The organism is Providencia sp. PROV122, assembly GCF_028482365.1.
Taxonomy (GTDB): Bacteria; Pseudomonadota; Gammaproteobacteria; order Enterobacterales; family Enterobacteriaceae; genus Providencia; species Providencia stuartii.
Map to the genome: position 1 here is coordinate 1 of NZ_JAMPQI010000001.1, position 115,343 is coordinate 115,343.

Annotated in this window: 100 protein-coding genes and 5 pseudogenes; 52 read left to right on the forward strand and 53 right to left on the reverse strand. The window is 40.1% G+C overall.

Annotation, left to right across the window (positions count from 1 at the left end; genetic code table 11):
* Positions 1–70: 70 nt before the first annotated feature.
* The 9 genes and pseudogenes from PSE69_RS00005 to PSE69_RS00055 all read right to left on the reverse strand — a co-directional run bounded on the left by PSE69_RS00005 (position 71) and on the right by PSE69_RS00055 (position 7,716).
* Complete coding sequence (locus PSE69_RS00005) at positions 71–574, reverse strand: hypothetical protein (protein WP_053110412.1); 504 nt, start codon at positions 572–574, stop codon at positions 71–73.
* 350 nt (positions 575–924) lie between these two features.
* Positions 925–1,116, reverse strand: a complete 192-nt coding sequence (locus PSE69_RS00010; protein WP_014656624.1) for an RHS repeat-associated core domain-containing protein — start codon at positions 1,114–1,116, stop codon at positions 925–927.
* Between the two features lie 48 nt (positions 1,117–1,164).
* A pseudogene (locus PSE69_RS00015) lies at positions 1,165–1,245 on the reverse strand (RHS domain-containing protein); the annotation flags it as partial.
* Positions 1,246–1,275: 30 nt separating this feature from the next.
* A complete protein-coding gene (locus tag PSE69_RS00020) occupies positions 1,276–1,440 on the reverse strand; it encodes a hypothetical protein (protein ID WP_225829627.1) in 165 nt (54 codons plus the stop codon).
* 456 nt (positions 1,441–1,896) lie between these two features.
* Positions 1,897–2,493, reverse strand: coding sequence for a hypothetical protein (locus PSE69_RS00025; protein WP_014656623.1), 597 nt, complete (start codon positions 2,491–2,493; stop codon positions 1,897–1,899).
* A 12-nt stretch (positions 2,494–2,505) separates the two neighbouring features.
* Entirely contained in the window at positions 2,506–2,721 is a 216-nt protein-coding gene (locus PSE69_RS00030; protein ID WP_014656622.1) for a hypothetical protein, read from the reverse strand.
* Positions 2,722–2,981: 260 nt separating this feature from the next.
* Positions 2,982–3,572: an imm11 family protein gene (locus tag PSE69_RS00035; protein WP_071599657.1), complete on the reverse strand. Its 591-nt coding sequence runs from the start codon at positions 3,570–3,572 to the stop codon at positions 2,982–2,984.
* Positions 3,573–3,584: 12 nt separating this feature from the next.
* Entirely contained in the window at positions 3,585–5,402 is a 1,818-nt protein-coding gene (locus PSE69_RS00040) for an RHS repeat-associated core domain-containing protein (RefSeq protein ID WP_272674899.1), read from the reverse strand.
* Positions 5,403–6,063: 661 nt separating this feature from the next.
* Complete coding sequence (locus PSE69_RS00055) at positions 6,064–7,716, reverse strand: alpha-keto acid decarboxylase family protein (RefSeq protein WP_121875129.1); 1,653 nt, start codon at positions 7,714–7,716, stop codon at positions 6,064–6,066.
* A 290-nt stretch (positions 7,717–8,006) separates the two neighbouring features.
* On the opposite strand from PSE69_RS00055, the gene PSE69_RS00060 reads away from it, so the two are divergent.
* Positions 8,007–8,276 (forward strand): DUF1471 domain-containing protein, encoded by a 270-nt coding sequence (locus PSE69_RS00060; protein WP_004922790.1) that lies wholly within the window; start codon positions 8,007–8,009, stop codon positions 8,274–8,276.
* Between the two features lie 163 nt (positions 8,277–8,439).
* On the opposite strand, the gene PSE69_RS00065 is transcribed toward PSE69_RS00060, so the two are convergent.
* The 4 genes from PSE69_RS00065 to gltS form a co-directional block, all read right to left on the reverse strand.
* Positions 8,440–8,790 carry a RidA family protein gene (locus PSE69_RS00065; protein WP_004922788.1) on the reverse strand — a complete coding sequence of 117 codons (351 nt, stop codon included), beginning with the start codon at positions 8,788–8,790 and terminating at the stop codon, positions 8,440–8,442.
* A 9-nt stretch (positions 8,791–8,799) separates the two neighbouring features.
* Complete coding sequence (locus PSE69_RS00070) at positions 8,800–10,041, reverse strand: D-amino acid dehydrogenase (RefSeq protein WP_036941455.1); 1,242 nt, start codon at positions 10,039–10,041, stop codon at positions 8,800–8,802.
* Between the two features lie 56 nt (positions 10,042–10,097).
* Positions 10,098–11,003 (reverse strand): LysR family transcriptional regulator, encoded by a 906-nt coding sequence (locus PSE69_RS00075; RefSeq protein ID WP_121875130.1) that lies wholly within the window; start codon positions 11,001–11,003, stop codon positions 10,098–10,100.
* 230 nt (positions 11,004–11,233) lie between these two features.
* Positions 11,234–12,439: a sodium/glutamate symporter gene (gltS, locus tag PSE69_RS00080; protein WP_000599533.1), complete on the reverse strand. Its 1,206-nt coding sequence runs from the start codon at positions 12,437–12,439 to the stop codon at positions 11,234–11,236.
* A 443-nt stretch (positions 12,440–12,882) separates the two neighbouring features.
* Here gltS and PSE69_RS00085 point away from each other — a divergent pair, with 443 nt between their 5' ends.
* From PSE69_RS00085 to PSE69_RS00095, 3 genes are read left to right on the forward strand one after another with little or no spacing between them, the layout of a single operon-like run.
* Complete coding sequence (locus PSE69_RS00085; protein WP_040132382.1) at positions 12,883–13,203, forward strand: antibiotic biosynthesis monooxygenase family protein; 321 nt, start codon at positions 12,883–12,885, stop codon at positions 13,201–13,203.
* Positions 13,196–13,582, forward strand: a complete 387-nt coding sequence (locus PSE69_RS00090) for a hypothetical protein (RefSeq protein ID WP_000460651.1) — start codon at positions 13,196–13,198, stop codon at positions 13,580–13,582. The genes PSE69_RS00085 and PSE69_RS00090 overlap by 8 nt, the downstream gene beginning before the upstream one ends.
* Before the next feature lie 7 nt (positions 13,583–13,589).
* A complete protein-coding gene (locus PSE69_RS00095) occupies positions 13,590–14,276 on the forward strand; it encodes an ArsR/SmtB family transcription factor (protein WP_001284954.1) in 687 nt (228 codons plus the stop codon).
* Here the strand turns inward: PSE69_RS00095 and tetR(B) are convergent.
* Positions 14,254–14,877, reverse strand: a complete 624-nt coding sequence (tetR(B), locus tag PSE69_RS00100; RefSeq protein WP_183124523.1) for a tetracycline resistance transcriptional repressor TetR(B) — start codon at positions 14,875–14,877, stop codon at positions 14,254–14,256. The two genes, PSE69_RS00095 and tetR(B), sit on opposite strands and share 23 nt — an antisense overlap.
* Positions 14,878–14,958: 81 nt before the next feature.
* Here tetR(B) and tet(B) point away from each other — a divergent pair, with 81 nt between their 5' ends.
* A complete protein-coding gene (gene tet(B) / locus PSE69_RS00105; protein WP_001089072.1) occupies positions 14,959–16,164 on the forward strand; it encodes a tetracycline efflux MFS transporter Tet(B) in 1,206 nt (401 codons plus the stop codon).
* 112 nt (positions 16,165–16,276) lie between these two features.
* Here the strand turns inward: tet(B) and tetC are convergent, their stop codons facing one another.
* Positions 16,277–16,870 (reverse strand): tetracyline resistance-associated transcriptional repressor TetC, encoded by a 594-nt coding sequence (tetC, locus tag PSE69_RS00110; protein WP_000428546.1) that lies wholly within the window; start codon positions 16,868–16,870, stop codon positions 16,277–16,279.
* Positions 16,871–16,957: 87 nt separating this feature from the next.
* Between tetC and PSE69_RS00115 the strand changes: the two genes are divergently transcribed.
* From PSE69_RS00115 to PSE69_RS00130, 4 genes are all read left to right on the forward strand, one after another.
* Entirely contained in the window at positions 16,958–17,890 is a 933-nt protein-coding gene (locus tag PSE69_RS00115; protein ID WP_004922753.1) for a helix-turn-helix domain-containing protein, read from the forward strand.
* Between the two features lie 83 nt (positions 17,891–17,973).
* Positions 17,974–18,378 (forward strand): RidA family protein, encoded by a 405-nt coding sequence (locus tag PSE69_RS00120; protein WP_004922750.1) that lies wholly within the window; start codon positions 17,974–17,976, stop codon positions 18,376–18,378.
* A 399-nt stretch (positions 18,379–18,777) separates the two neighbouring features.
* On the forward strand, positions 18,778–19,929 hold the full coding sequence (locus tag PSE69_RS00125) for a lactonase family protein (RefSeq protein ID WP_014656610.1): 1,152 nt from the start codon (positions 18,778–18,780) through the stop codon (positions 19,927–19,929).
* Between the two features lie 64 nt (positions 19,930–19,993).
* Positions 19,994–20,197 carry a hypothetical protein gene (locus PSE69_RS00130; RefSeq protein ID WP_121875132.1) on the forward strand — a complete coding sequence of 68 codons (204 nt, stop codon included), beginning with the start codon at positions 19,994–19,996 and terminating at the stop codon, positions 20,195–20,197.
* 37 nt (positions 20,198–20,234) lie between these two features.
* On the opposite strand, the gene PSE69_RS00135 is transcribed toward PSE69_RS00130, so the two are convergent.
* Both PSE69_RS00135 and PSE69_RS00140 read right to left on the reverse strand, forming a co-directional pair.
* Positions 20,235–21,578, reverse strand: a complete 1,344-nt coding sequence (locus PSE69_RS00135) for an NCS2 family permease (RefSeq protein WP_036941381.1) — start codon at positions 21,576–21,578, stop codon at positions 20,235–20,237.
* A 24-nt stretch (positions 21,579–21,602) separates the two neighbouring features.
* Positions 21,603–23,393 carry an adenine deaminase gene (locus PSE69_RS00140; protein WP_004922737.1) on the reverse strand — a complete coding sequence of 597 codons (1,791 nt, stop codon included), beginning with the start codon at positions 23,391–23,393 and terminating at the stop codon, positions 21,603–21,605.
* A gap of 195 nt (positions 23,394–23,588) precedes the next feature.
* Between PSE69_RS00140 and PSE69_RS00145 the strand changes: the two genes are divergently transcribed.
* The gene (locus PSE69_RS00145) at positions 23,589–24,503 is read left to right on the forward strand and encodes a LysR family transcriptional regulator (protein WP_004922734.1); all 915 of its coding nucleotides are present in this window, start codon (positions 23,589–23,591) and stop codon (positions 24,501–24,503) included.
* 12 nt (positions 24,504–24,515) lie between these two features.
* Here PSE69_RS00145 and PSE69_RS00150 read toward each other — a convergent pair whose 3' ends face one another.
* Positions 24,516–25,022 carry a DUF2165 family protein gene (locus tag PSE69_RS00150; protein WP_040132372.1) on the reverse strand — a complete coding sequence of 169 codons (507 nt, stop codon included), beginning with the start codon at positions 25,020–25,022 and terminating at the stop codon, positions 24,516–24,518.
* Between the two features lie 279 nt (positions 25,023–25,301).
* Between PSE69_RS00150 and PSE69_RS00155 the strand changes: the two genes are divergently transcribed.
* The 4 genes and pseudogenes from PSE69_RS00155 to PSE69_RS00170 all read left to right on the forward strand — a co-directional run.
* On the forward strand, positions 25,302–26,195 hold the full coding sequence (locus tag PSE69_RS00155; protein ID WP_154610238.1) for a hypothetical protein: 894 nt from the start codon (positions 25,302–25,304) through the stop codon (positions 26,193–26,195).
* Between the two features lie 200 nt (positions 26,196–26,395).
* The gene (locus PSE69_RS00160; RefSeq protein ID WP_004922730.1) at positions 26,396–27,133 is read left to right on the forward strand and encodes a vWA domain-containing protein; all 738 of its coding nucleotides are present in this window, start codon (positions 26,396–26,398) and stop codon (positions 27,131–27,133) included.
* 480 nt (positions 27,134–27,613) lie between these two features.
* Positions 27,614–27,793, forward strand: a complete 180-nt coding sequence (locus PSE69_RS00165; protein ID WP_004922728.1) for a hypothetical protein — start codon at positions 27,614–27,616, stop codon at positions 27,791–27,793.
* Between the two features lie 120 nt (positions 27,794–27,913).
* Positions 27,914–28,038 (forward strand): annotated as a pseudogene (locus PSE69_RS00170) (IS256 family transposase); the annotation flags it as partial.
* A 52-nt stretch (positions 28,039–28,090) separates the two neighbouring features.
* On the opposite strand, the gene PSE69_RS00175 reads toward PSE69_RS00170, so the two are convergent.
* The 7 genes from PSE69_RS00175 to PSE69_RS00205 form a co-directional block, all read right to left on the reverse strand.
* Positions 28,091–28,792 carry a tetratricopeptide repeat protein gene (locus PSE69_RS00175; RefSeq protein WP_060560814.1) on the reverse strand — a complete coding sequence of 234 codons (702 nt, stop codon included), beginning with the start codon at positions 28,790–28,792 and terminating at the stop codon, positions 28,091–28,093.
* 334 nt (positions 28,793–29,126) lie between these two features.
* Positions 29,127–31,526, reverse strand: a complete 2,400-nt coding sequence (locus PSE69_RS00180) for a beta-N-acetylhexosaminidase (RefSeq protein ID WP_121875071.1) — start codon at positions 31,524–31,526, stop codon at positions 29,127–29,129.
* Positions 31,527–31,790: 264 nt separating this feature from the next.
* Positions 31,791–33,062, reverse strand: a complete 1,272-nt coding sequence (gene efeB / locus PSE69_RS00185) for an iron uptake transporter deferrochelatase/peroxidase subunit (protein ID WP_014656603.1) — start codon at positions 33,060–33,062, stop codon at positions 31,791–31,793.
* An 11-nt stretch (positions 33,063–33,073) separates the two neighbouring features.
* Positions 33,074–33,973 carry an EfeM/EfeO family lipoprotein gene (locus PSE69_RS00190; protein ID WP_121875072.1) on the reverse strand — a complete coding sequence of 300 codons (900 nt, stop codon included), beginning with the start codon at positions 33,971–33,973 and terminating at the stop codon, positions 33,074–33,076.
* Positions 33,966–34,799 carry an FTR1 family iron permease gene (locus tag PSE69_RS00195; protein WP_121875073.1) on the reverse strand — a complete coding sequence of 278 codons (834 nt, stop codon included), beginning with the start codon at positions 34,797–34,799 and terminating at the stop codon, positions 33,966–33,968. The genes PSE69_RS00190 and PSE69_RS00195 overlap by 8 nt, the downstream gene beginning before the upstream one ends.
* 11 nt (positions 34,800–34,810) lie before the next feature.
* On the reverse strand, positions 34,811–35,146 hold the full coding sequence (locus PSE69_RS00200) for a cupredoxin domain-containing protein (protein WP_014656601.1): 336 nt from the start codon (positions 35,144–35,146) through the stop codon (positions 34,811–34,813).
* Between the two features lie 226 nt (positions 35,147–35,372).
* On the reverse strand, positions 35,373–35,930 hold the full coding sequence (locus tag PSE69_RS00205) for an iron transporter (protein ID WP_014656600.1): 558 nt from the start codon (positions 35,928–35,930) through the stop codon (positions 35,373–35,375).
* Positions 35,931–36,194: 264 nt separating this feature from the next.
* On the opposite strand from PSE69_RS00205, the gene PSE69_RS00210 reads away from it, so the two are divergent.
* Positions 36,195–37,124: a DUF7916 family protein gene (locus tag PSE69_RS00210; RefSeq protein WP_004922707.1), complete on the forward strand. Its 930-nt coding sequence runs from the start codon at positions 36,195–36,197 to the stop codon at positions 37,122–37,124.
* 102 nt (positions 37,125–37,226) lie between these two features.
* Here PSE69_RS00210 and PSE69_RS00215 read toward each other — a convergent pair whose 3' ends face one another.
* Complete coding sequence (locus tag PSE69_RS00215; RefSeq protein ID WP_259466004.1) at positions 37,227–38,093, reverse strand: hypothetical protein; 867 nt, start codon at positions 38,091–38,093, stop codon at positions 37,227–37,229.
* Between the two features lie 325 nt (positions 38,094–38,418).
* Between PSE69_RS00215 and rimO the strand changes: the two genes are divergently transcribed.
* Positions 38,419–39,753, forward strand: a complete 1,335-nt coding sequence (gene rimO / locus PSE69_RS00220; RefSeq protein ID WP_004922699.1) for a 30S ribosomal protein S12 methylthiotransferase RimO — start codon at positions 38,419–38,421, stop codon at positions 39,751–39,753.
* Between the two features lie 721 nt (positions 39,754–40,474).
* A pseudogene (locus PSE69_RS00225) lies at positions 40,475–40,612 on the forward strand (helix-turn-helix domain-containing protein); the annotation flags it as partial.
* A gap of 188 nt (positions 40,613–40,800) precedes the next feature.
* Here PSE69_RS00225 and dhaM read toward each other — a convergent pair.
* Both dhaM and PSE69_RS00235 read right to left on the reverse strand, forming a co-directional pair.
* Positions 40,801–42,234: a dihydroxyacetone kinase phosphoryl donor subunit DhaM gene (gene dhaM, locus PSE69_RS00230; protein WP_121875075.1), complete on the reverse strand. Its 1,434-nt coding sequence runs from the start codon at positions 42,232–42,234 to the stop codon at positions 40,801–40,803.
* 701 nt (positions 42,235–42,935) lie between these two features.
* Positions 42,936–43,565, reverse strand: coding sequence for a response regulator transcription factor (locus PSE69_RS00235; RefSeq protein ID WP_014656595.1), 630 nt, complete (start codon positions 43,563–43,565; stop codon positions 42,936–42,938).
* 488 nt (positions 43,566–44,053) lie between these two features.
* Between PSE69_RS00235 and PSE69_RS00240 the strand changes: the two genes are divergently transcribed.
* Positions 44,054–45,049 carry a LacI family DNA-binding transcriptional regulator gene (locus PSE69_RS00240; protein ID WP_121875076.1) on the forward strand — a complete coding sequence of 332 codons (996 nt, stop codon included), beginning with the start codon at positions 44,054–44,056 and terminating at the stop codon, positions 45,047–45,049.
* A gap of 39 nt (positions 45,050–45,088) precedes the next feature.
* On the opposite strand, the gene PSE69_RS00245 is transcribed toward PSE69_RS00240, so the two are convergent.
* Positions 45,089–46,543, reverse strand: coding sequence for a glycoside hydrolase family 32 protein (locus tag PSE69_RS00245; RefSeq protein ID WP_121875077.1), 1,455 nt, complete (start codon positions 46,541–46,543; stop codon positions 45,089–45,091).
* A gap of 231 nt (positions 46,544–46,774) precedes the next feature.
* Between PSE69_RS00245 and PSE69_RS00250 the strand changes: the two genes are divergently transcribed.
* The 3 genes from PSE69_RS00250 to purT all read left to right on the forward strand — a co-directional run bounded on the left by PSE69_RS00250 (position 46,775) and on the right by purT (position 50,046).
* On the forward strand, positions 46,775–47,719 hold the full coding sequence (locus PSE69_RS00250; protein WP_036941345.1) for an aminoimidazole riboside kinase: 945 nt from the start codon (positions 46,775–46,777) through the stop codon (positions 47,717–47,719).
* 112 nt (positions 47,720–47,831) lie between these two features.
* On the forward strand, positions 47,832–48,749 hold the full coding sequence (gene rarD, locus PSE69_RS00255) for an EamA family transporter RarD (protein WP_121875078.1): 918 nt from the start codon (positions 47,832–47,834) through the stop codon (positions 48,747–48,749).
* A 118-nt stretch (positions 48,750–48,867) separates the two neighbouring features.
* Positions 48,868–50,046, forward strand: coding sequence for a formate-dependent phosphoribosylglycinamide formyltransferase (purT, locus tag PSE69_RS00260; protein WP_121875079.1), 1,179 nt, complete (start codon positions 48,868–48,870; stop codon positions 50,044–50,046).
* 45 nt (positions 50,047–50,091) lie between these two features.
* On the opposite strand, the gene PSE69_RS00265 is transcribed toward purT, so the two are convergent.
* The gene (locus PSE69_RS00265) at positions 50,092–51,699 is read right to left on the reverse strand and encodes a GMC family oxidoreductase (RefSeq protein WP_004922664.1); all 1,608 of its coding nucleotides are present in this window, start codon (positions 51,697–51,699) and stop codon (positions 50,092–50,094) included.
* 353 nt (positions 51,700–52,052) lie between these two features.
* On the opposite strand from PSE69_RS00265, the gene PSE69_RS00270 reads away from it, so the two are divergent.
* The 4 genes from PSE69_RS00270 to yjiA all read left to right on the forward strand — a co-directional run bounded on the left by PSE69_RS00270 (position 52,053) and on the right by yjiA (position 56,337).
* Complete coding sequence (locus PSE69_RS00270) at positions 52,053–52,529, forward strand: WG repeat-containing protein (RefSeq protein WP_014656592.1); 477 nt, start codon at positions 52,053–52,055, stop codon at positions 52,527–52,529.
* A gap of 382 nt (positions 52,530–52,911) precedes the next feature.
* Positions 52,912–55,065 carry a carbon starvation CstA family protein gene (locus PSE69_RS00275; protein ID WP_004922657.1) on the forward strand — a complete coding sequence of 718 codons (2,154 nt, stop codon included), beginning with the start codon at positions 52,912–52,914 and terminating at the stop codon, positions 55,063–55,065.
* 70 nt (positions 55,066–55,135) lie between these two features.
* On the forward strand, positions 55,136–55,339 hold the full coding sequence (locus PSE69_RS00280) for a YbdD/YjiX family protein (RefSeq protein WP_004922653.1): 204 nt from the start codon (positions 55,136–55,138) through the stop codon (positions 55,337–55,339).
* Positions 55,340–55,362: 23 nt separating this feature from the next.
* Positions 55,363–56,337 (forward strand): GTPase, encoded by a 975-nt coding sequence (yjiA, locus tag PSE69_RS00285; RefSeq protein ID WP_014656591.1) that lies wholly within the window; start codon positions 55,363–55,365, stop codon positions 56,335–56,337.
* 670 nt (positions 56,338–57,007) lie between these two features.
* On the opposite strand, the gene PSE69_RS00290 is transcribed toward yjiA, so the two are convergent.
* From PSE69_RS00290 to PSE69_RS00300, 3 genes are all read right to left on the reverse strand, one after another.
* Positions 57,008–57,379, reverse strand: a complete 372-nt coding sequence (locus PSE69_RS00290; RefSeq protein ID WP_004922647.1) for a helix-turn-helix domain-containing protein — start codon at positions 57,377–57,379, stop codon at positions 57,008–57,010.
* Positions 57,380–58,159: 780 nt separating this feature from the next.
* Positions 58,160–59,479, reverse strand: a complete 1,320-nt coding sequence (locus tag PSE69_RS00295; protein WP_004922642.1) for an L-cysteine desulfidase family protein — start codon at positions 59,477–59,479, stop codon at positions 58,160–58,162.
* Positions 59,480–59,679: 200 nt separating this feature from the next.
* The gene (locus tag PSE69_RS00300) at positions 59,680–61,032 is read right to left on the reverse strand and encodes an MATE family efflux transporter (RefSeq protein WP_004922637.1); all 1,353 of its coding nucleotides are present in this window, start codon (positions 61,030–61,032) and stop codon (positions 59,680–59,682) included.
* 216 nt (positions 61,033–61,248) lie between these two features.
* Here PSE69_RS00300 and PSE69_RS00305 point away from each other — a divergent pair, with 216 nt between their 5' ends.
* On the forward strand, positions 61,249–62,145 hold the full coding sequence (locus PSE69_RS00305; protein WP_014656589.1) for a diaminopimelate dehydrogenase: 897 nt from the start codon (positions 61,249–61,251) through the stop codon (positions 62,143–62,145).
* 384 nt (positions 62,146–62,529) lie between these two features.
* Here the strand turns inward: PSE69_RS00305 and PSE69_RS00310 are convergent, their stop codons facing one another.
* Together PSE69_RS00310 and PSE69_RS00315 are read right to left on the reverse strand one after the other, a co-directional pair.
* Positions 62,530–63,357 carry a phosphoenolpyruvate hydrolase family protein gene (locus tag PSE69_RS00310; RefSeq protein WP_004922623.1) on the reverse strand — a complete coding sequence of 276 codons (828 nt, stop codon included), beginning with the start codon at positions 63,355–63,357 and terminating at the stop codon, positions 62,530–62,532.
* Positions 63,358–63,367: 10 nt separating this feature from the next.
* Complete coding sequence (locus PSE69_RS00315) at positions 63,368–64,591, reverse strand: Tm-1-like ATP-binding domain-containing protein (protein WP_014656588.1); 1,224 nt, start codon at positions 64,589–64,591, stop codon at positions 63,368–63,370.
* Positions 64,592–64,901: 310 nt separating this feature from the next.
* Between PSE69_RS00315 and PSE69_RS00320 the strand changes: the two genes are divergently transcribed.
* On the forward strand, positions 64,902–65,534 hold the full coding sequence (locus tag PSE69_RS00320; protein ID WP_040132348.1) for a TetR/AcrR family transcriptional regulator: 633 nt from the start codon (positions 64,902–64,904) through the stop codon (positions 65,532–65,534).
* A 55-nt stretch (positions 65,535–65,589) separates the two neighbouring features.
* Here PSE69_RS00320 and PSE69_RS00325 read toward each other — a convergent pair whose 3' ends face one another.
* Positions 65,590–66,000: a GNAT family N-acetyltransferase gene (locus tag PSE69_RS00325; RefSeq protein WP_121875254.1), complete on the reverse strand. Its 411-nt coding sequence runs from the start codon at positions 65,998–66,000 to the stop codon at positions 65,590–65,592.
* 149 nt (positions 66,001–66,149) lie between these two features.
* Between PSE69_RS00325 and PSE69_RS00330 the strand changes: the two genes are divergently transcribed.
* Positions 66,150–67,205: an AbrB family transcriptional regulator gene (locus tag PSE69_RS00330; protein ID WP_121875255.1), complete on the forward strand. Its 1,056-nt coding sequence runs from the start codon at positions 66,150–66,152 to the stop codon at positions 67,203–67,205.
* A gap of 37 nt (positions 67,206–67,242) precedes the next feature.
* Here PSE69_RS00330 and PSE69_RS00335 read toward each other — a convergent pair whose 3' ends face one another.
* Complete coding sequence (locus tag PSE69_RS00335) at positions 67,243–67,590, reverse strand: YacC family pilotin-like protein (protein WP_004922605.1); 348 nt, start codon at positions 67,588–67,590, stop codon at positions 67,243–67,245.
* A 247-nt stretch (positions 67,591–67,837) separates the two neighbouring features.
* Between PSE69_RS00335 and cueO the strand changes: the two genes are divergently transcribed.
* Entirely contained in the window at positions 67,838–69,463 is a 1,626-nt protein-coding gene (gene cueO, locus PSE69_RS00340) for a multicopper oxidase CueO (protein WP_121875256.1), read from the forward strand.
* 362 nt (positions 69,464–69,825) lie between these two features.
* Entirely contained in the window at positions 69,826–70,362 is a 537-nt protein-coding gene (gene hpt / locus PSE69_RS00345; RefSeq protein WP_014656584.1) for a hypoxanthine phosphoribosyltransferase, read from the forward strand.
* Between the two features lie 82 nt (positions 70,363–70,444).
* Here the strand turns inward: hpt and can are convergent, their stop codons facing one another.
* Positions 70,445–71,098: a carbonate dehydratase gene (can, locus tag PSE69_RS00350; protein ID WP_004922593.1), complete on the reverse strand. Its 654-nt coding sequence runs from the start codon at positions 71,096–71,098 to the stop codon at positions 70,445–70,447.
* 258 nt (positions 71,099–71,356) lie between these two features.
* On the opposite strand from can, the gene PSE69_RS00355 reads away from it, so the two are divergent.
* The 12 genes from PSE69_RS00355 (at position 71,357) to PSE69_RS00410 (ending at position 85,439) form a co-directional block, all read left to right on the forward strand.
* Positions 71,357–72,298, forward strand: a complete 942-nt coding sequence (locus PSE69_RS00355; RefSeq protein WP_004922590.1) for an ABC transporter ATP-binding protein — start codon at positions 71,357–71,359, stop codon at positions 72,296–72,298.
* Positions 72,295–73,065, forward strand: a complete 771-nt coding sequence (locus tag PSE69_RS00360; RefSeq protein WP_014656582.1) for an ABC transporter permease — start codon at positions 72,295–72,297, stop codon at positions 73,063–73,065. The genes PSE69_RS00355 and PSE69_RS00360 overlap by 4 nt, the downstream gene beginning before the upstream one ends.
* Before the next feature lie 753 nt (positions 73,066–73,818).
* Positions 73,819–74,370, forward strand: coding sequence for a fimbrial protein (locus PSE69_RS00365; RefSeq protein WP_004922584.1), 552 nt, complete (start codon positions 73,819–73,821; stop codon positions 74,368–74,370).
* A 137-nt stretch (positions 74,371–74,507) separates the two neighbouring features.
* A complete protein-coding gene (locus tag PSE69_RS00370) occupies positions 74,508–75,188 on the forward strand; it encodes a fimbrial biogenesis chaperone (protein ID WP_147441385.1) in 681 nt (226 codons plus the stop codon).
* Positions 75,189–75,223: 35 nt separating this feature from the next.
* Positions 75,224–77,788 carry a fimbria/pilus outer membrane usher protein gene (locus PSE69_RS00375; RefSeq protein ID WP_040132342.1) on the forward strand — a complete coding sequence of 855 codons (2,565 nt, stop codon included), beginning with the start codon at positions 75,224–75,226 and terminating at the stop codon, positions 77,786–77,788.
* Between the two features lie 14 nt (positions 77,789–77,802).
* A complete protein-coding gene (locus tag PSE69_RS00380; RefSeq protein ID WP_121875327.1) occupies positions 77,803–78,861 on the forward strand; it encodes a fimbrial protein in 1,059 nt (352 codons plus the stop codon).
* Positions 78,862–78,873: 12 nt separating this feature from the next.
* Positions 78,874–79,425, forward strand: coding sequence for a fimbrial protein (locus PSE69_RS00385; protein WP_121875326.1), 552 nt, complete (start codon positions 78,874–78,876; stop codon positions 79,423–79,425).
* Between the two features lies 1 nt (position 79,426).
* The gene (locus PSE69_RS00390; RefSeq protein WP_004922566.1) at positions 79,427–79,969 is read left to right on the forward strand and encodes a fimbrial protein; all 543 of its coding nucleotides are present in this window, start codon (positions 79,427–79,429) and stop codon (positions 79,967–79,969) included.
* A 578-nt stretch (positions 79,970–80,547) separates the two neighbouring features.
* Complete coding sequence (locus PSE69_RS00395; RefSeq protein WP_004922560.1) at positions 80,548–81,117, forward strand: fimbrial protein; 570 nt, start codon at positions 80,548–80,550, stop codon at positions 81,115–81,117.
* Between the two features lie 60 nt (positions 81,118–81,177).
* Complete coding sequence (locus PSE69_RS00400) at positions 81,178–81,858, forward strand: fimbrial biogenesis chaperone (protein ID WP_004922557.1); 681 nt, start codon at positions 81,178–81,180, stop codon at positions 81,856–81,858.
* Between the two features lie 27 nt (positions 81,859–81,885).
* Positions 81,886–84,381, forward strand: coding sequence for a fimbria/pilus outer membrane usher protein (locus PSE69_RS00405; RefSeq protein WP_036941326.1), 2,496 nt, complete (start codon positions 81,886–81,888; stop codon positions 84,379–84,381).
* A 14-nt stretch (positions 84,382–84,395) separates the two neighbouring features.
* Positions 84,396–85,439, forward strand: coding sequence for a fimbrial protein (locus tag PSE69_RS00410; protein WP_014656575.1), 1,044 nt, complete (start codon positions 84,396–84,398; stop codon positions 85,437–85,439).
* 140 nt (positions 85,440–85,579) lie between these two features.
* On the opposite strand, the gene PSE69_RS00415 is transcribed toward PSE69_RS00410, so the two are convergent.
* The 11 genes from PSE69_RS00415 to sfsA form a co-directional block, all read right to left on the reverse strand.
* On the reverse strand, positions 85,580–86,314 hold the full coding sequence (locus PSE69_RS00415; RefSeq protein WP_272674900.1) for a hypothetical protein: 735 nt from the start codon (positions 86,312–86,314) through the stop codon (positions 85,580–85,582).
* Positions 86,271–86,795 carry a hypothetical protein gene (locus PSE69_RS00420; RefSeq protein ID WP_272674901.1) on the reverse strand — a complete coding sequence of 175 codons (525 nt, stop codon included), beginning with the start codon at positions 86,793–86,795 and terminating at the stop codon, positions 86,271–86,273. The genes PSE69_RS00415 and PSE69_RS00420 overlap by 44 nt, the downstream gene beginning before the upstream one ends.
* Before the next feature lie 58 nt (positions 86,796–86,853).
* On the reverse strand, positions 86,854–88,068 hold the full coding sequence (locus PSE69_RS00425) for a hypothetical protein (protein WP_040132336.1): 1,215 nt from the start codon (positions 88,066–88,068) through the stop codon (positions 86,854–86,856).
* A 243-nt stretch (positions 88,069–88,311) separates the two neighbouring features.
* On the reverse strand, positions 88,312–88,692 hold the full coding sequence (gene panD, locus PSE69_RS00430) for an aspartate 1-decarboxylase (RefSeq protein WP_004922542.1): 381 nt from the start codon (positions 88,690–88,692) through the stop codon (positions 88,312–88,314).
* 48 nt (positions 88,693–88,740) lie between these two features.
* Positions 88,741–89,604, reverse strand: a complete 864-nt coding sequence (gene panC, locus PSE69_RS00435; protein ID WP_004922538.1) for a pantoate--beta-alanine ligase — start codon at positions 89,602–89,604, stop codon at positions 88,741–88,743.
* Between the two features lie 33 nt (positions 89,605–89,637).
* Entirely contained in the window at positions 89,638–90,429 is a 792-nt protein-coding gene (gene panB, locus PSE69_RS00440) for a 3-methyl-2-oxobutanoate hydroxymethyltransferase (RefSeq protein ID WP_014656572.1), read from the reverse strand.
* A 59-nt stretch (positions 90,430–90,488) separates the two neighbouring features.
* The gene (gene folK / locus PSE69_RS00445; protein WP_004922531.1) at positions 90,489–90,980 is read right to left on the reverse strand and encodes a 2-amino-4-hydroxy-6-hydroxymethyldihydropteridine diphosphokinase; all 492 of its coding nucleotides are present in this window, start codon (positions 90,978–90,980) and stop codon (positions 90,489–90,491) included.
* A 1-nt stretch (position 90,981) separates the two neighbouring features.
* Complete coding sequence (gene pcnB, locus PSE69_RS00450; RefSeq protein WP_004922527.1) at positions 90,982–92,553, reverse strand: polynucleotide adenylyltransferase PcnB; 1,572 nt, start codon at positions 92,551–92,553, stop codon at positions 90,982–90,984.
* An 85-nt stretch (positions 92,554–92,638) separates the two neighbouring features.
* On the reverse strand, positions 92,639–93,529 hold the full coding sequence (gluQRS, locus tag PSE69_RS00455; protein ID WP_036941319.1) for a tRNA glutamyl-Q(34) synthetase GluQRS: 891 nt from the start codon (positions 93,527–93,529) through the stop codon (positions 92,639–92,641).
* 61 nt (positions 93,530–93,590) lie between these two features.
* Complete coding sequence (gene dksA, locus PSE69_RS00460) at positions 93,591–94,046, reverse strand: RNA polymerase-binding protein DksA (RefSeq protein ID WP_004922522.1); 456 nt, start codon at positions 94,044–94,046, stop codon at positions 93,591–93,593.
* A gap of 198 nt (positions 94,047–94,244) precedes the next feature.
* Positions 94,245–94,955, reverse strand: a complete 711-nt coding sequence (sfsA, locus tag PSE69_RS00465; RefSeq protein WP_004922520.1) for a DNA/RNA nuclease SfsA — start codon at positions 94,953–94,955, stop codon at positions 94,245–94,247.
* Between the two features lie 59 nt (positions 94,956–95,014).
* Between sfsA and hrpB the strand changes: the two genes are divergently transcribed.
* Complete coding sequence (hrpB, locus tag PSE69_RS00470; RefSeq protein WP_121874631.1) at positions 95,015–97,507, forward strand: ATP-dependent helicase HrpB; 2,493 nt, start codon at positions 95,015–95,017, stop codon at positions 97,505–97,507.
* A 734-nt stretch (positions 97,508–98,241) separates the two neighbouring features.
* Complete coding sequence (mrcB, locus tag PSE69_RS00475; RefSeq protein ID WP_036941313.1) at positions 98,242–100,758, forward strand: bifunctional glycosyl transferase/transpeptidase; 2,517 nt, start codon at positions 98,242–98,244, stop codon at positions 100,756–100,758.
* A 130-nt stretch (positions 100,759–100,888) separates the two neighbouring features.
* Here mrcB and PSE69_RS00480 read toward each other — a convergent pair.
* A pseudogene (locus PSE69_RS00480) lies at positions 100,889–101,011 on the reverse strand (NadS family protein); the annotation flags it as partial.
* A gap of 79 nt (positions 101,012–101,090) precedes the next feature.
* The gene (gene hemL, locus PSE69_RS00485; RefSeq protein ID WP_004922511.1) at positions 101,091–102,380 is read right to left on the reverse strand and encodes a glutamate-1-semialdehyde 2,1-aminomutase; all 1,290 of its coding nucleotides are present in this window, start codon (positions 102,378–102,380) and stop codon (positions 101,091–101,093) included.
* Positions 102,381–102,714: 334 nt separating this feature from the next.
* Here hemL and erpA point away from each other — a divergent pair, with 334 nt between their 5' ends.
* The gene (erpA, locus tag PSE69_RS00490) at positions 102,715–103,059 is read left to right on the forward strand and encodes an iron-sulfur cluster insertion protein ErpA (RefSeq protein WP_004922507.1); all 345 of its coding nucleotides are present in this window, start codon (positions 102,715–102,717) and stop codon (positions 103,057–103,059) included.
* Positions 103,060–103,099: 40 nt separating this feature from the next.
* Here the strand turns inward: erpA and btuF are convergent, their stop codons facing one another.
* Both btuF and mtnN read right to left on the reverse strand, forming a co-directional pair.
* Positions 103,100–103,927 (reverse strand): vitamin B12 ABC transporter substrate-binding protein BtuF, encoded by an 828-nt coding sequence (btuF, locus tag PSE69_RS00495; protein ID WP_088499089.1) that lies wholly within the window; start codon positions 103,925–103,927, stop codon positions 103,100–103,102.
* 78 nt (positions 103,928–104,005) lie between these two features.
* Entirely contained in the window at positions 104,006–104,698 is a 693-nt protein-coding gene (gene mtnN, locus PSE69_RS00500) for a 5'-methylthioadenosine/S-adenosylhomocysteine nucleosidase (RefSeq protein ID WP_004922501.1), read from the reverse strand.
* Between the two features lie 122 nt (positions 104,699–104,820).
* Between mtnN and dgt the strand changes: the two genes are divergently transcribed.
* From dgt to eno, 7 genes and pseudogenes are all read left to right on the forward strand, one after another.
* Complete coding sequence (dgt, locus tag PSE69_RS00505) at positions 104,821–106,344, forward strand: dGTPase (protein WP_121874630.1); 1,524 nt, start codon at positions 104,821–104,823, stop codon at positions 106,342–106,344.
* Between the two features lie 322 nt (positions 106,345–106,666).
* Positions 106,667–107,998, forward strand: a complete 1,332-nt coding sequence (gene rlmD, locus PSE69_RS00510; protein ID WP_121874629.1) for a 23S rRNA (uracil(1939)-C(5))-methyltransferase RlmD — start codon at positions 106,667–106,669, stop codon at positions 107,996–107,998.
* Positions 107,999–108,014: 16 nt separating this feature from the next.
* Positions 108,015–110,252: a GTP diphosphokinase gene (gene relA / locus PSE69_RS00515; protein WP_004922493.1), complete on the forward strand. Its 2,238-nt coding sequence runs from the start codon at positions 108,015–108,017 to the stop codon at positions 110,250–110,252.
* Positions 110,253–110,335: 83 nt separating this feature from the next.
* Positions 110,336–111,130, forward strand: coding sequence for a nucleoside triphosphate pyrophosphohydrolase (gene mazG, locus PSE69_RS00520; protein WP_040132326.1), 795 nt, complete (start codon positions 110,336–110,338; stop codon positions 111,128–111,130).
* A 38-nt stretch (positions 111,131–111,168) separates the two neighbouring features.
* Positions 111,169–111,483, forward strand: a pseudogene (locus PSE69_RS00525) (ATP-binding cassette domain-containing protein); the annotation flags it as partial.
* Between the two features lie 607 nt (positions 111,484–112,090).
* On the forward strand, positions 112,091–113,728 hold the full coding sequence (gene pyrG, locus PSE69_RS00530; protein ID WP_004922482.1) for a glutamine hydrolyzing CTP synthase: 1,638 nt from the start codon (positions 112,091–112,093) through the stop codon (positions 113,726–113,728).
* A 63-nt stretch (positions 113,729–113,791) separates the two neighbouring features.
* Positions 113,792–115,093: a phosphopyruvate hydratase gene (gene eno, locus PSE69_RS00535; RefSeq protein ID WP_004922479.1), complete on the forward strand. Its 1,302-nt coding sequence runs from the start codon at positions 113,792–113,794 to the stop codon at positions 115,091–115,093.
* Positions 115,094–115,343: the final 250 nt, after the last annotated feature.

The following is a 115,343-nucleotide window of genomic DNA, read 5'->3' on the forward strand; positions in this document are numbered from 1 at the left end:
TCAGCACGTGTATCAGTATAGTTAAGCTAGAAGATTGAAATATCTTCTAGCTTAACTACGATAAAGTTCTTTACTGGTCAAGCTTTAGTAGGGTTAGATCATTCACTATATGACGCAATTCATCATATCTAAACTCTTCATAGAAGATATTTTTAGGATAATCTATTAAATCCTTCAATGATTCACTAGTATCAACAAATCTCCATAAAATGGCACCAATTTCATCGGTTAATTTGTATGAATATATATTAAAATAATCTGACCAAGTTCCTAAATTCACATTAAAATTTTCGGCTAACTCATACTCTTCACCATTAAAGTCTAAGATATCTGCTTCTAATAGTTCATAAGTAGAACAATAATTATCAAGCAAATATCTTTGATTTAAGTGTTTTTTGTTTAAAATTTCATTGAGCCCACCGATTAAGTAGCCATCAAAAAAAATTGTATCGTCTAAGCTTCCAAAAAATAAGTCATTAATCCAAAACTTTGCTCGGCCAATAAATTTCTCCTTATTTTCAAAAAAATATTCGACTGCAAGAGTATTTTTTTTTCCTATAAGTCTTGTCTTCATTTGCACGGTTTTATACCTTCCATATTTTTTGCATACTTAGGGACATTTCTTGGATCTATAGCTCTAGGTTTGCCTCTAATATCAACACCATCCGTTGAACCATTCCAATGGAATGGTCCTGAGCCATCAGCAGCACTACTTTGGAATCTATGCCAAACAGCTTTTTTACCTTCCCCAATTTTGACCTAACTCGTTTTTGAGTCATTAGGGTCTAACTGACTAAGTTTAAAGAGCTCTTCAGCGTTAGGTGGTATTATGCTTTTGGAGCTATTGAATGGCACTTGTCTACCTGGTAAATACCCGGGTTCATGATGTCCGGGATTTTTATAAATTAAAGCCTCCGTCAATCCTCAAGGATTCACCCACATTAGCGGGTTAGGTGCATACTGATACAGATTTATCCCACCCAATAACCCAATTGGGTCGGACATGATAAAACGGCCTATCTGTGGGTCATAGAATCTGAAGGTATTAAAATGTAATCCTGTTTCAGTGTCAAAATACTGTCCAGCATAGCGTAAGTTCTGCTCAAAGGACTCCATCTTGCGATCTGGGTCGGAGTAGAAACTTAATGGGCTATTGCGAACAAAGCCAAAGCGTTCATATTTCCCTGACCATACCCTATTGCCTTGTTCGTTGGTGACATCAAGTGGGGCACTGCTAATGTCGCAGTGATGCCAGTAATAGTGGTATCCACTGGATTACTTCACAATAACGGCGAGTGGGGTATAGCTGCCGTGTTCTTCGCAGTAATAGGTTTGGCATTTACCGGTATTGATATTCTGCTCTTGCAGTAACCGTAGTCCTTGCCAGACAAAATGGGTTTCGTGGCGTGTTGGTTTGCCGTGAGCCCGTGATTCAACCACTTTATGAATATGACGACTCAGTGCATTGTTATTTCAAGAAGGCTATGCCTGTAAGGCAAATATTGAAAAGCAGGGTTGCCCCTGCTGATCGTTATGAAAAATATGAAGGTAGAGCGCCTCCTGTAAGTCTAGGTAACCCCTAATAATTCTTTAACCTGATAATCAGAATGTGGGCTTAATGGTGGGTATTTGGTTAAATGCATCAAAGAAGACGGGGCACCCCCAACTTATGATGAGATCGGAAAAGCGTTGGGTTATTCAAAAGGTCTGGTCGCACACCGTGTGAGGTTGTTGGCAAAGCGGGATAAAAGCGTGGTTTTTCCCACTTTGTGTTATCAGCCGAAAATCAATAAATTGATTTTCGTAATTTATTTTCAAAACCTATTAGACTTGCCGCCAAACATAATATGTTTGTTAGCAGTCTGAGATGGCAGGTAAAACTGCCTTCTATACTTGTTATTTAGCAATATAAAAATTAAATGCGGTAGCTGTTAAGTAGCGACCATCTGTACCATCATAAATTTTTGCAGCATCAGGCCAAGCAAAATACCGAGTTTCAGGTTTGTCACGATACAATTCACCCGTTTCCCTGTTAATAGCATAAACCTTTTTGGCTCCTTTTTTGAAGATTTTCCAAACTCCTTTAACGAATGCCTCTGTTTCAGGGTCTTCTGCTGGTTTATAAGAAGCTGATATTGTCCCATTTCTCAAGCATCCTGCTGCAAAATCAGCTTCCTTTGAGTGAATAAATTGAACTAATCCTTTACCGACGAAACTACCCGAAAAACCAGCGTTGTTTGGGCGTGGAAATACATAGTTATTTTTATAATCACTTATACTAGTTATATCACTATTGATGATTGTAACGTTTGAATTTATTGCACCATAACATAAGGAAATCGAATTTCTTACAGGGGGATCAAGAGTATCCCAAACATAATTGTCAATGAATTTAATTTCTTTAAAATAATCACCCAAGGCTTTTGAAAAGTTATCTTCATCTACTTTACTCATAAAAACTTCAATACCAGGCAGTTTAACTTTAGCTGTCATATAGAATCCTTTTTAGCGTTGTGTGACTGTGCCAGCAAGCATGTTGTCAACATTCAATGCTCCCGGCTGTAAAGTGTTACCTTTAGGCACGGTAATAACAACAGCGTTTGGATTTTGTTGGGTGATTCGAACGGCATTATCCCATTCATACTGCGTCATACCATTGACTTTGCCTTTGTCTACAGTCTGAATGTAAACCGTGCGACCTTTAGCATCAGTAAATGTCATGTCGGTGTAAGATCCTCCCTTACGACCTGTTTCAGCTGGGTTTAGTGGTGGTAAATAGGTTTCCCGCAACTCAACGTTAGTACCTGCTTGTCTGCCACCTTCTATATGTCTAACTATTCCTGCATTATTTTAATCAATTGATCCGGAATATCATCCATATGTGTCTGATATAATCTTATTTATCTTTATAGGATTGTGACGCAATTCGTTTAGTAGTGGTTATCATCCGCTGTATCATGATTAAATTGGAAAACAAATATTTAACTAGTTTCACAGGAACTTCTATTTTTAGGGGTCAAATCAATTGATTTGCAAAATTCAATATTTTTTAGCCCTGCATTAATGATAGCTATTTTTAGCTTATCACTCACAACTATTGTATTGGGAGTTTCTTCACTTCTTACAATATCGAAAGAATATGGTATTTCATCTAACAGTACTGTATATAAAAATGCATATTGGGGATTATGGGGGTCAAAATTAGTTAATGTAAATTCACTTTTTTCCATATCAAAACAATTTATCTTTGTTAACACATTGATAGCACTGTAGCTATGTAGTACGTAATTTCCAAAAAAAATGTTTGCATCAAAAAACTCAACCTCGGTTGGTGCTATTTTTTCTAGAACTTCTCGAAGTTCTGAACTAACTAATTCAATGCCTGTGGTAAATAAAATATGGTTTTTCTTTATTTTATTCAAGCTAGCTTTATTTTTTGCCTTATAATTAATCTGAAAACAGTTTCCTTTTAAACTAATTCCTTCACGGAATAGAGTGTAGTCCACAGAGGTATTATGGCAATATTCAAGTAAGTTAAATGTATTTGTAATACTAGAAATTATATAACTCATTTTATCTTCCTACTAACAGGCATTGTTAAGTTTTATTTGTTTGGTTCTTAGGCGATTACCTACATCATCTGACAGAGCTTGAATCTGCATCCTTTTTATCTCTGGGCTTGCATTATTAGCATGTATCTTATCAAGCTCATTGCTAATATAACTATCGTAAGCTTTATTATGCCTCCCTCGATGTACCGTCCTTTCTGGATTTTGCTCAATCGCAGTTTTAGACGATGGTAATTGAGTAATATTTTGACTATTATTAATATCATAGCCTGAACTTATAATCGCTGGATGATTTGCCATCGATTGTGGAATGTTATGGTGTTTCTGAAAACCAGGCATGACAGGCATTTCTTTATAATCACCAGAAGCAGCTAACCCCCATGGGTCAATCCATCCCAACGGATTAGGTGCATAAGCATACAGATTCATCCCACCCAATAACCCAATCGGGTCGGGCATGATAAAACGGCCTATCTGTGGGTCGTAGAATCTGAACGTATTAAAATGCAATCCGGTTTCATTGTCAAAATATTGTCCAGCATAGCGTAAGTTCTGCTCAAAGGACTCCATCTTGCGATCTGGGTCGGAGTAGAAACTCAATGGGCTACTGCGAACAAAGCCAAAGCGTTCATATTTCCCTGACCACACCGTATTGCCTTGTTCGTTGGTGACATCAAGTGGGGCACTGTTAATATCGCAGTGATGCCAGTAATAGTGGTATCCACTGGGTTGCTTCACGATAACGGCGAGTGGGGTATAGCTGCCGTGTTCTTCGTAGCAATAGGTTTGGTGTTTACCGGTATTGATATCCTGTTCTTGCAGCAATCGCAGCCCTTGCCAGACAAAATGGGTTTCATGGCGTGTTAGCTTGCCATGAGCTCGTGACTCGACCACTTTATGAATGCGCCGACCCAGTGCATCGTAGTGATACTGGGCTTTCACGTCACTGGTCTGGGCGATAACTAAACGGTTATCCCCATCATACTGATACGTTTGTTTGACTTGGTTAGGGTGTTCGCGTGAAATCACGTTACCGTACGCATCATGGCGATATTGCCAGCCTTGAAATTGAAGTAGCCTATCCCCTTGTGGGCTTAGGACTGGCGTTGATGGCGTTTGAACCTCGATTTCTGACTGAGGACGCTCTAACAGATTATCCGCACGGTCATAGAACAGCATGGCATCCATGTTTTCGCCACTGGAGACTTTCTTCAGCCGCTGCTCAGAGTCATACAGGTATTCCACCCAACCCCGATAATGGTCTTCCATCGCACCGAGATTATCTTGCTCGTCGTAAAACCATTTTCGTGATGAGGCAATGCCGTTGAGTGGATGCGGTTTATTGCGTGAGCTGAAGGTACTTATCGTCCGTCCCAGCTTATCGTACTGTCGATATTGGGTTAGAGCACCTTGGGTACGGCTGATTTCACGGTGCAGGTCATCCCGTTCAAATTCGGTGATTAAGTGCGGGGTGCCGTCGATAAGGTGATTGATGGCAGTGGCATGCCCTGAACCGTAATAGAGCCAGTTTAGGCTGTCACCTTGAGGTAACGTCAGACAGCTCAGATTATTGAGTTCATCGTAAGCAAATTCGACGATATCATCGCCCGTTTGCTCACGGGTAATACGCCCAAGGGCATCGTAGGTAAAGTGAACTTGGTTCGCTTGCAAGCCCATTTCAAGACCGAGTTGATTCGGTTGCCTCGACGCCACCAACAGGCGGTTTAGGCTATCCCACTGGTATTGATAGCTATCAGTTAATGTTTCCCGTTGAACAAGGTTACCCGCGGGGTCATACTGTAACAACACCGTGCGAGCTGGGGAAGGGAACACGCGGTCGCCTAAACGAGTTTCCTCGGCTAAACGTCCGAAACTGTTATAGCGATATTGAAGCAGCGTATCATCCGGTCTGATTTCCTCGATGAGTCGGCCTTCGGCATCACGGTTGAGTAGGTAACGTCCGCCATTGGCGTTTTCAATTGAAATTAATACGCCTTCAGCATTGTAATGGTAATGGATATGTCGAGCGAGTTTATCGATTTCCGTTGTGACGCGACCGAAGGCGTTGTATTGCCACTGACGCGGAGTATTGTCATTGCGTTGGTGATGGGTGAGGAGCCCCGCGGCATTCTAGGCCAATTGAACGGTAGAATTATCCGGCAACACAATGCGCGTGATGTGTCCTGCATTATCGTAGTAGTACTCTGTGGCTTCATGTAAGGCGTTAGTGTGAGAAACCAAACGACCTTCATCATCATAATGCCAGTAGTGCTGCTTGCCAGAACAGTCGGTATGACGCAGTAATTGTCCGCGTTTTGTTCAGAGGAACTCGCTGCGCCCCTGTTTGGCATCAATGCGGACGGTGGGGCGCAGTGTAGTTTTATAGTCATAGCGGTATTCGGTCGTTTGCTCCAGTGAAGAGATTTCTTTAACTGGCAAGGTTTTGATTGTTTAATAACCAGCTGCCAGTTCTTATCATAATAGTTATTTCATATTAAGAAGAGTATAACGAATCTAATGCTCCCCGTAATTTATGTGCAAGCTCAGGTGCAACGTATTTATCAGTGACCACTTCAATGTAGGATGCAAAAGGGGATGACTCTGCATGATTGATGGCGATATCAAGTTCATTACAACGTGTTACCTTTTGGCAATTCCAATCATGACAACCTAATGCAGCGGGTAATTTTTCATAATCCCATTTAGCGATATCATTGTAATAAGCTTCCGGATCTTTGCATATTAAGCGCTCAAATAGATACCCATCATTATTGATAATGAAAATAATCGGTTTTAATTGAAAACGTGCAAACTGGCAAATTTCTTGTGCTGTTAACTGATGAGCCCCTTCCCCTGTAATTAAGATCACTCTGCGCTTAGGTGCTGCCAAAGCCGCTCCGAAAGCGGCGGCAGTAGACCATCCAATAGACCCCCACAAGGTTTGGTTACAGAATTGAACCCCTTTAGGAAGTTGTGCAAAGACTAAACCCATTAATGGGGTTCCTGTGTCAGTAAAAATAATATCATTTTCTTTAAACATCTTTTCGAATCGAGAATATAGATATTCAGCCGATATTGATTGATAGCCGGTGAACAATGATTCATCTAAGCATTGAACTTTAGGGTGGTTTTGATGAAATGAGGGAATTCGCTCTTTCAATTTAGCGAGTACATCCTTCATATACACCTGAGAGTATACTGTAGAACCAATTTTGACATAATCAGGCATGATATTGATATGATATTCTGAAGGGATAGCGGCAGTAAAACAGCCCGTATTCATATCCGTCATCATTGCACCGATGCTAATAATACAATCGCTGCTTTCTATATATTCACTAACAGGGGTATTTATTAAATGTCCATAATAGATGCCCATATAATTAGATGCTGTTTCATTGAGTACCCCTTTATCCATAATCATGGTAGCATAAGGTAAGTTTGATTTATTTATTAGGGTTTGAAGCTCATCGGTTAATCCTAAACGAGAAGCTAAAATTCCCGGAAGTAGGCTAATTTTTTGGCTAGTTAATAGTTTATTTAAAATTACATTAATAACTTTGGTTAGGTTTTGATTATTACTTTGGGGAATATCAGTGCATACTGAATACCGTTTATTTGTATGAATAGGCATTTCAGCATAATCGGATGGAATACCGATATAGACAGGTTGGCGCTTAAATAAAGCGTATGTGATCAGCCGTTCTACTTCTTCAATACAATTTTCAGGGGTAAGAATTGCTTGCGCACAACTAATAGGTTGAAACATTTTATAGAACAGAGTGAAATCCCCATCTCCTAAAGAGTGATGAAGAATTTTTTTACTTTCCTGTGCACCGCTAGATGGCATACCTACCAAATGAAAAATAGGTAAATATTCAGCGTAAGAGCCCGCAATAGCATTGATAGCACTGAGTTCACCAACACCGAATGTTGTTGATAATGCAGCTATACCTTTTATTCGCGCATACCCATCTGCAGCATATGCTGCATTTAATTCATTACAGCAGCCAACCCAACGCATTTTATTATTTTCACAAATGGCATCATTAATTGGAAATGAATAATCCCCAGCAACACCAAAAATATCGCTAACACCTATATCGTATAATCGAGTTAATAAATATTGTACCACTGTTTTTTTCATCATTTTCTCCATTATGCTTTTAAGACAGTCGGTAATGAATAATGAAATATCATTTGTAGATGAGTTTAAATGGAACTGCTCTATGTGATCGCTGTTATATAAATAAAATAATATAATAAAGCTTAAAAATGAGAATGTAGGGTAATCTTTTGTTTATTAAGAGCTAACAATATTTTCAATCTAGAAAGGAATAAACGAATTAGATAGTGTAGTCATTGACAGAACAAATATAAGTCATTAACGTTTTTTATTGTTTATAAACAAAAAATTATTGTTAAGGTGGCTTTATTATGAAAAAACTAAAAATACTTGTATTATCTTTTGCATTATTAAGTCCATTAGCGTTTGGGGCGACAGAAATTAATTATACAAAATCTCTGTATTTGAAATTTGCAGGCACGGTCAATGTTGTTATGAATGATGGTGTATCTGCTGATTATGTAAAGGCAATCTCTCAAAAAGCGGATGAGAAAGGTGCTGAATATTTTGTTATTACTTCGGTTGAGTCTGAAGGAAGTGGAAACGATGTTTCGGTAACGGCCAGCTTATATAAAAAATAATCATTAAACTAAGTTGTATCATTCACCCTTTATTAAAAGGGAACGATGCAACTTAGTTATTTTTTAGGTAGGGATTAACCTGTTGAGAGTGATATGCAAAGGTCAAACGCCCATGGAATATAAAGCGCTTTTTTAGGCCAAAGTATCGTTATTGAAATCGGCACTAACGTTGCGCAGCGGTTACCATGATTTCCACAAGCACTTGCTCTCTAGCCATATTTGCTTCAACGGCAGCACGTGCAGGGCTATTCTCTGTTGGCATCCATGATTCCCAAACAGCATTAAAAGCAGCAAAATCACGTTCCATATTTTTGATCCAAACTTGGGCTGAAAGAATACGTGTTTTGTCACTGTTACTTGCAGCTAATAGAGTATCTATTTTTGCAAGTACATCTTGTGTCTGAGCTGTGATATCACCATTTAAATCATTAGGAACTTGTCCTGATAAATAAACTAAGCCTGCATATTCAACGCTATCAGCTAAACGTGGCTTTGGATTATTACGTTTGATCATATTGTTGTATTACCTCGTTAATCCAGTTAAAGAGATGGGAGATGTTTCTCCTGAAACTAATTGGCTGAGAATTTGAGCGCTGCCAGCGGCTAAGGTAAACCCTAAGCTACCATGACCAATATTTAACCAAAGATTGTTATATCCAGTTTTGCCTAATATTGGTGGCCCTTTTGGTGTTGATGGACGTAATCCACACCATGTTTCGGCATCTTCAATATTTGTTACATCAGGGAATGTGTTTTTAATAATATTTTTTAAGGCGGAAATTCGGTTATCACGCAAGCCTAATTTGTCATAACCGATATCCACCATTGCGGCGATGCGAAGTTGCTGATTAAGTTTTGCATAAACAATTTTATTTCCATAATCAGTTACATTGATTTTAGGCACCACATGTTCTTTTTCTGGATAAGGAATAGAAAGGCTATAGCCTTTTAAGCCAAGCATTGGTACATGAATACCTAATGTTTTTAGCAGTTTCCTGCTTCCATTTCCGGCACATACAATGACATCATCAGCAGAAATTGTTCCTTGCGGAGTAATAACACCTGTAATTCGCTTATCATCTTTAATAAATGAAACAACAGAATGTTGTAAGCATAGTGTAAAATCTGCTTGAGTTGATAAATATTGGAGTAAGTTTTTACAGAATAAATAACAGTCTGCACTTTCATCATCAGGAGCATAAATTGCGCCCACTAACTGTGATTGAATATTCTTTAATGATGGCTCTAAGGCGGTAATTTCAGTCGGATTTAAAACCTTTTGAAATTGACTGTCGATGGTTTCGCAAGCTTTATTAAAGCTTTTTTGGTCACGGTGAATAATTAGTTTACCCGATTTTTCCCAAGCAAAGTCACCGATATCACCATTATTACGCCAGATATTCATGATCTCTTGGCTGAGTAAAGAGAGGCGTAGTTGGTGAGCACCATTAATTTTATTTGTTTTGCGATTACAAGCTAAGGTGAATTGAGTTAACCAAGCCCATTGTTGCAGGGAAAATTGTATTTTTAAATTCAATGGTGAATCATCTTTCCCCATCCAACTTAAACCTTGTAATGGTACTCCTGCATCTGCTAACGGCGAAACATAGCGATAGCTAAGTTGTCCGCCATTGGCGAAACTTGTTTGCATGCCGACATCAGATTCTGATTCTAATAAAGTGACGGCATGACCCGCTTTGATTAAAGCATATGCAGTACTAAGGCCAATGACACCTGCACCAATAACCACCACATGTTTTTTCATAATTATCCGCAACCAATAATAACTGAGGAGTTATTATTTAACGGCGAATAAGTTAACTAAACAATTGAGTTTTCATTGCCAGAGTATAACCTTTGGTTAACTACTTTATTTCTTTTTTCGAGGGTTAGTGACAAAGTATTTACATAGTTTTGAGCCGCTTTAGTCAATGGTCTATCCGCACGATGGAAAACTGAAACAGCTAAATGCAGATCCTCTTTGAGTGGATAGATCATCGATTTTGGTAATGTGTGCTCAGCAGAGAAAATATCAGTAATACTGCAACCTAATCCTGCTCGAACAAATTCAGCCGCCATGTGGTAGGTATGCACACTAATATTTGAAACCGAGAACTCATGGTATTGCTGTAATAATTGCGCTAATGAGTCTGAACCTGGATGTATCCAACGATCTTGGTCAATATCAGCTAATGAAACAGGACCTTCATGTTTTTGCGTATCAACATAAACAAGGGGGATTTCAGCGATGGGTAATACCGTAATTCCGCCTTCAATAGCCAAATTGAAACCAATACCAATATCAAGGTCTTGTTGGGTTAATAATTGCATGATATCGACGGTATGATGGGTGCCAATCGTTAATTTTATATTGGGGTGTTTTTTAATAAACAGAGCGGTGACTTCAGGTACTAAGTTTAAACCTAGGCTTGGTAAACAGCCAATCGCTAATTTTCCCTGAGGGTTTTTGGATAAATTTTGCGCTAATATTCTTAAGCGGTCTAAATTTCGATAAACTTCTTTTGCTTCATCAAAAAGTAGTAAAGCCTCATCGGTTGGTAATAATTTCCCTCTAATTCGTTGGAATAATACTAACCCTAATTGTTGCTCAGCATGTTTGAGTGCTTTACTCGCCGCGGGTTGAGAAATATGTAAAACTTCAGCCGCACGCGTTAAGGAACCACAAGTCATTACAGCATAAAAGATATCGAGATGTCTTAATTTCATTCCATGTAGCCTACTGATTATTTATTTCTACGGACTATTCTAACGAATAAAGTATAAATAATCAGATATACTCGTCATAATTCAAATTTTGGTTTAGTTGTCACGAGAATTAATTCGTAAACGTGCAAGCTAAATAGATTGATTAGGGGAATATACGGGGTAAGAAAGCGGCTCGGCATACTGCCCTATAATAAATTGTTAGGAGAAGTACGCCGAGTAGTGTGTAGCTATTAGGTAAAGTATGTACCAATTTCAATAAATATTTTAATTAAGATACTGTTTGAAATATCAACAATAAAGGCACCGACCATAGGAACGACAAGGAAAGCTTTATGTGATGGTCCAAATGCTTTTGTGACTGTTTGCATATTCGCAATTGCTGTTGGTGTTGCTCCCATACCAAAGCCACAGTGACCCGCGCTGATCACGACAGCATCATAATCTTTGCCCATCATTTTGAAGGTGACAAAGCAGGCAAATAGCACCATGACAACAGTTTGTACAGCAATGATAATTAATACTGGCCCTGCCATGCTTGCCAATTGACCAAATTTTAATGACATTAACGCCATTGCCAAGAAAAGCGATAAAGCAACGCTACCTAATACATCGACGGTCGGCTCAAACACTTCGTGTTTAAATACATGAGTCAGTGTATTACGGATAATAATACCGACAAATAAACACCAGACAAAAGTAGGCAGTTGCAGAAAAGTATCTTTAAACAATGCACTGATATAGCCACCAACAACAATACAGATAATCAGCATTGAAATGGTTTCAATAACGTTATTTGCATTGATTTTTCTTTTGACGCTTGGTTGCTCAAAAGCTTCAACGATAGTGTCGCGCTCTTGCTCGGTTGTTTTAGGAATAGAGACCTTTTTCAAAAGATGACGGGCAACAGGGCCGCCAACTAAACCACCCAACACTAATCCAAGTGTTGCACAAGCCATCGCTAATTCAACGGCGCCTGTTACACCATATTTATCAGCGAGAATAGGGCCCCATGCTCCGGCATTACCATGACCACCTGTTAGAGTAATTGAACCTGCAATTAAGCCAATAAATGGACTTTCATTCATCATGACAGCCATACTCATGCCGACAGTATTTTGAATGGCGATTAGGATCGTTACTGCAATAGTTAATAGAACTAACGGCTTTCCTCCTTTAATCAGTCGAGAAAAGTCAGAACTTAGCCCGATAGAGGAAAAGAATGTGAGCATTAATAAACTTTGCAATGAAGCATCAAAAGTAAACGAATAACCTGATGTTTTATCAATAATTAACAGAACAATTGCAACAATAAAGCCACCAACGACGGCTTCTGGTATGTGGTTTTTTTGTAGGAACGGGGTAAATTTTACGACAAACATTCCTATGAGTAGCGCGATACATGCGACTAATAATGTATAACTGGCATCTAGGATCATTTTTTTACCTCTATTAGTTTACCAGAATTTTCACTATAACAATTTAACAATAGTGAAAAATGAAGTTACTTTGGTTAACTAATTTTTAACAATGAGTTTTATTAGGGTATCCATAACTTTTAGTTAATAGGGTCATAATTTAAGTGTGATCTTAATCATGAAATATTAAAAAGGTTAAAATAACAACAATGGTATTTAATGATGGGTAAACCTGAATACCATGCGGGATCCGCACTATTTTCGGTGATAGCAAAAAATAAAAAAGTATAAATAATAAACAAAATTATAAGAGAAGGGGAACATGATAAGCGCAGGCCGAGCAATTTAAAGAAGTGTGATATACAACATAAAACAGCAGCATGACCTTTCTATATTTCGTTGCTTATCGAAGTGTTAATTTTCGGGTGGATTACTCTGTTTGTTGATTAATAACGGAGAAAAATATGATTGCTGTAATATTTGAGGTGCAAATACAACCCGACCAACAAACTCGCTATTTGACTTTAGCTGAGGAGTTAAGACCACTATTAAGTCATGTAGCTGGTTTTATTTCAATTGAACGTTTTCAAAGTTTAGCTACAGAAGGAAAAATATTATCGCTATCTTGGTGGGAAAACGAATACGCAGTTCTGCAATGGAAAAATCATGTTTTACATGCGAAAGCTCAACAAGAAGGGCGAGAGTCAATATTTGATTTTTACAAAATTAGTATTGCTCATATTACTCGCGAATATTCATTTAAAAAGGACAAGGATAATGTTTGATGTTCACGTTGTTTTAGACAATCAAATAGGACAATTAGCATTACTAGGAAAAACATTAGGTAATAAAGGTATTGGATTGGAAGGGGGAGGGATATTTACGGTTGGTGATGAATGCCATGCTCATTTTCTTGTTGAACAAGGAAAGGAAGCTAAAATAGCGCTAGAGCAAGCTGGACTGTTAGTACTTGCGATCCGGACACCATTAATTCGTAAGTTAAAACAGGAAAAACCGGGGGAACTTGGCGAAATAGCACGAGTATTGGCGGAGAATAACATTAATATTTTAGTGCAATACAGTGACCATGCTAACCAACTGATATTAATAACGGACAATGATAGTATGGCTGCATCTGTTACGCTCCCTTGGGCAATAAAGTGAACTTGCGATGGCTAATTTAATACGAAAAGAGGTTACCTTTGAGTCCTCAATAGCCGCGATAGGGGCGGCTATGTCTGACATTTCACGAGTTAAAATACTCAGTGCTTTGATGGATGGGCGAGCTTGGACGGCCACTGAGCTAAGTTCTGTGGCGAATATATCAGCTTCAACGGCGAGCAGTCATTTATCTAAATTATTAGATTGCCAGCTAATCACAGTAGTAGCTCAAGGCAAGCATCGTTATTTTCGGCTAGCAGGAAAAGATATTGCTGAATTGATGGAAAGTATGATGGGGATCTCCTTAAACCATGGCGTACATGCCAAAGTTTCCACGCCAGTGCATTTACGAAAAGCACGTACTTGCTATGATCATTTAGCTGGTGAAGTTGCCGTTAAGATCTATGATTCCCTTTGTCAACAGCAATGGATCACTGAAAATGGTTCAATGATCACATTAAGTGGTATTCAATATTTTCATGAAATGGGAATTGACGTTCCTTCCAAACATTCACGTAAAATCTGTTGTGCGTGTTTAGATTGGAGTGAACGCCGTTTCCATTTAGGTGGGTACGTTGGAGCCGCATTATTTTCGCTTTATGAATCTAAAGGGTGGTTAACTCGACATCTTGGTTACCGTGAAGTTACCATCACGGAAAAAGGTTATGCTGCTTTTAAGACCCATTTTCACATTTAAGTTGTTTTTCTAATCCGCATATGATCAATTCAAGGCCGAATAAGAAGGCTGGCTCTGCACCTTGGTGATCAAATAATTCGATAGCTTGTCGTAATAATGGCGGCATACTATCAGTAGTAGGTGTTTCCCTTTCTTCTTTAGCGACTTGATGCTCTTGATCTTCCAATACGCAACCTAAAGTAAAATGCCCCACAGCGCTGAGTGCATATAATGCATTCTCTAGTGAAAAACCTTGTTGGCATAAAAAGGCTAATTGATTTTCGAGAGTTTCATACTGTTTTTCTGTAGGCCGTGTACCTAAATGTACTTTTGCTCCATCGCGATGACTTAGTAAAGCACATCTAAAACTTTTAGCGTTATTACGTAAAAAATCTTGCCAGCTTTCCCCTTCTAAAGGGCAAAAGTGAGTATGGTGCCTATCTAACATCTCAATGGCTAAGGCATCGAGCAAAGCCCGCTTATTTTTTACATGCCAATACAAGGTAGGCTGCTCTACACCTAGCTTCTGGGCGAGTTTACGGGTTGTTAAACCTTCGATTCCGACCTCATTAAGCAGCTCTAATGCGCTGTTAATCACTTTACTTTTATCTAATCTAGACATCATTAATTCCTAATTTTTGTTGACACTCTATCATCGATAGAGTTATTTTACCACTCCCTATCAGTGATAGAGAAAAGTGAAATGAATAGTTCGACAAAGATCGCATTGGTAATTACGTTACTCGATGCCATGGGGATTGGCCTTATCATGCCAGTCTTGCCAACGTTATTACGTGAATTTATTGCTTCGGAAGATATCGCTAACCACTTTGGCGTATTGCTTGCACTTTATGCGTTAATGCAGGTTATCTTTGCTCCTTGGCTTGGAAAAATGTCTGACCGATTTGGTCGGCGCCCAGTGCTGTTGTTGTCATTAATAGGCGCATCGCTGGATTACTTATTGCTGGCTTTTTCAAGTGCGCTTTGGATGCTGTATTTAGGCCGTTTGCTTTCAGGGATCACAGGAGCTACTGGGGCTGTCGCGGCATCGGTCATTGCCGATACCACCTCAGCTTCTCAACGCGTGAAGTGGTTCGGTTGGTTAGGGGCAAGTTTTGGGCTTGGTTTAATAGCGGGGCCTATTATTGGTGGTTTTGCAGGAGAGATTTCACCGCATAGTCCCTTTTTTATCGCTGCGTTGCTAAATATTGTCACTTTCCTTGTGGTTATGTTTTGGTTCCGTGAAACCAAAAATACGCGTGATAATACAGATACCGAAGTAGGGGTTGAGACGCAATCGAATTCGGTATACATCACTTTATTTAAAACGATGCCCATTTTGTTGATTATTTATTTTTCAGCGCAATTGATAGGCCAAATTCCCGCAACGGTGTGGGTGCTATTTACCGAAAATCGTTTTGGATGGAATAGCATGATGGTTGGCTTTTCATTAGCGGGTCTTGGTCTTTTACACTCAGTATTCCAAGCCTTTGTGGCAGGAAGAATAGCCACTAAATGGGGCGAAAAAACGGCAGTACTGCTCGGATTTATTGCAGATAGTAGTGCATTTGCCTTTTTAGCGTTTATATCTGAAGGTTGGTTAGTTTTCCCTGTTTTAATTTTATTGGCTGGTGGTGGGATCGCTTTACCTGCATTACAGGGAGTGATGTCTATCCAAACAAAGAGTCATCAGCAAGGTGCTTTACAGGGATTATTGGTGAGCCTTACCAATGCAACCGGTGTTATTGGCCCATTACTGTTTGCTGTTATTTATAATCATTCACTACCAATTTGGGATGGCTGGATTTGGATTATTGGTTTAGCGTTTTACTGTATTATTATCCTGCTATCGATGACCTTCATGTTAACCCCTCAAGCTCAGGGGAGTAAACAGGAGACAAGTGCTTAGTTATTTCGTCACCAAATGATGTTATTCCGCGAAATATAATGACCCTCTTGATAACCCAAGAGGGCATTTTTTACGATAAAGAAGATTTAGCTTCAAATAAAACCTATCTATTTTATTTATCTTTCAAGCTCAATAAAAAGCCGCGGTAAATAGCAATAAATTGGCCTTTTTTATCGGCAAGCTCTTTTAGGTTTTTCGCATGTATTGCGATATGCATAAACCAGCCATTGAGTAAGTTTTTAAGCACATCATCATCATAAGCTTTAAGTTGGTTCTCTTGGATCAATTTGCTGACAATGGCGTTTACCTTACCAGTAATGTATTCAAGGCTAATTTTTTCAAGTTCATTCCAACCAATGATAGGCATCACTTCTTGGATAGGGATAAGGTTTTTATTATTATCAATAATATAATCAAGATAATGTTCAAATATACTTTCTAAGGCAGACCAACCATTTGTTAAATCAGTTTTTGTTGTGATGTAGGCATCAATCATAATTAATTGCTGCTTATAACAGGCGCTGAGTAATTGTTTTTTATTTTTAAAGTGATGATAAAAGGCACCTTTGGTCACCAACGCTTTTCCCGAGATCTCATCTATTGAAACAGCTTGATAGCCTTTTTCAACAAACAATATTCGTGCTGAGTTAACCAGTGATTGATAGGTACTCTTAAAATTTTCTTGTTGATGATTTTTATTTTCCATGATAGATCTAAAATAACATACCGTCAGTATGTTTATGGTATCATGATGATGTGGTCGTGACAATCTTAAGAACATTTAGGTTATTTTATGTATATTGAACAGCATTCTCGCTATCAAAATAAAGCTAATAACATCCAATTAAGATATGATGATAAGCAGTTTCATACAACGGTTATCAAAGATGTTCTATTATGGATTGAACATAATTTAGATCAGTCTTTACTGCTTGATGATGTGGCGAATAAAGCGGGTTATACCAAGTGGTATTTTCAGCGGCTGTTCAAAAAAGTAACAGGGGTCACACTGGCTAGCTATATTCGTGCTCGTCGTTTGACGAAAGCGGCTGTTGAGTTGAGGTTGACGAAAAAAACTATCCTTGAGATCGCATTAAAATATCAATTTGATTCCCAACAATCTTTTACACGTCGATTTAAGTACATTTTTAAGGTTACACCAAGTTATTATCGGCGTAATAAATTATGGGAATTGGAGGCAATGCAGCCACCTATCAATTTCGATATTGATTATTTAGCAATTCCTCAAATTGTTGAGTGTGAACAGTATACTTTGCATATTAAAGAGTATCAGTATCTATCTTCATTAGATGAGGTTGGATTATTGCATGAAAATATTAGGGGAAGTTTTTGGGATGATTTTTTTAAGGCGACAAATTTAAAAATAAAAGAATGCTATGTGTTGATCAATTATCAGAAAACAGAGAAAAGATCACACATGGTGCAAGTGAAATACCAGATTGGCTTAAAAGCAATAGATCCAATTGTTGATCACAACCAGTTTAAAGAAATTTATTTACCTAGTGGAAAGTACGCAAAGTTTTCATTTAAAGGCTCTTTGGCTGAATACCGTGATTTTAGCTTAAATCTTTATCTTTATTCTTTGCCTTCTCTAGGGTTACTTCGTCGTGAAGGGGTGGATATTGAAAAATATATTAATAATAAAGAAAATGTAGAATTACCAATAAAAGAAATTGAAATAGAATATTTTGTGCCAATTTACTAACACTGAAAACTAGTTTGTTCAAGCTTTGTTTAAATATGAAAAGGTATTTTATTCAAAATACGATTATTTTAAAATGAGATAATATGTCAAAAAAATCAATTAATCCTTCATCTGTTTTTAATTCATTGCAGTATGGATTTAGTCAAGCTATTGAAACTACAGGTACTCGGCAGCTTTTTCTCTCTGGGCAAGTTGGTGTTGATGCGAATCAACAAACCGTGGCTGGTGGTATTTATGAGCAAACCATTCAAGCAATTAAAAATATCGAGTATGTCCTTAAAGAAGCCCACGGAACGCTGAATGATGTTGTTATGCTGCGGATTTATATTAAGCAAGGTTGTGATAGTGATGAAGAGCAAAATGCGATATCTCAGGCACTAAAAGAAAAGTTTACCTCGGCGCCACCAGCATCATCTTGGGTGATCGTTACGGGGTTATCATTGCCAGAGTGGCTGATTGAAATTGAAGCCCATGCAGTGCTTAATTAAATGAGATTAACCGATAATATTAATTATCGGTTTTCGCCAACTCAATAAAATCTAGGTGAAATACAGACTGTTATTGATGATTAAATAATGATGATTTTTGTTCAATAGCGCGACGCTTATCTCAAAAATAAAAATACATACTAAAGTTAAATTACCTATCCAGATTGATTTTAAAATTCAATTTTATCAACAAAGCCAGTTGTTAATGTGTAACACCAGCTAAGTGGAAATGGATAACGCTAGTTAGTAGATTATTTCCACGAGAAAATGGAAATAATGTGGCTGCACAGTCATAGATGATTTTTCTATTCTACCAATGTAGTGGTTAAGTTTAATACTCATATTCGGTCATATACCAAGATATGAGCGTGTATTGTTATTTAACTAGGAAAATTTATCATGGCAAATAAGTTATCTATCTGGGCGGCGTCATTTATGTTTGCGAGTACTTCTTTGGTTGCCGCTCCTCAATTTGCGTGGGTTGGAACTTATAGCCCTAATGGTGAAGGAATATATCGTTTTGATATCGATAATCAAACGGGGCAATTAAGCCGTAAAGTTTTAGCCGCTCCACTTACAAATGCTGCACAATTGGTTTTATCAAAAAATGGTAAAGTGCTGTATGCAGGGAGTGAAACAGAAAAGGGAACGGTTCATGCATGGCAGGTTAAGGATAATGGGGAGTTACAGGCGATAAATAATGTTTCATCTGGAGGGGATGGCCCTGTTTATTTATCGATAACCCCAGATGGGCGCTACTTATTGGTTGCGAATTACCATAGTGGTGCTGTGTCGGTGCTTCCTATTCGAGATGATGGCGGTCTATTACCTGCAAGTGAAGTTATTCAACATGATGGCCCTGCTGGGGCCGCCTATCCTGAAGCGGCAGTTGAGGGGAGCTTTGCTATCAGTGATCATAACGGGCCTCATGCTCACATGATAGCAACCGACCCTTCAGGGGAATATGTGTTTACCACAGATCTCGGTCTTGACCGCATCTATCAATATCGCTTTGATGGAAAGAATGGAAAATTAATTGCAAATGATCCCCCATACATTATGGCATCATCAAAAGGTGCTGGCCCTCGCCATTTTGTTTTTTCTAAATTAGGAGACAGAGTTTGGTTGGTTAATGAAGAAGCATCAACATTAACTGAATATCAATTTGATAAACAAAAAGGTACTTTAAAAGAGAAGGCGACAGTTTCGACGTTACCTGAAAATTATAAAGGCACAAATTTTATTTCGGGTATTGTAGAGAGCCAAGATGGTAAACATCTCTATGTTGGAAATCGTTTACACAATAGTGTTGCACATTTTAGTATTAATGAAGAGGGTTCACTCAGCAAAGTATCACAAACATGGACACGAGGGGATTACCCAAGAACATTAACATTGTCTCCAGACGGTCAATATTTATATGTTATGAACCAACGTAGTGACAATATTACCCGTTTTAAGGTTGAACCGAATACAGGGGAGTTGGTGTTTGTTGATGACTATGTACCGATTGGCGCCCCTTCACAAATGGTCGTCAGTGAGACAAAATAACTTACAGGTTTTATTGGTGGTGCTAATAAGTGCGATCAATGCGAGTTGAGAAAAGGAAATTGCAATGTCCGGTGAAAAATTAGGGAATGAACGTATTCGAAGTGCAACAGGGAATAATAAGCGTCTGTCACGGCTCGAAATCAATGAAATTAAGCGTGCGGTTGAAATTGAAAATTCAATCAGTAAGCGTCAAGGTAAACAGCCTAAACAATCTCAAATTGTGCGTTTTCACTGTGGCTGTAATTGCTTTTCAATTAAGGTTGATTAATGGGAAAGCACCCAACAGTTGTTGGGTGCTTATATGATCAGTGTTTGACCAGCGTAGAAAAATAGTAGACGAGTGGTACAGCTAATACCCATAAGCTTATAGGGATCTCTCTCCATTTCCCTGCAACAGCTTTAATCAGAATATAGAACAGTAGGCCACCTGCAATACCCGTACCGAAACTATTGGCGATCAATGTGATCATCACCATCATTAAAACAGGTAAACCATCCGTAAAGTTTGCAAGGTCAACTTTACGTAGTCCACTGAACATATTTAGTCCAATCAAAATTAATGCAGGCGCGGTGGCTTGCGCTGGGATCATTAAAGCAATTGGTGTAAACAGTAGCATTAATAGGAACATAAAGGCCGCTGCAAGAGCCGTAAGTCCCGTTTTACCGCCGGCTTCCGCAGCCGCTGAAGACTCAATTAAAGCGGTTGCCGCAGGAATGCCTACCCATGGGCCGAGTGCGGCTGCAATTGAGTCAACGATAAATGGGCGGTTAATGTTCGGCATATTGCCTTCTTTATCAAGTAACCCCGCTTCACCACCGACAGCCAGTGTCGTGCCCATCGTCGAGAAAAATTCAGCGGCAAAAAATACAAATAAAAAGGGTAAGAAGGCGATGTTTAAGGCGCCAATTAAGTCAACCTCTCCGAATACAGGGCCTACTGAATGAGGAATACCAATAAAGCTATCGGGTAATTTTGTGACCCCAAAAGGAATACCTATAACGGTGGCAAATAAAATTGCCCATAAAATAGCTCCGGGTATACGTCGTGCTTGCAAGGCGATGGCGACAAAGAAACCAGCCAAAGCCACTAATGCCCCCGGTGATAAAAAATCACCTAACATCAAGGCGTTGGTTTTAGGGTTAGCAAGTACTAAACCTGCATTTCGAAAACCGAGAACGGCAACAAATAAACCGATAGAGGCGGTTAGCCCAAGTTTGATCGATTGAGGAACCGAACGAGTGACAACTTCGCGTAAACCAAATTTAGTGAGCAGGAAGAATAAAATGCCTGACCAACAAGCTATGCCCAAACCAATTTGCCAGTTAATCCCTTCGCTACCTGCAAGTGTGATACCTACCAGTACAGAGCCGCCAATGCCTGGTCCAACGACGAAAGGAAGGTTGGCATAGAAAGCCATTAGCAGACTCGCCAGCACAAAAACAATGATCGTGCCTGTTGTTGCGGCACCTTTATCCATTCCCCCAGCGGCGAGCAGCCCGGGGATCACAACTAACAAATAAGCGGCAGCAAGAAAACCTGTTACCCCTGCTAAGAACTCTGTTCTGACGGTGCTCCCTCGAGCGCGCAATGCAAAACGTTTTTCTAGCCAACTCCCTGATGTTGGCGCATTAATCATATTGTCAGCCATAAATTGGCTCTCCTATCATTATTATTAATTATTGTGATTGTGCGAGTGTTTACTGGTTTGAATCACGGGATCAACAATTTGTCGCGTTGTACCGTCAGTCAACCCTAGGTCAGTCAAATGAGGGCCTGCATTACAGGCAAGACAGGTGCCTTCAATAGCTTTAAAAACACGATAAGGCGGCTCCCAATCGGCTATTTCACTGCTAAGCTCTCGTAATTGACGAAACTGTTCGGCAAGCTGTTTTGCAGGCAGATCGGATAGCATGCCAGCAATTGGCATCGCAACGTGAGCGAGGACTTTACCGTTTTGAACTAAAGCCATACCACCGCCACTTTCGATAAGCAAATTAGCCGCGTGTGCCATATCTTCTGCATCACGACCCAGTACAACTAAATTGTGAGAATCATGTGAGTAGCTAGTTGCGATAGCACCGCGTAATTCACCCCAGCCTTCTAATAGTGCAATTTGTGGCTTGGCATCATGGCGTCCATGGCGATGTTGTACGCGGATCAAGCTAAAGCCATTCGGTATTTGAACTTTGCCATCGGTAATTTGCACATCAATTTCACCCCATTGTGTGAAGCGAGCTCCTCGAATATGGCGTAATCGAGCACTGCCATTAATAATATTATCAATTTGTAATGTGCAATCAGCGGCTGTGATAGGTGACAGACACATGGTATCTCTAGGTGGTAAAACGGTTTGATCTGTGGCTAGTGATTTAAATAGTTTTCCATCTTCGGAAATTTGCTGACCTGCAACATACACGCGGTGTGCTTGTAATTTTTTGAGTGAATCAAAGACCACCAAATCAGCGCGACGCCCTGCGGCAATTAACCCCAGATCGTGACGTTGTAAGCGAATGGCTGCATTTAAGGTTGCAAAACGGAGTACATCTGTCGCTTGCATACCATGCTCAATTAATAGATTCAGTAGGGCAATGATCCCCCCTTTTTCGATTAAAATATCAGGTGGAACATCATCGGTGCATACGGTGATTTGTGATGAGAGATGAGGTAGCTTTTGCAACTCAGCGACGATGTCTGGCAATAGATAAGGGTGAGAGCCACGAATTTCGAGTGTTAAACCAGCTCGCAATTTCTCTAAAGCATCTTCTGCTGAGGTAAGCTCATGATCAGATGTCACGCCAGCAGCGAGGTAGGCTTGTAAATCGGCTCCTTTTAACCCTCTAGCATGGCCTTCAATGAGTTTCCCCGACGTAAGCCCCGCGTTTAAAATCTCCTCCATTCGTTCACTACCATGAAGAACGCCGAACATATCCATCACTTCTGCAACACCATGGACCTCTGGCCAACTTAACATGGTTGACATTTCTTTTCCGGCAAAGTCGGCTCCTGACATTTCAAGGCCTGGTGTTGAGGGAACAGAGGAGGGGGCAGCTACCATGACATGCAGCGGTAAATTGCGGCTTGCTTCAATCGCATAACGGACACCTTCCAAGCCTAATACATTAGCCAATTCATGGGGATCCCAAAATACCGCGGTGGTTCCTTGTGTTAGCACTATTTCGGCGTAACGCACGGGAGGAAGATGGGAGCTTTCTAAGTGAACATGTGTGTCAATCAGCCCTGGTGAAATAAAATACCCGTTAAGGTCATGGATTTCCTTGGCATCACTTCGGCTTCCTGTTGGGTGGACACTCGCAATGAGTGAATCGACAATACCAATATCGGCGGCACGGATCTCGCCAGTGACCATGTCGACAATATTGGCTTGTGTGAGAAGCAGGTCAAAAGGGATTTCACCTTTTGCCGCTTGCACTGCTCTGCGTCTGCTGTAGTTGGTTTCGCTCATAAAATACCATCAATAAATGATCCTTTGCTGCTACTTTATGAGTTACGCAAACGTTTGCCAAGATGATAAAACTTATCAGATCATAAGAAAGGGTTATAATGGTGAATAAGAGCATTAAGGCTAGGTTAGGCTTTGTATGGTTAATTAGAGGGTTATAACAACGCCTTATCATAAAATAGAGTGTGAATAGAGAACATGAGTGAACCATGGCAGCGCCTGCCTGCATTGACGTTAAAACAGATACAATATTTTGTGACTTTGGCACATTTAAGGCATTTTACTGATACAGCGAGCCGACTAGCCATTAGTCAACCTGCGTTGAGTAGTGCATTACGTCAAATTGAAAGTGTGATTGGAGGAAAACTAGTTAATCGAACCGCTTCCTCTGTAACGCTAACAGAGCTTGGTGCTGCTATTTTACCGCATGCTGAACGTATACTGAGTGTTTCACACCGTGCTTTTAGTGATATTCAACAGATAATTGACGAAGGCGGAGACGGCACGTTGCGTATTGGCTTGGTGCCTTCCGTGAGTTCACTACTTTTTCCTGATGTGCCGACACAACTTAATTTGCACTTTCCTCGGCTGAATGTGGAGTTTTACGATAAAACCAATGATTCATTAGTTTCTCAATTAATGAATAATGAGATTGATTTTGGGGTTGGTGTATTAGACAGCTCAGTCCCTAGAGAGTTACAACTGTTTACGTTACAAGATGACCCTTTTGTCGCAGTCGTACATCGAGAAGATGTATTAGCGGGAGGCTTCCATTTGCCTTGGAAAATGCTTAATAATCGCGATATTGCGGTGTTTTCTAAAGGCAACATCCAACGTTTAGTGTTAGCCACATTGGAAAGCCACCGCTTAAAGCCCAATATTCGTTATCAAGTTGATTACATTGAAACGCTATATGGCTTAGTCCGTTCTAAATTGGCGATTGCTATTCTTCCTCACCTTTATACCGTACATTTACGCGACCCTGACTTAATGGTTTTGCAGTTACAGCAACCGGCATTGACTCGCACGGTGTCTTTGATGCGAACCAGCCAAATCTTAACACCAATGGTAGAATCCGCATTTACAGTGCTGCTTAAGACACTGAAAGCATAAGCTGCTTTTTAATTACTCATGCGGTTTTTCATCATCGCTGTCACGAGCCGTGACATACATGAGTACCAACAAAATGGTAATAAAGAAACGGAATGCATTGGGTATACCGTTCCATTGTTTTGACATCCACATTGCAAACCATTCACCCCCAATAGACATAAATGCGACTTGCCATAATAAGAATGCCAGTGTTAATCCGATAATTGCCCATTTTTTGCTTTGATTAAAAGCCACAGCATTTTTGTTGATATTTTTAAATAAGATGAAAGCTCCCCACCAACAAATGAGAGCCGCAATAATTTCAATACTAATAATAGTGATATAGACAAGATGGTGAAAGGGAGGTGAATTGATAGCCCGATACTTCACATTTGCATTAGGGAATATTGCATCCATTGTTAGGACATGCTGTACAAATAAAAAATTTGTGTTGTAATCGGTTAAATTATTAAAGGCAGTAAATGAAATGAATAAGGCTATAGCACAAACACAGAGTGATTTTGATAAACGAATTATCATTTTTTTCCCTTAAGTTATTTTTCATCGTTTCATCCGTTGATAATTCGACAAGATAGCATCATTGACAAATTGCCGCTATTAACCATAGTAAATATCAGACAATATTCATCATATTGGCGACTTATTCTAAATAAGATAAATATTGAATATAAGTGCTATAAATATTATGAAGAAGGTAGGCGGTTTAGCTTAGTTTAAAATATGTTTCTATTTTTAATATGCTAATATTTTTCTATTAGAAAATGATAATACATACACCAATAGTGAGAAAAATAGATAATGAAAACAATATGTAAAAGTGGATTGCTAGCTATTGCGATGTTTGCTGTATCTGCTTGTGATGATTTTGATCCAATGAGCCATAAAGGTGAGTTTTATTATAGTAATCCAACAAACGATAATATTTCATTTAAGGTCGATAATAACGATTATAATGTGCTACCAGGGCAAAGAGGCATTATTCAACTTGCATCGGGTAAACATACGTTAGAAAACAGCCAAGGTGAATTATTTTCGTTTATGGTTTTTGACAACAATAACGGGGGGATTATTAACCCAAATAACCTTGTTTATTATACCCTTTCAGAGGCTTATGTTGTTGAAGGTAAAGCTGATCGTTTCAAACCTACCACTTATAACGTAACTATCAACGGCCATGATGTCAATATGGCAGTAAGAAGCGCAAATGCGTTTGTCATTGATGCTAATTTATTTAAGTGTAGCTATTTATTGGGAGAGCCTTTCCCTGAATCAATCACGACACATGATCAAAAATTAGACGGTAATATTAAGTCAAAGTGTTTTGATAAGGCTGAATTAATTGAATATATTGCCAATGAATATGGTGAAGATTTACAGCCTAATACGCCGGAAGATGCACTGCATGACTCCATCAATATGGCCTTTAGTTATGAGCTACCAACAGCAGACTTTACGGATCAATCGGTTCAGTCAATAGCCGAAGAATTGGTGAATTTACTAAAACAACTGAAAGAAACCAATGATACTGCTATCCATGAAAAATTAAATCAACAATTTCACCAGCTCAGTATCGAATTAGTGAAAGCTCATGCTAATAACTCGGCATCTAATTCAGTTTCAGATAACGAGCAATACAATAATTTTGTTCATCAGGTTGGTGAATTGAGAGGTTATGGTATTTGGGAAAAATAATAATAAATTTTAAATAATCAAAAAAAGATTGTATTTATAAAATCCCCCCAATCGTTGGGTAATCAATTATTGGGGGATTTTGTCTCCTTTTCTTTTTAAGAATCTGCCTGAAAACTAACCAGAGGATTCTTATGTGAAATGATTGTGATAAACGGATGATAGCTATCATCAAATAAGATCATCTGCATAGGAATAATAATATGAAGGCAATATTAAAGCCATTTCTTGGTATTACGTTTGCTTCTATCTTTTTGATGTTTTCTTCAATAGCAAACGGCAAATCGATCGTTGTAGAAAAAACACAGCCTGAAGTCTTAGACCTTGTATTTATACTGGATAAAAGTGGTTCAATGTCAGGTTTTGAATCTGATACGATTGGCGGCTTTAATCGTGTGTTAACAGAAAATCGTAATAAAAAAGGGGATGTCTTTATTACGACAGTGCTGTTCAATGATAAAACAACCCTCTTACACAATAGAGAGCCTATCGATAAAGTACCAAATTTAACTTTAGAAGATTATCAGGTTGGCAGTAATACTGCACTATTAGATGCGGTTGGTGACACCATTAGCAAAATGCAAGAAAACCGGAAGATAACAAAAAATAATAACGTTTTATTCGTTATCATTACTGATGGTGAAGAAAATAGTAGCCACAAATATAGTCAATCGAAAATTAAATCTATGATCAAATCGGCAGAAATGGAGGATAAATGGGACTTTATCTTCCTTGGCGCCAATATTGATGCGATCACTGCTGCCGATAGTATTGGTATTAGTCGCTCTAAAGCAACTGGATATGTGCAAGATAAAACTGGTTACGACAAAGCATATAAAGCGATTAATAATGCCGTTGAGTCAAAGAAAAATGCTGCACCAATATCAGAGGAATGGAAAAAAGAGGTTGAAACTGACGCGATGGAGCGCACAAATAAGTAGTGTAATGGAAGAGTAGATTTACTGATAAACTAATCCCTCAATATTGAACTGCACCCCAAAAGTGAGACGCTTTTAGTCTAATTTGAAGGGTGCTTTTCTATGTTAAAACATACTCTAGAGTTTAAACTTGAAATTATTCAGGCCTACCTAAATGGTGAGAGGGGGTAAAATACTCGATAAAAGATTTAAACGTAATCATGATACGACTTGGTGATGGATTGAAAATTATCAACAGCACGGGGTGTATGGGCTAAACGTTAAAACATGAAAACAGGTTTATTTTCCTGAATTCAAATTTCATGTGGTTCACATGATCCTAAATGGGACATTTTTACATGAGGGCTCTGACAGCTTGATATCAATGGCTGATCATATAAAGAATACGGTAGATAGGAAGTAAAAATAAACCGAAAGGGTGCCCAAACCAAATGAAGAAGTCTTCCCTGTTTTTGAGACAGCGATGGTAAAATTTCAGCTGAAATGCTGGGCAAGAACACTGTAATTTATGTTGAGAAACAACTTGGTGTTAAAATAGGTGAATATACAACATTTTGTAAAAATACTGTTGGTGCTTGTGCTGAGGCATCAGCAGCAGACTCGTTGATCCGCCAAGGGGTTAAGCCAGAAAATATCCGATTTACCCAAGCGGTCAGGCCATGAGAGGTTTGGGAAAAAGATACAATCCCGCTAAAAGCAATAAAAGAAACATGTGACAATTGCCTAGTTACATGGCCAACAGGCGTAGATAAATGAGTGCATTAGCAAATGACTGGAAACCAAGACTCTGCACAGAAAGTGATTTATTTAGCGATTGAATCGGCCTCTAAAAAATGGAGTATGCCAATTCAAAACTGGAAACAGGCATTATTATTGAGTTCGGTGACCGCCTAAACGGCCACATTTAATAAAAGGCAAATACACCGAATTATTTACAGTGTCGGCAATGGCTCTCCCTATTTATTGTTCACTGATATCTTTTAGTTCTAGAACTCTTTTACACCCATCTTGATTACCGTTATCGCACGACTTGCTATACCAAATTTTAGCAGTTGATTTGCTCTGTCTAACTCCTAATCCTTTATCATACATTTGTGCTAGATTGAATTGAGCCAATTCATTGTCTTGTTCTGCACCTTTCTGGTACCACTGTAGCGCCTGCTGGTAATCCTGTTCAACACCATTTCCATACTGGTACAACACGCCAAGATTATTCTGAGCTGCACTATTATTTTGTTCGGCAGATTTCAAATACCACCGTAACGCTTGCTGGTAATCCTGCTCAACTCCTTCTCCAAGATAGAACATCACCCCCAAGTTGCTTTGAGCGCTAGAATTTCCTTGTTGGGCCGATTTCAGGTACCATAGCCGCGCTTGCTGATCATCTTGCTCCCCACCCCAACCATGACTAAACATCACACCAAGCTTATATTGAGCATCTGCATTGTTCTGTTTTGCTGCTTTCTCATACCACTGTCTAGCCTTCTGATAATCCTGTATAACTCCTTCTCCATATTGATACATAGTACCTAATCTGTATTGAGCAGTTGCATTTCCCTGTTCGATTTTTATACATAAATCATGATCTGGTACTTCACAACTTGCGGCACTAACGACTACTGGAAGCATCCCCAAAAAAAGGAGAAAAATCGTTTTTTTCATCTAATCCTTATTCCCTAATCAGCACGTGAGGTAGGTATCGCTATGTTATATAAACATATTAAAATCTAACGAATTTTAGTTCAGAGCATAAAAGCAATAATTCAATATGGGATTAATAAGTGTTATTGCTTATCTGGCTTTATCATCGAGAAAATAGCGAATGAAAAACATACCTGAAAAAGTGGCGATATCATTAAAGTAAGTTTAACTTAAGGTAAAAGAATAGCATAAACAAACAGTGACTGATTTTCCAACTATTAAAACTCTTTATACCGATTATATTCCCCCCAAAAGTCGAATACTTGAGTTTAACTAAAGGGGGGATTGACTGTAACTATTGACCTGTTGTCGGGATGTGGCGGAGTAGTTTTTCTAGTGGTTCGACAATTGCAATGACAACTTCATCTTGCAAACCTGAGCTTTTTTCTAACTGCTGCAAAATAGCTGCTTTACGGCTCTCGGCTAACGGCTCACCTGTCGTATAATGCTTAATCAGTTCTAAACCAATCACCGTCAATTGTTCCACATTTTCGGTAACAGGCGTTAACCTAACTAAGTTAGCATTCTGTTTAATAAGACGCTGGACTTGTGGAATATTATCTTGCCAACGTTTTAATCTCTGCTCTAACCATTGTGCTGCCGCTGTATCATTCGGTTTAGCGATTAATGCGTCAATATGCTGGCGGAAGGCTCTTGCTTGCATACTTTCGGCCGGTAAAGCATCGACAAATCGGTTAAGAGGTTCATATTGATGATATTGGTTTTCTCTCCACTTAAGATGATGGCGAGTATAGTAATGTGCAGGCTCTACAGATTCAGAGAGGATCATCAAAGGCTCAATTTCAACGCCATTTGCTAAACGTGTAAATTCACGGGCCGTTTGTGCATGCTGCTGTAAACCCACCGAAATGGTTGACCAAGCATCTGTTGCGTTTAGGCGACGATACATGTCATTCTCATTATTGACATCTTTTGCAGACCATAGGCGCTCGGATACGGCAAAAGCACGTGGCCATAGCTTAGTATCAATGATGGGAGCGCGAATATTTTCAGCCCATAACGCAATTTCCCCGCCGAGAATATTGGTCATTTTATTATTGTCGGGCGTGGTTGGCGCAATTCCTTCGGGAATGGCTGTTAAGTGGGTTCCTGTCGTTGGATAGCGAGCATTACCTATTATGGTATAGCCGCTTAATTTATCATCCGTTAAAGTAACAACAGGACGAGTTTCTCCCATCCAAGTGTCCACTGAAAAACTGACTTGTTTAGGCGAAAACCACTCAATCTTATTAATTTCTCGACGTGATTTACCTGCAAAATCAATAAATCCACGCCATCCATTTGACCCCTTTATTAATGTAAAACTACCTTTGACGGGGCTACCTTTTAACCTTTCGATTTCAAATTGCCAACTTTGCGATTGTTCACCCTGTTTAACATTTGTCTCTACAGTAAGTGGCTGAGGTAGTATCTCATTTCGATAATGGTATGCCGCACTTTGAGATTGGTCGAGATAGAAACCGGTTGAAAGTAAACCTTTAAATCCTTCTTGAGCGCTATCGCCTAAAGAATCTTGTCCTTGCCACGACTGAATAACAATATTTTTTGATAGTGAAGGGTGTTGAATTTCATCCCAGCCGACCATTTTACGGTTATGTTTTGTGAGGATTTGTTCAAGCCGTTGATTGAAATAAGCCTGTAGTGCATGGGTATCTTTCAGGTTGTTTTTTTGCATAAACTCCTGAATAGCTGGATTGTTTTTCCATTGGGTTGGGTCAACCTCATCTCCGCCAATATGGATATATTCATCTGGGAAGATAGTGGTCAACTCGTTAATTAAGCTATCTGTAAATTGGTACACATTTTCTTGGGTTGGATTAAGTAGAGGCTGATGCACTCCCCAGTGACGTTCCATTTGGTAAGGGCCAGGTGCGCTCATAAGCTCAGGGTAGGCAACAGCAATAGCTGAGGCATGACCAGGGAAATCAATTTCAGGCACCACCCGAATTCCTCTTTCTTTGGCATAGGCGACAACTTGGCGCATTTGATCTTGAGTATAGTATTGGCCATCACTGGCTAGCTGTTGTAATTTAGGGTAGCTAAGTGACTCAAAACGCCAACCTTGGTCATCGGTTAGGTGCCAATGAAAAACGTTTAACTTAGCGGCTGCCATACCATCAATTTGGCGCAAGATATCATTGATTGGTAAAAAATGTCGTGAAGAATCAAGCATCACACCGCGCCAAGCAAAACGCGGACTGTCTTTAATTGTAAGCAGTGGGACAAACGTATTTTCCCCATCTGTTTGTATCAATTGTAATAATGTTTCCATCGCTCGCATTGCACCAAATCGGGTTGCTGCTTTGATCGTGGCGCCATGGTTATCTGTTGTGATTTGATAACTTTCGTCCATTTGTAGAGATGGCAATTCAGGTACTTTTTTCTCGATAAAAATTTTTATCGGGGCTTGAGTGTTGTTTGCTTGGTGTGGTGTTAATTGCCAGCCTGTTTGGGTCTCTATTCTTTCACGCCAACGACGGGTTGCATCACCTAAATCATCGCCTTCTACATAAATATCTAGCGTATTATTTAATACCCATTTTCCATCGGCATTTTTTACTTCAACTTGCTGTGGCCAAGGCATGAGCGGTAATTCAGATAATGATTGTGCTCCGCTTGGTAATGAGTAAATAAGTGAGGATATGACGATAGCAGACGTAAGTTTGTTAATCATAGAGATCCCTTATTATTCGTAATAGTGAATGCCATTTTGAGCATAAATCAATCTATGAAGTCCAACACGGTTATCGTATTAAATGATACGAGTCACATTATTTTTTATTGCGAATTAAGTGTGGATGATGTTGATTTATTTAATTTATTGATTTTGTGATTGTTTTTAAATGTGGCTATTAGAAGGGAAAAGAGGGGGTGATGATGTTTAGTAGAATATTCAAGTGCGGGAAGGCAATGCGCGATCCCGCAAAAATTAAATCGATTAAGCTTTTTTGGCGGCTTCAAACATACCTTGAGCTAGGTAGTCTTGGGCTGTTTGTACACCTGGCAATACAAAATAGTAGCCACCCCCAAAAGGTTTAATATAGCGTTCAAGTGGCTCACCATTAAGCCGTTTTTGAGTATCAATAAAACCTGTTTTAAGATTTTTTTGGTATGAAACGAAGATAAGCCCCATATCAAGTAACCCATTAGGGGTTAAACCAAGTGAGTAGCTGTAGCTACGGCGCCTTAGTTTTGCGGTATAACGCTCAGGGTTACGAGGTTCGGCACGGCGCATGTGGGAGTCGAATAATACGCGGTCCCCATGAGGATCTTTGTCAAATTGAGGGTCATCATGTTCTTGCTTCATACCGATAGGTGCCCCTGTATCTTTATGGCGACCGAAATCATTTTCTTGGTCTTCAAGCGGGGTTCTATCCCAAAATTCAAGATTAAAACGGATGAGTCGTACTGCTTGATAGGTACCACCAGTACACCAACTAGGCTCTTTTCCTCCTTCGGTAACCCAAATAAGTTCATTCATTAATTGGTTATCATTGGCAGGGGCATTGCCTGTGCCATCTTTAAACCCAAATAAATTGATTGGCGTTGATTGGCTGTCAATATCACGAGAAGGTAAGAAGCCATCTATTTTCCACAGTGGGAACATAAAAGGGGATGTATGCCTTAAAATATCGCGTAACGCATAAATGACGCTTTCTTGACTATTCGCACAAATTTGTAATGTGATATCACCGCCACACCACTTTTGCTCTAGCCTATCATTTGGAAAACTGGTCATTTCAACAAGATAGCGAGGTTTGATTTTATCTAACCCAAATCGTGTATCAAATAAGCTCTGACCCAGAGAAACCGTGACAGTTAAAGCATCTGGCTGAATGTGAGTTCCTAAAATCCCTGATTCAGCCGGCGGCATACGGTCATTAGGAGTTTTAGGTGCTGTTTGTACCTGCGTTAGATACGCAATTCTTTTTGTCAGTATTTCGAATAGCTTCTGTAGTTTATCGAGTGATTCAACGGTGACATTAAATGCAATAAATGAGGCATTTTTCTGTTCAGGCGTTAAAACACCCGCTTGGTGTAAGCCTTCAAAGGGGATCGTCTTATCATAGGACGACAAACAGGCATTTTGGCGCGTGTTAGCCGCAAATGTAGGAGCCGCTGCAATAAAACTACCAACAGCTAATGTTTTTAATGCATTGCGCCGAGATAAGCTGACAGTTGTAGAATCGTTTTGTAATTTAGCCTTCATGGCTTGTTACCTCAATATTTATAATATACATCAACATTGAGCTGATATCTGAGCTGTGCGAGGTCTTCAGCTTGCTGCGTTAATACGGAATAAAGTGCCATCATGTCTTTTTTGCTCAACTGGTTATAAGGCTGGTAAATTCCCGAGGGCAATTGATAAGGCTTCATGATCTCATTGGCCTTTTGATAATTATTTTGGATACGTTGGAGCACGTTGGGAGCGATAAAAGGGGTCAGCACTTTAATAACGTGTTGTGAGCCTTGCAGGTTTGCTGCTATATCGCTCAAATCAGATTGGCTATAGATATTCTCTTTGCCAGCCAATTTAGTTTCAAGGATCATCTCAATAAAATCGGCTGACGCTTGCACTAATTTAGGTATCTCAACATGTTCAGTCGCTACGCGTTTTTGAAGATCCCGGGCTTTTAGCAGTAGCTCATCGGTTGCAGCGAGTGCCGCTTTACTGTCTTTACGGTCAAATAATTGATATTCAATAAGATGGAAACCAGTGAAACGGTAATCTTTTTCTTTATCAAGAAAGTAGTCAGCCCTAGCATTAATGGTTCTGTCAGTATTACCAAACAATATAATAATTGGGCGAACAGATTCGTAATATTGATGTGCCTGAATATAGGCTTGTTCAGCGGTTTTGAGGTCGCCTTTTTTTAAACTTTTGTTCAAGGTTTCCAGTTGAGAAACCATTTTGCCTAATTGTTCCGTTGTATAACTTAAATAATTTGTAATGGCGGAATGATATTTCTCAGGGGTGGGAATATCACCTTTAGCGATAATTATGTCATCCCCTGTTTGTACAGGGGATCTTAATGCTTTTGCTGATACAGTAGTGGGTATTGCTATGACTAAAACCATACTGCATAGAAACATAGACTTTAGTGTTTTAGCATTACGCATGTTTTTTACTCCGAGAAAACAGCGCGATAACGACTATCCAATAAATGACAAATGTAATCACACTTAGCCAAATTGGTTGTGAGCGGTAAGCGAAGAACGAAGAGATAAAATTACCTACAATATTTGAATCATCTAATAGTGCTGTCGTATCCCATGCTGGGTAAATTAAAAACTCAGGAATAGCATAATCATATTCAATTAATAAGTTTGCGCTCTCTTCAACCCCTTTGAGTAGTAGCGATAAAGCAAGAAAGAGTAAGACCACGCCGGTGATTTTAAAGAACAGCTTCCATGAAATAAAACGGTTAGTAAGCAAGAAGGCATATAATGTTAGGCCTGCAATTAATACGCCACCTGCGACTTCTAAAGTAAATCCTGAAGCATTTTCTGCATTTAATGACATGATAAAGCTAGATAGGAAAACAACGATCTCACTACCTTCTCGAGCGATAGCAATAGCGATGATGAGTGCTGCTCCCCACCAATTATGGCGCTCTGCATTTCGGCTAATACCGGATTCAATTTCGGATTTTAAGGAACGACCATGCTTATTCATCCAATAGACCATTTGGACGATTAATATACACGCAAGGAATTCCATAAAGATCATAAACAGGGATTGCCCTGTATCATCAAGAATATTAAATACGCCATAAATGAGTAATGCTAACAAAATGGAAATGAGAAGACCGAGGGCAACCCCAGTCCATAAAAAACGCATTCCATTTCGTGCATCTGGGTGGTGTTTGATCCACGCATAGATAATGCCGATAACGAGTAGCGCTTCAAAGCTTTCACGCCATACAACAAACAGAACTTGCCCCATAAATTATCCTACTACTTCGCTATGATCTCACCTTTTGGGTGAGACAGGTGAAAATCATCAAAAAAGGTGTAACTTCCTGGTTTTAGAGGTGCAATGACGACAACAGAGCTAGCCCCCGGAGCGAGCACTTTTTCTTTGCGTAATTGGGTGCTTTCAAACTCTGCAGGTTCAGTGCCTGTATTGGTGATTTTGATCCGAATAATAGTTTTTGCAGGAACCTCAAGGACTCGTGGGATCAAGTCACCATTTTTCATTTCGAGTTCGACGGTAAATTTTTCTGCTGCGAAAACCGTATTCGGTATTAGCACTGAAAAAAGAAGCAGAGTAAGGCTTAGTAGTGTTCTCATCTTCATTTAGCTCAACAAAAGTGACCTTTAATAAAAGTAAAAGGGCTATTCGCAGCAATTAAGCAGCGGCTAGCCCTTAAACCCTATACACTCGCGATATTCAAGTTTAAATAACAGCGATATTAGTGATGCTGATGCGCACAGTTCATAAAGGTTTGTATGATCCTTGTGATACATTCATTTCACTTAGCTGCATCCCGAATGATTTAGAGTATTGATTCGTAGGTTAGTAGCTGCCTTTACGGCCGACGCCCGCATAGTCAAACTCCCATGAAACTTCGAAAGGTTTGAACCAAGGAGCAACGCCTGTTTCTTTATCGATATGACGACCAAAGGCAACTTGTTTGTTGTAGGATGGTGGATAAATTTTGTAGGTTACCTTGTATTTACCATTACCATCTAACTTGATGTTTTCGCCATAGTGAGGCCCATCACTTGCGACCATTGGCATGAAAGTACCCGTTTGGGTTTGGGGTTTGTCACCAAGTTTAGTTACTGTGTATTCGATGCTGAGATATGGGATCCAATCACCTTCAGCAAAACCATTCGGGTTATCTTCAACCGCATGAATATCTGCTTCTAAATGGATATCTGCTTTATCGGCTGGAAGGTGGGACATTGCATGTTGTCCTTCTTCGGTATCCATTGTGATAGGCTGTAGATAAACACCTTGGATTTCCATTCCATTTTTAATGACGGGCTGGCCTAAAGGGTATTCTTGAGCAAAAGCAGCCACAGAGAATAGAGCTAAACCCGAAACAGCAGCTTGATAAGCGAGTTTCATCATTTTGTCCTTACCATTATTTTATTATAGGAAGCGCAATTATAATCATTATTATTACTGCTGTTCAAGTTAAAGTTTAAGCTGAAAATTTCATTTAACGCCAAATACATGAAAAGTTTTAAAAAAATAATTACAGTAAGAAAGTTATTATTCTTTAAAAAATATCTTGTTATATCGAATATAATCAGCTTATTGATTTTATGTCACGATGAATTGAACAGAGTTTGTTTATTATCACCCCACGAATATATAAAGGTGTAAAGTATGCAAAAACGTTATCTTGATTGTACGGCTTCTGAAATACTGCATATGAATAAAAAGGCATTATTAGAAGCGATTAAAGGAAGTGAAGGGCGCCTAGTGGTTTCTGAGACTATTGGCACTATTCAACCTGTTTTAATGAATGTGACAAATGCTGAACTTGCAGCGAGTCAAGGTGCTGACATTTTACTATTAAACATTTTTGATGTGGATAATCCCGTTGTCCAAGGGCTTCCTGATAATACACCTCAAACAGAGATCATCCGCACGTTAAAACGCCTTACTGGCCGAGCTATCGGCGTGAATCTAGAGCCTGTTCCCGCAGGTTTTAATAATCCTCATCAAGATGCGCAGTGGAAAATATCTGAAGGGCGATTAGCTACGGTAAAAAATGCCATCAAATTAAAAGAGATGGGAGTGGATATTATTGTATTAACGGGAAATCCAGGCAATGGCGTCACCAATCATGAAATTAATTTAAGCCTAAAAGAGCTTAAAGCGGCTGTGGGTGAAAATATTATCTTGGTCACGGGCAAAATGCATGCTGCGGGGGTGTTAAATGAATCTGCTGAGCAGTTAATTACCGAGACGGATATTCGTAGTTTTATTGATAGCGGTGCAGATGTGATTTTATTACCAGCCCCTGGAACGGTGCCGGGGATCTCAGCCGAATTTGTGCAAAAAATGGTGGCTTATTGTCATTCACAAGGGGTATTAACGATGACAGCAATTGGGACATCGCAAGAAGGGGCGGATATACAAACCATTCGCCAAATTGCGCTGATGTGCAAAATGGCAGGAACAGATCTGCATCATATCGGCGATTCGGGCTATAACGGTATTGCATTACCAGAGAATATTTTAAATTATGGTATTGTGATCCGAGGTGTTCGGCATACTTATTCACGTATTGCTCGTTCAATAAATCGTTAGTGTTTTTTAAGCCGAGAGTTGATAGGGAATAGCTTTCGGCTTTGTGGTTTATATTCGTTTCATTAGGTAAACCAAATGAGGAATGTGCGACAGCTAAGGTGATTATTTATTAACGTTATCGGTATAGCTAATATTGTTTACAGTTTCTGGATAAAGCCAACTCATAAATAAAGTCAATCCAATAAATATCGGGATAACTGAAGCTAATAACAAACCTAAAGCCCATGAAAATGGTAGGTTTATGGACAAAAATGTCCATAATATAAAGGAAAGACCTAAAATTATGATTGAGATAATAATGGCCTCTATATTTTCTACCCTTCTCTTTGATGGTGCAAATTCAAAGGTTTTTGGGTTTACATCGAGTTTAGTAAATACACTTTGATTGATTTTTATATCAGGAGTTCTCGCAAGTCCTTTAAGGACCGCCTTGAGCATCCACTTCCTTTTTTCTATTGGAGAGAAAAGTGAATAGTTAAGCCAGTTTTCGAGGGGTAATTTATATTCTTTACGCTCATTTGAGGCATTTTTATATTGAAAAACAAGATAGTCAGGCCGATTTCTACCGCTTGTTTTAATATGCACAATATACTCAGAGCAAATAGTTTCCCAGAGTATTTCAATGTTCCCGTTTGGATATAGGGTATTAATAATACGAAATCCGTCGTTATCTACAGAAAAATAACCAACAGTTTTACTTAATCGTTTTAGTAGAGCATAAAATGAAACTAATAGTATGGCCTCAATAGTAATAAAAAGTAACTTTCCCAAGATAACTTCCCATAAAATGAGAGAAGTAAATGCATATAGCAATGCAAAAAATAGCCATAAAAAATAAATAACTGCTTGATTACCATGGCCAATTACGGGTTCTATAGGGCGTTTTAGTTCATTTGGTAATGGGTAAATTATCGTTTCGAAGATAACATAAGGGTTATTGTTGTTACTGATACTATTGTCGTTACTCATGCTATCTATACTGAAAGTATTGCTGTTGTAGCTATGGTTATTTCTACGTCTGTTGCTTTTCTTATTCTTGCTCTTATTTTTCTTCATATTTTAACGAACAGTATTTAGCATCAACTCTTTTTAATGGAATCGAAGAGGGTAACATAAGTCAAATTTGATAGCTAATAAATAACGATGTATTAATAATGTCTATTTTATAGCGGTAAAATCCTTAAGAGGTAAATGGCTTAATCTAATCAATGTTCATAGCTAAAAATTTGTACAATTTTTACTATACTTCAGGTAAAATCCAGCCCATTTTTTAAAACAATAAAAGAAGTGAGTTATGTCGCAAAATACTAATCCGGTGCCAAAAATTGGTTTTGTTTCACTTGGCTGCCCAAAAAATCTTGTCGATTCAGAACGTATCTTGACTGAACTACGCACAGATGGCTATCAAGTTGTACCAAGTTATGATGATGCTGATTTGGTCATTGTGAATACTTGTGGCTTTATTGATAGTGCCGTTCAAGAGTCTCTTGAAGCGATTGGTGAAGCATTAAATGAAAATGGCAAAGTGATTGTGACAGGGTGTCTTGGGGCTAAAGAAAACCAAATCCGCGAAGTACACCCAAAAGTACTCGAAATTACAGGCCCTCATAGTTATGAGCAAGTACTCAATCATGTTCATCATTATGTGCCAAAACCAGAACATGATCCTTTTTTGAGCTTAGTTCCTGAGCAAGGTGTTAAATTAACGCCAAAACATTATGCCTATTTGAAGATATCGGAAGGTTGTAATCACCGTTGTACATTCTGCATTATTCCATCCATGCGTGGTGACTTAGATAGTCGCGCCATTGGGGATGTACTAAATGAAGCAAAACGCTTAGTTGAATCAGGCGTTAAAGAGCTACTGGTGATCTCACAAGATACTTCCGCTTATGGTGTTGATGTCAAACATCGTACAGGCTTTTGGGAAGGTAAACCCGTTAAAACCAGTATGGTTGGCTTATGTGAGCAATTAGCGTCACTTGGTGTGTGGGTTCGCTTACATTATGTCTACCCATACCCACATGTTGATGAGGTAATCCCATTGATGGCGGAAGGGAAAGTTCTTCCTTATTTGGATATTCCATTGCAGCATGCTAGCCCAAAAATTCTAAAACTCATGAAACGCCCAGGTGCGGTCGAAAGAACACTTGAGCGTATTAAACGCTGGCGTGAAATTTGCCCTGAATTAACTTTACGCTCTACTTTTATTGTGGGCTTCCCAGGGGAAACGGAAGAAGATTTCCAAATGTTACTCGACTTCTTACAAGAAGCGCGCCTTGATCGCGTTGGCTGCTTTAAATATAGTCCAGTTGAAGGCGCGAAAGCGAACGAGCTAGCCGATCAGGTTCCTGAAGAAGTTAAAGAGGAGCGCTATCATCGTTTTATGCAGTTGCAACAACAAATTTCAACAGAAAGGTTGCAAGAAAAAATTGGGCGCAAATTGCCTGTTATCATTGATGAAGTCGATGATGAAGGTGCAATTGGTCGTAGTATGGCGGATGCCCCAGAAATTGATGGTATGGTTTATTTAAATGGTGAATTTGACGTGAAGCCAGGTGACATTGTTAATGTGCTGATTGAGCATGCTGATGAGTATGATCTCTGGGGTTCAATTGTCTCTGAATAACCACCAAGTGAAAAGATAATAGACAAAAGCCTGCTCAATAATTGAACGAGCAGGCTTTTTTTAGCCGCATTATTAGTATCTAATTTCGATATAATCAATGTTATTGTCCTAGATCAAAGGATAAAAAACTATTCATGTATTATTTGATTTGTGATATTAAAATTTCATGAAAAATTGACATAATTTGAGAATGACTTACGGATGTATAAGGATGGCTATGTCTATTGATTTATCATCTCCAGTAATTTCTCCCAAATCAAAAGAAGTGGCGAAGGCGATTTCTTCAGAGTTGTTAATTCATTTTGCCAGTCTTGCTATCGAAAACGGATTGGCTCCTATCAATGATATGACTATCGATGCTTCACTTATTGAGCCTAATGGAAAAACGTTGTGGTTAAGTGAGATGCTGACAGCACCATTGGCTATTACCAACGTATTATCAAATTGTACAACTCAGGAAGCGTTATTTAGCTTATTTACTCATCCTGTTAAGTTACAGGGAACCTTTTATTATCTCGCCCCTATTTATTGTGAAAATAGAGCATTAATTGCCATCGTTGCGTTTGCTTCTCAAACGGTTGACAGCACTATTCTACTTGCCTTAGCAAACGCTGTTGGTCGTGAAATCAGTGAGAAAATAAAGCGTCACTTATGTTTGCAAGAGTTGGTTTTTGAAAAACATCAACCTACAGAGCGCCGAGAGCTGAGTATTCAGGAAGTCGAAAAAGCGGCAATTATCGAAGCGGCAAGGCTTTGTGGTGGAAAGGTCCAAGAGATGCATCAAGTCTTGAATATGGGGAGAACAACGCTTTGGCGAAAACTAAAGCAATACGACATTAATATTAAGGAATATAAGTAACTAACTCAAAGCGGCCTCATTATGCATGAAAAACAATGAGCAAAAAATGGTTGTAATTGATGGTTATCATCAAGAGATATAAAAGCCTTTCGAGTCGTTACACAAACCGCCGTATATTTTTACGGCGGCCTATGTTGAATCTATCAGAAATTGTCAGTGGTGGTAGTTGAAGCTCACCGTTTCACCATTTATGACGTCACTATTAATGAGCGAGTCTCAATAGATAATTGTAATTTTGTTTGTTCAGCTATTTGGTGAATGTTGTCGCCAAGATCCGTTAATATCGGTAGCCCCATTTTTGCCGCAATAATACAGGTATGGGAATAAGGGGAACCATTTGCCAGAGCAACACCCACTACGTTTGTGTTTCTGTAGCGAAGTAGTTCAGAGGGGCCTAAGTTACCACTTAAAATAATCGTAGGCTCGGTGAAAGCACATGATGGCTGTGCGACAGATGATATTGACATAAGTAACTGATTTTTTAAGTCTTCAATATCAATAAATCGAGCTTGTAAATACTCATCGTCTAGTTGCTGATACTGTTTTGACATATTGTTGAATATGTTGGAAATCGCGTCATAGGCAGTATTGCATTCATTTTCGATGCTTTGTGTGATTGATTCTACAAGTTCATCATCTTCTAATAATAAGCGATGTCCTCGAAAAATATTGGCAATCTCTTCACCATATTGTTCGTTCAGTGTATTAGCGAGAGAATCTAAGTGCGTTTTTAACTGTTCAATTGCTTTGGTGGCCCTACGGGTTTCGTTTTCACTTGTTTGATAAGACGAAATGCAAAGTTCAGTGTTTGGAGCGTGGTGATGAGCTAACCCTGCTACGGTTGGTACATAGGCCGTTTTCCCTACAAAGGTTTTGCTGTCCGTTGTTGCGATGTTATCTCCAAAATTGTGTTGGGCAAGCTGATTAAAAGCATCGATGGCATTTTGGCTATCTACTCCTTCTGCAACCAATGTAATTTTGTCACCTTGACGCACCTGTAATAACGCAATTTGGTTCATGCTTTTCGCATCCGCGCGTTTTTCACCATGACGTAATTCTAGTGTGGCTGTAAAACCAGAAAGCAACGTCGCTAATTTTGCCGCTGGGCGGATATGTAGGCCCGAAGGATTTTTGACCACCCATTGGGTTGTTAATGCCTGCTCTGAAAAATGAGTATGTTTGTCTTTTTCATTCTCAGTGGTAGTGACGGTGTCATTTAGCTGTTGCTGTTTTGCCTGTAAAGCTTGTTGAGCTTCATTTAATATTTCATCAATTGAAGCTCCACCCGATGCGGCGGCCGTAATCGCTATGGCGCCTTCCACTAAAGGGGCGCTACATAAATGAACCTTTTCTGCCAAATCTGGATCGATGAGATCAAGTGCCGTTTCTGCACTGAGTAGTGCACTGCCTAAGTCCATTAATAAAATGATATGCTCGGCATCGGATAAACTTTCGATTGCCTCCATCACTTTCACCGCATCTGTGCCGATAGGGTGAGTTTCATCATCAACACCTGCCGCGGTGATGATGTGACACTTTTGTTTGTTTTGCATTTGCGCTGCAAGTTGATGCAACCCATCAGCGAGCAATTTACTATGAGAAACAATAATGAGACCAATCATATCCTTCTCCTTTACCAAAGTGTGGCGTTCAATCGTATCGTTTGATAATAGGGAATTTTACGGCAAAAAGAGAGCGCCTCGGCTGTTATTGAGCAATAAAAGTGCAAAATATTAGCGGAAGCGCAAATAAACCAGCCAATGCTCATGGATGTTTGCTGTGTGGCAAGGATCGAGACTTAAAAACGTTTGCTCCCTTTTCCTGAAATTTTCATGGTGTCAGCTTACTGATACAAAAATTAAAGAAAAATGAAGTAACGGCATTATTATTGACTAATCATTGATACTTGGATGTCAGTTTTGAACCGTTTTTTTTAGATTAAGAGCATTTTTAGAGAATAGGATTTAACGGAGAGTAACTTAAATTTAAAAGAAAAGTTGAGTGCACCTAGGCGGTTATTTATATGAAAGAGGGAGATAAGTGAAATAACTTAAAACTAATATGCGAAATTATTTCACGGTGAAAATAATAATTCACTTAAGTAACATTAACGATATCGGCGAAGGAGGCTGACACACTGCAAGTTTACATGTGGCAGCCCAGAACATTAACTAATCTAGCCATGAAAATGGCCTATAGCAATTAAAACTGTAAAAACCTTAATATTCAAAATAAAAATATATTAATGGTTAAATTTTTTAATTAATTAAAGCTAAATAGCTAAATTAATATTATCGACAATGTGCATTGATAATCAATGATGTCATAAATTTCTAGAGTAAGTATTTATATATTCATACTCTTGTATTAATTGCGGTAACGATTTTATGCCGAGTTTTGTATAAATATTTGAGCGATGAACTTCAACCGTTCTTGGCGAAAGTGCTAATTTTTCAGCAGTTTCCTTACTCGTGTTACCTTCTAGGATCATATCCATGATCTCTTTTTCTCGATTGGAAAGACGATCAAATTTATCTGCTAATTTATTGTATTTCTTGAGCTCAGAATGCTCATTAGCAAACAATTCCATAGCATGGCTGACAGCATGCGCGATATCCGAATCTTTAAATGGAAATGAAAAGAAATCAAATGCGCCGGATTTGAAACTTTCACGGCAAAGCTCTACAGATGGCTTTTCTGATAGGATAATAAAAGGGATGATACCTAATGAACCATTGATATTATTCAATCTGCCAATATGATTATTTTCACTGTTTAGGAATATTAATACACACTCTTTTGCTCCTTCTTCTTGAGGGTACGTATAATTACTTGTAAATAAATCTTCATCATTATAGAACTTAAAATTGAAACCAAAAGATTCCATCATTAGTTTCAGTTTATTCTTAATGACATTATCATTTTCTATGATTACGTGAATGGTGTTATTCATCACCATACTCCTGTTACACTGATTTGATATTCATATAAAATTTGAAAAATACGTTGAGCCAGATCGCTACGTAAGCTAATGGTAATATTTTCTTGCTAATTTTTTAGATTTATTATTAATGTATTTACGGACCTTTAACGACCTTAATTTATATTATATTTCGCGACTAGGTAAATTTAATATAAAAGTAGGGTTAATGGTTAACGTTTGTGTCATTAAGTAAAAAATAATAAATATCTTACTATATGGTAAGTAGAAACACGTATACTTTGTTTATCTCACTATATATTTTAGATATGTTATAAAATTTTTTTATGTAATGGAATGATAATATCGTAAAATAGTAGTCATAAAAAGCTCTAATACTAGATTTAGTATAGTTTCATTTGTAATAATCACAAATATATTTAATCACTCCTGTAGGTGATTTTTATCCTTATCATGTTAGAATTTTCATTCGTTATTATATGGCTGAGTGAAAACACGTAATGGCTTCTTTAAAAGATGTGGCTCGACTTGCTAATGTTTCATTGATGACAGTCTCAAGAGCCATCAATAACCCTGAGCTTCTGAAACCTGATACCCTAAAACAGGTGCAGCAAGCCATTCAAACACTTAACTATGTTCCTGATTTTTCCGCTCGAAAAATTCGTGGGAAGGGGTCGAAAATATCCACGGTTGGTGTACTTGCGCTTGATACGGCTACAACACCTTACTCAGTTGAAATTATTCTTTCAATAGAACAGACCGCAAGGCAGTTTGGTTGGAGTAGTTTTGTGGTCAATATCACATCAAATGATGATAATGAGCGTGCTGTACGACAATTATTGTCGCAGCGGCCGGATGGTATCATTTACACAACAATGGGGCTAAGAGAAGTATCGATACCAGAAGGGCTACATACTTATCCTCTTGTATTGGCAAACTGTATTGACCCACAGCAGAATTTTCCTGCCTATATCCCTGATGATTACCACGGGCAGTATCATGCAATGTGCAAACTGATTGAAAAAGGTTATCGACGCCCTTTGTGTTTGTATATTCCAAAAGAAACATTAGCAGGACAGACCCGTAGAGAAGCGGTTGAATCTTCATGGAAGTCGGCTGGATTACCACAAGAGGCATTAAAACAATATCACTTAGCGCCTGGCGATGAACATTATCTGGATGTGATCGACCTTATTAATAGGCATTGTGAAAGTGGTAAACCTGATTTTGATGTTGTGGTATGTGGTAATGATCGTATCGCTTTTTTAGCGTATCAGGTTTTGCTGAGCAAAGGGCTGTGTATACCTAAAGATGTTGCCGTATTGGGGTATGACAATATGATTGCGGTTGGGGAGCTGTTTTATCCACCATTGAGTACGGTTGTGCTGCCTCACTATCAGTTAGGGCAGGAGGCAGCATTACATATTATTGAACAACGAAAAATTGAAGGTACACAGTATGTTTCTTGTGACCTTCTGGAGCGCTCATCAATTTAATGAAAGGATCACGGTTTATTCGCGATCCTTAAAAAGTGGTTATTCGACCGCTTTATGCAGTGGCCATAATGTCGCCTTTATTAATTTGGCTTTCTGGTTTATGGCAAATAAAGTTAAAACTCGCTCCCCTTCTTGCGGATAAATTCGGCTGGTAAAACACATTTCCCCCTCATTGATAAAAACTTCAATGCTAGATTTATCAATAAAAGCACGTATTTTGAGATACTGGGTTTGTGGTAACGGCGCACAGCGGTAATCACTAATAACATATTCTGGATAGTAGCGGGTGAGCATTAAGGTTTGTGTCTGCCCATCAATGAAGAATTGAGCACCATTGCCAATCCAAAAACCGAATTTTTCAGCCGGGCTATTCTGTAAATCCCAAATTAATTCAATTTCACAGGCTTTGGCATCATCATACATTTTAATCACACTATTTTTTTCTAACACACAAGGTGTGATCTCAATAGCTTCTTGCCGTAACGATGCCAGTTCTTTAATTGGGTTTACCTGTATTTTACCTTGGTTGTTCAAGGTTAGCTCTCTTGGGATGGTAAAGCAGCCTGACCAACCGTGAGGTTTTGATGGCATATGGCTTTCCCACATATCCATCCAAGCAATCGCTATACGCCGTCCATCTTTAGATAAGAAAGTTTGCGGCGCATAAAAGTCATGACCAAAATCGATTTCGGTAAAATGGTGAGTTATTTCATAAGGCTGTTGCGGTGACCAATGACCCACAAGATAGCCATTTTGGAAACGGTTTCGATACTGATGACCCGATGGTTTTTTGCCTTGAGGGGAAAATAATGTGACAAACTGTTCGCCTAAAGGGAAAAAATCAGGGCATTCCCACATATAAACATTTTTATCTTCTGTTTTAGCCAAAACTTGGTATTCACTAGGCCAATTAAGTAGATCCTCTGTGCTAAAGAGGAGAATTTGCCCCTGATTTAAATGGTCTCTTGCACCAACGACCATCCACCAACGGGAATCTTGATACCAAACTTTTGGGTCACGGAAGTGCATATAACCTTCAGGTGGAGGGATAAGGACACCTTTTTTCTCAAAATGTATGCCATCTTCACTCACTGCAAGGCACTGTGCTTGATAGATCTCGCTGTCATCCCCTTCATCGGATAACCAAATATGACCGGTGTAAAATAAGTATAGTTTTCCATGATGACTGACCGCAGAGCCTGAAAAACAACCGTCGCGATCATAGTCATTACCCGGTGCGAGGGCGATAGGTTGATGTGACCAGTGGAGCATATCTTGACTCGTAGCATGCCCCCAATGCATTGGTCCCCAATCTGAACTGTAGGGATGATGTTGGTAAAAAGCATGGTATAGACCATTATGATAAACAAGCCCATTTGGATCATTTAACCAACCCGCATAAGAGGCAAGATGATATTCAGGATAAAATTGCTTGTTTAGAGATTGTCTCGCTGTTTCAAGCGCTATCGATGCTTGTTCAATACGTTGTTTCATCATAGCTCCTTTACGTGTACCGATTGTTTATCAGTGCTTATTGTTAAAAAGATTAGGTAATGCACATTGATCCATAAATAGGATGAGGCGATATAACACGTGCGTTAATATTGTCTTTTATTTATACTCTAAGCTTTAAATGTTAACGTTAACAATCTAGGTTTTCCAGTACTAATTTGTGTTAATGTAATAATTGTATGTCGAGTCATTCAATCTTCGAATGGGGTGAATATGAAAGTTTGGTCTTTAGGTGATGCGGTCGTTGATTTAATTCCTCTGCACAGTATGCAATATGAAGCCTGTGCTGGTGGGGCTCCTGTGAATGTCGCTGCTGGTGTTGCAAAATTAGGGATACCAAGTGGTTTTATTGGGCGCGTAGGCGAAGATGCTTTTGGTCATTTTATGCAAAAGACGTTATTTGATATCGGTGTTGATACTAGCGCGATGGAATTTGATGAGCGGTATCGCACGAGTACGGTGTTAGTGTCTTTACATGAAAACGGTGAACGTGAGTTTTCCTTTTTAGTTTCACCTTCGGCAGATCAATTTCTCAGTAACAAAAATTTACCGCGTTTTGAAAAAGATATACTGCATTTTTGTTCGTTAGCGCTTGTTCATCCAGTTTGCCGCGCATCATTAAATGAAGCAATTGATAAAATTCAGCAAGCGGGGGGATTACTCAGTTTTGATATTAATATTCGACCTCAAATGTGGTCGGATCCTATTGAAATGCATACCAAGGTCGATGAATTTGCTTATCAGGCAGACATACTGAAACTCTCGGAAGATGAGTTATTGTGGCTTGTTGAGGAGGTGACATTGGATAGGGCAATAGAGAAACTCAAGAATTATCCTGCCCGTTTGAAAGTTGTCACTCAGGGAGCGAAGGGCTGCTTGGTATTAACCCATACTCATCAAATCGGCATTAGCGCATATCGTGTCGAAAGTGTTGATACGACGGGGGCTGGTGATGCTTTTATGGCTGGATTGCTTGCGGCCATCGCCCAATTTGGAGTGAGTGATAATGATGACGATTTAATGAAAGTCATTACACAAGCAACAGCTTGTGGTGCATTAGCGACAACACGTAAAGGGGCAATCAGTGCAGCGCCATCCCAGCAAGAGCTAACGGCATTTATTCACCAGCAACCACCATTACATATTCGCGAACTTTGAGAAGGGCTTTACGGATGCGAATAGTGATGTTAATTAATTCAAATTGATAAATAAAAGTGTATGATATTTATAGTGAAATTTTATTTAAGAAAACATCAATTTTGGGTTAATTATGTTACTGAGAGCAGGGGTAGCATTGGCTATCTTTTCTTATATTTTATGGGGGATCACACCGCTTTTTTACCGTTTGTTGCCCGGCGCTGAACCTTTAGAGCTACTTGCCCAACGTGTAATTTGGTCGATCCCCTTTTTATTAGCCATTCGCTTACTGATTAAAAATAAAACGCTTTGGCAACAAGTATGGGCAGATAAACGCTCAATTATTTTATGTTTGTTTAGTTCATCTATTATGGCGATATCATGGGGGGCATTCACTTATGCATTAACCCATGGGCAAGTACTTGCTGCCAGCCTAGGTTATTTTATTAATCCACTGTTTTCTATTTTACTTGGGGTCGTATTTTTACATGAACGGCTAGTTTTAGTCGAGAAAATGGCGGTATTGCTGATTTTTTCCGGTGTCTGTTTCCAAATCTGGCAGTATGGTGAATTGCCTCTACTTGCCCTTGTGATGGGAAGTGCTTTTGCCGTCTATGGTTTGATCCGCAAATTTATTCGTTTTGATGTTATCACTTCGCTTTTTGTTGAGGCGATGTGGCTATTGCCTGTCGCCATTGGGATCACATGGTGGCTATCCGCTAATGGCACGAGTGCTGTCGAGGCGGGGGATTGGCAAATCAAGCTGCTGTATATGCTTGCGGCTCCGGTGACAATTATTCCATTACTGTTTTTCACTGCGGCGATAAAACGCACAACATTAACCGTAATAGGGCTTGCCCAATATATTGAACCAACGATCCAATTCTTATTAGCTGTATTCTTATTTAATGAACTATTTGATTGGGTGAAAGGGGTTAGTTTCTCATTGATTTGGTTAGGATTACTGTGCTGTATTATTGCCTTGCTGCATAAGCGCTACAACGAATATCACAAACGTGTCCCTTATGTAACAGGTCGTGATAAGCGTTAGTAATGCTAAGCGAATATTGCGATAAATGAAGTGAAATACGATCTCTTATGGTTTAAGCAAACGATTGCGTATATAATCTTGTCCATGAAATCAGCTTTTTTATACAAGGTTATCCATCATGAATAAATTAGGTACAGCGCTTTGTCCTTCTGCAACAAAAGTGATGCTGCTCGGTTCAGGAGAGCTCGGGAAAGAAGTGGCGATTGAGTGCCAGCGTTTGGGCATTGAAGTTATTGCGGTTGATCGTTATGACCATGCGCCCGCCATGCATGTTGCTCACCGTAGTTATACCGTTAACATGCTAGATGGAGAGGCAATTCGCCAACTTGTTGAGAAAGAAAAACCTGATTTTATCGTGCCGGAAATTGAAGCGATTGCGACCAAGACCTTAGTGGAATTGGAGCAACAAGGGCAAAAAGTGGTGCCTTCTGCTAATGCGGTTTATTTAACCATGAATCGTGAAGGGATCCGCCGGCTTGCGGCAGAAGAATTAGGCTTACCGACCTCAGATTATCGTTTTGTTGAGACTGAAGCGGATTTTGTGACTGCAGCTAAAGAGATTGGCTTCCCTTGTATAGTCAAACCAGTAATGAGCTCTTCGGGTAAAGGCCAAAGTGTTATGCGCGGCGAACAGGATCTCAAAGCAGCATGGCACTATTCGCAAGAAGGTGGACGTACTGGTCAGGGGCGTGTGATCGTTGAAAAAATGATCCATTTTGATTTTGAAATCACGATGCTCACCATTAATGCCGTTGATGGTATTCATTTTTGTGCGCCTATTGGGCACCGCCAAGAAAAAGGGGATTATCGAGAATCATGGCAACCACAACAAATGAGTGAAAAGGCATTGGAAAATGCACAAGCGGCCGCTGCCAAAATTGTGACTGCATTAGGTGGGTATGGCTTATTTGGTGTGGAACTATTTGTATGTGGTGATGAGATCATTTTTAATGAAGTTTCGCCTCGGCCTCATGATACAGGTATGGTGACCTTAATTTCACAAAACTTATCTGAATTTGCCCTTCATGTGCGTGCTTTCTTGGGGCTACCTATCGGGGCAATCCGTCAATATGGGCCAAGTGCATCGGCGGTGATCCTTCCTGAATTGTCTAGTCGTGATGTTGTTTTTTCGGGGTTAGGGCAAGCGTTAGATTCGGATATTCAATTACGCTTATTTGGTAAACCTGAAATTGCCGGAGCTCGCCGCTTAGGTGTTGCCTTGGCGATTGCAGATTCTATCGATCATGCGTTAAATAAGGCGAAGAAGGCAGCGGCAACCATAACCGTGAATGGGTAATGGTATCATGATCGCCCACTTAGGGTGAGTGGGCGATCATTGGCGTTAATGGTTATCCTGTATCACCATTGCCGCGCCACGCTCGGCAATCATGATTGTTGGAGCGTTGGTGTTACCACTTGGGATTTCTGGCATCACAGAGCAATCAATGACACGAAGTTGCTTAATGCCATGCACACGTAAGCGTAAATCGGTCACGGAAGTTGCTGTGTCTTTTCCCATACGACAACTGCCGACAGGGTGGTAGACGGTTTTACAAAAGTTACGTACAAACTCCTCTAATGCTGCCTCATCATGTTGAACCTGTGCTGGCGGCATTAATGTCTCTTTACTAACCGCTTGTAGTGCCTCCGACCCAAGTACTTTTAACCCAAATTTGACAGCACGTTTGCAGCCTTCCATATCTTCCGGTGCGGCTAAATAGTTGGCATGAATTTTTAGTGGCGCTTGTGGATCTTTGCTACGCAAGAGTAATTCACCGCGCGACTTAGGTTGTAAATAGCCCACTTTTAATGTGAAACCATGTGTCGCGGGCAGTGGCTCGCCGGGAACATCATCCCAGCTATCAAGTATGGGTAAAAAGTGAATTTGTACGTCGGGGCGACCTTGACCACAGCTATCAATAAATGCAGCACCTTCAAGTACGTTTGATGCTAATAATCCACTACGAAAAGCTAACCACTGAAAGCCATGTTTTATAGCATGGATACCTTTGTCAGCGCCAAAGAGGCTAATAGGATCTTTGGTTGTGACATTAATGGACATATGAAGATGATCATGGAAGTTTTTACCGACAGGAAGGTCAGCGACCGTTTCAATCCCTAATGATGAGAGGTGATCTTTAGGACCGATACCTGAGAGCATGAGTAATTTCGCGGAGCCCATCGCGCCGGCACAAATGATCACCTCTTTTTGGGCGAAAACATCGACTTCACCACCATTTTTATCCTGATAGCTTACCCCAACAGCGACACCATCACGGATAATAATACGGTTAACTTGTTTATTAAGCTTTACTGTAAGTTTATCGCTTTGTGCGACACTCTTAAGATAAGTTTTTGAAGTGCTTGCTCTTTCGCCATTTTTCGTTGTTGTTTGATAAAAACTGACTCCTTGTTGGCTTTCACCATTAAGGTCATTAACATAAGGAAGCCCTTGCTCTTGTGCGGCTCGGATAAAAGCCATAGAAAGAGGGTGCCGATAACGGTTTTCACTGACAGGAAGCAGCCCTGCGGTACCATGATAGCTATCAGATAAACTTTCATTTTGTTCGGCTTTCTTAAACCAAGGTAGGACATCTTGGTAGCTCCAGCCATCACAGCCATAGATTTGCGCCCAATTATCGTAATCCTGTTTTTGGCCTCGAATATAAATCATGCCATTCACAGAACTGCTGCCTCCGAGAACTTTACCTTGTGCTATCTGCATCTTGCGATTATTTGCATGTGGTTCAGGTTCCGTTTCGTAGGGCCAGCTTTTTTGGGCAATAATTTTAGCTACCCCAGCTGGCATACGAATATACAGATGATTATCACTTCCTCCGGCTTCAATCAAAAGAACGCGTGACTGGGTTTCTTTAATAAGCCGTGCGGCAAGCACGCAGCCAGCCGAACCTGCTCCTACAATGATGTAATCATAGTTTTCATTATTCATACAGTTATTCCCCTGATCAAAGTAGCGTTGCTATAACAATTTATTTTCATGTTATTAACAATAACTCTTTATCTTATTAAGGTGTGAATAATGTGTTGTTTATGTGAAGAGTATCAAAATGAAAGTTGTGTGTTTTTTTCTCGGTGTTTTAGTATTCTATTGTTTTTAAAGGATAAAAAAATCTAATTTATTAAGGTTTTTTGGGGTTTTCTTATTATTAATAAGTAAATGAGCTAATTAACTGATTGTTTTTTATTAGAGTATTTGCTGATTTTCGCTGTATTCTTAGTTTGAATATTAGTGGCATCCGCTATATTGCATTAATACAACTGATTGGGGTGAGGAAGTCGAAGATGAAGCAAGGTTTGATTGGGCTGTTATGCGTATTACCGAGCATGTTATTTGCTGATTCACTACATGAGCAATTTGCACAATTGATAGAAGCACCAGAAAAAACATTAAATTGCTTTGAAGCCGACTCTGCATATCGCTTTTGTTTAAAAAATCTCCCTAATCAAGGAATAGTTGTGGTCGACCAACAGGGCAATGAAGCCTATCGACCTTATTATTTTGATAATTGGCCTGATGAGCCTAAAAATGGGCTTTATCGTATCCGCCAAGGTGACAAAATTGGTTTTGCTGAGGCAAAAACAGGCAAGGTCGTGATTGAAGCAAACTATGATTGCGCCTACCCTTTTGAGAATGGGAAAGCACATGTAGGAATAGGTTGCCAACGGGAAACGGATGGTGAGCATAGCTGGTGGGTTGGTGGCCATTGGGTATGGATTGATCTGCAAGGAAATAGGATAACCGCTCATCCTGCATCGTGAGATTTTACGACTATTCGAGTTTTATTTAACAAACCATTTCATTTATACCATTTCCATTAATATGATTAACTTATTGATAATCAACTGTTATTGTTAAGTTAATCACACTTTTTTCGTCTTTGCCATTTCGATAAAACCATTCGCAGTGAAAAACTGACCGCTTAATTTTGTATGCAACCGCTCGCACTGACTTTAGACATTCGCCAATAGATATTTTCTACCATAGAGACCATGGCAGAGCTCAAATTTTTTCTTATTGCACGGTGATAACGACTGCCAAAAAGAGACTTAGTAATGATAAAGAACGGTTCTTTGAATCGATTTGTTATTGATAAGTCAATAAAACATAAGAGAAGTTCGTTTTACCTCAGAAGGGTGTTTTATGAACAAAAATGGTATTTTAAAGCACATTCCTTGGATGATCCTTGGGATTATCGGTGCGATTTGTCTAGGTGTGGTTGCACTTAGACGCGGAGAACACATCAGTGCGCTGTGGATTGTTGTGGCTTCTGTGGCGGTTTATCTCATCGCTTATCGTTATTACAGTTTGTATATCGCGAAAAAAGTGATGAAGCTCGATGAGACGCGAGCGACACCCGCGGTCATTAATAATGATGGCTTGAACTATGTTCCTACAAATAGAAACGTTCTATTCGGTCACCACTTTGCTGCAATCGCAGGTGCTGGGCCACTTGTAGGGCCTGTCTTAGCAGCACAAGTCGGTTACTTACCAGGCACCTTATGGTTATTGGCTGGGGTGGTACTGGCTGGTGCAGTACAGGACTTTATGGTGCTATTTATCTCTTCTCGCCGTAATGGTGCATCATTAGGGGAAATCGTCAAAGAAGAGCTTGGCCCTATTCCAGGAACCATTGCGCTTTTCGGCTGTTTCCTCATCATGATCATTATCCTTGCAGTATTAGCGTTGATCGTGGTTAAGGCACTAGCAGAAAGTCCATGGGGCGTGTTTACGGTATGTTCAACAGTACCGATTGCGCTGTTTATGGGAATCTATATGCGCTATATCCGACCCGGACGAGTGGGGGAAGTTTCGGTCATTGGTATTGTGTTACTGATCTTGTCGATTTGGTTCGGTGGTGTTATCGCTCATGACCCATATTGGGGTCCTGCACTGACCTTTAAAGACACTACAATTACTTATGTTTTAGTTGGTTATGCGTTTATCTCTGCATTATTACCTGTTTGGCTGATTCTGGCGCCTCGCGACTATCTCGCTACCTTCTTAAAAATCGGTGTGATTGTCGGTTTAGCGATTGGGATTGTGATTTTAAATCCTGAGCTAAAAATGCCAGCGGTCACTCAGTTCGTTGATGGCAGTGGCCCAGTTTGGAAAGGCACGCTGTTCCCATTCTTATTTATTACGATTGCTTGTGGTGCCGTATCGGGTTTCCATGCCTTAATTTCGTCAGGGACAACGCCTAAGTTGTTGGCTAACGAAAAAGATGCTCGCTATATCGGCTATGGTGCGATGTTAATGGAATCGTTTGTCGCGATCATGGCGCTAGTTGCAGCTTCAATTATTGAACCTGGCCTCTATTTTGCGATGAATACTCCACCAGCCGCTTTAGGTATCACTATGCCGAATCTGCATGAGCTTGGTGGTGCTGACGGTGCGGCAATCCTAGCACAACTGAAAGATGTCACGGCACATGCTGCGGCAACCGTCAGTTCATGGGGCTTTGTGATTTCACCTGAGCAAATTATGCAAACGGCAAAAGATATCGGAGAGCCTTCCGTATTGAACCGTGCAGGGGGAGCACCGACGTTAGCGGTAGGCATCGCGTATGTATTCCATGAAATCATACCTGCTGCTGATATGGGCTTCTGGTATCACTTTGGTATCCTATTCGAAGCACTGTTTATCTTAACTGCATTGGATGCAGGAACGCGCTCAGGTCGTTTTATGTTACAAGACTTATTGGGTAACTTTGTACCTGTGCTGAAAAAAACCGATTCACTGTTGGCTGGGATTATTGGTACAGCCGGATGCGTTGGTTTATGGGGATATTTATTGTACCAAGGCGTGGTTGACCCATTGGGCGGCGTGAAGAGCCTATGGCCTCTGTTTGGTATTTCGAACCAGATGCTGGCGGCAGTTGCCTTGGTGCTCAGCACCGTAGTCTTAATTAAGATGAAACGCAGTAAATATATCTATGTCACTGTGTTACCAGCGGTTTGGTTATTGATTTGTACAACTTGGGCATTAGGTTTGAAACTGTTTAGTGATAACCCTCAACTCGAAGGTTTCCTCTATTTAGCTAAGTCTTATAAAGAGAAAATTGCGGCGGGTGGTGCTGACTTAACGGCTCAGCAAATCACTGACATGAATCACATTATTATCAATAACTACACAAACGCAGGGTTAAGTATCTTATTCCTAGTTGTTGTCTACGGTATTATTTTCTATGGTATCAGAACAGCGATGAAGGCGTATAAAAACCCAGAGCGTACCGATGCTGAAACACCTTATGTACCGGTGCCTAAAGAGGGCGTGAAAACCTCATCTTCACACTAATCTTTAGTGTATAAAATGGTGCCCTGCATTGTGAGTAAACATGATGTAGGGCATCTGTATTGGAGAGCATATGTTTGGAAATTTAGGCAAAACAGGTAAGTACTTAGGGCAGGCTGCACGTATGTTGATAGGCATTCCTGACTATGATACCTATGTACAGCACATGAAAGATAATCATCCAGACAAGCCGATTATGACTTATAAAGAGTTTTTTCGTGAGCGCCAAGATGCGCGCTATGGTGGAAGCGGTAAAGGTGGATTTCGCTGCTGTTAATTAATGACGTCATGAGGAATACAATGAAACCAATCTCTGTCACGATTTTGACCGGTTTTCTCGGTGCGGGCAAAACCACCTTACTACGCCATATTCTTCAAGCAGATCATGGGCATAAAATCGCAGTCATCGAAAATGAATTTGGTGAAGTGCCAATTGATAATGCCTTAATTGGTGATCGTGCGACACAAATAACGACATTGAGTAATGGCTGTATTTGTTGTAGCCGCTCCAATGAGTTGGAAAATGCTTTGCTCGATTTACTTGATGGGTTAGATAGTGGGAAACTCGACTTTGATCGCTTAGTGATTGAGTGCACAGGAATGGCAGATCCCGGTCCTATCACTCAAACTTTTTTTTCTCATGAAGTGCTTTGTGAACGTTATTTATTGGATGGCATTATTACATTGGTGGATGCGGTTCATGCAAATAAGCAACTTGATGATTTTGCGATAGCGCAGGCACAAATTGGCTATGCTGATCGGATCTTATTAACGAAAACGGATGTTCAGCCTGAGCATGAAAGCTTAATTGAACGCTTACAGCGCATCAATGCACGGGCACCCATCTATCCCGTGACCCATGGTGAGATTGACCTCGATTTACTGTTTAATATTCAAGGTTTTTTACTCGATTCACAACTGAAAGTGAATCAACCCACTTTCCGCTTTACCCCTAAACAGCACAATGAAGTGAATTCTATCGTTGTTGAATTTGATTACCCTGTTGAGTTAATGGCGGTCTCTGATGTTATGGAGTCTCTACTGCTAGGATTTGCGGATAATTTATTGCGTTATAAAGGGATTTTATCAATCAAAAACGAGCCGAAAAGGCTACTATTCCAAGGGGTTCAACGCTTATATAGTGCTGATTGGGATAGCGATTGGGCAGAGAATGAGCCGCGTCACAGTGTTTTGGTGTTTATTGGGATTAATTTACCAGAAAATGAAATACGCCAAAAATTCGCACAACTCCAGACGAATAATGAAGAGCTATAAACATATCGATAACCCCTTTCCTGACTGCTAAGGGAAGGGGGCGATAATAAACATACGAATCTTAACTTAACATCATAGCTTTTCATTGGTTCCGATATTAACTTAACCAAGATTAAATGGGTTAAATTTCTTGTCTCATAGGAACGGTACAAAAATATCAAAACTAAATTTTAATAATTTCAAAAGGAAACTTATTCTTTATTTTAAGGGGAATTTTAGGTTTGGAAGGGTAAAAGTGTGCTCTAATCGAAAATAATGGTTATAAATTATCGATCTTACTCATTTTTATTCTATTATGAATTAGTATAAAGAATCAGTAATTAAATGATCCATTGGCTTGTGTTGATAGAAAAACGAAAAACCAGCGTGATAAGTTAATTTGCTATTATACTTTTAGTGATACTATCGCGATATAACGTTCACCATCAATGATACTAAATTTAGTATCGTTGTTTTTATTGGCCATTTTATTAGTTCGGCCTTGGTTCTGTTGAAATAAACACGACTTACTCCACTGATATAACCAATAATAACAAGATTTTTTAACCCACTTTTACTAGCAAATACACTAGGGTGCCAAACAGGGCTAACTTACGTGTCTATCCTAACAGCGGCACCTTGACTGCAAGGGACTGAGAAAAAAGGAGATTGAAAGTTTATTAAATGCGATTTAGCCAAATAATAATGAAGATTTTGAAGTTACATAATGATCAGTTTTCTCACCATTATTTTTGCAAACATTTAATATCCTATCTAAATCAACGTGATTTTTGATCGGGGTTAAATTAATTTCTTCGATAAGTAAAGTATTAAATTCCCCAACGGTAATATCGAGTTTTTCTAATAATAGTAATAGCATGCTGACATTAATATGATTAATGCCACACTCATAGCGTGATATTTGCTGTTGGCTAAGATTGACTAAACGACCAAAATCGGCACCAGTTAAACCTTGATTTTGCCTTAGTCGTTTCAACGTTCGACCAATAGCTAATGAAATAGATGAAAAAAAACTATCGATACTCAATTCTTCACTTTCCATTAAAAACCTCTGTGTAGATAAAGTTAATAAATTATAGCCAACAAGCAATATGCTAAAACGTATTGCTTATTTAAGTTATGTTTTTATGTGAGCTTATTCTTATTTCTAAAACAAATATAAATCTTATTTTTTTTTAGATCAAATATCCGATAGTCTGAATTTATTTATTATACGAGTAAAACCCATAAATGGAGTAATGGTTCTATTAATATAAATCTAATAAAATCAATGCGATAAATGGTTATTGATACTTTTTGAGCACCAATAACTGAGTATTATATGCTTATAACCCTGGTTTTTATGTGTCAATTCGAGATAAACAACTAAGATTATTAACAATTAATAGTTGTTATATAAACATGTTACAAAAAGAAATGTTTAACGGGGAATTGTTAGAAAGTATTAATAAAGTATAAAAAAATATGAATATGAATAAATCAAAAATTATTACTATCAATAAGTTATAGGTTTCTGGTTTTTTGCCATATAAATAAGAAATAATAATGATTGTAATATATTAAATAACGCTCAACTGCATACATGCCAAGTTTAAATAAAAATTACCGATTATTTGGTTAACATCTACATTTTATTGAGTAACAGCACTATGCTCGACCTCTATTGAGCTAAATTATCTACAAACCCATATTTAAGTATTATTGTAAGAATTATCTTAGTTATTTTCTACTGTTTTTATCTGTTTTTTTAATATTTTTAGATGCCATAAAAAAAACAGGCCACGAATAATTAGTGGCCTGTTTTTCTTGAATTTTGATTATGTTAGCGCGCTTTTGCAGCCATTATTTCAATAATTTGAACATCGGTGTGCCTCATAGAGCCGGTAGCTAAAGCGCATAAGTTAGCTATGGATTGGTCTACATCGTCGGACACGATGCCATCAGAGCCTCTTACACAACTGTTGTCGAGAGCCATTAACACGGCTTTATAGGCGGCGCTAGCGCTGGTTGAAACCTTCATCGCACAACTGTTTGATGCACCATCGCATATCATACCACTGACATCGCCAATCATACTGCTAATTGCCATTGCGACAACCTCATAACGTGATTCTAGCAACCAAGCGATCCCCGCCGCAGCTCCCATTGCGGCTGTTGTTGCAGCACACAGCGCAGATAAGGCGGGCAGTTGATTATGGATATAGATTGCCATTAAGTGTGACAACATTAAGGCGCGAGCTAACTGCTCTTCTGTTGATTGTAAGTAGTCAGCAGTGACAACAACAGGCATTGTCGCCGCTATACCTTGGTTACCTGAGCCGGAATTACTCATTGCGGGTAATACGGCTCCACCCATACGTGCATCTGAAGCTGCCGATGTTCTGATCATAATTTCTGACATGAGATCTTTCGACAGCAAGCCTCTATCTCGCTGAGATTGCAACGTTTTACCAATATGCAGACCATAAACATGGCGTAGCCCTTCCTGAGACAGGGCATCATTTAAATGTGCGGCTTCTAAAATAAAGCGGATATCTTCAAATGGCGCTTGTGTTGCAAATTGATAAACAGCTTTGGCCGTGACAGGGGGAAGTGTCACGTCGGCAGCACAATCCACAGGGGATTCATTTTGTTGCGTTTGTTGGGTGCTATCAAAAATAACAGTATCGTTATGGATCATTTTTACGACATGCGTATGAGTTCCCGCGATAACGACAGTTGCTGAGCCTTTATCTGTAAATACCGTTGCCTCTGAATAGATCACATCATCACAGGGATGCTTAATATCGACAGTAATAAGGCCCTGCGCCAACATATTTTTACTGCGTTCAATGGCACTCGTTGAGGCTGACTTTAATACCTCTAGCCCAGCGTCGGCATCCCCTCCAACAGCACCTAATGCCGCTGCAATTGGGAGACCCACCATGCCCGTTCCCGGTACGGTCACTCCCATGCCATTTTTCATTAAGTTAGGGGAAACGAATGCGGTGACACGAGTGACCGTACCACCAACGCAAGCAGCGGCTTTTGCTGCTGCTAAGGCTAAAGAGATTGGCTCAGTACAACCTAAAGCAGGTTTGACTTCTTGTTTTACTGCATGGATAAAATACTGCCAAAGAAGTGGCTGAGCTTGAACTTGCATAATGAATTCCCCCTAAAGAACACCTGTTTAATAAGGATATTTTAAAGAATTATTGGGAGAAAATTTTCACTATGTTAGAGAAGATAAAATTGTTTGAGAGAAATTTTTTCTATAAAGATGCGAATAGTAAAAAATAAATTTCAAGTTTGAGCTTAATCACAAAAAATCCTGCCTAAGCGATAGGCAGGATAATATTGGTTTTAAGACTCACTTTCGAGATCAAGTCTCTTACTTTGCCATCGACGAGAACGCCAACGCCATGCGTTAGTTAAACCACGTAACCATTCATCGGCAAAAAAGCCAATCCAAATGCCTAATAAGCCCATTTCCATTTTTATTCCTAAGAAATAACCGAGTGGAATGGCGACTCCCCACATAAAAATAATGGCGGTGCAAAGTGGGAAGCGAGCATCTCCTGAAGCCCTAAGAGCGTTAACCATGACGATATTGATAGTACGCCCCGGCTCTAAAAAAACAGAGAGTAGAAACAGCGGTAATAACACATGAATAATATTTTGGTCATCCGTTAAATTGTTAAGGATAGGGGAACGGAATAACCAAAAGAAAAATACCACGCCAATCGTGACATAAAAGCCCATTTTTAAGCTTTTTATTCCACGACGGTAAGCCTCTTCAAAACGCTTAGCGCCAACAAGGTGTCCCACCATAATTTCATTACCAATACTGATAGAGATACCAAACAGCATGATAAAGAGTGAGAGTTGGAAATAGAGTGTTTGCGCGGCAAGAGAGGTTTCTCCCATTAAACCGATAAACGCAGATGCGGTCATAAAATGGAGGATCCACACTAAATTTTCACCCGCAGATGGCAAGCCTATATGCAGTATTTTACCTAGCATTGTACGTGACCAGCGAACCAGCAGCTGTGGCGTAAACTTGATCCTTAATCCATAGAATAACAGACAGAACAGCAAGATAACGGCGACAATACGGCCCACTACCGTCGACCATGCTACCCCTTCAAGGCCATATTGCGGCAGACCAAAAAAGCCATATAGCACAATCATATTACCAACAACAGTGATCACGTTAGCAATGAGCGTTACCCACATAGCGGGTTGAGCTTTGCCGTACACACGCAAGCAAGCAGCAAGAATGATGGAGATGGCTTCGGGGATTAGACAAATACCAAGAATATGCAAGTAAGCATAACCATCTTCCATTAGATGGGATGGCGTATTCATGATACTGAGGATTTTATATCCAAAAAACAGCGCGATAAGAGCACTGGAAAAACCGAGTAGAAAGTTAAAAGCGATAGAAATATGAATAGCTTGGCTGGCCTTTTCACGGCGTCCAGCCCCTAAATATTGGGCGATGACAACGCTACATCCCACACTAATAAAGTTAAATATGGTAATAAAAAGATCAAATACCTGATTCCCCACGCCCATTGCCGCAAGGTAGGCGGTTGAAACATGGCTCACCATATAGGTATTGATAAGTAATGTGGCCAAATGAAGAAAAATATCAATAAATATTGGCCAACTGAGAGAAAAGAGTGATCTCTCAGTGACATCGGATTGATGCATTGAGAACCTTCAAAATAATTAAAATAAAATTCATATGGATAAAGGAAAAGCAGGCAGATTTTACCCGTATTTATGTTGAGTTAATAGAGTCTATAGGTGCTTATTTAAGGAAAAGTTAATCTTTTGTTTAATAATGATGATTCTGCTAATTTATTCCTGATTGATAGTTATGATATCAATATAAAAAGACAACATCAGAACAGTAAAGGAGTCACAATGACAAAAATTAAAGCCGCAATAGTGGGATACGGAAATATTGGCCGTTATGCACTCGAAGCGGTATTGGCAGCGGATGATTTTGAACTTGTCGGTGTGGTACGCCGTAATGTACAGAATATCCCAGCAGAATTAGCGGGGTACACCGTTGTCGATGATATTGAAAAATTAGGCAAAGTTGATGTGGCGCTTTTATGCTCACCCACACGGGCGATTGGTGATTTAGCTGAGAAAGTTTTAAGTCAGGGGATCAATACCGTCGATAGTTTCGATGTGCACTCCGATATTGTGGCACTAAAAAAACGGTTAGATAACGTTGCGAAAGAGCATAAAAGCGTTGCCGTTGTTTCCGCGGGTTGGGATCCGGGCTCTGATTCAATTATGCGTACACTCATGTTGGCAATGGCGCCGAAAGGGGTCACCTACACTAACTTTGGCCCAGGAATGAGTATGGGGCACAGTGTTGCAGCTAAAGCTATTGATGGCGTTAAAGACGCACTATCGGTAACGATTCCGTTGGGTACTGGCGTTCACCGCCGTATGGTCTATATTGAGCTTGATGCGGGCGCAAACTTTGCAGACGTTGCTAACGCGATTAAAGCCGATAGCTATTTCTCATCCGATGAGACCCATATTCGCCAAGTTGATAGTGTGGACGCGCTGAAAGATGTTGGCCATGGTGTCCATATGACGCATAAAGGGGTTTCTGGAGCAACGCATAATCAATTATTTGAGTACTCAATGCGAATTAACAACCCTGCACTGACATCGCAATTTATGGTTTCTGCGGCAAGAGCGACGATGAAACAATCTGCCGGAGCATATACCGTGATTGAAATCCCACCAGTGCATTTCTTGCAAGGTGATCTCGATAGCTTGATTGCTAAGTTAGTGTAATCACTGGATGGCATGATTGTTTTTGCTACACTCATGCCAACTCCGTTTGACCTATTTAGTCTTTTTAGATAAACCATTAACGTTGGTTTACCGCTTATTTCCCCCGCAATATCGCCATGTCGCGCAGAGTGATAATCTGAGTTTTATTTTAGGTGATCGGGCTATTTTTATGATGGCGCAGCGAACGCTTTGTTTTTCCTTGAACGCAACAAAGACAAACGGATAGCTAAGAGAATCAATTCTGGCAGGCTGTAAAAAGAAAAGCACCTACGGTGAAGTAGGTGCCCTGGTGTTGGCAAAGCCATAAATACTCGTGATATTAAAGTTGCATTATTATTAGCGGTTTATGATTACCATTGACAACTTTCATTGAGTATTAAAGTACTAACGTTTAATTGATTTAAATTTTTCGGTTGTTGCAGTGAGAGCGACCTCCGTTGGTAGGCGCTCCATGGAGCTTGCACCATAGAAACCGTGGCAGTCTGGGCAGTTCGCTAAAATATATTCCGCATCTTCTGGGGTCGCAATTGGGCCACCATGGCACAGAACGATAACATCATCGCGTACTGATTTTGCGGCTTTAGCCCAGTCATTGATTAATGGCACACAATCTTTAAGTGTTAATGCTGTCTCTGCACCAATATTGCCCCCCGTGGTTAACCCCATATGAGGCACGATAATATCTGCACCCGCTTCGGTCATTGCAATAGCATCTTCACGGCTGAAAACATAAGGGGTAGTTAATAAGCCTTTCTCATGGGCTAGGCGGATCATATCCACTTCTAAACCATAGCCCATTCCAGTCTCTTCGAGGTTAGCTCTGAAGTTACCATCGATTAAACCTACGGTCGGGAAGTTTTGCACACCCGCAAAACCTTTGGCTTTTATTTCATCAAGAAAATGATCAAATTGGCAGAATGGATCTGTGCCATTAACACCGGCAAGTACAGGCGTATGTTTTACAACTGGTAAAACCTCTTTAGCCATATCCATAACGATTTCATTAGCATTACCATAAGCAAGTAGGCCCGCGAGTGAACCACGACCCGCCATCCGGTAGCGGCCAGAGTTATAAATGACAATTAAGTCAATGCCGCCTGCTTCTTCACATTTCGCAGAAAGGCCTGTACCGGCACCACCGCCAATAATTGGCTCGCCTCGCGCGATCATCTCTTTGAATTTTTTCAGCAAGCTTTCGCGATTATGTTTCATTGATGAACCTCTATTTGTTGTTCAAAATGTCCTGGTGTAATTGAATCACTTGTTCACAAAACTCCAGTGAGTTGATGTGATATGGACTCAAAATAAGTTTGCGTTTTTCTGTTGTTATAAGATTTTCAGTTAATGCATCAATGAAGGCTTGATCGGCTTCTGGATCCCAAAATTGAGCGCCTTCAATATCCAATGCTGAGAAGCCTGCCGTTGGGATAATAAAACGCACTTCACCTTCGCAGCGGTTCAGTTTGTTTGCTATCCAGCGGCCCATCTGCTGGTTTTCTTCTTTCGTTGTGCGCATCAATGTTACTTGCGCGTTATGGTTGTAAAATAATCGATGGCGATAATGGTCGGGCACCGTTGATGGGCGTCCAAAATTAACCATATCCAATGCCCCACAAGACAGAACACAAGGGGTCTGTGTTCGTGCTATCGCACCAAATCGATCGTCGTCACAAGCTAAGACGCCGCCAAAGAGGTGGTCACACACTTCTGTGGTGGTGATATCCAATACAGAGTGCAGTAAATGGCTATCGATTAATTTTTCCATCGCTTTACCGCCACTGCCTGTTGCGTGAAAAACCAAGCAGTCATACTGTGATTCAAGTTGCTCAGTGAGCTGTTGAACACAGGGGGTGGTTACCCCAAACATCGTTAATGCAATGGCTGGTTTTGATACATCGTCTACTTTATCTTCACGGTTAAAATAGATTGAACCAGCAATTTGGTTGGCGGCATTTTTTAGCACTTTACGAGAAATCACATTTAGACCCGAGACATCGGTGACGGAGTACATCATCGAAATATCACTTGCACCGACATATCCAGAAGTATCTCCTGATGCCATGGTGGAAACCATGAGCTTTGGAATACCAACGGGAAGTGCCTGCATCGCGGGGGTAATTAACGCGGTACCGCCGGAGCCACCTAAGCCTAAAATAGCCGCTACATCGGTTTGTGCATTGAGGTAAAGGCTAAAAGCCAATGACATTGCCTCAATCGCTCTTCCTCTATCACCACAAAAAACGGCTTCAACACCTGCTGGGTGGAAACTGGCAACCGTCTGTGCACTAACATCTGCATCTCTTTTTAATTGTGTTGGTTGCGTAGTTAAATCTACAGTGCGTACAGATAAACCCGTCTCTTTGATCAAATCGCAGACATAGAACAATTCATCGCTTTTAGTATCTAATGTTGTTGCTATGTAGATGTATCCCTGATGTTGTTTCATAGGAAAATCCTTACAGGTTAGGAAGATGTTTAATTTCTCATCTGAATGAGACTATAGTATCATTTTGGTTGAATGTAAAATGAGACTGTAGTCTCATTTTGAGGTTGTTCAATAATTTTTAGATATTGGTTTCTTTTATGGCTTGATAAATAAGGCATATTTGAATTTTTTGTGTTTTAATTTTTTTTAAAGCGAACGATAAAAATACAAGGTGCTTTAAGAATCGGTAGCTGTCATTATGGCAAAGTGTCATGATGAGTAACCATTCACTATTTTATCGTAGCGAAATGTTTTTAAGGGGAGGGAGACGATGTCATTAACACATTCTAATCATGAATATAAAGGCACAAGAAAACGGACTTACATTTTACTCGTTAATACAGCATTAGCGCTTTTTGAAAAAGGGAGTATGCCGTCAGTCTCTGAGCTTGCCGCTGAAGCGGGAGTGTCAAGGGCTACCGCGTATCGCTACTTTCCGACGCAAAGTGATCTGATCGCTGCCACCGTTAATGCGAGCTTGGGGCCAATTTTAACATGGCAACCACGTAGCCAAAAAACTGAAGAGCGTATTGATGAGTTATTATCATTTGCCTTACCTCGGATGTTTGAGCATGAAGGCGCATTGAGGGCGGCATTGCAAGTTTCATTGCAACAATGGGCACAGGGGCGATCACTGGCGCAAGACCCTAAAGAAAAGCGTCTTGAAAGGGGGAACCGTAAAGACATTTTAACGATGGTGACCGCTCCAATGAAAGATGAGTACCCTCAAGAAATTATTGATAAGGTGATCAAAGCATTTTCAGTCATTTATGGTTCTGAAATCTTTTTAGTACTCAAAGATATTTGGAAACAAGATGATGCTGAGGTCATTGAAATCGCACAGTGGATGGCGAAAGCAATTATTAACCAAGCCACTGCGGATAAAAATGCCCAAGAGTGCTGATATATCGCACTAAAAGAACGGTAGGGGGAGTACCTATCGTTCCTGATATATAGATTTATAACGCTTTCATAAAATAATACCTTTCATGCTTAATCGGGTACTCAATCAGTGTTGAGATCACCTGATAACCTTGTTTTTCATAAAAAGGTTTTGCTTGGAAACTGAATGTATCGACTTGTGCATATTTGGCCCCCAACTCTTTCGCTTTGTTCTCCATGGCTTGTATTAATTGTGATCCAATGCCTTGCTTTCTCAGTGACTCTTCGAGCCAAAAGTAGTTAATTCGTAGCCAATTTCCGAGTGTTGAGCCTGTTATTCCGCCTAATATTTCCCCTTCTTGTTCATAAAATACGGCTAATGGGGAATGAATATCTTCACTGAAAAATTGCAAATTATAGTTAATTAATGATTGATGAATACGAGCAATTTCAGATTCAGACGGGGATGTTGTGATACGTATTGTCATAATTTTGCTTATCTCTCAAGGTAATGATGATTTATACGGTTATTTACTATCTAATAATTTAATGAATTTAAAGTATTAAGAGGATACTATTAAGACTATTACAGATAATATAGGCACGCTAACTGCTCTCGCAGTGATAGGATTTTGCGATGATAAGATTATTGAAGATGGGCTTAGGCATTGCTATTTGTGCCTTAATTGGTGGCACCCTCACTTATCTTGGCGTACCTCTCGCATTAATGTTTGGTCCAATCATTGCTGTCATTGTGTTTAATCGCTTCAAAATTCAATTTGCCATTCCAAAATATACGCTCACATTTGTCCAAATATCATTAGGAACGTCTGTGGGGCTGATGTTTAATCAAGTCTCATTGGGGCAAGTGGAAAATCTATTTCTACTCCTTTTGATGTTGGTCGTCTGTTTAGCCGTCCAATTTTCATTCAGTTACTTTTGGTTTCATCGCAAAGTCGGGTGGACAAAACAAGAAGCGATGCTGGGCTCTGTTCCGGGAGCCATGGCGGCCATATTAGCATTAACAGATCATACCCATACCCCGCCACAAAAAATTGTCATTTCTCATACGATCCGCCTCATCATTTTAATTTTGTTAGCTGGGATCGTGGTAGGTAGCAATGGGGATCCCCAGCCGTTAATTGTACTGCCATCTTTGACGTTAGAAGCAACCTTCTGGTTAACGCTCATTGTATTAACGGGGTTAGGATTAGGCTTGGTATTGCAGCGGATACATGTTCCTGCTCCATTTATGCTGACATCATTAGGTGCTGCGACGCTGATCCAAGGCTGGCTAGATGTGCAAATCCATTTTCCGGTGATGATCACTGAACTCAGTATGGTTTTGATTGGGATGAATATTGGTAACCACTTTATTGTTTTTCCACTGTCGTCATTGATCAAAAATATCTATTCATCGGCTCAAGTGGTCATTATTAATATTTTCCTAACCTTATTGATCACACTGTTTGCTGCATGGGTGACTGGCTATCCGATTTCGGTATTGTTGCTGGCTTGGGCACCGGGAAGCATGGAAGCGATGACGTTTGCTGCAATCACAATGAAGCTGGATGCTGGATTTGTTATGTCAAATCACATCATTAGGATGGTGATTATTCAAAGTATTCCTTCCATTGCTATGTTCTGGCAAGAAAAGCGGACGAAAAAAAAGCGTAATAGCGATATTGGCTGATCAGTGAGCGTTGACTCCCCTCGATAAGGGGAGATGTTTATTTTACATAAGCAAATAAGCCTAATGAATCACGCGCAAGAGATTGGCATTTAAATTCTTGTGGGAGCGGGATCCCTTTTAGGTCATTGTAGCTCTCTTTGTTCAAAACAGTCATTTGGTGTGAATCGTAATCCCCTAAATCCCACTTATTGCTGCGAGCAAAGTAAACGATAGCTCGTTCAATTTCTCTATCAGGGATTTGGGTGTAGCCACAATCATATTTTAAGTAGATAAAGACCGCTGTGAGATCAGCAAGATCTTCAGCTTCGTTGGGGGTCAATGCTCTGGCAGAATGGGTTATTCCTAACAGAGTTATGATGTAAAAAATTACAGTAAATTTGCGCATTCAGTATTCTATCTGTTTTTTATGTCAAGTAACGTTAACATAACAATAGAATTGTTAGTCAAGTATATTTTTCTTAAAACTGTGTAATATACCCTTAATAAGTACATGGTTTCCTTGACCTTCCTGTAAGGGGAAGCTTTATCATTTTTGGACATTAAACCATATTTTGGCCCTAAACGGTAATCACCCACGGAGCCAGATAGTTTGAATTCGTTTATTAATTTGATAAATAAAAGGAAGGTTATCAATGTTACGTCGCGATTTCATTAAGTTGAGCGCTATCACTTATGCGGCTAGTGCACTACCGATTTGGAGCCGTATCGCTGTGGCAGCCGAAAATTACCCAACACTGGCAATCCCTCCACTGCTAGAGCCTGATGCCCAAGGTAATATCCAATTAGCAATCAAACAAGGTGCTTCCCAATTTGTTCCCGGTAAAAAAACGACAACGTGGGGATATAATGGAGACTTACTCGGCCCAGCTTTGAGCCTGAAAAAAGGTCAGAGCGTAAATATTCATATTGCTAACCAATTACCAGAAGATACAACCGTTCACTGGCATGGCCTTGAAATTTCAGGGGAGCAGGATGGTGGGCCACAAGCGATCATCAAACCGGGCGCTAGTCGCCAAGTCAATTTCACCATCGACCAACCAGAGGCGACCTGCTGGTTCCATCCTCATACTCATGGCAAAACAGGTTATCAAGTCGCAATGGGGCTTGCGGGCCTTGTGATTATTAAAGATGAGCAAAGCGACAAACATGGGTTACCAAGCCAATGGGGTGTTGATGATATCCCTGTGATTTTACAGGATAAGCGACTTAAAGATGATGGGCAAATCGACTACCAATTGGATGTGATGAGTGCGGCCGTGGGTTGGTTTGGGGATTTGATGTTAACCAATGGTGCGGTATTTCCGAAACATGTGGCACCAAAAGGCTGGTTGCGTTTAAGGCTACTTAATGGTTGTAATGCACGTAGCTTGAACATCTCAACCAGTGATGGACGTAAAATGTATGTTGTAGCAAGTGATGGTGGATTGCTCGCTGAGCCTATTGCTGTGACCGAATTACCTATCCTGATGGGGGAAAGGTTTGAAGTGCTGATTGATGCGAGGGATGGCCGCTCTTTTGACTTGCTGACACTGCCTGTTAATCAAATGGGCATGACAATCGCGCCATTTAATCAACCCTTACCTGTGTTACATATTGAAACCACAATGGGTACTGGTGCGGGGAAATTGTCTGAACAGCTCGCGACGTTGCCCGCCCTCCCTTCATTGGCTGGATTAACGCGTCGTCGTTTTCATTTAATGATGGATATGCGCTTGGATATGCAAGGGATGATGATGTTACGTGAGCGCTATGGTGAGCAAGCGATGGGTCATATGGGCGGACATGGTGGCATGATGCAAGGCCATATGATGTCGAATGGTGAAAATGGCGGTATGGGCATGATGGGGCATGGTAATATGGGCGGTATGCGTAATGGCGGAGGCCACTGCGGAACTGGCTCTGGTGAACTTGATATCCATAATGCCAATACAATTAATGGTCGGGCATTTTCGATGACGGAAGCCGCCTTTGATGCCCCTATGAATCGCCAAGAAATATGGGTTATTTCCGGTCGTGGCGATATGATGCTTCACCCATTCCATGTTCATGGAACGCGCTTTCGCATACTAAAAGAGAATGGCAAGGTTGTGGAGCCTCATCGACAAGGTTGGAAAGACATTGTTAAAGTTGAAGGCCAAGTCAGTGAGGTGCTGGTAGAATTTAAACATCCTGCCACCAAGGCGCATCCTTATATGGCGCATTGCCATCTCTTAGAGCACGAAGATACTGGCATGATGATGGGCTTCACAGTGAGTTGAGGTGATATCACTTAGCCTTGTGTATTAGGTCGTTAATGAGCCATGCTGCTATGCCCTCATTACGCCCTAATACTGAAGTGAAAAAGTCAAGGATGACATCTTTTATTCATATCTATTGCTATTGATTTTATTCGTTTTCTCATCATAAAAAGGCCATATTGCCTGAAATTGTGAAAGATGAGTTATAAAATTTATAACAAGTTATCGGATCCTCTTTTACGACAAATGGTGAGTTCTGTTATACTCCTTCCAAATTTTGTTCTCATATTTCTAATGTTGCTGTTGGTCGCGGCTTAAAAGCGTTTTGCGTCTTATCATAGAAATGTGAATTTTAGTATTCAAAACAGATAGGTAGTGGGAAATTGAAACATACACTAGAAGTGATGATCTCTGAAGAAGAGCTCAGCCAGCGAGTCAGTGAACTAGCTGAAAAAATTAGCGCACATTATAAAAATATTGATGGCGAGCTGGTCTTAGTAGGTTTATTAAAAGGTTCATTTATTTTTATGGCTGACTTATGCCGTAAGATTGAAGTCCCACACGAAGTCGATTTTATGACCGTTTCAAGCTACGGTAACGCAATGAACTCAAGTCGCGATGTTAAAATAGTCAAAGACTTAGATGAAGACATTCGCGATAAGCATGTGTTGATTGTTGAAGATATCATTGATTCAGGGAATACCTTAAATAAGGTTCGTGAGATCTTTGAATTGCGCGGTCCTAAATCCGTGGCAATCTGTACTCTGCTTGATAAGCCATCACGCCGTGAGGTTGAAGTACCTGTCGAGTGGATTGGATATTCAATCGAAGACAAATTTGTTGTTGGGTATGGTATCGATTATGCACAACAATATCGTCATTTACCTTATATTGGTCATGTCACGCTGATTGAAGAGTAAGTGAATAATATTCGATGCGTTAGTTAAAAGAAGGGCCGTTCCATGGAACGGCCTTTTATTCGTTTATCGCGATAAATAAAAATTATTTTTTATTGGTCAATTTAGCAATTGCTTCACGGTAGCAAAGCTCTAATCTTTCACGGCTATCTGCGGTAATATGCAAGTCATGTAGACGACCATTGTTGATACCGTAAACCCAACCATGGATCATCACTTTTTGCCCACGTTTCCACGCTGATTGCATAATGGTTGAGTGACCTAGGTTGTAAACTTGCTCAACGACATTTAATTCACATAAGCGATTTAAGCGTTCGCAAGGTTTTAATTCACCTAACATTGAGCTGTGTCTGTACCAAATATCACGAATATGCAGTAACCAGTTATTGATTAAGCCAAGTTCAGTATTGTCAACCGCAGCCTCAATACCACCACATCCATAGTGGCCGCAGATGATAATATGCTCAACCTGAAGGACATCAACAGCATATTGGATAACCGACAAACAGTTTAGGTCGGTATGGATAACTAAGTTTGCAACATTACGGTGAACGAAGAGATCGCCTGGTGCAGCATTGATTAATTTTTCGGCAGGTACTCGGCTGTCTGAACAACCTATCCATAAGAACCTCGGTTTCTGAGCTTTGGATAGTTCTTTAAAAAATTCAGGATCTTTTTCTTTTACGGAAGCTGACCATGCTTCGTTGTTAGCAAACAGCTCTTCAATTTTTCTCATCATGACGTATAGCCTAGTTGTGTTACTTTACGTTAAAATCTTATACAGCATTTATTTATTAATTAATATTCAGTTGTATTAATCTTTACATCCTTATGATGTGCATTTCATTCTGATTAGACAATATTGATATGGCTAACCACATGAATTGGTTAGCATATACCTATTTTCTCTTTTCTGCATAACAGTGATCAGAAAAAAATGGCATCATAGTATTATATTGCTCCCAAACCTACCCAAGAATAAAGGTGTTTTTTACATATGACTTACGCACTTGAGTTATCGCAGCTCACCAAAACCTATCCAGGTGGCGTGAAAGCCTTGCGAGGAATTGATCTAAGCGTAGAAGATGGTGACTTTTATGCATTACTTGGACCTAATGGCGCTGGTAAGTCGACCACAATAGGAATAATTAGCTCATTGGTCAATAAAACGAGTGGGTCTGTTAAAGTGTTTGGTTATGATTTAGACAAGCAAGTCGTACAAGCTAAACAACAATTAGGGTTAGTTCCTCAAGAGTTTAATTTTAACCCATTTGAAACCGTGTTACAGATAGTACTTAACCAAGCGGGCTATTACGGGGTTTCTCGTTCTGTAGCCCATCAACGGGCAGAAACCTATCTTTCTCAATTGGATTTATGGGAAAAGCGCAATGAGCGCGCGCGTAACCTATCCGGTGGGATGAAGCGTCGCTTAATGATTGCACGAGCGCTAATGCATCAGCCAAAACTACTGATTTTGGATGAGCCGACCGCGGGGGTCGATATTGAATTACGCCGTTCTATGTGGAGCTTTTTGAAAAAGCTCAATGCACAAGGAACGACGATTATTTTGACCACACACTACCTTGAAGAGGCAGAAATGCTTTGTCGCAATATTGGTATTATTCAGCATGGCGAGTTAGTTGAAAATACGAGTATGAAACAATTATTAAGTCAGCTGGAATCTGAAACCTTTATTTTTGACCTTGGCACAAGAAGCCCTATTCCAGAGCTTAAAGGGTATGAAACTCGTTTAATTGATACGTCGACCTTAGAAGTTGATGTGAAAAGAGAGCAAGGATTAAATGGGGTATTTAGCCAACTTAATGAGCAAGGCATCGAAATTTTAAGTATGCGCAATAAAGCTAACCGGTTGGAAGAACTGTTTGTGAACTTAGTGAAAAAAGAAAGTCATGCCGCTCGTTTGGAGGAAGCACAATGATTTCTCTATATTGGGTCGCATTAAAGACTATTTGGATTAAAGAAGTCACACGTTTTGGTCGTATATGGGTACAAACGTTATTACCGCCAGTGATTACAATGTCTCTCTATTTTGTCATTTTTGGTAACCTGATTGGTTCCCGAATTGGCGATATGGGTGGGGTAGATTATATGCAGTTTATTGTTCCTGGCTTGATTATGATGGCTGTGATAACGAACTCCTATTCTAACGTCTGCTCCTCATTCTTTGGCTCTAAGTTCCAAAAGAACATTGAAGAATTGCTCGTTGCGCCAGTACCGACACATGTCATCATTGCTGGTTTTGTTGGTGGTGGTGTTGCTCGCGGTATTTTGGTTGGGCTACTTGTCACCATCGTGTCACTGTTCTTTATTCCACTCCAAGTACACTCTTGGAGTATGGTGATAATTACATTGTTATTAACTTCAATCGTTTTTTCACTGGCAGGGTTATTAAATGCAATTTTTGCCAAAACATTCGATGATATCAGCATAGTTCCTACTTTCGTATTGACACCATTGACCTATTTAGGTGGCGTATTCTATTCACTCTCATTATTACCTCCCTTTTGGCAAGCGGTATCAAAACTCAACCCGATTGTGTATATGATCAGTGGCTTTAGGTATGGCTTTTTAGGTATTGCTGATGTATCAATTGCCGTGACATTAGGTGTATTGATGATCTTCTTTGTGATTTTTTATGGATTAACATGGTATTTAATTGAGCAAGGGAGAGGGCTAAGAAGTTAACGATATAACTTATTTTCTTATCTCGAAGTGACTTAATTTAACCCCTAATAGCTAGCTAACTATTGGGGTTTTTTTATACCTTAATATCTAGCGACGATTAATTAGATCCCTATATTAAATTCAGATTTTTATCAATCATGAAATTAACATGGAATATAGTTACGGAAATATACTTAGTTTGGTTTCTGGTGTAAATAATATTAATAAAAAATAATCACTATAATTTATGAGATAAATATAACTAAACTGTCTTTTTGCGATATATGTTCAAATGTAACTAACAAAAAAGTATTAAAATAATTTCAATCTTAAATTTTTTTTATTTTTCGTTGAGTAGGAAAAATAGATATTCTTAACATAATGATTTTATTGTGTTTTCTGATGTCGAAAAAAAATAGCAAACGCAAAATAGTAGAGATATCAGCACAGTAGGGTGAAATATTGCCTTACATTTATGTATTAGAATATTGAATACTCTCTTATCCCTCAAATTGGATTTAATAGCTTCCTTGTGTTTTATTTTTGGTTTTTTGTTCTGTGATTTTCTTTTTTATAGCGTTTTGTTTAGTGATTTGTTTGTTTTTAATGTAAATTAACGGTTTTCACACGTAAACTGGATTTTACACATAAATTGCATATACTCCTATGCAGGATGGTCGAGATAAGAAATAACCTTATTAAACTATGTAATTTCATAGTGAAATACCAATAAAAGAATTAGATAACAAATTATATATTTTAGGAGTCATCAAGATGAAACTAAATAAAGCCTTATTAGTTACTTCAGCTATCACTATGTCTTTATTCACTGGCGTTGCAAATGCAGATGTCATTGATGGTAAAGAAACGGGAACTATCCATTTTAAAGGGCAATTTGTTGAATCAACTTGTACTATCGAAACAAATAATGAGAACTCAAGTGAAGGAACAGTACAGTTAGGCACTTGGTTGGTGAGCCATTTTCAAAAATCCGATGAAACAACAAAACCAACAAAGTTTGTGATTGCACTTAACGAATGCCCTGATGTTATTAAAAAAGCAAAGATCACTTTCACTGGAACTGCGGATAGTACAAATAGCAGCTTATATAAAACATCCACAGAAGTTGGTGCTGGTATTGGTATTACTCATGCTGAAAGCGATACAGCTTATATTACCCCTGGAGCACCAGCGGGTGAAATTGAACTTAAAGGAGCTAATAATAGCGGTGAGAAGGAATACTATGCCCGTTATGTGACAACTGGCCCTGTAAAAGCGGGTGTGGCTAACGCGGATGTGACAGTAACAATTTCTTATAACCAATAATGCCAAGTAAATAAACAATAATAATTAAAGTGAGAAAAATTCTCGATTTAATTTAACAAAGTTTTAGCATTAATGGGAACATATCATTCTACACGTGATTATCAGAAGGTATGTTCCCCATATTTAGGGATAGCATTATGGTTAAAACATTAATATCTACTCTTTTTTTCTTCTTTTTAATCGTAACCCAAGCGAATGCAAGTGTTGTACTTGGTGGAACACGGGTTATTTATGATGCAAACAGCAAAGAAGCTTCCATTACAGTTCGTAATAATGATAAGACACCATATTTAATTCAATCTTGGATTGATCATTTCGATAGTAATAATCAAACTAAGTTACCTTTTGTTATCACCCCTCCCTTATTTAGAATTGAACCTGAATCCAGCAATTCATTGAGGATTGTTTATACAGGTAAAGATCTACCTGACGATAAGGAAAGCGTTTTTTGGTTGAATGTAAAGTCGATTCCACCGACTGATCCTAATGCTAAAAATAACCTGACTATTTCGATTAATAATCGAATCAAACTGATTTATCGCCCTAAATCATTATCGAGCGCAGACGCAGGGGCTGCTTATAAAAAAGTGACATTTGAAAGAAAAGGCAACCTGTTAGTGGGTAAAAATCCAACACCTTATTATATCTCTTTTAGTGAATTAAAAGTAGGGAATAAATCTATCGACGAGCCTGTTATGCTTCCTCCTATGGGAGAGCATTCGTGGAATATTTCAGGTATTCAAGTTAATAAAGTGATGTGGAAAGCCGTGACTGATGTTGGTGGGATAACAGATAGTCAAGAGCAAGAATTAAAATAATAAAAAATTAAAGTCAGGTATGGAATTTTACTATTATGCTAATTTTTAATAAAGAAGAGTACATACAAGAAAATTTAGTATCCATATTTGAACTCAGCAAGATTGCTCCTCATTCGCTCAGCAAAGCCATTGCAGGTTTAACTCTGTCAGTTGCTTGCCTTCCAATGGCGTTTGCTGGTGACTATTTTAGTCCTCACTCGTTAACGCCAGTTAATGGACAAAATATAGCCGAACTGCAAAGTTTAGAGCAATTTTCAACGCCTGGAGGACAGCAGGAGGGCGAATATCATGTAGATATCGTCTTAAATGGGCGAGGAGTAGGTTCTAAATCTTTGGTTTTTGTTAAGAGCAAAGAGGATCAAAAATTAATACCAGTACTCACTAAAGAGGAACTTGAAAATTGGGGGGTTAATGTTAAAACCCTTCCTACTTTTGCCAATTTAACTGAAACACAGCCAATTGAAGATATTTCAAAGTATATTCCAGATGCGTATACACGGCTTGAATTGACTAACCAGAAGCTGATTATTTCTATTCCTCAGATAGCGATGAATAAAACAGCGTCTGGAACAGTTGATCCTAGTTTATGGGATGATGGTGTACCCGCTCTGGTATTAAGTTATTTTTATCGGGGATCTAACACTTGGTATAAATCTTCTCATGCAGATACGTCATCCCACTATGTTAACTTACGCAGTGGGTTAAATGTTGGCCCTTGGCGTTTAAAAAATTATTCAACGTATTCTTATCAAAATAATCAAAGCCGTTGGCAAAATATTGAAACCTACCTTGAACGAGGCATTAACCCTCTTAAATCTCAATTAACAATTGGTGATACTTCAACGCCGAGTGAAGTCTTTGATGGTTTTCAATTCCGTGGTGCTAAACTCGCTTCAGATGAATCGATGATCCCCAGCTCTCTACGTGGTTTTGCACCGATCATCCGAGGAATTGCGCAAAGTAATGCCGAAATAACGATAAAACAAAATGACTATATTATTTATCAATCTTATGTTTCACCCGGCCCCTTTGAAATAAACGACCTCTATTCGACGGGAACGAGCGGAGATTTAACGGTGACGGTAAAAGAGGCCGATGGGAGTGAACGCTCATTTATCGTTCCTTTTTCTTCATTAGCCATTATGCAGCGTGAAGGTCAATTGAAATACGCAGTGACTGGCGGGAAATTTAAAAATAATAACAGTGGCAAAGAGCCTAATTTTGCGCAAGCAACGGTCATTTATGGTTTACCTAAAGGAATAACGGCGTATGGCGGTGGTCTATTTTCCAAAGATTACCAATCTTATGCTGCGGGTATTGGATTAAACCTAGGTTATGTTGGTGCTTTGTCTTCAGATGTGACCCAAGCAAAAACAAAATTTACTCAATTTGATAACCGACAAAAAACAGGTCAATCATACCGTGTTCAATATACTAAAAATCTGTTAACTACAGGTACCACAGTCACCTTTGCAGGTTATCGTTATTCAACTGAGGGCTTTTATTCTTTCCCAGAAGCTAACGCTAATTATTTGCGAGACAGTTTTTATAGCAAAAAAAATCGTTATCAAGCGACGGTTAATCAGGATTTAGAGGCTTATGGCAACCTTTATGTTTCCGCTTATCAGCAAGATTTTTGGAATCAAAGTGGTCATGAGCGGACATTAAATGCGGGTTACAATAATAACTATAAAGGTTACCAATATACCTTGAATTATAGCTATTCTGATTTTTCAGGCTACGATAAGGCTGATCACCAATTTGTTCTCTCTTTTAGCATACCTCTTGGTGGCCTATCGATTAATAATAGTATGCTAAACCTCTCTATGAGTAGTAATAACAGAGGGGATAGTAATTATATGGCTGGATTGAGTGGATCCCTGTTGGATGATCATAATTTAAATTATTCAGTACAGCAGTCATACGGCAATCGAAATCAAAAAGCACAAGGTAATGCTTCATTATCTTATAAAAGTACGTATACCATCGCAAATGCTGGCTATAGCTATGACCAATTTTCACAACGCGCCAATTATGGCTTAAATGGTGCCATTGTTGTGCACTCTGATGGTGTGACATTATCTCAGCCAATCTATGACTCTTTTGCTATTGTGAAGGCGCCGGGAGCAAAAGGGGTTAAAGTTAAAAATAAAACAGGAATAAGAACTGATTGGCGAGGTTATGCGATAGTTCCTTATCTCAGCGCCTATACACAGAATGAAGTGTTATTAGATACCACGTCATTACCAGAAAATGTTGATTTGCAAAAAAGCGCACTGACCCTAGTTCCGACAAGAGGTGCGGCAATGTTAGCGGAGTTTAAGACATATACAGGATATCGTGTTTTATTGACAGTGACGCACAATGGGAAAGCCGTTCCTTTTGGTTCAATAGGACAATTAGTTTCCGAACAAGATGGATTAAGCAGTGGTGGTATTGTTGGGGATAATGGTGATATTTATTTTAGTGGTATGCCAGAGCAAGGAAAGATCCATATTAAATGGGGAAATCAAACAGATGAACAGTGTATGGCCAATTACCAACTTAATGAACAAGAAAAGCAAATGCCAGTAGCATCTCTGCAAGCAATATGTGAATAAAGAACGGAGATAAAATGAAAAATACAGTATTAAAATTATCATCAATTGCATTTTTTCTCGGATTGCTATGTGGTTACCCAAATATAGCTATAAGTTCAGATATTTCTGCAAGGATCATTTTTCCTGATTCAGAATTAGTGTTTGATGATGCTGCGGGAGAGGTCGCATCGGGAACGATTATCGGGGAGGGATGGCAAATATATTCAGGAACAGTTTGTCAAAGCAACCTTAATAACCCGAAAGAGCAAGGGAAGTTTACCGAAATGATATTTTATGATGCTAGGTACGCAACAGGCCTAACAGTTAATTTTGGAGGAAAAGCGTTCCCTGTTTATGCTGGAAATGTTAAAGGCGTTGGTTATGCTTGGGGAATTAGAGAGGATGGTGATCCTGAGTGGTATCCAATAAAAGATAGGTATGGAAGTGGCCCTTTTAGTTTAGAAAAACCTGATACTGAGGTCAGGATTGAAATTGCCTTTGCAAGAGTCAGAGTTGATGGTATCCCGCCAAAAGGTGATACAAAGATCTCTCGCGATGCTCGGGCATTTTTTACCTGTTATAAGGAAGATGATCCCCAATATACTTATGATGGATTTATAGATAGTAGCTATACTCATTTAAAGTCGACAGCCTCTACTTGTAATATCAATACAAAAAGATTAAATATCGATTTAGGGGAACATGATCTAAATAGGGTAAATAGGTTTGATGTTGGCTATAGGTTTGGTTTAGCAGAAGAAAGTATTGAGATGAGTTGTAATGCTGAGATGCGTGTTTATATGACATTAGGTGAATATGGAAGAGCCTCTAAAATAGGCAGTGATTTCATCGAGTTAACAGATAACTCGGACTCACCTGGCTATGGCGTGCAGGTTTTTCATAATGGCTCTCCGGCATTAAAAGTTGGTGGTGATAAAAACGTTGTTACCGATAATCATCAGCTTCTATTTCGTACGGAAGCAGGCAAAAAGAATTATACCGTTCCATTGCGTTTTGAATATGTTAAAACGGCCAAAAAGGTTAAAGCGAGTTCAGGGAATGCAGCATTAACACTAACGTTTGCTTATGACTAAAGGATTGATACCATGAGACAAGGTTACAATCTAATACGTTATTTTTTTCTCGTATTCCTTATCCCTATTCTGATTAATTCGGCCTCTGCAACAGTAATGGTCAATTATACAGGAAGCATTAAACATTCGACTTGTGGTATCAAAACACGGAATATCAGTGTTGATTTAGGAACTTGGCTAACTAATAGTCCTAGAGGTTTTGGCAGTGCAATAAATTCCCAGTCTGAATGGATTGAATTTACACTTGAGTTTGATTGCCCTGATAAAATGAGTGTATTAAATGGCCAATTTCAAGGTGTTTCAGAATCTAATGGCCGTTATTTATCGCTTGATAAAGGTGATGGATATTCAACGGGAGCTGCAATTGAATTACAAAGCTATGAAAATAGTCTCCACAATTGGGTCAACCGAGATATTAATACGCTATATAACTTTATGCAGAATGAAGCTATTAATAAGGGAAATACTGAATTAAAAGTGCGTGCTCGTTATGTTCAAACCAATAGTAAAATTACACAAGGTAAAGCAAACGCTTCGATTACCTTTGTCGTACAGGCTAATTAATATGACCACTAAAAAAATACTGCGGATAGTATTGCTGAGTTATTTCGGGTTAACTATAAACCATGCTTACAGTTACGATGTGTTAGTCAACATCACAGGTGCTGTAAAAGCTTCAACTTGTGATTTAAGTTCTAACCAAACTAAAAATATTAATTTAGGGGATATTTATTTAAGCTCTACAGGTTTGGGAGGCAGCGTTGGTTCGACTAGCCCAAAGGCGGATTGGTCAATTAGCTTGAAATGTCCAAGTAATATTCCAGTGATATTTATACCTAAAGGTAACAGTTATTCTGGTCAATCTAGTGTCTTAGCGCTTGATGCGGTCGATGGCGTTGCAACGGGGGTTGGGATAGAAACAGAATATTCAATGGATAAAAATAATTGGAAAGCATTAACGCTCAATGTACGAAATGAAATTATTAATAGTGTAAAGAGTGAGGGTGACATTCATATTTTTATGCGGGGTTACTATAAACAAATAAATGAAAAAGTAACACCTGGTTTTGCAAATGCCTCCATGACTATCGATATTGTTTACCAATAAAGATAAGAAAAAAATTATTGAATAAAGCCAAGATAAATGAGTGAGATTTATCTTAGCCTTATTTTTTATTTAGAAAACCAAATTATTATAAAAGTTAAAATAATCAACAAGGAAACTATATTTTTACCCGCAATAAATGTAAAAAAGTACTACAGAGCAGATAAAGATGTTCAATATAGGTAAGTAAAAACAGTTATACATAACCGTATGATAATAAAGTAATTTTAGGTATATAATTTTAATTATTCATTTTTTGATGCAGATCAAAAAATAATATTCATATATAACAATGAGTTGTGATGTGTGAGTTGTTTTTTTGTCACCTCTAAAATTTACGTTTTGAAAAACTTACACAAATCAAATACTACTTTAATGTTATATACTCTTTTTACATGTTACTCACCAGTCGGGTAACATGAATTTTTAACTATTTCTTATTTGTGTATATAAGTCTTTAATATGTTCTCGCATTAATTTTTAGAATAGCGATATTTACCTATATCTATACTATTTTATTAATTACGCGCTGAATAATTAACATTACTATTAATTACTATGTAGAGTGTAAAGGTATATCAATGAAAAAATTATCAACTCGAAATATTTTTATGGCTGTTATTGCTTCAGCATTTGCTTTTTCAGCAACAGCAGAAGAGCAAAGTGGAACGATTAAGTTTAAAGGACTTATTTATAATGCTACATGCACTATTAGCCTGAATGATACTAACTCACCAAACGCTGATGTAAAAATGGGACGTTTTGCTACTAGTGAGTTTACTGAGGAAGGTGATGAGGTTGGTGGTACTGGTGGTGATGGTAAATTAAAAATTAAATTAATTGACTGTCCTGATCAAGGTACTATCTCTATCAATTTAACGGGTCATGAAAACCGTTTTGATAAAACTATTTTAGAACTGGACAATAAAGGTAGTGCTGGCGTTGCAAAAAATGTGGGTATCCGTATTTACAATGAAGATGACCTATCCAAGCCATTAAAAATTAATGGTAGTAAAAGTGAAGAAATAAAAGTAAATGGTAACAGTGCTCAATGGACTGGAACTTTTATTGCTAAGTATGTAAGTACAGACGATGACGTAGAAGCAGGCCAAGCAGACGCAACATTAAATTATAAAATTACTTATAAATAATTTGATAACGCAGATTATCAATTATTAATCTGCGTTACTTTTTTTCTTGGAGGACATCCTATGTTTATGAAAAAAATAGTTCCTACACTGTTATTGTGTTTTCTTGCTAGTTCAACCAGCTATGCTGGCTTTGGTTTAGAAACAACGCGTGTTATTTATCACGAAAAAGAGAATAGCGAAGGTGTTGTTGCATTTAATACAGATAAAAATAGGAATTATTTACTTCAATCTTGGGTGGAAGATAAAAATGGAAAAATAACACAAGATTTTGCAGTAACACCTCCATTAATTAAGCTAAAATCTGAGCAAAAAAACACGATCCAACTGACTAAAATAGCATCATTACCGAGTGACCAAGAAGCATTATATTGGCTAAATGTAAAATTTGTGGCACCAAGTAGTGAGGATTTAGAAAACGTTTTACGTTATTCAATGACAAACAAAATAAAGCTAATTTATCGACCTACAGCATTATCCGATAAAAAGCTTGAAGATGTTGTCAATGAGTTAACTTGGTCTCGCTCTACCGCTGGAGTCAAGGTTGTTAACCCAACACCATTTTATATTAACATTGCAAAAATAAAAATTAATAACAGAGAAGTCGAAGCACCAAGCTATTTAGAACCACGCTCTGAAACAGTAATTAATGTTTCTAATTTAGGGGCTAGTTCCAATAAGGTTTCTCTAAACTATATCAATGATTATGGTAAAGGGTTAGATAGTCAATATCTTATAAAATAATAATCTAATAAAGTAGAGTAAAGGCCTATGAATCGTCTTTATCATAAAAAGTATCCATATTCACCTCTGTTTATGGCTATTGTATTCGCTTCATTGTCATTTGAAATGCGGGCTGCTGATTATTATCCACCTAGCTTGTTAAATATTGCAGGTACAGATACGCAATTGACTAATGAAGATCTGGATGTGTTTAGGGAAAATGATATAGCACCAGGGAAATACCATGTCAGGTTTTTCATTAATAATAATTTAATTCTTAATAAAGAAATTAGCTTTGTGATGATGCCTCGGGCAGATGGTGGAGAACAACTTACACCTTGTTTTAGTTTTGCGGATTGGGAAAGTTTTGGTATAGATTTTCATAAGACCTTAAAAGGTGATCAAGAATGCTTCAATATTAATGATATTGAGTATATGACACAGTCACTTGATTTAAATACTAAAGTGTATTCAATGACTGTTCCGCAATCAATGATTAATCAGCAGCGCATAAGAAAAGCTGAAGAAGCACAGTGGGATGATGGCATTCCTGCTGTATTTTTAAATTACTCTTTTTCAGCTTTTAACACCTATGAAGGCGGTAAAGTCGATGATAACTATTATGGTAATATTCAGACGAAAATTAACATAGGCTCATGGCGTTATCGTAATTATTCCACATGGGCCAACAATCGGCACGATAAGAATAAATGGAATAATATTAGCAACACCTTATCAAGAAACATTAATATAATAAAAAGTGAGCTAACACTAGGGGACTTATATACAAGCTCGCAATTATTTGATTCTTTTAAATTTAAAGGGGTTAAATTAGCATCTGATAGGCAAATGGAACCTTATAACTTAACGAGTTATGCGCCAAGCGTAAATGGTATCGCTAATTCTGAATCTATCGTGACTATTGTACAAAATGATCAAGTTATCTATAAGAAAAGTGTGCCTGCTGGGCCATTTGAAATTACAGATTACTATCCAATGAGTAATGGTGGCAATCTATATGTCACAGTAGAAGAAGCAAATGGTAATGAAGTTAACTTTATTGTTCCTTTCTCATCAATTGCTTTTTTAGAGCGAAAAGGCAGTATTAAATACAGTTTCTCTAGTGGTGAATATGATGGGAATAATAACGGTGATGGCCGTTATGTGAATGAAGCTGAAATCTATTATGGATTAACAGACTTTGTGACCGTTTTTGGTGGTGCACTCTACGCTAAAAAATACCAATCCTATGCAATCGGTACAGGGTTTAACTTAGGTGAGGTTGGCGCAATTACAACGGATGTTGTGCACTCTCGTACTGATGTTGATAATCAATCTACGTTGAGTGGTAATGCATTTAGAGTCAATTACTCAAAACATATTGAGACAACGAATACGAGCTTAGCTTTAGCGGGTTTCCGTCATTTTGATGCTGATTTTATGAATATAGATGACGCATTCTCTTATGAGGAAAAATACCGTGGCAGCTATGAAAAACTAAAAAATGAATACACCGTATCTCTTTCTCAACCAATACTCGATAGCTCAAGCTCGATTAACTTAAATAGTGTTGTTTATGAGTATTCAAGTGGTCATAAACAACAATCTTATAATGTTGGTTTTAACAGTAATATCGATAAGGTTCATTACAGTGTCTATTACACCTATTCAAAAGGTAGACAATTTGAAAATGATAACAGCCGTTCATACAATTTGAGTTTAAATGTCAGTATTCCGTTCGATGTGTTAAATAACACAATGAGTGTGAATTATGGCATATCAACGGATGACCAGCATCGTACTTCACAAACAGCACGTTTAAGTGGCAGCTATGGCGAATTATATCGTGGAACGTGGGATATTTATCAAGGCTACGGTAATAAAGGTATGGGCTATTCAGGGGGATTAAGTAGCTCTTATCGCTCCCCTTATGCAGTCGTTAATGCAGGGTACGCTTATAACGATAGCCATAAAAACTTTAATTACGGTATTAGTGGTGCATTTGTTGGCACTCAATACGGTGTGGTATTAGCACCTTCAATGCAAGATACAAGCGCATTGATTCTTACCAAAGGGACACAAGGTGTCGGTATTATTAATGGGCAGTCAGTTGAAACTAACGCTTACGGTTTAGCGATTGTTCCGGGAATGGCGCCATATCGTAAAAATACACTGGCGATTGATACAAAAACTATCCCACAAGATACCGAAATTGAAAATAACATTATTAATAATGTTATCCCAACAAAGGGCGCTTTGATACTGGCTGATTTCGACGCTAAAAAAGGCTACAAGTTATTATTTAAGTTACAGCATCCAACGAATAAAGAATTACCGGTAGGTGCAAAAGCTGTTACAGAAGATGAAGCGACTCATCTCGTTTCTAACTTTAATACCTTGTATTTAGTTGCAGATAAGCCTAAAGGACGCATTAAAGTTAATTGGAAAAATGAGGGTGCTAATGAATCCTGTGATGTAGATTACAACATCGAAAATACCATGCCAACAAATGGGCTTTATATCCTGAATTCAGAATGCCGCTGAAAGGAGTAAGAATAATGAGAAAACAGATTAATTGGGGCTATGCAGCAGCGTTCAGCGTGGTGTTAATGTTCTCTGGGATAAATAGCAGTATTGCGGCTCAGAATTGTGTTGAAGGAGGGGATGGTCAAAATCACTCTGCAATGCGCGCAATGGTGGACATTAAATTAAGTGGTGCGATCAAAAAGAACGACGAGATTGCTCGTTATACATTTGTGCGAGAGAGTGGACGAGGTGGTGTCGCGCAGTGTGGGCCTGACTCACAAGTCTATGCTTATGCAACATACGGTGAAGGCAGCGGCATTATAGCGAGATATTATGGCGAAATTGATGGGAAGCCCGCTTACCATGTGCATGCTGGTGGCCCCGTAAATATCGTCTATGTCTTAATTGAAAGTAAATCAGGATTGCCTTTTACAAATCGTCCAGGACAAGTGTTGCCTGTTCCTGAAGGTGCACTTATGCCTATAGATGCAACGGTTATTTTTTATGCCGGTAAAGATAACCCGACGGCAACATCCTTTGATAATTCGGTGATTGGGGCGATACTCATTAAACGGTTTGACCCAGGTGGTGGCTCGACAAAAGTTGGTTATACTTATCGACTAAAAGGAAAAGTGACAAGTGCGCCGACATCTTGTGAAGCTAAAAATACCGATTTGTCATTTACGTTACCTCGGGTACCGACCACGGCATTCCCATCCGTAGGGTTCCCGACAACGCCGTCATCTGTTGAGGAACATATTAATATCGTCTGTACGGGGAATGTTTCAGCGAAGATCAAGCTCATTGCAAACAATACAGCGAGTTATAATGGTAAAGATGCAGTGATTAAAATCGATAATGAAGGGCAAGGTAATAATGCCAGTGGTATTGGGTTTGTTGTAAAATCACCATTAAACAATGATAACGTATTAGTTAATCAGGAGTTTGTTAAATTAGCTGATTTAGAAAAAGGTGAAACGCGTGTTCCCCTGAAAGCGGAATATTACCGTTATGGTAATTCTGTCAAAGCAGGGAAAGCAGAAGCGACGGCACAATTTGTTTTGCAATTTAACTAAACGAGAGCAAAAGGGGATGAGCAGATCATCCCCTACAATGATGAATGAACAAAATACCCCGCCTATCTATTGGCTATAATGTCATGATAAAAATCGGTTGCACGAAAATAATAAAGACTCGTTTTTCTTAAAGTGGTTATTTAAACGCTGACAGTACCATACATATCCTCTTCAAATACAATATTAATATTCCCCCTATTACCATACTCATCGATAATAAAAATTTGCAGAGGGTCGGCCACATGATAGGGGGCAGGGCAATAATATCCCCAATAATAGAGTTTCTTATCTCTAAGATACATTTGATGACAGACGATAGTGATGGCGTGTTTATCTAAGGTGGTTTTTGACCAAAGAGGACCGAGATTTCCTTCCAGCCGAGGCCAAATCGCATAAGTTGTATCGCCTACAAATCGGCCATCTTTTTCCTCAGTACAATAAAGAGATTGGCGGATATCTTTTATAATCCTATTTAGCCCTTTATTTAATATATTGGAATAGCCAATCTCTATATTATTAGGCTCTATAAACCAGCTATTAACATAAATTCCGCTATAATAAGGCCCCCCAACGATCTTTATTGCATGGGGCATCACGTGATTATGGTACCAATCTTTAATTTTAGGGATATGTTGTAAGCTATATACAGGAGATTTATACTTTAATTTATATTTATTATGCGTTGTAATTTTAAATGTTTTACGTCTTATGACCCCGTAATTATGCTCATAATTCCCCAGTATCGCCCCTTTACTGATATGAAATGAAATATTTTTTGAGATTTCCTGCCAATCGTTATCTGTTATAGCGATGTTTTCATTATTATCATAATCAATTTTTTTTAATTCCTTGAATGATAACCCGCTTAGGTGCAATAAAAATAATTTCTCCTTTATGATTTAAAGTGCCATTTTGTGAGGTATTGAATAAACCTTCACCATCGATTCTCACCCCGACTGCAATTTCATGTCCGGGATTGATCTCTTTCAGTGAGAAGTAATATGAGGCACTGATCCTTTTTGTGCTTTTTATGGCCTCTATAGATGCATTTTTTATGTGAGTAATCTCATTCTGTACGGCTTTACAATAGTCTCCCCGATGTTCAGAGATTATCCATTCATTACCGAGTAGTTGTTGATCTGAAAAGGAACAAAAATAGATACAGTCTCTAAATTCTTTTTCATTTTCAAAAAAAGCGTCATTATTTTCATCTAAGATTTCAGCAGTAACAATAACCTCAACTTGATTATATCCATTTGCATAAATAACCGAATGAATATTAGTCGGATTATCTTTAAAATGAATGCTAAGATGGTTGATTTGTTTGAATTTTTTAGCTGGGGGTGAGTTAAGCATTTTGGCTCCAAATATTTTAAGCTAAAAGATCAATAGTGCCACTTTTAACAAAACGGATTTAAACAGTAATTTCCCCATCAATATTATGGCGATACTCAATAGTCATGATGCCTTCATTGCCAAACTCATCAACAATTTCAACATGGCTTGCTAAGGATGTGTTTGATTGAGCACGGCATTCAGCACCGAGATAGAGAGGAATGTGATCCACTAAATTGATTTGATGGCAAACAAGGGTGATACTATTTTGATTATTATTTGAAAAGCGGGCAAGTTTAGGCATATCGTTGCTAAATTGTGGCCACACAGAAAACGTATTTTTTTTATTAAATTCACCATTTCTCATGCTTGTAAAATAGAGTGGAGGCTTTTTCTTGTGGGTTAGCTCTGTCCAACCTTCGTTAATTGCGTGAAAATAGCCGACTCTATCTCGAGTCTCAATAAACCAACTCGTTAAGTATGCACCGAGCGCCTGATCATCGGTGGCATAATTCATTGCATGGGGCATGGTCGTACTATAAAACCAATCTTTATAAGGAGCACTATAAGGCAATGTAGGCGAGACCCTTTTTTCGATAATGTTATATTTGTTGGCTGTAATAATAGATATTTTTTTATAGCGAATAATGGCTGCATAATTCCGATAAGAGCTGGAGTGCCGATTGCTACCATTGCGGAATAATGCATCGGTCATGATATATTTCCAACCTTTATCAATCACCATAACATTTCTATTATCTGTATAATCGATAGGGGATATCCTGCTTACTGAAATTCGGCTAGGTGATTTAAAGACAGAGCCTGAATTTAAAGTAGGCGTTCCATTCATTGAGGTGTCAAAATTGCCTATACCAGGAATATTAATTCCTACTGCGATTTCTAAGGCGGGGTTAACAATGTCGGATGAAATAAACTTGGATATTTGAAATGTCGAGCGGGTTATCGTTCGTAGGGTTGGTGGCTCCCGCCTTGATAGAGTTGTGTCATACTTAACTGCTTTACAAAATGGCCCTTTTTCATTCGAAATTTGCCAATTTTGATTTAAGGGTTTACCATCAAAAAATGAACACAGATAAGTGGCATCTTGCACTTCTCGTTCATTATTAAAATAAGGCTCTCCATCTTCACTAATAGCATCAACAGTAATCAATATTTCGATTTGATTTTTTTTATTTGCATAAATAAAGCCACTGGAAAACGAAGGCATATTTTGAAATTGGATCTTTAGAGTATATAACAGTCCAAACGTCTTCTTGTTTCTATTATCATTCATAGCATCCCCTTTATGTGATGTTTTTTTCAATCTAATATAAATTGGGATGTTAAATAATTATCTTTTTTATTAGCTATGGTGATTTAAATGATATTTTCTAGAGGTATTACTGAGATTAATATAATAATTTTTAATGTTATAGAAAAAGATCAAATAACGAAATGAAAGCTGTATTTTCTTGCTTGGCTAAAAAAGGAAGCTAAGTAACCCCCAACAAGCTAACTGCCGTTGGGGGATATAGCGTTAAGCGACTTGTACAGGAACTGCTTTGGCAACACGGCTCATAATATTGTCACCGTCAAAGTAAGCGACTTTGGGTTTATGGTGACGAGCATCTTCATCTTTGATATCAACGTATGAGCAGATAATCAATCTATCGCCAACAGCAGCACGACGTGCAGCGGCACCATTGACTGAAATAATTTTAGAACCTCTTTCACCTGCAATTGCATAAGTAGAAAAACGTTCTCCATTATCGACGTTGTAAATATCAATGGCTTCGTATTCGAGGATCCCTGCGGCATCCATAAAATCCTGATCAATAGCACAAGAGCCTTCGTAATGAAGGTCGGCTTGTGTGACCTTAACCCGATGTAATTTACCTTGTAACATTTTTCTAAACATAATTATTGTCTACCATTTTTAATCGTCATGCTGTGTTTGCTTGTTTTTTTAAGCTGAAACTGTGGGTAGGTCAACCTGTAAATTATCAATCAAACGGGTTTGCCCTAACCAAGCTGCCATTAAGATGACCGCTTTTTGACTTATATTGCTCAATGGAGCAAGGGTTTCGGCATCACGAATAAATAGCTCATCAGGGGTAAAACCTGCTTGGCGAAGCGAATCATCGATTTCTTGGATAATCGCTTCAACATTGTCAGGGGCTGCAATTAGCTTCTCTGCCGCCTGTTGCATAATGCTATATAGTTGTGGTGCTATTTTGAGTTCACTGGCTGATAGATTGTTATTTCTTGAACTCAATGCAAGCCCATTTTTCGCTCTGACGGTAGGCACAGAGACAATTTGTATATCAAAAGAAAGGTCACTCACCATTTTGCGAATTAGCTGTAATTGCTGGAAATCTTTTTCACCAAAAAACGCTAAATCAGGTTGGACTAAATTAAACAGTTTGGTAACGACTGTTGATACACCGCGAAAATGCCCAGGGCGACTCGCACCTTCAAGTATTGATGATAATTCAGGCACTTCAACAAAAGTTTGTTGCGCCATTCCTTCAGGGTAAACATCTTTCACAGAAGGGGCAAAAACGAGATTGATATCGCGACGTTTCAGCTTTTCACAATCCTCTTGCAAGGTTCGAGGGTAATTGGCTAAATCGGATTGGCGATCAAACTGCATAGGGTTAACGAAAATGCTGACAATCACAATATCAGCTTGTTGTTTCGCTTCATCAATTAAAGCTAAATGTCCATCATGCAGGTTGCCCATGGTTGGTACAAGAGCGATACGTTTACCTTCTAGCTTCCAGCGGCGGATCTCACGGCGAAGAATGGGAGATGTTTCGACGATAAGCATAGGTGAATTCCTTATTATTGAGCCGTAATAAAATTATTCAAAAGAATGATCTTCACTAGGGTAGATCCCTGCTTCAACTTCTTGAATATACAGTTTAACTGCATCTTGAATATTGCCTGCTTGAGCAAGGAAGTTCTTGGCAAACTTAGGAGGGCGGGCCGTAATGCCTAATGCATCATGCATGACAAGAATTTGCCCATCAGTACCATTGCCTGCACCGATACCAATAACCGGAAGGAGTAGTTCTTCTGTAATATTATTGGCTAGTGAGGTAGGAACACACTCAAGAACCAAAAGCTGTATTCCCGCATTTTCTAGCGCAATGGCATCTTTCATGAGTTGGTTGGCGGTAACCTCATCGCGACCTTGTACTTTATAGCCACCAAGAACGTTGACGGCTTGTGGCGTTAGCCCTAAATGCCCACATACGGGAACGGAACGTTCACACAGCATTTTGACGGTATCGCATAGCCAGCAACCCCCTTCAAGTTTTACCATGTTTGCACCAGCCTGCATCAGAATAGCGGCATTAGCACAAGCTTGTTCAGGGGTGGCATAACTCATAAAAGGCATGTCAGCGATAATAAATGCGTCTGGTGCACCTTTGCGTACACAGCGAGTGTGATAAGCGATTTGCTCTACGGTAACAGGGAGGGTGCTAGATTCGCCTTGTATGGTCATACCAAGGGAGTCACCGACGAGCATGACTTGGATACCTTGCTCTGCAAATAGCTGAGCGAAGCTGGCATCGTAAGCCGTCATGGTAGCAAATTTGTGTTTGTCTTTTTTAAACTGACCCAGAGTAGCCAGAGAAATTGGTTTCATTATAATAACCTCCGGAAAAGATCCCACTGACGACCCCTCCTGTTTAGGAGGTTCACTGTTTAGGTTGTAATATCCCAAAGGGTGAGGCCATTACGTGGGACGAGTGTGAGCCTTTCTGATAGCGGTTCGCCATCAGGAAAAATCAGATCAGGGGCAATGTCATTGAGCGGATATAACATAAATTCCCGCTCTTTTAGCCCATAATGAGGTACGGTCAATCGTGGGGTATTAATAATATGATTGCCGAAAAGCATAATGTCGAGATCGAGCGTTCGAGGGCCCCAACGCTCAGCTTTGCGAACTCGACCAAGCTCCAGCTCAATGCGTTGTGTATGATCAAGCAACGCTTCTGGCTCAAGCTCAGTTTCAAGTGCAACCGCCATATTAAGAAAATCGTTTTGATCTTGTGGCCCCAGCGGTTTACTACGATAGATCGAAGAGGTGTTGACTATACGGCTGTTTGGGAGCGCATTTAACGCATCAATAGCCTGTTGAGCCTGTTTCAATGGCTCGCCAAGGTTACTGCCAATAACAATATAGACCAACTCCATTCTATGACCCCTGATTTTTATTTGGTTTATGGGCGCTTGATGATGACTTGCGTGGGCGATGGCGTTTACGCACTGGCGCACTACCTAGCTCAGCTATCATCTCACGCTGCTTAGTATTATTGGAACGCTGATATTCATCCCACCAGACAGCAAGCTCTTGAAGCTCATTTCTCCGTTCAACATTGGCCCTTAATTCTAATAAATCAAATGCAGCACGGAACTTTGGATGCTCCATTAATTTATTCGCTCGGCGCCCTTGGCGGCGAGGAAGGCGTAATTGCAATTGCCAAATATCACGCATGGTGGTGGTGATACGTTTAGGTATCGCAATCGAACGGCACTGCTCATCAAGTATGTCATTCATCGCCAGTGCGAAAGCATCATAGTAGGCAAGCCCACCTTCTTGAGACAGCTTTTCTGCATGTTCCGTAACGGGATACCATAACATGACTGCAAATAAAAATGCAGGATTAACCCGTTTATCATTTTTGAGCCTAAAGTCAGTATTTTTGAGTACCTGATCAATGATTTTTTCCATTGGCGAATCATTGTTATTGGTAAAGCGACTACTGATAACCGGAAACAGTTGCTCAAATAAGTGGTACTCTTTTAGCATGTTATAGGTTGCATAACCTTGACCCGCTTGTAGTAGTTTCAGTGACTCTTCAAATAACCTTGCTGAAGGAATTTCGCGCAATAGCGGTGCCAGACGTTGGATTGGTTGCGCCGTATTTGGCTCAATACGCATATCCAATTTACAGGCGAAACGCACCGCACGTAGCATGCGAACAGGATCTTCGCGATAACGAGTCTCTGGGTCACCAATAAGGCGAATAATCCCCGCTTTAAGATCGTTTAAGCCGCCCACATAGTCACGAACAGAGAAGTCATCAATGTTGTAGTAAAGGCTATTGACGGTAAAGTCACGGCGGATTGCGTCTTCTTCGATAGAGCCGAAAATATTATCCCGTAGCAACATGCCATTTTTGGCTTGCTGGGAGCGGTTTTTATCTTCCGACTCAATTTGGTCATGGTGACCGCGGAAAGTGGCAACTTCAATGACCTCTGGCCCGAACATAATGTGGGCGAGACGGAATCGACGACCGACTAGCCGGCAGTTACGAAATAGTTTGCGGATCTGCTCAGGCGTTGCATTAGTTGTAATATCAAAATCTTTGGGTTTTTTACCAAGGAGTAAGTCACGTACACCACCGCCAACGAGGTAGGCCTCATAGCCATTTTTATTTAAGCGATAAAGTACCTTCAGCGCATTATCACTAATATCACTACGTGAAATAGTATGCTCTGAACGAGGAATTACAGTGATATTTTCATCTGTTTCAGTCGTCATTGTCTCTGATTTCTCTGCCTGAATACCGGCACGTTTGGACTGACGAACCGTGGTTTTTGTTTGTTTAGCGTTCTGTTCTACGGACTGAGCTGTCGCAGTGTCAGAATAAGTGACTGGCCTTTCACCGGCTGCCTGTGCGTCACGCGTGTCCTTGTCATTTCGCGATAAAATATTACGGCAGAAATTTGCTACTCGGTTAAAAATAGTACACCTCGATATCATTACGAATATTCATTAAACAAAATAAGCGGCTAATCATAGCTTACTGGCCTTTCTTTGAGAATGCTTAAACGCATAAAAGTCATATTCAGTCATAAGCATTGTCAATAATATCATGAGATGGGATCGCCGCTAGCTGCCATTTATCCGTTGCGGTTTTTAAAATCTCATCGGTACTCAAATCACGCCAGTACTGGATTGGCGGTTGATTCAGTAATGTTAGTGCATGGCATATTACTGGGCGAGGATCCGTCATCGGCAGTGCTGTGGCATGATTTTGCTTTGATAGCTTATTATTATCATGATTTAGGATCAGCGGTAAATGGGCATAATCAGGAACAGGCAATGAAAGGTGGTGATATAACGAAATTTGCTGTGAGGTGGTAGGGATTAGGTCTGCGCCTCTCATCACTTCAGTGACATTTTGATAATGATCATCAACAACAGCGACTAAATTATAAGCAAACAAACCATCTTTACGATGAATAATAATATCTTCTTCAGCGACATTGGCTGGTGTCACAATTTCGCCTCTGAGCCTATCTGTAAATTGATAAACGGGGTGAGTTTGTTTTAATCGAATAGCCGCTTGATGGTCTGGAAGATGGAGGTTGCGACAATGACCATCGTAATGCCCTTGCAACGCTTTGATACGTTGCCGTGAGCAAGTGCAGTAGTAACTTTTGCCTTGTTGGCGAAGGTCATCTAATGCAGCACGGTAGGCATCATGACGTTTTGATTGGTACAGTACCTGATCATCCCAATATAAGCCGTAATGCGCTAACGTTTTTAGAATATTATCAGCCGCGCCGGGAACTTCCCTTGGAGGATCAATATCATCAATACGCACCAGCCATTTACCTTTTTGCGAGCGTGCTTGCAAATAGCTACCTAGGGCGGTGACGAGTGAACCAAAGTGAAGGTTGCCTGATGGAGATGGTGCAAAGCGACCAATATAGGGTGAAGTGGAGGTGCTCATTACTAGATTTCCTTATAACGGCGCAAGGTTAGTGCGCCGTTAAGGACTCCATAATCAGTGATTAGCCAGCCATTTGCTTTTCGCGAATTTCTGCTAATGTTTTACAGTCGATACACAAATCAGCGGTAGGGCGGGCTTCCAAACGACGGATGCCGATTTCCACACCACAAGATTCGCAGAAGCCAAAATCGTCTTCTTCGACTTTCTTCAGTGTTTTCTCGATTTTCTTAATCAACTTACGTTCACGGTCCCGGTTGCGTAATTCAAGGCTGAATTCCTCTTCCTGGGCTGCCCGATCAACAGGATCTGGAAAGTTAGCTGCCTCATCTTGCATATGAGTAACTGTCCGGTCTACTTCATCCCTGAGTTGATTGCGCCATGCTTCGAGAATGAGCTTAAAATGCGCCAACTGGGCTTCGTTCATGTACTCTTCGCCAGCTTTTTCATGATAGGGTTCAACCCCAGCAATGGCGAGAATGCTTAAGGACGATGTCTTACGTTTTTGCCCTTCTTGCATAATGCTTCTCCTACACACGCAAATTTCACAAAACCCCAAAGGGGGGAAAAATTAAGGTCGCTATAAATAGCAGAAGAGTGCCCTCTTGGCAATCGTTCATGCAATGAGTTTTGTAATGCTGTGAAGGCGCGCGTGTTTATTCCTTTTTAAGCCTCCAGAACCCATGCGTCTTCGCTTTGAGCAGCGAATAAACTATCATTATTTGATAGGTGTAAACTTAATTTTTTTACCCAATAGCATTTTTTGCGTATTGATATCTACTTGATAACACAGTACTTCAACACCATTTTCGATAGCTTCCTTCAAAAGTGTGGCATATTGCTTATCAATATGGGCTGCTGCCGAGACCTCGTAGATCCCCGTATGCAAAACTGCAAACAACAGTATGGCTTTTTTTCCTTCTTTAGCAATTGTTGTTAGCTCTCGTAAATGCTTTTGTCCGCGTTCAGTCACAGCATCGGGAAAATAGCCATGGTTATTTTCCAATAACGTGACAGATTTTACTTCGATAAAACAATCGGGTAGCCCATCTCCAGATAAAAAGAAATCAATCCGGCTATTTTCAGAACCGTATTTCATCTCAGGCTTTATTACACTATATTCGGATAATTCTGGAATGGTTTTTTGCGCCAACGCCTCGGCAATGATCTGATTAGCTCGTAATGTATTGATACAAATTAGATGATTTTGTGACGTTTGTGTCACTTCCCAACTGTGTGGGTACTTGCGTTTTGAGTTATTCGATGTTGAATACCAAATTTTATCTCCGGGCGTTGCACAGCCAGTCATCGCCCCCGTATTGGCACAGTGGATAGTCATGACTTCACCGTCAGGTGTAACGACATCCGCTAAAAAGCGCTTGTAGCGTTTGATCAGTGTGGCTGGTTGTAACGGGGGAATAAACTCCATATTGTCTCCGCAATCAGTATTCAGGAAATAAGCAGCAATGCTACAATCTTTGCCTGAAAATGTTAAATACCATTGGAGTTATCAGCCGCGTGTTACCGATTTATGACGTTAGTGATTCCTTACTTACGGCCTTACAGCAATCTCCGCAAGTGTTATTACATGCCCCTACAGGGGCGGGTAAATCAACCGTTTTACCTCGGCTAATATTAGAAAGTGGGGTGATTGACGGACGTATTATCATGTTGGAGCCGAGACGAATTGCGGCTCGTAGCGTCGCTAAACGGTTAGCCGAGCAGTTAGGCGAAGATATCGGTAACACGGTAGGGTTGCGCATGCGCTCTGAAAGCCGAGTTAGTGTAAACACACGTATCGAAGTGGTGACTGAAGGGGTTTTGACTCGCATGTTGCAAGATGATCCGATGTTAGAAGGGGTCGGTTTAGTCATTCTTGATGAGTTTCATGAACGCAGTTTACAAGCGGATTTAGGCTTGGCGCTACTGCTTGATACTCAGCAGGCACTGCGTGATGATTTAAAAATCTTGTTGATGTCGGCCACATTGGATGATCAAGGGCTGGTGGCTCTATTCCCTGATGCCCCCGTGATCGTATCCGAAGGGCGTGCCTATCCTGTCGAAAGGCATTTTTACCCCATCAATGCGAATAAATTATTCCACAAAGAGGTGGCAAATGCGGTTTGGCGATTACTTCAACAAGAAAGTGGCTCGCTATTGCTTTTTCTACCCGGTGCGGGGGAAATCGAGCGAACTCGCTCAGAGCTAGCTTCTATGGTTAGTGAGGACATACTTTTATGCCCAATGTATGGGGCACTATCAATAAAAGAGCAGCAGCAAGCCATTCAGCCTGCCCCTGAAGGTAAACGTAAAGTCGTTTTAGCGACCAATATTGCAGAAACTAGCTTAACGATTGAAGGCATTCGCTTAGTTGTTGACAGCGGTTTTGAACGAGTAGGCTTATTTAATCCTCGCACTGGACTAACAAAACTGGTTAAACAGCGTATTAGCCAAGCGTCCATGCAGCAGCGGGCTGGGCGAGCAGGACGGTTAGAAGCCGGTATTTGTTGGCATTTATTCAGTCAAGAGCAAGCGGAAAGAGCTGCACAATTTAGTGAAGCTGAAATATTACACAGTGATTTAAGTTCGTTATGGTTATCCCTGTTGCAGTGGGGATGCCAAGCGGTGGAGCAGCTTCAATGGTTAAACCTGCCACCACAACCCGCAATAGCCGCAGCGAAAGAGTTGCTGAGTCGACTTGGGGCGATTGATCAACACGGCAAGCTAACTCCGCTTGGAAGAGGAGTCGCAGAACTCGGAAGTTCAGTGCGCACTGCCGCCGTGTTGTACAAGGCCTTGCAAAGTCAAAATAATGAAGTGATTAAATTAGCGGCGTTATTAGTGGCAATATTAGAAGAGCCTCCACGACAAGCTCACAGTGATATTTATTATTATTTGGATAAGCCTACAGAGAGTTGGTGCAAACGTGCCACTTTATTATGTGGTTATCCGGTCACAGCAGCAGTTGGCAGAAACGTCTCGCTAATAAGTGAGTGGTTACCTACTTTATTAGCGAGCGGTTTTCCAGACCGTATTGCGAAAAGTCGAGATCATCAAGGCCGCTATCAGTTAGCAAATGGATTAGGGGCATCGTTAGATGAAAATGACGCGTTGTTAGGAAATGAGTGGCTAATCGCTCCAACACTTTGGCAACCTGAAACCTCAGCAGATGCCAAAATAAGTCTAGCAACCCCTATTGAGATCGCTAGCTTGCAGGCGGCTTGTCCTGATTTGTTTTATCAGCAGGAAACCGTCGAGTGGGATGAACAAAAAGGCACTTTAATTGCTTGGCGACGGTTGCAATGTGGGCAATTGGTTGTTCGCTCTGAAAGATTAACCCATCCTGATAGACAACAAATTAAACAGGCATTGTTACATTGGCTAAGGCAAAATGGATTAGAAAGTTTAAATTGGAGCCCGTTTGCACAGCAGTTTCGGATCCGTTGCCAATTGGCTCAACGTTGGTTTGCTGATACCACTTTACCAGATGTGGCTGATGAGGCTTTGTTGGCTTCCTTAGAAGCTTGGCTTGCGCCTTACTTAGATGGAATAACTCACCGTAAGCAACTTCAAGAAATCAATGTCGGGGAGCTGCTGATGCATCGTTTAGATTGGGAGCAACAAAAATGGTTAAAAGAGGCTTTACCGACGGACTATTTAGCGGGTTCGGGGAGTCGTGTAAGCATTCACTACTCTTTAGATAAGCCCCCGATGATAGAGATCCGCATGCAGGAGATGTATGGGCAGACATCGAACCCAACGGTTGCTCATGGCAAAGTCGTTGTGGCGGTTGCTTTGTTATCACCTGCGATGCGCCCATTACAGATCACCCAAGACTTAGGGGCTTTTTGGCAGGGCAGCTATCGAGAAATACAAAAAGAGATGAAAGGTCGCTACCCAAAACATTTATGGCCAGATGATCCTGCTAATACGCAACCTACCAATAAAACTAAAAAAGCGATGAATACCGAGGGGCGTTAAGTTAAATAGAAGCGAATGAAAAAACAGGCGAGATATACACGAAACACGCCGTGAAAAAGCATCATCAGTCAATTTGAGCCTTCTAATTTTTTGTTGGTATGGATAAGTGCGCTAGCAACTCAATCCAGATATGGGTCGTGATAGAAGGTCTAACTGAGAGCGTTTTTATCTCGCGTTGTTGTGCTATGTCTCAGACATGGCATGAGTTTCACTGTCTGTCAGTAAATCGATGTAAATATCTGCATAACGTAACAGAAAAAAGTTATAGCTAGCTTCAGGCATTTTTTATCCACTCATTGCGCGACAAAATTGATATGGATCCTACACGCTCTATTTGATATGGAATAATAGAGTAAACTTTAAAAATTACTTTAAATATTAATTGGTTAATTGAGTGTTACGTGTATGCGTGTTTTTAGTTGGAAAGTAAAGTATCACGGATAAAAATATTCTATTTTATTAATTGCTTATAGGGTTTATTTTGTTTTTTTGCCGTGTTGGTATGTCATTGGCAGTTTTTGAGATAAAATTTAGCGATGCAAATGATGTGCAGACAAAGATAAGTGCGTAACAAGGCTATTTTATGCTCTAATAGATGTCCGTGGTGATGGAGTGATATTATTTGCTGTGTAAGGTAATGAAATGTAATTAAGAGCTTTCTTCTGTGAACGCTTTGACATTTTAAGTCAGAATCAAGGATAGTACGTTAAGAATGTAGGTGATATGGAGCGACCATGTCCGGTAAAGATTTTGAACCTATTGGTAGACGTAAAAATACGTCGACGAAAAAAAAGCAGTCTCATTCACGCCGCCGCCGTGATGACTATGATTATGATGAAAAATTATTTGATGACGATGATATTGATGAGCAAGACCTCGATGATGAAGAGGACGAGCTAATGGCGAAGAACAAAAATAACAAAGGTAACAAAAATCGTAAGCCAAAAAGCCGATGGCGCTGGTTTTGGTTATTGGTCAAAATTTTTATTGTCTTTGCTGTATTGCTTGGAGCCTATGCTTTTTATTTAAACCAGCAAATCAAAGAACGCCTTGATGGCAAGGTTTGGGATTTACCTGCGGCAGTGTATGGCCGGATGGTTAACCTTGAACCGGGAATGGATTATAGCCAAGCTGAAATGATCCGCTTACTGGAAGGTATGCAATACCGTAAAGTGACGAAAATTACTAGCTCAGGTGAGTTTTCCGTTAAAGGCAATACGATTGAAATATTACGGCGTCCATTTAATTTCCCTGATCAGAAAGAAGGGAAAATATTGGCGCGCATGGTGTTTGACCAAGGGATCTTAACTAAAATTGAAAACATGGAAAATGGTCGTTCATTTGGCTTCTTCCGGTTAGATCCTAAACTGATCACCATGATGCAGTCGGCGAATAATGAACAGCGCTTAGTTTTACCGTTGTCAGACTTCCCTGAATCGCTAGTGAAAATTTTGATAGAGACCGAAGACCGTAACTTCTATGAACATGATGGGGTGAGTCTTTACTCTATTGGTCGAGCGGTTGTCGCTAACTTATCGGCGGGCAAATCTGTGCAAGGGGGAAGTACCCTGACGCAACAGTTAGTTAAAAACTTATTTTTAACGAATGAGAAGACATTCAGGCGCAAAGCGAATGAAGCCATTATGGCGCTCTTGCTAGATTACAACTATAGCAAAGACCGTATCCTTGAATTGTACCTCAATGAAGTGTTCTTAGGGCAAAACGGGAACGATGAAATTCGTGGCTTCCCATTAGCGAGCCTCTATTATTTTGGTCGCCCTATTAATGAATTAAGCCTAGACCAACAAGCGTTATTAGTTGGAATGGTTCAAGGTGCCACAAAGAATAACCCGTGGACGCAGCCAGAAAATGCGATTAAACGTCGTAACATCGTGTTGAAAATACTAGAAACACGCAATGTTATCGATAATGAAATGTATCAAGTGCTTAGCGCGCGTCCTTTAGGAGTAAAACCAAGAGAAGGGCTTGTCGCCTCTCAGCCTGCTTTTATGCAGATGGTTCGTCAGGAATTAAATGAAAAACTGGGCGATAAAGTTAAAGAGCTTTCTGGCGCAAAAATCTTTACGACTCTTGACCCCGTAGCACAAACTGCGGCTGAAAATGCGGTGGAATCAGGTGTGGCTCAGCTACGAGCAGATCGCAAACTGAATGATATTGAAGGGGCGATGGTCGTGGTTGACCGCATTAACGGTGAAGTTAGAGCGATGGTGGGTGGCTCACAGCCACAATATTCCGGTTTCAACCGTGCGCTCAATGCGCGTCGTAATATTGGTTCATTGGCGAAGCCACCGGTTTATTTAGCGGCATTGAATGAGCCTGATCGTTTCCGCCTGAATACATGGCTAAAAGATGAACCATTATCCGTTAAGGTGGGGAATCAAGTCTGGAGGCCAAGAAACTATAGCCGCAATTTTACAGGGGGAATGATGTTGGTTGATGCATTAGCGAAATCACAGAATATCCCAACGGTAAACTTAGGGCTAGAAGTTGGGCTGGATCAGATAGTTAATATCTTTGTGCGCCTAGGTGCGCCAGCGAGTGCGATGGAAAAAGTTCCCGCAATGCTACTTGGTGCGGTTAACTTAACACCGGCTGAAGTAGCGCAAATCTACCAAACCATTGGTGGTAATGGTAACCGCGCTAAACTTTCTGCATTACGCTCTGTTATTGATGGCGATGGCACTGAAATTTATCAAAGCTATCCATCCGCTGAGCGTGCAATACCGTCACAAGCGGCTTATTTAACGCTCTATGGTATGCAGCAAGTGGTGCAACAAGGTACTGGGCGAGTACTGCTGAAGAAATATGGCAAATATAATTTAGCGGGTAAAACGGGAACAACCAATGACTTGCGTGATAGCTGGTATGCAGGTATTGATGGTAAAGAAATCGCCATTGTCTGGATTGGTCGTGATAATAATGGGCCAACACAGTTAACGGGCTCTACCGGTGCATTGCGTGTGTATCAGCGTTATTTGGATAATCAAACACCATTGGCGTTGATTAATCGTCAGCCTGAAGGGATTGTGGATATGAAAGTGATGCCTGATGGTCAATTTAACTGTTCAGACTTTGGTGGCGGACGCGTATTGCCGATTTGGACTGAGGCGCCAGACGCATTATGCCAATCATCCGCACAGCAAGAGCCAGTTTGGGATTTAAATAACAACGCTCAACCGGCCCAAGAAGACGCACCAGATTGGGTGAAGGAAATGTTCGGTAATAATTAATTAGTACCGTAAAATGAAAATGCCCCGTGAGTATCAACTCGCGGGGCATTTTTTATAGGCGGAGCTTATACGATCAACACTTGAAATAACAACAGACTGTTTGCATCGCTATAAATATTTTCACCACTTATCCAAGTGGGATATGCCGTTTTAATTCCCCACTTTTTATTGTTTCAGCACTTGTTCCCAATGCTTTGACGGGTTCAACTTGTGAAATTGTAAGTTGTGCTCTAATCGCTTTAACATTAATGAGGAAACGCTAGTCGCGACAAAATGAGGGAGTAAAGGCGTAAATAAGGAGGCGAAGATATCGCCTCCGAGTGAAAGAAAGGTTAAGCAGTTTTCATTTTTGCAAATGCAACTTCTGCTGCTTCGATGGTTTTCTCAATATCTTCATCGCTGTGAGCAATAGACATAAAACCCGCTTCGAATGCGGAAGGCGCTAAATAAATACCTTGCTCTAACATAAGGTGGAAGAAGGTTTTAAAACGCTCAACATCACACTTCATGACGTCTTGGTAGCAAGTCACACTTTTTGCGTCAGTGAAGAAAATACCAAACATGCCGCCGACATGGTTGATCACCATTGGAATGCCTTGCTCTTGTGATACGCGTTTTAAACCGCGGGCTAATTTTTCAGTTAGCTCGGTCAGTCTCGCGTGAACACCTGGCTGTGCAACCTCATTAAGACAAGCAAGGCCTGCTGCCATTGCAACTGGGTTACCGGATAGCGTTCCTGCTTGGTATACAGGCCCAATCGGCGCAAGTTTCTCCATGACTTCGAAACGACCGCCAAATGCGCCAACAGGCATACCACCACCAATGATTTTACCTAGGCAGGTTAAATCAGGTTGTACACCATAGTAATCTTGCGCGCCGCCGAGTGCCACACGGAAACCCGTCATGACTTCATCAATGATCAATAGGGCATTAAATTCATCACACAGTGCACGTAGGCCGGGTAAAAACTCATCGGTTGGTGGAACACAGTTCATGTTACCCGCAACAGGCTCAACAATGACGCACGCAATATCTTGTGGATAATTTTCAAAAGCCTGACGAACCGATGCTAGATCGTTATAAGTGCAGGTGAGTGTATGTTTAACGAAATCTTCAGGTACACCCGGAGAGTTAGGCTCTCCCATTGTCAATGCCCCTGAGCCTGCTTTGACTAATAAACAGTCAGCATGGCCGTGGTAGCAACCTTCAAATTTAATAATTTTGTCGCGACCTGTGTAACCACGTGCTAAGCGGATCGCACTCATGGTTGCCTCAGTACCTGAGTTCACCATACGGATCATATCGATAGAAGGCACTAATTCACAAACCAGTTTTGCCATTTCCACTTCTGCGGCAGTTGGCGCACCGAAACTTAAGCCTTTATTGACAGCTTTGATTACGGCATCACGGACGGCGGGGTGGTTATGACCAAGCACCATTGGCCCCCAAGAGCCTACATAGTCAACATAAGCTTTACCATCAACATCAAAAATATAAGCGCCATCAGCACGTTCAATAAATAAAGGCGTACCACCAACACCATTAAATGCTCGTACTGGTGAGTTGACGCCTCCGGGGATTAGCTGTTGCGCTTCATTATATAAGTTTAAAGATTGGCTCATGCAAGGCTCCTGAATAGGGACAAATAAATCGACTAAATACCGTTGAAACGAGACTTATCATACTTCAAGTTACTTAGATAGGGTGGCTCAAGCCATAAGGTAGCGCTGAGTGAGGCCACTTTTGGTTGGTCATCTACATGCAACTTGAATTATTTAATAGGCCTATTCTAAAGCACGGAACCAATTAAACCAAATGCATTGATTGGTATGCACAATGTGTTGAATTACGACACAGGACTTGAATCAATGACTAAGCTGGCGGATAATTAGTAAATTGATCTGAGTAAGCTATCTGCTTACGCTGAATTACCGGTTGACCGGCTTGGAGTAAAAAATGAGTGATGATGCAGCTCTGCCATTGCAGTTTACTGATGCGGCAGCAATTAAAGTAAAAGACTTAGTTTCTGAAGAAGACAACCCAAACCTGCGTCTACGTGTTTACATTACCGGTGGTGGTTGTAGCGGCTTTCAGTATGGCTTTACCTTTGATGACCAAATTAATGATGGCGACATGACCATTGAAAAACAAGGCGTTGCCTTGGTGGTTGACCCAATGAGCCTACAATATTTGGTTGGCGGAAGTGTTGATTATACTGAAGGGTTAGAAGGTTCACGTTTTATTGTGACCAATCCAAATGCGAAATCCACCTGTGGTTGTGGTTCTTCATTTAGCATTTAAGTCTTATCGTTGAGAGGGGCGTTCCCCCTCTCATTCATCGCTATTCTGAGTGTAATTGTTCACACAATGACTGGGCCGCCAGCACTACGCGAGGGCCAGCACGATGAAACCAATCTTCATTTAAACGAATAATCGGGATAGAAAGTTGCGTTTGCCAAAATTGGCGAACGGCAGTTTCTTGAGTCTCGGTTCCTGTCATTACAATCATCTCGGGCTGCCTAGCAATAACCTGTTCACGGCTGACTTGAGGCCAAGGCACAGCACTGTTTGCGAAAATATTTTCCCCACCACACATTGAAACAATGTCATTTTGAATAGTGTTACTGCCTGTACTAAATAGGGGTTGAGTGCCTAGTTGAATAAAAACCCGTTTTTTGGGGCGCTCTTGCTTAGCGTAACGTTGTTTTAGCTGGTTAAGTTGCTCACGCATCGATAAAACGGACTGCTGGGCAATTTGGGGCTGCGGGCTGTATTTAGCCAGTTGTTCGATAGCAGAAATAACCCCTTCAACGCTTTGTGGATCGAAATAGATAATAGGGATCCCCAAAGCAGCAAGTTGGTCGAGTGGGCGCTGAGGGTTACCACCTCGCCAAGCTAAAATAAGATCGGGTTTTAGTGCCACAATCCGTTCGACATTAAGGCCTTGCCAATCGGAAACCTGCTCTAATTGTTTCGCTTCGGCAGGATAATCGGAGTATGCACTGACAGCAATCAGGCTTTCGCCTAATCCAGCCGCATAAGCCAACTCAGTATTCGCTGGAGAAAGGCTGATCACGCGGTGTTTCGTGTCTGCAACAACCGATGTATTAAAAAATAGCAATAGTAGTAAGGCGAGTGTGGTTTGAAGTGTGCTTGGGTGCCATTTCATGCAGTCATTGCCTCTAACTAAAAGAATAAATAAAAAGCATAGCGTTTTATTGACTATGCTTTTTATTTTAAACGAAAGTTATGCGAGTTCAGCTAAAATTGCCGCTATCATCAGTGATGATTGGCGCGCTGCAACAGGTAAAAACTCATCAAAACTGGTGTGTGATTCTTTATCTGCTACATCGGAAATAGCGCGTACGACAACAAAAGGTACAGCGAATTGATGGCAAACTTGGCCGATGGCGGTAGCTTCCATCTCAACAGCAGCGACTTGAGGGAAGGTTTTTTTAATTCGAGCCAAAGGCTCTGCGCCATTGATGAAAGCATCACCACTGCACACAAGGCCACGAACCGCATTCATATCCAACTGTTGAATACATTTTTCGGCGAGCGCGATCAATTTAGGGTCAGCCATAAATGCGGGAGGGCATTGCGCCATTTGGCCTGGTTCATAACCAAAGGCAGTTACGTCTGCATCGTGATAACGTACCTCAGTTGAAACAACGATATCGCCAACATTTAAGTTAGGATCTAAACCACCCGCTGAGCCAGTATTAATTACTATATCGGGTTGGCAATGTTCAAGTAGCAACGTGGTGCCGATTGCCGCCGCCACTTTACCAATACCTGATTTTAGCAGCGCAACGTCGACGCCATTAATTTTCCCTGTGTAAATTTCACAGCCAGCACGGCTGAGAGTTTGGCAGCCTTCAATTTGTTCACGCAGGATGGCAACTTCCTGCTCCATTGCACCTATGATACCGACTTTCATTATGTCATACTCACTGTTGATTAATTAGACACTTAAGGTAGAGATGACTAAAGTGTAACATTGAAAGGTATTATTTCTCTGCCTTTTATTTTTGTCTCGTGTATAAAGGATGAGGAGTTGGTGTGAGCGAAATTAATTTTCTAACAAAATTAAATTATCAACGAAACTATAATAGCGCGAAAAGTCCTCGAGTCTCTGCTCACAATGAAGATGCTGTTAATCGCCAATTTGAAAGTGATAGAGGCCGAATTATCAATTCAGCGGCGATCCGTCGGTTGCAGCAAAAAACACAAGTATTTCCATTAGAACAAAATGCCGCAGTGCGCAGCCGATTGACCCATTCCTTAGAAGTACAACAAGTCGGGCGTTACATTAGCAAAACGGTTCTTCACGAATTAAAAAAGAAAAAGTTACTGGAAAAATATGGGCTACATGAGCGTTGTGATGCGTTTGAAAGCCTAGTCGAAATGTCTTGTTTGATGCACGACATCGGTAACCCTCCTTTTGGGCATTTTGGTGAAGCCGCAATTCAGAGTTGGTTTCGCCAACTGCTAGCCCCTCAATACCAATACACACCCGATTATCCGGATCCTTGTAAAATCGCCGCCATGCGTTTAACTGGGGATGAACGTCTTGATCTCTTCCGTCGTCAACTTAAACAGGATCTATGCTCTTTTGAAGGTAATGCGCAAGGGATACGCATGGTACATCGCCTATTGAAGCTAAACCTCACTTATGCACAAGTCGGCTCTATCTTGAAATATACGCGCGGAGCATATGATCTTGAGCCTATTCCTGAAGAATTTGATTATTTGATGAAAAAGCCGGGCTACTATTGGTCTGAACTCGGTTTCGTGAATGAACTATGTAAAAAATTAGAGATGGGTGAACATTGTCGTTTCCCACTTTCTTATATTATGGAGGCGGCTGATGATATCTCTTATTGTATTGCTGATTTAGATGATGCCGCTGAGAAAGGAATTTTTACCGTTGAACAATTGATCAACTATTTGCGGAACGAATGGGGGGTAGTCGAAAAAGGCGACTTATTTGATGAAACCATTATGAGCGCTTTTAATAATATCAGTGATAACCATACAAGACGAATTCAACAAGACCAATTTTTTATGTATTTACGAGTGAATATTACCAGTAAATTGGCTCGTTACAGTGCTCAGCGTTTTATTCAGAATCTCCCCGAAATCTATGCAGGGCGCTTCAATAGCGCATTGTTGGAAGATAAAAGCCCTGAGCATCGCTTACTTAAAGTTTTGAAAACGGTTGCATTTAAGCATGTCTTTAGCCATTACGAAGTAGAAGAGCTGGAGTTGCAAGGTTATCGCATCATTGGGGGGCTGTTAGATTTTTATCGCCCATTATTGATGTTAGAAAGGGAAGACTTTATTTCGCTAGTTGAAAATAACTATCACAAACAATTTTTTATCGAAACACGGTTATTCCATAAACTCTCTAATAAGCACCGTTTGTCATACAGTGAAGCAATTGAAGGCATATGTGCAACAAATGAAATAGAGAAATCTATTCTTGAGTTTTATTATCGGGCACGATTGATTCAGGATTATATCAGCGGCATGACGGATCATTATGCCTATGAAGAATATCGTAAATGTATGGTGTCAAACTGATTGTTTATTCGGCAGTAAGGTGATGAAGGCGTCAATTATTTTGAATAAGAGCCGTTCAAACAAACAAAAATAATAAAAAAATATACGTTAAGTGAAAAAGTGATAACTCATCTTGGCAAAAAAACTGCTATTATAGGCGCGCTTTTACTGAGCATATATTCTGCTGACTAGGTGATATGCACTAGTAGACGCTATAGTTACGCGTAGGTAGAGCTTAAAGTCAGTGTGTTGTCGCGTATCTTATGCCAGTGAGAGAGCATCTCTTTAACCAAAGAGAATATAAAATTATTTTCTGAAACTTAACACCTCGTAGTGACAAATTATGGCTCAATTTTACTCGCCAAACCGCCGTACCACCCAACGCCGTCAAATAACGGTGACAATCGATAGTCTAGATGCAGCAGGTCAAGGAGTTGCACGCTCTAATGGTAAAGCGATTTTCGTAGAAGGGCTTCTACCCGGTGAACAAGCGCTAATTGAATTGGTTGAAGAGAAAAGCCGCTTTGCGAAAGCAAAAGTGGTTAAACGTTTAAGTACCAGCCCACAACGGGTTAAGCCACAGTGCCGTTATTTTAATCAGTGTGGTGGCTGCCAGCAGCAGCACATTGATATTTCTTTACAAAGAGAAAGTAAAGCCAATGCATTACAGCATCTAATCGCCCGAGAAACTGGGGTTCAAAAAGAAGCCAAGCCCATTATTTTTGGTGAACCTTATGGTTACCGCCGTAGAGCGCGTCTTGGATTACAGTATCAAAATAAAAGCAAACACCTGTTAATGGGGTTTCGCCAAACTCAATCGAATACCTTGGTCGATATCAAGCAGTGCCCTGTACTGCATCACGACCTTGAACGATTGATCCAACCACTATCTGACTGCTTAAATCAGCTAAAAGCTGCACCAAAACTCGGCCATGTGGAGTTGATCCGAGCAGATAATAGCCTCATTGTCTTACTGCGCCACCTTGTACCATTGGCTCCCTCCGATCAGCAGCTGCTTAAAAGCTTTGAACAGCAACATGAGGTCTGTGTTTGGTTAGCAGGGGATGAACATAGCTTACATCCGTTAAGCGCTTCTACCGTGATACCCGAATATCAGGTTGCTGGGGAAATGTTACAGTTCAGCCCATTAAACTTTATTCAAGTCAATAGTGACATCAATCAGAAAATGGTTGCTCAAGCACTTGAATGGTTGGATCTGCACCCACATGATCGAGTTTTAGATTTGTTTTGTGGCATGGGGAATTTTACATTGCCTATCGCGAGGCGAGTCAAAGCCGTGGTTGGTGTTGAAGGTGTCGAAAATTTAGTCAAACAAGCGAGAAATAACGCGCAGCGCAATTCAATTGGTAACGCGACCTTCTATAATGAAAACTTAGAGGCGCAAATCCATACTCAGCCATGGGCAGCTGAAGGGTTTAATAAGGTATTGTTAGACCCTGCTCGAGCGGGCGCCGCTGGCGTAATGGAACATTTAGTTAAACTGATGCCCGAAAAAATTGTCTATGTTTCTTGTAACCCGACCACTTTGGCACGGGATAGCAAAATTTTGCTTCAAGCGGGATATCAGTTAGTACAACTGCGGATGTTGGATATGTTTCCGCATACCATTCATCTGGAATCAATGGCGCTATTTATCAATAGCCCAGAGGGTTAACAGGTAGGGAGAATATATGGTTGCTGTAAGAAGTGCACATCTTACCCCAGCAGGTGAGTTTGCCCCAGAAAAATGGGTAAGCGGGCTGGGCCTAAATAATCCACAATCAGAACAAAAACTTATCCATACCTGGCAGTATTGTCATGAAAAATTAGCAGGGCAAGAAACGGCACCCCTACTGCTATGGCGTGGGATCGAGATGACCGAAATACTCTCGACGCTGAGCATGGATATCGGTAGCTTACAAGCCGCACTGCTATTTCCGTTAGTTGAAGAGAAACAGCTCGATGAACAAGCGGTAATTGATGATTTCGGTCAATCAATTTATGAGCTGGTAAAAGGTGTCCTTGAAATGGATGCCATCCGCCAATTAAAGGCGACACAGTCGGGGGAAACTAGCTCCGTTCAAGTGGATAATATTCGTCGTATGTTACTGTCGATGGTTGAAGATTTCCGCTGTGTTGTTATCAAGCTAGCCGAACGCATTGCGCATCTACGCGAAGTGAAAGATGCGACAGAAGATGAGCGCGTATTAGCCGCTAAAGAGTGTTCCAATATCTATGCGCCATTGGCCAACCGCTTGGGTATCGGTCAACTCAAATGGGAATTGGAAGATTTTTGTTTCCGTTATTTGCACCCAGAAGAATACAAGAAAATTGCGAGCTTATTGCATGAGCGCCGTATTGATCGCGAAGAGTATATCGATAACTTTGTGACCACATTGCGCAAAAAAATGCTGAAAGAGAATATTCAAGCTGAAATTTATGGGCGTCCCAAGCATATTTACAGCATTTGGCGCAAAATGAAGAAAAAATCGCTAGCATTCGATGAGTTATTCGATGTCAGAGCGGTACGTATTGTCGTTGAACGTCTACAAGACTGCTATGCAGCGCTGGGGATAGTACATACCCATTTCCGTCATTTGCCGGATGAATTTGATGATTATGTCGCCAACCCTAAACCCAATGGCTACCAATCTATCCATACCGTAGTACTTGGGCCAAATGGTAAAACCCTCGAAATACAGATCCGCACCCGCCAAATGCATGAAGATGCAGAGTTGGGGGTTGCTGCACACTGGAAATATAAAGAGGGAGCAACAGGGGTTGGTAAAGGAAGCAGCTACGAAAACCGTATTGCATGGTTGCGTAAATTGATAGCATGGCAAGAAGAGATGGCTGATTCAGGTGAAATGCTTGATGAAGTGCGTAGCCAAGTTTTTGATGACCGCGTATATGTATTTACACCTAAAGGGGATGTTGTTGATTTACCTGCGGGGTCAACGCCACTCGACTTTGCTTATCATATCCACAGTGATGTTGGGCACCGCTGTATTGGCGCTAAAATTGGTGGTCGTATTGTACCGTTTAGCTATCAGTTACAGATGGGTGACCAAATTGAAATTATTACCCAAAAACACCCAAATCCAAGCCGTGACTGGCTCAACCCTAATTTAGGCTATGTGACAACCAGCCGGGGGCGCGCTAAGATCCATAACTGGTTCCGTAAGCAGGATAGGGATAAAAACGTGCTGGCGGGGCGTCAAATTCTTGATAACGAATTAGCGCACCTTGATATAGGTATCAAAGAGGCGGAAAAATTATTGATAGCACGCTATAACGTCCATTCTCTTGATGAGGTCTTGGCCGGAATTGGCGGTGGTGATATTCGTATCAATCAATTAGTCAACTTTTTACAAAGTAAATTCAAGAAAACGTCAGCGGAAGAAGCCGATCGCGAAGCGATGAAGACGCTGGAAAGTAAAACTGCGGCGCCACGGCCAGCTTCCCAAACGAATAGCAGTGGTCGCGTAGTTGTTGAAGGTGTGGGTAACCTAATGCACCATATCGCACGCTGCTGCCAGCCGATTCCTGGCGATGACATTGTTGGATTTATCACGAAAGGGAGAGGTATTTCTATCCATAGTGTTGATTGTGAACAGCTTGCTGAGTTGCAAAGCCATGCACCTGAGCGCCTAGTTGATGCAGTATGGGGGGAGAACTACTCCAGTGGTTATTCGCTAGTGGTGCGTGTTGTTGCTAACGATAGAAGTGGGCTGTTACGTGATATCACAACCATCTTAGCTAACGAAAAAGTTAACGTACTTGGCGTTAGCAGTCGTAGTGATGTTAAACAGCAGTTAGCGACCATCGATATGACGATTGAAATTTATAACCTACAGGTATTGGCTCGAGTATTAGCCAAACTGAATCAATTGCCAGATGTGATCGAAGCGAAACGCCATTCTAAATAATCGTAACATCGTTATGCAGTAATAAACGATCCCATGTTATCCTTGCGAAACATGGGATTTTTATGGTTTAAAAAGGTCAAAAAATGAGTACGACAGCATCACAGCTTGAACGATTACTAGACATTATGGCGAAATTGCGTGATCCACAAACAGGTTGCCCGTGGGATACTCAACAAACGTTTAAAACGATTGCTCCTTATACGCTTGAAGAAACTTATGAAGTCATTGATGCCATTGAGCGTGAAGATTTTGATGACCTAAAAGGTGAATTAGGCGATTTGTTATTCCAAGTCGTGTTTTATGCGCAAATGGCGAAAGAGCAGTCACGTTTTGATTTTAATGATATTTGCCAAGCGGTTAGCGATAAACTAGAACGACGCCACCCGCATATTTTTGACGCAGAAAATCACCCTGATAGCAATGTTGCACTGGCAGGATGGGAAAAGCGTAAGTCTGCTGAACGTGCACAAAAGGCGCAATTTTCCATCCTTGATGATATTCCAAGCGCGCTACCTGCCTTAATGAAAGCCTATAAGATCCAAAAACGTTGTGCATCAGTGGGTTTTGATTGGGACACGTTAGGGCCTGTAGTCGACAAGGTTCGCGAAGAGCTGGATGAAGTAATGGAAGAGGCCACTCAAGTGGTTGTTGATGAGCAGCGCTTAGAAGAAGAAATTGGCGATCTACTGTTTGCGACCGTGAATTTATCACGTCATCTAGGCCATAAACCCGAAATGGCACTTAACAAGGCCTGCCAGAAGTTTGAAAAGCGTTTTCGCCAAATAGAGTCACGTCTTGCACTAGAAGGTAAAACCACAGAAACCGCAACGCTTGAGGAGATGGAACAGCATTGGCAGCAAATTAAGCTCGCGGAATAATATTTGTTTTTAATGTGTTACCTTATTTTTTAAAATAGTTAGCATCAATACACGAGGAAATATCTTCATTTCCTAGAGGATATGAAACGATGATTGGTGATATAGGAAGTCCCCTTTCTGGAGGACAAAGGCAACGAATATCGATTGCAAGAGCACTTTATCGAGAACCTAAAATTTTGTTAATGGATGAAGCGACAAGTGATTTGGATGTAGAAAATGAGCGTAAAATAACGGAGGCGATTGCCTCACTACAAATTACCCGTATTTTTGTTGCCCATCGCCCTGAAATGATAAAGTCGGCAGATAAAATTTTTAATCTGCAATTAAATCGCTGGGTGTCACAATATGATTGACTATTATTGTTGCTGAAAAAGTCATCATAACTGCAAAGCAAGCTTAAGTTAACCTCATTAACATGCAATTAATACACGCTAGATTGCTGATCTTTTCTACGAGTTATACGAAAAATTTCACCTAATTTAATAAAACCATCTTAGTTCACTCTAGTTTTGCTGAAAGGATTTAGCTTTTGCGAAAAATATGCTAGCCTTAGGAGGTGTTTCTGTATAGAGACACTAATTAAAGAGAGGTGAAGTGTTATGAGTGGCATCATAACGCAAATTTGCTAACCTAAAATAGGTATATGATGAGTAAACTCACATTGCTATTTTACTTTAGGGAAAACAGTTTCTACGCTGTTGTGTCTCAAAAGCTATGGTAAGCAAAGTCACTTAATGGGTTAAATGGCTTGAGTGATAGCACTGTTGCTGTTTGCATGTTAATCAACCTTGTTTGGGGCTAGAAAATATTTTTTATTTTAACTAGCTGATATTAATGGAATATAGAGGAAAATTAACCTTATTATGCTTAGAACATTTGTAGCGAAATTAAGGTTCGGGTATACTGTTTTCCCGTCCTGTTATATCCATCATCTTTTAAACCTAAACTTTCAGGTTCAGCATGAAAACTAATTATATTTTTGTGACCGGCGGGGTCGTATCCTCTCTGGGTAAAGGCATTGCCGCAGCCTCTTTGGCGGCTATACTCGAAGCCCGTGGACTCAATGTCACCATTATGAAACTGGATCCGTACATCAACGTTGATCCAGGGACAATGAGCCCAACCCAACACGGGGAAGTTTTCGTTACAGAAGACGGCGCTGAAACTGACTTGGATTTAGGTCATTATGAGCGTTTCATCCGTACCAAAATGACGCGTCGCAACAACTTTACAACGGGGCGCGTTTATTCAGAAGTATTGCGCAAAGAACGTCGCGGAGACTATCTTGGCGCGACTATCCAAGTTATCCCTCATATTACCAATGAAATTAAAGACCGCATCATCCGTGGTGGTGAAGGTCATGATGTTGTTTTAGTCGAAGTTGGCGGAACAGTTGGTGATATCGAATCATTGCCATTCTTGGAAGCTATTCGTCAAATGGCGGCAGAAGTAGGGCGTGAACGCACACTCTATCTGCATCTGACTTTAGTTCCTTATTTGGCGGCAGCGGGTGAAGTGAAAACTAAACCAACTCAGCATTCTGTTAAAGAGCTGCTATCCATTGGTATTCAGCCAGATGTGCTGATCTGTCGTTCAGACCGCGTTATTCCTGCGAATGAGCGTGCAAAAATTGCACTGTTCTGTAATGTTCCTGAAAAAGCGGTTATTTCACTCAAAGACGTTGATTCCATCTACAAAATCCCTGGTATGTTGAAATCACAGGGCTTAGATGAGTATATCTGTAAGCGTTTCAATCTTGACTGCCGCGAAGCAAACCTTGCTGAATGGGAACAAGTGATTTATCAAGAAGCAAACCCTACTGGTGAAGTGACCATTGGTATGGTTGGTAAGTATGTTGAATTACCCGATGCTTATAAATCAGTTATTGAAGCTTTAAAACACGGTGGATTGAAAAATCGCCTAACTGTGAATATCAAACTGATTGATTCACAAGATATTGAAACTCGTGGTGTTGATCTATTAAAAGGCTTAGATGCTATCCTTGTTCCGGGTGGATTCGGTGAGCGTGGTATCGAAGGTAAGATCATGACAGCGAAATATGCACGCGAAAATAAAGTGCCTTATTTAGGCATTTGTTTAGGTATGCAGGTTGCCTTGATTGAATTTGCACGTAACGTTGCCAATATGGAAGGTGCAAACTCAACTGAGTTTGATGCAAACTGTAAATACCCAGTCGTTGCGCTAATTACTGAATGGCGTGATGAAAATGGTAACCTAGAAGTGCGTTCTGAAGAGAGCGATCTTGGTGGAACCATGCGTGTTGGTGGTCAACCATGCCACTTAGTTAAAGACAGCTTGGTTCGTGATATGTATGGTGCAGATACGATTGTTGAACGTCACCGTCACCGCTATGAAGTGAATAACCTGTTGCTAAAACGCATTGAAGATGCGGGGCTAAAAGTTGCAGGTCGTTCAGTGGATAACAAACTGGTTGAAATTATTGAAAATCCAAATCACCCATGGTTTGTGGCATGCCAGTTCCACCCTGAATTCACTTCAACGCCAAGAGATGGTCACCCATTGTTTGAAGGTTTTGTTAAAGCCGCTGGTAGCTACCAGAAAGGTGAGTTGAAATAAGATATGGCGGGGTAGGCAGATGTGCCTGCTCCCCACAATTTAACTTGTACTGAGGAAAACCTAATGTCCAAAATCGTTAAAGTGATCGGTCGTGAAATCATTGATTCTCGTGGTAACCCAACTGTAGAAGCTGAAGTTCATCTAGAAGGTGGCTTTGTTGGTTTAGCAGCCGCGCCATCAGGTGCATCTACAGGTTCTCGTGAAGCACTGGAACTGCGTGATGGTGATAAATCACGTTTTCTGGGCAAAGGCGTTCTGAAAGCGGTTGCCGCTGTTAATGGCCCAATTGCAGAAGCGCTGATTGGCCAAAATGCAAAAGACCAAGCGACTATCGATAAGATCATGATTGATCTAGATGGTACTGATAACAAATCTAAATTTGGTGCGAACGCGATTTTGGCTGTGTCATTAGCTAACGCGAAAGCGGCAGCAGCGGCAAAAGGTATGCCTCTTTATGAGCATATTTCTGACCTAAACGGTACTCACGGTCAATATTCAATGCCTCTGCCAATGATGAACATCATCAATGGTGGTGAGCACGCTGACAATAACGTCGACATTCAAGAGTTCATGATCCAGCCAGTTGGTGCTTCAACACTGAAAGACGCTGTTCGCATGGGTTCTGAAATTTTCCATCACCTAGCGAAAGTACTGAAAGCTAAAGGCATGAACACCGCTGTTGGTGATGAAGGTGGTTATGCGCCAAACCTAGAATCTAACGCTGCTGCACTAGGTGCTATTAAAGAAGCTGTTGAGCAAGCTGGTTATGTATTAGGTAAAGATGTCACTCTGGCGATGGACTGTGCGGCTTCTGAGTTCTATAACAAAGAAACTGGCAACTATGAGCTAAAAGGTGAAGGTAAAACCTTTACTTCTGAAGAGTTCACTCATTATTTAGAAGGTCTGACTAAAGAGTATCCAATCGTTTCTATCGAAGATGGCTTGAACGAATCTGATTGGGATGGTTTTGCATACCAAACTAAAGTGCTTGGTGACAAAATCCAATTGGTTGGTGACGATCTGTTTGTTACAAACACTAAGATCCTCAAAGAAGGTATTGAGAAAGGCATTGCTAACTCTATCCTGATTAAATTCAACCAAATCGGTTCTCTGACTGAAACATTGGCTGCTATCAAAATGGCGAAAGATGCGGGTTACACTGCGGTTATCTCTCACCGTTCAGGTGAAACTGAAGATGCAACCATTGCAGACTTAGCGGTTGGTACTGCGGCAGGCCAAATCAAAACAGGTTCTATGAGCCGTTCTGACCGTGTTGCTAAATACAACCAATTGATCCGCATTGAAGAAGCATTGGGTGACCGTGCTCCATTCAATGGTCTGAAAGAAGTTAAAGGCCAAGCATAATTTAAGCTAGGTTGAGTTATTTCTCAAAACGGGGAGCATTGTCTTCCCGTTTTTTATTAGCCCCCATCCCCCCATTTTTTTGTTTAAATTTCTTTATCTTTTGCTAAGGAATTACACGGACTCATCATTTTTTAGATGTTCACAAAATCGATAGTTTTTTATGTATCAAATGAAAAAAGTGTTTAATTGCGCGGTACAGCTCTCAATTTTGCATCATCTACATTTGAATTTCATTCGATTAACTCTATAT

Excerpts from the sequence above, each read along its gene's own strand:
- PSE69_RS00005 (WP_053110412.1), bottom strand. The coding sequence starts at position 574 with ATGAAGACAAGACTTATAGGAAAAAAAAATACTCTTGCAGTCGAATAT.
- PSE69_RS00010 (WP_014656624.1), bottom strand. The coding sequence starts at position 1,116 with ATGGAGTCCTTTGAGCAGAACTTACGCTATGCTGGACAGTATTTTGAC.
- PSE69_RS00025 (WP_014656623.1), bottom strand. The coding sequence starts at position 2,493 with ATGACAGCTAAAGTTAAACTGCCTGGTATTGAAGTTTTTATGAGTAAA.
- PSE69_RS00030 (WP_014656622.1), bottom strand. The coding sequence starts at position 2,721 with ATGACATTTACTGATGCTAAAGGTCGCACGGTTTACATTCAGACTGTA.
- PSE69_RS00035 (WP_071599657.1), bottom strand. The coding sequence starts at position 3,572 with ATGAGTTATATAATTTCTAGTATTACAAATACATTTAACTTACTTGAA.
- PSE69_RS00055 (WP_121875129.1), bottom strand. The coding sequence starts at position 7,716 with ATGAAAAAAACAGTGGTACAATATTTATTAACTCGATTATACGATATA.
- PSE69_RS00060 (WP_004922790.1), top strand. The coding sequence starts at position 8,007 with ATGAAAAAACTAAAAATACTTGTATTATCTTTTGCATTATTAAGTCCA.
- PSE69_RS00065 (WP_004922788.1), bottom strand. The coding sequence starts at position 8,790 with ATGATCAAACGTAATAATCCAAAGCCACGTTTAGCTGATAGCGTTGAA.
- PSE69_RS00070 (WP_036941455.1), bottom strand. The coding sequence starts at position 10,041 with ATGAAAAAACATGTGGTGGTTATTGGTGCAGGTGTCATTGGCCTTAGT.
- PSE69_RS00075 (WP_121875130.1), bottom strand. The coding sequence starts at position 11,003 with ATGAAATTAAGACATCTCGATATCTTTTATGCTGTAATGACTTGTGGT.
- gltS (WP_000599533.1), bottom strand. The coding sequence starts at position 12,439 with ATGATCCTAGATGCCAGTTATACATTATTAGTCGCATGTATCGCGCTA.
- PSE69_RS00085 (WP_040132382.1), top strand. The coding sequence starts at position 12,883 with ATGATTGCTGTAATATTTGAGGTGCAAATACAACCCGACCAACAAACT.
- PSE69_RS00090 (WP_000460651.1), top strand. The coding sequence starts at position 13,196 with ATGTTTGATGTTCACGTTGTTTTAGACAATCAAATAGGACAATTAGCA.
- PSE69_RS00095 (WP_001284954.1), top strand. The coding sequence starts at position 13,590 with ATGGCTAATTTAATACGAAAAGAGGTTACCTTTGAGTCCTCAATAGCC.
- tetC (WP_000428546.1), bottom strand. The coding sequence starts at position 16,870 with ATGGAAAATAAAAATCATCAACAAGAAAATTTTAAGAGTACCTATCAA.
- PSE69_RS00115 (WP_004922753.1), top strand. The coding sequence starts at position 16,958 with ATGTATATTGAACAGCATTCTCGCTATCAAAATAAAGCTAATAACATC.
- PSE69_RS00120 (WP_004922750.1), top strand. The coding sequence starts at position 17,974 with ATGTCAAAAAAATCAATTAATCCTTCATCTGTTTTTAATTCATTGCAG.
- PSE69_RS00125 (WP_014656610.1), top strand. The coding sequence starts at position 18,778 with ATGGCAAATAAGTTATCTATCTGGGCGGCGTCATTTATGTTTGCGAGT.
- PSE69_RS00130 (WP_121875132.1), top strand. The coding sequence starts at position 19,994 with ATGTCCGGTGAAAAATTAGGGAATGAACGTATTCGAAGTGCAACAGGG.
- PSE69_RS00135 (WP_036941381.1), bottom strand. The coding sequence starts at position 21,578 with ATGGCTGACAATATGATTAATGCGCCAACATCAGGGAGTTGGCTAGAA.
- PSE69_RS00140 (WP_004922737.1), bottom strand. The coding sequence starts at position 23,393 with ATGAGCGAAACCAACTACAGCAGACGCAGAGCAGTGCAAGCGGCAAAA.
- PSE69_RS00145 (WP_004922734.1), top strand. The coding sequence starts at position 23,589 with ATGAGTGAACCATGGCAGCGCCTGCCTGCATTGACGTTAAAACAGATA.
- PSE69_RS00150 (WP_040132372.1), bottom strand. The coding sequence starts at position 25,022 with ATGATAATTCGTTTATCAAAATCACTCTGTGTTTGTGCTATAGCCTTA.
- PSE69_RS00155 (WP_154610238.1), top strand. The coding sequence starts at position 25,302 with ATGAAAACAATATGTAAAAGTGGATTGCTAGCTATTGCGATGTTTGCT.
- PSE69_RS00160 (WP_004922730.1), top strand. The coding sequence starts at position 26,396 with ATGAAGGCAATATTAAAGCCATTTCTTGGTATTACGTTTGCTTCTATC.
- PSE69_RS00165 (WP_004922728.1), top strand. The coding sequence starts at position 27,614 with ATGCTGGGCAAGAACACTGTAATTTATGTTGAGAAACAACTTGGTGTT.
- PSE69_RS00175 (WP_060560814.1), bottom strand. The coding sequence starts at position 28,792 with ATGAAAAAAACGATTTTTCTCCTTTTTTTGGGGATGCTTCCAGTAGTC.
- PSE69_RS00180 (WP_121875071.1), bottom strand. The coding sequence starts at position 31,526 with ATGATTAACAAACTTACGTCTGCTATCGTCATATCCTCACTTATTTAC.
- efeB (WP_014656603.1), bottom strand. The coding sequence starts at position 33,062 with ATGAAGGCTAAATTACAAAACGATTCTACAACTGTCAGCTTATCTCGG.
- PSE69_RS00190 (WP_121875072.1), bottom strand. The coding sequence starts at position 33,973 with ATGCGTAATGCTAAAACACTAAAGTCTATGTTTCTATGCAGTATGGTT.
- PSE69_RS00195 (WP_121875073.1), bottom strand. The coding sequence starts at position 34,799 with ATGGGGCAAGTTCTGTTTGTTGTATGGCGTGAAAGCTTTGAAGCGCTA.
- PSE69_RS00200 (WP_014656601.1), bottom strand. The coding sequence starts at position 35,146 with ATGAGAACACTACTAAGCCTTACTCTGCTTCTTTTTTCAGTGCTAATA.
- PSE69_RS00205 (WP_014656600.1), bottom strand. The coding sequence starts at position 35,930 with ATGAAACTCGCTTATCAAGCTGCTGTTTCGGGTTTAGCTCTATTCTCT.
- PSE69_RS00210 (WP_004922707.1), top strand. The coding sequence starts at position 36,195 with ATGCAAAAACGTTATCTTGATTGTACGGCTTCTGAAATACTGCATATG.
- PSE69_RS00215 (WP_259466004.1), bottom strand. The coding sequence starts at position 38,093 with ATGAGTAACGACAATAGTATCAGTAACAACAATAACCCTTATGTTATC.
- rimO (WP_004922699.1), top strand. The coding sequence starts at position 38,419 with ATGTCGCAAAATACTAATCCGGTGCCAAAAATTGGTTTTGTTTCACTT.
- dhaM (WP_121875075.1), bottom strand. The coding sequence starts at position 42,234 with ATGATTGGTCTCATTATTGTTTCTCATAGTAAATTGCTCGCTGATGGG.
- PSE69_RS00235 (WP_014656595.1), bottom strand. The coding sequence starts at position 43,565 with ATGAATAACACCATTCACGTAATCATAGAAAATGATAATGTCATTAAG.
- PSE69_RS00240 (WP_121875076.1), top strand. The coding sequence starts at position 44,054 with ATGGCTTCTTTAAAAGATGTGGCTCGACTTGCTAATGTTTCATTGATG.
- PSE69_RS00245 (WP_121875077.1), bottom strand. The coding sequence starts at position 46,543 with ATGAAACAACGTATTGAACAAGCATCGATAGCGCTTGAAACAGCGAGA.
- PSE69_RS00250 (WP_036941345.1), top strand. The coding sequence starts at position 46,775 with ATGAAAGTTTGGTCTTTAGGTGATGCGGTCGTTGATTTAATTCCTCTG.
- rarD (WP_121875078.1), top strand. The coding sequence starts at position 47,832 with ATGTTACTGAGAGCAGGGGTAGCATTGGCTATCTTTTCTTATATTTTA.
- purT (WP_121875079.1), top strand. The coding sequence starts at position 48,868 with ATGAATAAATTAGGTACAGCGCTTTGTCCTTCTGCAACAAAAGTGATG.
- PSE69_RS00265 (WP_004922664.1), bottom strand. The coding sequence starts at position 51,699 with ATGAATAATGAAAACTATGATTACATCATTGTAGGAGCAGGTTCGGCT.
- PSE69_RS00270 (WP_014656592.1), top strand. The coding sequence starts at position 52,053 with ATGAAGCAAGGTTTGATTGGGCTGTTATGCGTATTACCGAGCATGTTA.
- PSE69_RS00275 (WP_004922657.1), top strand. The coding sequence starts at position 52,912 with ATGAACAAAAATGGTATTTTAAAGCACATTCCTTGGATGATCCTTGGG.
- PSE69_RS00280 (WP_004922653.1), top strand. The coding sequence starts at position 55,136 with ATGTTTGGAAATTTAGGCAAAACAGGTAAGTACTTAGGGCAGGCTGCA.
- yjiA (WP_014656591.1), top strand. The coding sequence starts at position 55,363 with ATGAAACCAATCTCTGTCACGATTTTGACCGGTTTTCTCGGTGCGGGC.
- PSE69_RS00290 (WP_004922647.1), bottom strand. The coding sequence starts at position 57,379 with ATGGAAAGTGAAGAATTGAGTATCGATAGTTTTTTTTCATCTATTTCA.
- PSE69_RS00295 (WP_004922642.1), bottom strand. The coding sequence starts at position 59,479 with ATGCAAGTTCAAGCTCAGCCACTTCTTTGGCAGTATTTTATCCATGCA.
- PSE69_RS00300 (WP_004922637.1), bottom strand. The coding sequence starts at position 61,032 with ATGCATCAATCCGATGTCACTGAGAGATCACTCTTTTCTCTCAGTTGG.
- PSE69_RS00305 (WP_014656589.1), top strand. The coding sequence starts at position 61,249 with ATGACAAAAATTAAAGCCGCAATAGTGGGATACGGAAATATTGGCCGT.
- PSE69_RS00310 (WP_004922623.1), bottom strand. The coding sequence starts at position 63,357 with ATGAAACATAATCGCGAAAGCTTGCTGAAAAAATTCAAAGAGATGATC.
- PSE69_RS00315 (WP_014656588.1), bottom strand. The coding sequence starts at position 64,591 with ATGAAACAACATCAGGGATACATCTACATAGCAACAACATTAGATACT.
- PSE69_RS00320 (WP_040132348.1), top strand. The coding sequence starts at position 64,902 with ATGTCATTAACACATTCTAATCATGAATATAAAGGCACAAGAAAACGG.
- PSE69_RS00325 (WP_121875254.1), bottom strand. The coding sequence starts at position 66,000 with ATGACAATACGTATCACAACATCCCCGTCTGAATCTGAAATTGCTCGT.
- PSE69_RS00330 (WP_121875255.1), top strand. The coding sequence starts at position 66,150 with ATGATAAGATTATTGAAGATGGGCTTAGGCATTGCTATTTGTGCCTTA.
- PSE69_RS00335 (WP_004922605.1), bottom strand. The coding sequence starts at position 67,590 with ATGCGCAAATTTACTGTAATTTTTTACATCATAACTCTGTTAGGAATA.
- cueO (WP_121875256.1), top strand. The coding sequence starts at position 67,838 with ATGTTACGTCGCGATTTCATTAAGTTGAGCGCTATCACTTATGCGGCT.
- can (WP_004922593.1), bottom strand. The coding sequence starts at position 71,098 with ATGATGAGAAAAATTGAAGAGCTGTTTGCTAACAACGAAGCATGGTCA.
- PSE69_RS00355 (WP_004922590.1), top strand. The coding sequence starts at position 71,357 with ATGACTTACGCACTTGAGTTATCGCAGCTCACCAAAACCTATCCAGGT.
- PSE69_RS00360 (WP_014656582.1), top strand. The coding sequence starts at position 72,295 with ATGATTTCTCTATATTGGGTCGCATTAAAGACTATTTGGATTAAAGAA.
- PSE69_RS00365 (WP_004922584.1), top strand. The coding sequence starts at position 73,819 with ATGAAACTAAATAAAGCCTTATTAGTTACTTCAGCTATCACTATGTCT.
- PSE69_RS00370 (WP_147441385.1), top strand. The coding sequence starts at position 74,508 with ATGGTTAAAACATTAATATCTACTCTTTTTTTCTTCTTTTTAATCGTA.
- PSE69_RS00375 (WP_040132342.1), top strand. The coding sequence starts at position 75,224 with ATGCTAATTTTTAATAAAGAAGAGTACATACAAGAAAATTTAGTATCC.
- PSE69_RS00380 (WP_121875327.1), top strand. The coding sequence starts at position 77,803 with ATGAAAAATACAGTATTAAAATTATCATCAATTGCATTTTTTCTCGGA.
- PSE69_RS00385 (WP_121875326.1), top strand. The coding sequence starts at position 78,874 with ATGAGACAAGGTTACAATCTAATACGTTATTTTTTTCTCGTATTCCTT.
- PSE69_RS00390 (WP_004922566.1), top strand. The coding sequence starts at position 79,427 with ATGACCACTAAAAAAATACTGCGGATAGTATTGCTGAGTTATTTCGGG.
- PSE69_RS00395 (WP_004922560.1), top strand. The coding sequence starts at position 80,548 with ATGAAAAAATTATCAACTCGAAATATTTTTATGGCTGTTATTGCTTCA.
- PSE69_RS00400 (WP_004922557.1), top strand. The coding sequence starts at position 81,178 with ATGTTTATGAAAAAAATAGTTCCTACACTGTTATTGTGTTTTCTTGCT.
- PSE69_RS00405 (WP_036941326.1), top strand. The coding sequence starts at position 81,886 with ATGAATCGTCTTTATCATAAAAAGTATCCATATTCACCTCTGTTTATG.
- PSE69_RS00410 (WP_014656575.1), top strand. The coding sequence starts at position 84,396 with ATGAGAAAACAGATTAATTGGGGCTATGCAGCAGCGTTCAGCGTGGTG.
- PSE69_RS00420 (WP_272674901.1), bottom strand. The coding sequence starts at position 86,795 with ATGCTTAACTCACCCCCAGCTAAAAAATTCAAACAAATCAACCATCTT.
- PSE69_RS00425 (WP_040132336.1), bottom strand. The coding sequence starts at position 88,068 with ATGAATGATAATAGAAACAAGAAGACGTTTGGACTGTTATATACTCTA.
- panD (WP_004922542.1), bottom strand. The coding sequence starts at position 88,692 with ATGTTTAGAAAAATGTTACAAGGTAAATTACATCGGGTTAAGGTCACA.
- panC (WP_004922538.1), bottom strand. The coding sequence starts at position 89,604 with ATGCTTATCGTCGAAACATCTCCCATTCTTCGCCGTGAGATCCGCCGC.
- panB (WP_014656572.1), bottom strand. The coding sequence starts at position 90,429 with ATGAAACCAATTTCTCTGGCTACTCTGGGTCAGTTTAAAAAAGACAAA.
- folK (WP_004922531.1), bottom strand. The coding sequence starts at position 90,980 with ATGGAGTTGGTCTATATTGTTATTGGCAGTAACCTTGGCGAGCCATTG.
- pcnB (WP_004922527.1), bottom strand. The coding sequence starts at position 92,553 with ATGATATCGAGGTGTACTATTTTTAACCGAGTAGCAAATTTCTGCCGT.
- gluQRS (WP_036941319.1), bottom strand. The coding sequence starts at position 93,529 with ATGAGCACCTCCACTTCACCCTATATTGGTCGCTTTGCACCATCTCCA.
- dksA (WP_004922522.1), bottom strand. The coding sequence starts at position 94,046 with ATGCAAGAAGGGCAAAAACGTAAGACATCGTCCTTAAGCATTCTCGCC.
- sfsA (WP_004922520.1), bottom strand. The coding sequence starts at position 94,955 with ATGGAGTTTATTCCCCCGTTACAACCAGCCACACTGATCAAACGCTAC.
- hrpB (WP_121874631.1), top strand. The coding sequence starts at position 95,015 with ATGTTAAATACCATTGGAGTTATCAGCCGCGTGTTACCGATTTATGAC.
- mrcB (WP_036941313.1), top strand. The coding sequence starts at position 98,242 with ATGTCCGGTAAAGATTTTGAACCTATTGGTAGACGTAAAAATACGTCG.
- hemL (WP_004922511.1), bottom strand. The coding sequence starts at position 102,380 with ATGAGCCAATCTTTAAACTTATATAATGAAGCGCAACAGCTAATCCCC.
- erpA (WP_004922507.1), top strand. The coding sequence starts at position 102,715 with ATGAGTGATGATGCAGCTCTGCCATTGCAGTTTACTGATGCGGCAGCA.
- btuF (WP_088499089.1), bottom strand. The coding sequence starts at position 103,927 with ATGAAATGGCACCCAAGCACACTTCAAACCACACTCGCCTTACTACTA.
- mtnN (WP_004922501.1), bottom strand. The coding sequence starts at position 104,698 with ATGAAAGTCGGTATCATAGGTGCAATGGAGCAGGAAGTTGCCATCCTG.
- rlmD (WP_121874629.1), top strand. The coding sequence starts at position 106,667 with ATGGCTCAATTTTACTCGCCAAACCGCCGTACCACCCAACGCCGTCAA.
- relA (WP_004922493.1), top strand. The coding sequence starts at position 108,015 with ATGGTTGCTGTAAGAAGTGCACATCTTACCCCAGCAGGTGAGTTTGCC.
- mazG (WP_040132326.1), top strand. The coding sequence starts at position 110,336 with ATGAGTACGACAGCATCACAGCTTGAACGATTACTAGACATTATGGCG.
- pyrG (WP_004922482.1), top strand. The coding sequence starts at position 112,091 with ATGAAAACTAATTATATTTTTGTGACCGGCGGGGTCGTATCCTCTCTG.
- eno (WP_004922479.1), top strand. The coding sequence starts at position 113,792 with ATGTCCAAAATCGTTAAAGTGATCGGTCGTGAAATCATTGATTCTCGT.